Here is a 115,343-nt window from a genome sequence, read left to right on the forward strand (position 1 = left end):
AATTTCAATCACTTACCGTTCTTGAAATTGGCGACACATCCTTGTGTCGCGAGAAACTCTGGTTAATCAGAGTTTCCAATACGCTATTAAGGTTTTGAACGTATCTGGAGTTGTATTTTTCGAGCTTGGCCTCTGATTAAATCAGAAATACATTAATCAGAGGCTGTTTGTTTATGAATACATGTAAGTTAAAACAGGCCAGATTAGATTATTGGATATTAGATTAGCGTTCAGAAATCTGTATTCCGGCTACACCCCAGTCTTGCGCATCAATTTCTTCAATTACGACATGTGTGGATGCAGGTGGTTTATCCATAACTTCGGTCATCACCTCGGTCAAGCGTCGAATAAGTTCGGCTTTTTTAGCTTTATTTTTTTCATTTTTTATAAGTTTTACATTGATAAATGGCATGGGCTGCTCCTTTTCTACTGAGATGAATGTCCTCACCAGTTTAGCATGTGCGGTTTGGTTTCAGGGCGTTAATTTTGAAACTATCAGTTAAATGAAAGGGTATTTTTAATAGGTCGGTATTTGAATACCTTACTAACTTTGTTGGCTGTTTTTAATAAACCTTGATTAATTTATTAATGATTTAAACAAGGTTTTTTTACCAAAATTTGTGACGTTAAATCATTTTGTATTTAAAAATATTTTTAATTAACGCAGTATGGCAATAGGTGCATTACATGAAATTAAATAAAATAGCTTTAGGTGTTTTTAGTGCAATTACAGCAGTTTCTGTACAGGCGCAGGTAACCAGTTTTACCGGTTATGCTGCGCATGGCGTGAATTTCTATAACGGTAGCCGAATTGGCGATTATTCCAGTGTTTCTCCAACTATTGGACAGTTATTCCAAACACCTCGTGAGGTTGGCTTTTTAGACCCAAATCCAGACGCCATTGATGCTGGCATCATCACCCCTGAAACCGATCGCAGTACTTTAATCGCAACAACCAGTGGTTTTTTAGATTTCTTTAATCCTGGTGGTGCAATTGACCAAAGCTTAGTGAATCAACCATTAGGTAATATTGGCAATAACTTTTTTGGATTTGGCAGCGTTGATGATCGCGTTGTTCTTCCTTCTTTCCCTGAAGGTCCTGCTGAGCCGGAGCCTACTCGTCGCGAAGGTTTGGTTGAAAACCCAACCGTTGGTCAATGGGAACAAATTAATGGCTTATTAACCGTGAAATCTAAAGATGATGGTACCTCAGTTGTGCGTATCACCATTCGCGATGCGTTCCCTGATGCTGTCTATACTTTCTGGGATGCCGGTGCCTATTCACCTCTGAGTTCTGAAGAGTCAGGTTATGTTATTCCTTTAGGCGGTGTACCAAATGTGGCGGTTACCAACTCTGAAGGTTGTGCGTTTAAAGAATTTGAAGTGCCATACGATCTTGTCCGAGCTTGTGAAACCGGTGCTAGTTCGTGTACCAGTTTTGTGGCTGGATTCTATCACTGGGACGGCCAGCTTTACGGTGCTTCTCCGGCAGCTACCTTTGCAAACGCGCCTACCGGGGTTTATGCCGGCGTACAAATGATTTGGCCGATTGCTGGTGATTTATTGCAAGAACCAGCTCGTCAGTTTACTAAGCCAAGAGTGCACGGCTGTTTTGGTCCAAAACCATTTTTAGAATAAGTTAATTAAATGCTGTGAAGAGATTGAAAATGTAATGTTCAATTTCTTCACAATTTTAATCACTTAATGTTCTTGAAATTGATGACCCATTCTTAGTATTGAAGGAAACTCTAAGTTAATTAGAGTTTTTTATACTCCAATTACGGCGCAGTTTTTAGGGACAATTTTTGCGTTTTTGTAGTGTTTCTTTTGTTTGAATTTTTACCTAATTTTGTACCGTTACATAATTAAAGAATTGTTCTTTTTTTAAATTATCCCTTCTCTTAAATTTCTCCTTTTTTAAATTCTCCAATCTTTTAACGGCGCCATTATAAAAACGCCTTGTATAAAAATGCGTGTTATTGAATCTATCAAAAATAGATAAAACTACTGGTTTTTTATAGCCGTTTTGATTTTAAATATCTGAGTATGTTGTGTTATCTCTTAATTTCTTTAGGGTTTATCACATTTATGTTGAATCTATTTCAACATCAACAGCTAAGGCTTGTGATTGTCACCGATGGGTGTTATGAGTTCAACTTGGCGTTTTGAAGTTGATTATTTCTAAATTAACTTAATTACTTTTCGTTTAATTGATTAACAGGTACTTGAATTATGACAAAAATGTCTGCCGGTGATACTTTCCCCTCAATTACCGTCGCTAAATTGGGTGGTGGTGAGTTAACTCTTGGTAAAGCGGAGGGTGAATGCGACTGGTCTTTGATAGTTGTCTATCGTGGTAAGCACTGCCCAATTTGCACGAATTATTTAAAAACACTAAACGGTCTTACTAAAGAATTAAAAGCACTGAAAGTGTCTGTAGCTGTGGTTTCTGCCGATTCTAAAGAACAAGCAGAAATGCAAATGGAATTAGTAAGCCCGGAATATCCCGTTGGTTATGGTCTTAGCATTGAGCAAATGCAAGCGTTGGGACTGTATATTTCTGAGCCTAGATCAGAAAAAGAAACCGATCACATTTTTGCTGAGCCCGGTTTATTTGTTGTGAATGAAAAAGGCAGCACTCATCTTGTTGATATTTCTAATGCACCTTTCTTGCGTCCTGATCTGAGTATGATTGTTGGAGGAATTACTTTTATTCGTAACCCTGAAAACAATTATCCAATTCGTGGCACCTACGTCGGTTAGCAGAATTATCTCAGCTCTGCGGCTGTATAGTTTTGTGCACGTGCCGGTAGTATTTGATCTACCGGCAGGTAAATAATTTAGTCGTTATCTAAGCCCAGTTTTTTTAGGCGATAACGTAACGATCTAAAGGTGATGCCGAGCGATTTTGCGGTAGAGGTTCGATTCCAACGATTTTCTTCCAGTGCGCTGAGCAATATTTCTTTTTCAATTTCTTCGAGATATTCGTCGATCGAAACACTTCCATCGTAGCCTGCAATTTGTCCAGCATCGCCGCTTCTTTTTGTGGATTTTGGTAGCTGTTCTTTGTAGATGGGTGACAGTTGCAAATCTTGTTCGGTAATTTCGTTGTTATCACACAGGGTAAAAGCGCGTTCTAGAATATTTTCGAGTTCACGTACATTTCCGGGAAAGTCATAATTCAACAATGCTTGTTTGGCGGAATCTGATAAGTTCGCTTGGGGAGTCTGCATTTCTTCGGCGAAGCTTTTCAGAAAATAATCGGTCAGTAATAAAATATCGCCTTCCCGCTCGCGAAGCGGTGGTACGGATACTTCAATTACGTTTACTCGATAATACAAGTCGGCTCGAAATAATCCGTCTTGGATGGCTTTGGGTAAATCTTTGTGACTTGCACTTAAGATGCGTACGTCAATTTTTGTTTCGACAGAATCGCCAATGGCTCGCACGGCTTTTTCTTGAATTGCCCGCAACAGTTTAACTTGCATATCTAAGGGGAGATCGGCAATTTCATCTAAAAATAAGGTGCCTCCGTTAGCCGCCTGAAATAAACCTTGTTTGTCGGTTTGGGCGCCGGTAAAGCTGCCTTTTTTGTAGCCAAAAAATTCACTTTCTACAAGATCGCTGGGAATTGCTCCGCAGTTGACGGCGATAAACGGTTTTTCAGCGCGTGGGCCTTGCAGGTGTATAGAGCGGGCTACCAATTCTTTACCGCTGCCGGATTCGCCGGAGATAAATACCGGTGCTTGGGATCTTGAGAGCTTTTTGATTTTGCCTTTTAGCTCGATAACGCCTTTAGATTGTCCTTTAATAAGCTCGCTATCGTTTACAACGCTTTCTGGTTCGGCGCTTGATAAACTCAGTGCGGAATTGACCAGTGCTCGGAGTTGTTCTAAATCGACAGGTTTATTAATAAAATCGAACGCACCGGCTTTCATTGCTTCGATGGCGGTATCCATATTGCCGTGAGCGGTAAATACCGCTACTGGCAGCTTTGGTTGCGTTAATTGCAGCTTTTTCACCAAATCAATGCCGTTGCCGTCGGGCAATTTCATGTCGGTAAGGCATAAATCGAAACGATTTTTTTCGAGCTGTTCGTCGGCGGCGTGAATATCTTTAGCTTTAAAGGCGACAATACCCATACGCGATAGGGTGATATCGAGTAGTTCGAGAATGTCTGGCTCGTCGTCAATAATCAGCGCGTGGTGGGGCATATGTATTACCTGAGATTAAAATACCTGTTGGGCGTGAGCAAAATTGATTTGAAAACAGCTTTGCTGGGCGTCGTTTTTGTAATAGGTCAAAGCTGCTTGGTTTAACTGACAAAGCTCACGACAAATGTATAAACCAAGGCCCGAACCGCTGTTTTCGGTGGTGTAAAACGGTTCGAAAATATGGTCGACGTGTTCATCATTAATTCCGGGGCCGTCATCGATTATTTTTAAGCAAGCGAGTTCGCTAGAATGCAGGGTGCTTAAAATTAATTTCATATGATAGTGACCGGTTTTTTTAAAGCTGTATCTCAAACCATTGTCTAGTAAGTTATTGAGCACTTGGCGCAGATGATTCAGGTCTATTTTAGCGAGTATAGACTGTTCTTCTAACTGTATGATTTCCAAGTCAATTTCTGGTCGAACCTGTTGTTGGTTGGTGAGCTTGTAATCTTCTATGTATTTAGGCAGCCATTCGACCAAATCAACAACCTCGGCTTGGCTCTGGCTGCGACGCGAGAGTTGTAGGGTGTTTTCAATAATCAGATTCACGCGTCTGGTGTGGTTGACAATAATGTCGAGCAGGCGTTGATCGGCGGGATTGAGGTCGGGTGCTTCCGCTAATAGTTGTGCGGCGTGACTAATGGCGCCCAATGGATTGCGAATTTCGTGGGCGATACTGGCCGTTAGCTGTCCTAATGATCCGAGTTTCAGTCTTTGCGCTTCTTGGGCCAGTTGGCGGTGGTCTTCAATAAATACCAAGGTGCCCGGATTGGTTGGTTCGCTCAGCTTGGCAAAATTAATTCGCACTTCACTTTTAGAATCTTCAACGACTATGGGTTTTAATTGTTGATTGGGAAATTTTTTCCAGTTTTCAAAATGCGTGGCAACAACAGGAATGTCTGAAAGGGTTTGTAGGTTGGCCTCTTCCAAGTTGGGTGTATGAATGTCGAGGCCAAGGAGTTTTTCTGCGGCGATATTAATTAATTGAATGTTGTGTTCGGCGTCGAAAACAATTACTCCGGTGCGCATTCTCGCAATGATTTGTTGGGAAATATCGATGGCCTTCGCTGCAAGATGTGCTTGGTCTTTTGCTTCCGCCGTGCTTTCGCGAATTCGTTGCGTTAAATAGTGGAATAAAATAACGGTCGCAAAAAATAAAATACCGAGAGCACCTGCTGAGAATAAATCGGCGGTATCGGCTTTGCTGGTTACGTTAGAGATGATGCTTTCCGCTAAGGTTGCAAGAGCTGCGAAGGCAGCGATACTGAACGACCACTGTCCTCGCAAGAATATCGCGCCGGTGGCTGTAGTAATGATCAGCAGATAGGTAATACCGCTTTGAATTCCGCCGCTGGCGTAGCTCATGGTGGTCAATGCCAACACATCGATGATGAGATAAAAAATCACCTGTGCGGTGGAAGGTTCAATACGAGCGATCCAAAGTCGTAACAAGATAAGTATGTTGAGACCAGTGTAGACGCTGGTGACGTACAAAAATAGGGATCGGTTAAATTCGCCCGGCACATCATCCAGTAAATCTGTGGTGTATAGCAGTAAAAATAAACTGCCTAGCGCGACACGATAATAGGTATAAATTCGCAATAAACCGTAGCTGTTGTTGGAGATATCAGAGCGATGCATAGTTAGCGAGCCTTATTACTGTTGGCGCAGATTGTAACAGTAGATCCAGATCTGAAACATTTTTCCTCCGTTTCTAATTTTCTTGTGTGCAATGGCAGAATGAGTTCCAGCGTCAAAGTGTTACAATTACTCCAGTTTTAATGTTCGCCCCAGTGCTATTTTCGAGGGTGTGAATGGATCGTAGCGAAGCGGGCTCTGAATTCACTAGGTCTGTTTTGTCGTAATTTAGTTGTGATGGTGGTTTAAGTGATAGAAAACAAAGCAGCGATTAATCTAGTGATGGCGCAGGTGAATTTTCTGGTAGGTGATATTCCAGGAAATGTCGAAAAGACGTTAAACGCTGTAACACGTGCGCGCGATCTTCACCACGCCAATATTATTGTCTTTCCGGAGCTGTCTTTGATCGGCTATCCGCCAGAAGACTTGTTGTTGCGCCCGAGCCTAGAAACTCGTATTTCTAAGGCCCTAGAAACGCTAAAGAACGAAGCTCCAGGTGATATTGCTTTGGTGGTGGGTTATCCACAGCTGATCGATGGTCATCTGTATAACATGGCTGGGGTAATCTTTAACGGTGAGTTAATTGCGCAATATCGCAAGCAATGTTTACCCAATTACCGTGTGTTTGACGAGAAGCGTTACTTTAGCGCCGGAAGCGAAGTTTGTGTGTTCGAGCTTTTTGGCGCTAAGTTTGCGCTGAGCGTTTGTGAAGACATTTGGTTTTCAGAACCCATGGCTCAGGCGAAAGCCGCAGGGGCGGAGTTTATGCTTAACCTAAATGCGTCACCGTTCCATCGTGGAAAATCAAACGAACGAGAAAACCTGCTTGAACAGCGCGCTCTAGAAGGTTCGATGCCGGTGATCTACACCAATCTTGTAGGTGCTCAAGACGAATTGGTATTCGATGGCGGCTCCATGGTGGTCAATGCCAAGGGTGCAAAGGTTTATCAGGCACCATTTTTTGAAGAAGGCTTGTATTGCGTGAGTTTGCAACGCGGTGACTCTCTGTTGGCATCGCCCGCTGAATCATCACCGGTACCGCATGAGCTAGAGTCCATATACAACGCTCTGGTTTTGGGTGTGCGCGACTATGTTAATAAGAATGGTTTTAAAGGCATTGTGCTTGGTTTATCTGGTGGTATCGATTCGGCGTTGACCTTGGCAATTGCTGTAGATGCACTGGGTAAAGATCGTGTCGAAGCGGTGATGATGCCTTTTCGATACACCAGTGATCTTTCCAAAAATGACGCCGCTGATGAAGCTCAGCGTTTAGGTGTTCGTTATCAATCGATCAGTATTGAAGCGACCTTTGACAGCTTTATGGCAAGCCTTGCCGAAGAGTTTGCCGGTACTGAGCGAGATACGACCGAAGAAAACCTGCAAGCGCGTATTCGCGGTGTGATTTTGATGGCGATTTCCAACAAGAAACGCTATCTGGTGCTTACAACCGGTAACAAAAGTGAAGTAGCTGTAGGTTATTCGACTCTTTATGGCGATATGGCTGGCGGCTTTGATGTCTTAAAAGACGTGCCTAAAGTGGATGTGTTCGAGCTGTCTAAATACCGTAATACCATCAGTGAGGTTATTCCGGTCAGTGTTATTGAGCGACCACCATCTGCGGAGTTGGCACCGGATCAAAAAGACCAAGACAGCCTTCCTCCCTACGAGGTGTTGGATGAGATCTTGTATCGTTACGTAGAGCTGGACGAAAGCTCGGACACTATCATTGCCGCGGGTTTTGACGGAGACACCGTACGTAGAGTTTTACGCTTGGTGGACATCAACGAGTACAAGCGACGTCAAGCACCGGTGGGGCCACGTATCAGTCAAAGAGGCTTTGGTCGCGATCGCCGTTATCCAATTACCAACGGTTGGAAAATTGGTGAATAAGAGCAGGTATGCGCTGTAAATCTTACACATAAAAAAACCGGCAAAAGCCGGTTTTTTTTATACGTTGATTTTGAGCCTTAGTTAAACAGGCCGAAGCTCAGTTTACTTGCCCAAGAGCGAGATTGTTCGGCTTGCTTGTTATCTTGTTTGGCAACTTGTTGGGGTTTGTCCAGATAAACGGAGTTGTAAATTTCCCGTGAGTCGTAGGCTGGTGTATCGGGTTTTTCAAACAGACCTAATGTTAAGGTGCTCAACCAAGAGCGATCATCATCAACACTTGAATCCGCGTATTTGAAGCTGCCATCGTTATTTAAAGCAGGATGCTCAGGATAGTTTTGTGCAAGAACCTCGCGGTTTTGCTCGGCCAAGTCATCTTTACCCAAAAACTTATAGGCTTGAACCATAACCGCCAAGCCATCAGGTACCGCTGGGGTTTTTTGGAAGTTTTCAACCACATAGCGGCCACGGTTTGCGGCGGCTAAGTAAGCACCACGCTCGAAGTAGTAGTTAGCAACGTGAATTTCGTAGCGCGCCAAAAGGTTACGCAAATAAATCATGCGCTTTTTGGCATCGGGTGCGTAGGTGCTGTTCGGGAATTTAGCCAACAGTTGTGAAAAGTGCGCGAAAGATTCGCGGGCCGGGCCGGGATCACGACGAGTTAGATCGGTTGGTACAAAGCGCTCAAACAAACCCTTGCCTTCTGTAAAGGTCGCTAAGCCTTTCATGTAGTAGGCATAGTCAACTTGTCGGTGTTGCGGGTGCAGGCGAATGAATCGATCGGCAGCAGCAATTGAAGCTTCTACTTCGTAGCTTTTGTAATAGGCGTAAATCAATTCAAGCTGAGCTTGTTCTGCGTAGTTGCCAAACGGAAAATTCTCTTCAAGCAGTTGCAGGTTTTGAATAGCCGTGTCCCATTGACCTGATCTTAAAAATCGTTGGGCTGCGTCATAAAGCAGTTTTTCGGTGGTATTTTCGCCGATTTTTTCGGTTTTATCTTCTTTTGAACCAAACAGCGAACATCCGCTTAAAAGTAACAAGGAAAAAGCCACAACAATTGAAGTAATACGCATAGATTCTTTCATCAAAAACAAAAAAGTAAGTGTTAAGCCACAAGCATTTATACTGAGGTGCGTGATTGGTATTCAAATCACGAACTCTATTAGGCTGTTTTATCAAATGCTTTGAGTATGTCAACCTTGACCAAGTTCACACAGAGCAATATTTAATCACAGTGCTTGATAAGACCCAAGCAGAGATTTGGTTTTTAGTAAGACTCATCGAGTCAGGTTTCTATTCAGTGATATCATAGAGAAAGCTGAGCAAAAGCTCTGTAGCCCATCGCTTGGACTTAGACACAAATCGATGCTTTCTAATAGAGGCAATGGGTTAAAAAGATCACTTAGTGCTATTATGGCACGTTTAACTTTGTTGTAATCCCATGACGTCCTCAGAAAAAATCTCTCAAGCGGCAACTGCCCAAATCGAACATCGTGGTTACAGATTGGATCAGGTGGCTGCACAACTGTTTCCCGACTTTTCACGCTCGCAATTGCAAGAGTGGATTAAGTCTGGAGAGCTTCAAGTCAATCAAAAAGCCGCAAAAGCCAAAGACAAGCTGTTTGGCGGTGAATTGCTTTCTCTCGAAACCGAACTCAAGCCTAAAGGCGAGTGGCAGGCCGAAGAGATCGATCTGGATATTGTTTATGAGGATGATCACCTGCTAGTGATTAATAAACCCGCTGGTCTTGTGGTTCATCCTGCTGCAGGTAATCACCAGGGTACTTTATTGAATGCGCTTTTGAATCATAATAAAAACTTAGAGCTGCTACCGCGAGCGGGAATTGTTCATCGTCTTGATAAAGACACCACGGGTTTGATGGTTGTCGCCAAAACTCTGGCAGCACATAACGACCTAATCGCACAGTTACAGGAGCGATCTGTCAGTCGTGAATATGAAGCCATTGCTATTGGCACCATGACAGGTGGTGGTTGTGTTGATGAGCCAATTGGTCGCCATCCAAAACAGAGAACCATGATGGCAGTTGTTCGTGACGGTAAAGAAGCGATTACTCACTATCGTTTGGTTGAGCGTTTTGTTGGACACACGCATCTTCGATTGAAGCTCGAAACCGGTCGTACCCATCAGATTCGTGTTCATATGGCGCATATTCGTCATCCATTGGTGGGTGATCATACCTACGCGGGTCGATTCAAAATTCCTAAAGGCTCCACCGACGAACTTATCGAAGTTCTAAAGAGTTTTCCTCGCCAAGCATTACACGCAGCACAGTTGGGCCTAATTCATCCTGAATCGGCGGAGTACATGCAATGGCAGGCACCGTTACCGGAAGATTTTGATTTGCTATTGCAGGCACTGCGTAAACACACCAAAGAATATAATCAAGACCTGTGAAGCCATCGTTTGTTTATGAGCCTGCCGTGCCTTGGCCGAGCAATGTTCGAGCCTTGGTTACCGCTCGATCGGGCGGTGTTAGCGTCGGCGGATGTGAGTCATTTAATCTAGCGGTTCATGTAGAGGATGACCCAAAAGCCGTCGCAGCTAATCGATTCGCTTTAGAGCAATACTTGGTAGGTTCTAAACCTATGTGGTTGAAACAGGTGCATGGTTTAAGAGTTGTCGATCTCGATGCGGTTTCTGATTTTCAAGCAGATCAAATCGAGGCCGACGGCTCCATAACAGCTGCGCTGAATAAGGCTTGTGCGGTTTTAACCGCAGATTGTTTACCGATACTCTTGGCAAGCTCCGATGGGTCTCAAGTGGCAGCAGTTCATGCTGGTTGGCGCGGCTTAGCCGATGGTATTCTCGGTCGAGCCATTAATGCATTTGTTCAACCTGCCCAAGATTTAATCGCGTATTTAGGCCCAGGTATCAGTCAATTGCATTACGAGGTTGGAGGAGAAGTGATTGATCAGGTATTGGCTCGTGGCAAACAATTTAGCCATCAATATTTATCAACGTGTTCAGAACAAACCAAAAATTCCTTTGCCGATGCGTTAGAAGGTAGTTTTACGGCGAGTTTGAATCTTAAGCCTAATAAATTTCAGCTCGATTTGTACGCGATCGCTAAAGCTCAATTGACCGCTTTAGGCGTTCAGCAGATCTACGGTGGAGATTATTGTACCTTCTCTGACGATCGCTGGTATTCCCATCGGCAGAATCCTCAAAGTGGCCGATTTGCCAGTCTAATTTGGAAAATAAGTTAGTCTTTACTACGTCACGTCGTTTTATCGACTCGGCTGAAAGACGCGATGGCGCGCCTAAGCGGAGGGTTTTGGGACGCAGCATTGATTTTCAAGGTTTTTCGCTTACTATATTTTTTGCTACAAATCAAATAAATATCCATTCCCAAACTTGTATTCTCTCCACTGAACTCCCATTTAGTGAATCAATGATGCCTTAAACGGCTGTATTTATAGATTTCGCCCTAAGCGGGCTGCTAGAGGATGTTATGAGAATCGATCGTTTAACGAACCAATTACAAACAGCTCTTGCCGATGCGCAATCTTTGGCGATCGGTCGAGATCACAACCAAATTGAGCCCACCCACACCTTGCTAGCCATGCTAGACCAGCAAGGCGGCTCGGTTCGACCACTGCTTGCCCAGGCTGGTTTTGACGTAACCGGTTTGCGCAATGCGTTACTAAAAGACCTCGAAAACTTCGCTCGAATTCAAAATCCTACCGGTGATATTCACATGTCGCCTGAGTTGGTGCGCTTATTTAATCTTGCCGATAAACAAGCGCAAAAAGCGGGCGACAAATTTATTTCTAGTGAATCCCTGCTGATTGCAGCTCTGGACGACGCCAACAGTAGTTTGGGCAAGGCGCTGAAAAACTTTGGTCAGCAACAGCGTTTGAAAGACGCGATTACCAAGGTTCGTGCAGGGGAAACTGTGGATAATCCAGATGCAGAAGGTAATCGTCAGTCTTTAGAAAAGTTCACGGTTGATCTTACCGCGCGCGCCGAGGCCGGCAAGCTTGATCCAGTGATCGGACGGGACGATGAAATTCGCCGTACCATTCAGGTTTTACAGCGTCGTACCAAAAATAATCCGGTGCTAATTGGTGAGCCCGGCGTGGGTAAAACCGCCATTGTTGAAGGTCTGGCGCAACGTATTATCAACGGTGAAGTGCCCGAAGGTCTTAAGAACAAACGATTGCTTTCATTGGATTTGGGGGCGTTGCTTGCCGGAGCCAAGTTCCGCGGTGAATTCGAAGAACGCTTGAAGTCGGTTTTAAACGAACTTGGCAAGCAAGAAGGCCGGGTGATCTTGTTCATCGATGAAATCCATACCATGGTCGGTGCTGGTAAGGCCGAAGGCGCTATGGATGCTGGCAACATGCTCAAGCCAGCGTTGGCACGCGGTGAATTGCATTGTGTGGGTGCGACCACGCTGGATGAATATCGCCAGTACATTGAAAAAGATGCCGCTCTGGAGCGTCGCTTCCAAAAAGTGTTGGTCGATGAACCCAGTGAAGAAGATACGGTTGCAATCTTGCGGGGTTTAAAAGAACGTTACGAGCTGCACCACGGTGTTGATATCACCGACCCGGCAATTGTCGCCGCGGTTAAGTTGTCGCAACGCTACATTACCGATCGCCAGTTGCCCGATAAGGCCATCGATCTTATCGACGAGGCCGCCAGTCGAATCCGAATGGAAATCGACTCTAAACCTGAATCCATGGATCGTCTAGAACGACGTTTGATTCAGTTAAAAATCGAGCGCGAAGCCGTTAAGAAAGACGAAGACGAAGCTTCGAAAAAACGCCTAGCCAAAATCGATGATGATATTAGCCATATAGAACGTGAATACGCCGATCTAGAAGAAGTTTGGCGCGCAGAAAAGGCTGCGTTACACGGCTCTCAAGAAATAAAAAGCGCGTTGGAGCAGGCGCGATTGGATTTAGAAGCAGCGCGCCGCGCCGGTGATTTGGGCAGAATGTCCGAATTGCAGTACGGCATCATTCCAGATCTGGAAAAACAGTTGGGAATGGCCTCGCAAGTTGAAACCCAAGAAATGAAGTTGCTGCGCAATAAGGTCACCGATGAAGAAATCGCGGAAGTAGTTTCGAAATGGACGGGCATTCCCGTGGCGAAAATGCTGGAAGGTGAGCGCGAAAAGCTACTTCGCATGGAAGACGGTTTGCACAATCGTGTGATTGGTCAGCAACAAGCGGTTGAAGCTGTGTCGAACGCGGTGCGTCGCAGTCGAGCGGGCCTGGCTGATCCAAATCGACCCAACGGTTCGTTCTTGTTTTTGGGGCCAACCGGTGTTGGTAAAACCGAGCTTTGTAAAGCGTTAGCGGAGTTCTTGTTTGATACCGAAGACGCCATGGTTCGCATTGATATGTCTGAGTTTATGGAGAAACATTCCGTGGCTCGACTCATTGGTGCGCCGCCCGGCTACGTAGGTTACGAGGAGGGTGGTTACTTAACCGAAGCTGTGCGCCGTAAACCTTACTCGGTATTGTTGTTGGATGAAGTCGAAAAGGCGCATCCCGATGTGTTCAACATTTTGCTGCAAGTATTAGAAGATGGCCGTTTAACGGATGGCCAAGGTCGCACTGTCGATTTCCGCAACACCGTGATTATTATGACGTCGAACTTGGGTTCTGATGTTATTCAGGAGATGTCTCGATCGACAGCGACTTCAGACCCAGAGTTGATCAAAAGTGCGGTGCTAGAGGTAGTAGGCAATCATTTCCGCCCAGAGTTTATCAACCGTATTGATGAGGTTGTGGTATTTGATCCGCTATCGATGAATCAAATACGCGGTATTGCCGATATTCAATTGCAAAGACTGCGCAAACGTTTGGCTGATCGAGATTTGGGCATCGAAATTGCCGAACCTGTGATGGAAAAGCTTTGTGCCGCGGGTTTTGACCCGGTTTATGGTGCAAGGCCGCTGAAACGAGCTATTCAGCAGTTGCTTGAAAACCCACTTGCTCAACATGTGTTGGCTGGGAAATTTTATGCAGGCGATACCATTCGGGTTGGTTTAGACGGCGAAAAGCTCTCTTTTGACCGAGAGTAACAGGGTTGTAGTTAGCTTGACGCAAACCTGAAAAGCGCGGGGTGATCCGCGCTTTTTATTTTTTTACCAAGTTTTATTTTTTTTGCCAAGAATGTAATTAAGCGCCGCCGCACTCTTTATTGAGTACGTTTTTAAACTTCTCTTTGCGGTCGTTCACTTCTTCTTCGCTTAAAAAGCGAATTTCCCCGTTTTCATCTTTCTCTCGAACACGCACAAAGGTGTTCAACGACTCTAGATTTTTACGCGCGATATCACAGCGAGCCTTTTTAGCGGCCTGTTCTTCTGGGCTTAAAGACTCATCCTGAGCCGCCTGTTGACGCTTAGCTTCGGCTTGGGCGGTGGGCGATTGATATTGCACAGGGCTATTACCGGGCGCGACATTCGAGCGTATTTTCTCCGCATTGGTCACATTCGTTGGCGGGTGTTCGGCATAATGAGTAACTCCGTCTTTGTCAGTCCACTTGTATAAGGTGGCGGCGTAAACCGAGCTGGTTGCAAACAACGCAAACGATACTGCTGCACAAAACTTTGTTAAGTTTTTAGAGGATTTAAGAGTGAATGCGGTGGGGTCTGAGGCAAATCGACGAAAACTGATCATAGTGTTTAATCAAATGGCAGATTTAAAAGTTAACTATAGCGTTTTGTGTCGCACAAAAGTACGGACGATTACACGAAATCTAAGATGCTTTGGAAATTATCTCTCCGACCTTGACTTTGGCCGTTAAATCCACAAAATGTCCGGTTCTCATGATGGCGTGTAGGCTCTTCAGCCAACCTAGACAGGTGCCTACCCCGGGCGGGTCAAAATCTCGCCTTACCATCCTCATGCGGAGCCGCGTTCACCAACGTTGCCTGTGTGTCGATACGACTAAAACGCGTGTCTTCATTCAGAGCATTCGCAAAAACTAATTATCTCATTATTAATAGTGGGGCTGTTTCTTGTATGCAAGAGATCGCAGCCTAGTCGCTATTGGTGAAATGTGGGCTCGCTTTGTTAGAGCCGACCGAATGCAAACCTAACCGACAAAGAGGACTTAACGTGGAGATGCTATCTGGTGGAGATATGCTCGTTCGCGCTTTGAAAGACCAAGGCGTTGAACACGTCTTTGGCTACCCAGGCGGAGCTGCTCTTCATATTTACGACGCAATTTTCAGACAGCAAGATGTGCAACACATTTTGGTGCGCCACGAGCAAGCAGCAGCCCATGCTGCTGATGCCTACACGCGCGCCACGGGTAAAGTCGGTACAGTCCTGGTCACTTCTGGCCCAGGTGCAACCAACACAATTACCGGTATTGCAACAGCGTACATGGATTCGATCGCCATGGTGGTCCTGTCTGCACAGGTTGTCTCTGATAAAATTGGTGAAGATGCGTTCCAAGAGACCGACATGGTTGGTGTGTCTCGGCCAATCGTTAAGCACAGTTTTGTGATCACAGACCCAGCGGAAATTCCTGAAATTATTCGCAAGGCGTATTACATAGCCAGTACTGGTCGTCCTGGCCCGGTTGTTATCGATATTCCAAAAGACAAGACCGATCCAGCAACCAAATTCCCGTACGAATTTCCTGAGTCTGTAAAAATTCGTTCGTACAACCCGGCGGTTCGTGGTCACAGCGGGCAAATCAAAAAAGCCGTGCAGCTTTTGTTGGAAGCAAAGCGCCCAGTAATTTACGCCGGTGGTGGTGTGATTCAAGGTAATGCTAGCGGTTTGTTAACTGCGATTGCGCAAAAGCTCAATTACCCGGTGACTAATACGTTGATGGGTTTAGGTGCTTATCCCGGCACAGATCGTCAATTCGTGGGTATGTTGGGTATGCACGGTACTTTCGAGGCCAACACCGCAATGCATCACGCGGATGTTATTTTTGCGGTAGGCGCTCGCTTCGATGATCGTGTAACCAACACGCCAAACAAGTTCTGTCCGCACGCAAAGATCATTCATATTGATGTTGATCCTGCGTCAATTTCTAAAACCATCACTGCCGACATTCCAATCGTGGGTTCGGTAGAAAGTGTATTGGCAGAAATGCTGACCTTGATTGAGTCGTCGAAAGTTGAACCGCAAAAACCGGCGTTAAAAGATTGGTGGGCGCAAATTGATGGCTGGCGTGAACGACACGGTTTGTATACGGCTAATCGATTTGATACCAGCGGTGACAAACTTAAACCGCAAGAAGTTGTGCAGATGCTGCACAAGGTCACCAATGGCGATGCTTACATTTGTTCTGACGTGGGTCAGCATCAAATGTTCGCGGCTCAGTATTATCTGTTCGATAAACCACGTCGCTGGATCAACTCCGGTGGCCTTGGAACCATGGGTTTCGGTTTGCCAGCAGCCTTAGGGGTGCAGCTTGCCTTTAGAGATGAATGCGTTGTTTGTATTACCGGTGAAGGCAGTATTCAAATGTGTATTCAGGAGCTTTCAACGCTTACTCAATACCATCTGCCCGTTAAAATCATCTGTTTAAACAACCAAGCCCTTGGCATGGTTAAACAGTGGCAAGACATGCAGTACAGCAGCCGTTATTCCGAGAGCCTATACGAAGAATCGCTGCCTGATTTTGTAAAACTGATGGAAGCTTATGGCCACGTAGGTATGAAAGTTACCAAGCGTGAAGAGCTGGAAGAGAAAATGCGCGAATGCTTCGCTATGAAAGATCGTGTTGTGTTTATGGATGTCAGCGTAGATCCGCTTGAGCATGTTTATCCAATGTTGATCGCGCCTAACGGTTCCATGCGCGATATGTTGTTGAGCAAGACGGAGCGAACTTAATCATGCGTAGAATTATTTCAATTTTGATGGAAAACGCACCAGGTGCACTGTCACGAGTAGTCGGCTTGTTTTCACAGCGTGGCTATAACATTGAAACGCTAACGGTTGCACCAACCGAAGATCCAACCCTGTCGCGCTTGACGTTAACGACTCTGGGTGATGATCATAAACTTGAGCAAATCACTAAGCATTTAAACAAGTTAATTGATGTTGTAAAGCTTGTTGATTTAAGCGAAGGTTTTCACATTGAGCGCGAGATGATGCTGGTTAAGGTCAAAGCAACCGGCGCAGCACGAGCTGAGATTAAGCGTTGTACCGATATTTTTCGCGGCCAAATTGTGGATGTAACCCCAAGTGTTTATATCATTCAATTGATTGGTACCAGCGATAAACTGGATGCGTTTATTCAATCTTTGGGTGAGGTTGCGGTGATCGAAGTGGTTCGAAGCGGCGTTTCTGGTATCGCTCGTGGTGAAAAAGTGCTGTCTGCTTAAGTCAGTCATTTTTCCCATTGCAAACCGCTAAAAGCGAGGTAGTTTCTGCCTCGCTTTTTTTATGTCATTTTTCCCGAATTGAGCGCGAGAAATCTATCCTGTATAGTCGAAAATAACTTCTGTACAGGCTTGGTTCTGGGTTACTTGCATGTTAATGCTGGCGCCGAACGCTAATAATTGTTCAACAACCTATTTAGGACGTTAGTTATGGATTGGACCCAGTGCGATTATTTGGTGGTAATTGTCAATTACAAAACACCGCTACGCACCATAGATTGCTTGAATGAATTATCCAAAGAAGTGGATAAAATCCCAAACACATGTGTTGTTGTTGTCGATAACGACTCCCAAGATGATTCTTGCAGTATCATTGATTCACACATTAAAGCGCAGGGCTGGAATTGGGCATTTGCTTTGCAGGCGCCCAAAAATGGCGGCTATGCGTATGGAAATAATTACGCAATCCGCCAAGCACTAGAAAGCGATTCTCCTCCAGATTATTTCCATTTATTAAATCCCGATACCGAAGTTCGCGAAAACGCACTCGTTATTCTTAAAGACTTTTTAGAAGCGCATCCAAAAGCAGGCATTGCCGGTGGTTGTTTTGAAAATCCAGACGGCTCTTTATGGCAAATCGCGTTTCGTTTTCCTTCCATATTGAGCGAAATTGATCGCGGCTTGAAGTTGGGTGTGGTTACTAAACTGCTCAACAATCATATTGTGCCGCGAGAAATGTCTGATAAAGCCGAACAGGTTGATTGGTTGCCGGGTGCAAGCATGCTGGTGCGTAAAGAGGTTTACCAAACGGTCGGGCTTATGGATGAAACCTATTTTCTTTATTACGAAGAGACGGATTTTTGCTTGGCAGCCAATCGTGCGGGTTGGGAATGTTGGTATGTGCCAGAAAGTCGAGTAATGCACATCGCTGGAGACAGTACCGGAGTGAATTCTGCCGACACTAAGCCTAAGCGTACGCCTAAATATTTATTTGATTCACGTCGTTATTATTTTTCAAAAAATTATTCTGTTTTCTACGCGGCTTTTGCTGACATATTTTGGATTGCCTGCTTCGCACTTTGGCGATTACGCCGAAAAATTCAGGGTAAAACAGACACAGATCCACCACATCTTCTTTCCGACTCAATCAAAAACAGTGTTTTTGCTAAGGGTCCCAACATTTCCTAAATCTAACTTTAGCTGGTGGATTATTTTTTTAATCGACCAGCTAGATCTCTTGCTAATTCATCAACATTGGGGTGTTTTAAAATACCCAAATGGTCGCCGGGAATGGTCTTTACTGTTAAATTTTTCAGATATTTTGACCAGCCTCTGGAGCTTTCAAAAGTAGATCTAGGATCACTTTCGCGCGCTTGATAAAACACTACTTCGCCCGAATACGTAGGTGGAATGTAGTTTTGTGTAAGTATAAGTCGGGCTTTTTCTGCTATATCAAATTGAGGAGATGCGGTTGTATTCGTAGCAATATTTTTTTTGTTATTTAAAATGTGTGATTTTACTTTTTGATAAAGTTTTTGTGGAGTCGATGCTAAATAGACGGCTTTTTCAAGATTTCTTCTAAACGTTGTACCCTGAGCCGAATGCGGTAGCCAAGAATCAAGCATTGCAACCAAGCTCACGGTCTCGCCTTGGTCACTTAAAATAGAGGCTGCTTCAAGTGCTACAATGCCGCCAAAGGATTCCCCGGCGAACAAGTATGGGCCTTGGGGTTGTGATTTTTTTATCTCGTTAATGTATTTTTCCGCAATAACTCGCACGCTGGATAACTCTGTAAGCATATCGGCAAGATTATTTTTTGCGAGTAATTCCAATTCTTCGTGTAAGAAAACGCCAATGGTGCGCTGCTGTTCAGGTAATGCATTTGCAAGATCGCGATACAGTAGTACTCCGTAAAAACAAAACAGCGGGGTTGAGTCGCCAGACTTAAGCTCTACAGTATTTTCGCAAGACAATTGTTTGTCTTTAGAATCGATTAATTCTGCGATGTCGCGCAGCACTGGTCTTTGCAAAAAAGTCTGGATTGGAAGCGCAACTAGAAGCTCGGAATGAATACTTGAAAGCATCTGTGCGGCGGCTAAAGAATCGCCGCCAAGCGCAAAAAAGTCGTCATCAATACCGACTTGAGCCTCTTTCAAAATTGTCTGCCAGATTTTTACCAAGCTAATTTGCGTGTCGGTGATCGCGGCTTGAAACTGAGTTTCACGGACTAATTCATTTCGGGACGGTAAAGTTAAGGCTTTTCGATCAACCTTCATATTATTGTTTAGCGGTAATTTGTCGAGAATGACAAAGCCGTTGGGAACCATAAATGAAGGTAGCTTTTCTTTAAGTGCTAGGCGAATTTCTTTAATGTCTGACTGAATAATGTCGCCGACCAGAAAACCGTAGATTTTGGTTTCGTCGTTTACCAAGAAATTCATAACGGCGGCGTCATGAATTTTTGTTAGTGATTTTATTTGCGTTTCTATTTCAGCAAGCTCAACACGAATACCGTTAATTTTTACTTGAAAATCTTTTCGGCCCAAAACCGCGATATTACCGTTCTTGTCTTTGGCACCAATATCGCCGGTGCGATAAAAACGTTGGCCGTTCAGGTCAATAAACTTTGAGGTATTTTCCTGTTCGTTGTTAATGTATCCCGAAGTAACACCCGGCCCAGAAAAAAATATTTCCCCTTTCTCGCCTTGATCAACAGGTGTGAAATTTTCATCAAGTAGAATGGCTTGAGTGTTGGGAAACGCCTTGCCGACGAGAGATATATCCGCCGGATTTTCTCGGTTAAGTTCGTATCTACAACCCATGCATGCGATTTCTGTGCAGCCATAAATAGTAAATATTTCAGCGTTGGGGAAAATGCGACCGAGTTTTAACATAATATCGGCGGGTACTATATCTCCGCCCGAAGATGCATGACGGACGTGCGCAAACGAAGGGATTTTGGCAGGATTAGTTGCATCTAAAAGTTTTAATATTTTTCGAAGAAGCGTAGGTCCGATATGAAATGTGTTGACCTTGGTAAATACCGTCAACATGGCCTCATCGTTAACGATTAAATCCCTAGGTAATATTTCGATAGTGCCACCGGCAACCAGTGGGCATAAAAGGTCAAATAGGCTAATGCTAAAGCTAAATTTGGCTATTACAGCCATGTGAGTTTGAGTATCCAAGTGAAATTCTTGAATAGCACTTTGAACGTAATAATTTAGGTTTGAGTAGGAGCCCTGTACAGCTTTTGGATTGCCAGTGGTTCCTGACGTAAAAAAGATATACGCAATATCTGAAGGTGTTGTATTTTTTCCAAACAAAGGCTGAGTGCTTTTTTCATCGGAATTGTCGAGCTGGCCTTTTAATGCGTTTTCGCAAAATGTATCAATTGCGGAGCTGGCTATAACAGAAAAAGAGTGTCTGGAAGTTTGTTTTGGAAAATTGGCAAGATCGGAATCGCTAACAAAACAAGTGCTGGCGCCAGTGGTTTCTAAAATATAAATAATCCGCGTTTCTGGAAAATCGGGATCAATTGGAACATAGGTTCCGCCTGATTTTAAAATTGCGAGCAGAATGACTGGATTAAATAAGCTTGGACGTACACTGCAAGCGCAAACAGGTTTGGGGCCAAAGCTCGATATTAAAGCGTTTGCTAGTATTTGAGACCGTTGTTCTAGTTCGCGATAGCTAATCGACTCACCTTCAAAGCTTGCGGCTATTTTTTCCGGAAATTTTTGAGTGTGCGTTTCAATAGCTGCTAGGGTATAACAGCGGATCGTTTGGGAGTTTTCTGGAGTCGCGAAACAATGGTCGCCGCTAGAGTCGTTATCCGGGTTGCGTTGTAATACATCATCCATCGCCAGAAAATTTCCTTGATTGTGTAATCAGCTGTCCGTTGCTTGGCAAGAGTACTCTGGGCTCCGATCAAAACATGGATGGCTAAAGCCAAACGTGTGGAGATCGAAAATAGTGATGTTCTGTTACCAATACTGAAAGTCAGAGCGCCAACTATCAAAGAGCCTAAGAAAAACCAGCAAAAGTTAAGATTGAATCTAATTTGCAAAGGTCAGCACATAACTGATGTGAATTATTGCTTAATACACACAAATTCATGACATCTTAGATGGATAATTTTACGCCAACAAGAGGCCAATGCGAAGTTATCTTCGTGTAAAGGTAGCGAGCGGATAGCCGCCAACAAGTGGTGTAAAAAATATCTCTGATTGCCCGAAATATCTTGAGGAAAAGGTTTGACAGTATGATTTTCCGTCTATAGAATTGCGCCTCCTTTTTGACCTGCACGGTCAGAAAGTCCTAACGGAAAAGTTCTTTAAAATTTATTGGAGTTTGGCTCGATGCAGAATCAGCGTATCCGTATTCGCCTGAAGGCGTTTGATCATAAATTGATTGATGCTTCTACACAAGAAATCGTAGAAACAGCAAAGCGCACAGGTGCACAAGTTCGCGGTCCGATTCCGCTGCCAACTCGCAAAGAGCGTTTTACTGTATTGATTTCTCCGCACGTTAACAAAGATGCGCGTGATCAATACGAAATTCGTACACACAAGCGCTTGTTGGATATTGTTGAGCCTACTGAAAAGACTGTTGATGCTTTAATGAAGCTGGATTTAGCAGCTGGCGTTGAAGTTCAAATTAGTCTTGGTTAATAACTCCTGCTTTTTATCGTGTTCAGTCGTATTGCCCTGGCTGAAAACTGGTGAAAAGTCTCGCAAGTCGCCGAATCCCAAGTTTGGGTTTGTGTAACGCTCTGAAATGGGCGGCCATAGCGGGTTACAGCCCCGTACACTAAGAGGTCTACAAAATGACAATTGGTATTGTCGGTCGCAAGTGCGGCATGACTCGCGTCTTTACTGACGAGGGTGTGTCTGTTCCTGTAACCGTGATTGAAATTGAATCCAATCGCGTTGCTCAGGTAAAAAACGATGAAACAGACGGTTATAGCGCTATTCAAGTCGCTGTAGGTTCTGTTCGTGCATCTAAGGTTTCTAAGTCTTTAGCTGGTCACTACGCGAAAGCGAATGTTGAAGCTGGCTCTAGCTTGGTTGAGTTCCGTTTGGAAGGTGAAGAATCTTTCGAAGTTGGTGCTGAGCTTTCTTTAGACGTTTTTGAGTCTGGCCAAAAAGTTGATGTGATTGGCACTTCTAAAGGTAAAGGTTTTGCTGGTGGTGTTAAGCGTTGGAATTTCCGCACGCAAGACGCTACACATGGTAACTCTCTATCACACCGTGCTCCTGGTTCTATTGGTCAATGTCAAACTCCTGGCCGTGTATTTAAAGGCAAGAAGATGGCAGGTCACTTAGGTGCAGTTCGCAAGACTGTTCAGAACCTAGAAGTTGTTCGTGTTGATGCCGAGCGCAAATTGCTGCTTATCAAGGGTGCTGTTCCTGGTGCTCCTGGTGGTCAAGTTGTTGTTCGTCCAGCAGTTAAAGCTCGCGGCTGAGATCAGGGGGTTTCATGGAATTAACCATAGCTACGCCAGAAGGTAGTGCAGGAACAGTAAACGTTTCTGAAGCGACCTTTGGTAAAGAATTTAACCAAGACTTGGTGCATCAAGCAGTAGTTGCCTACATGGCTGGTGCTCGTCAAGGTACAAAAGCTCAAAAAACACGCTCTGAAGTTTCTGGTGGTGGTAAAAAGCCATTCCGTCAGAAGGGCACTGGTCGTGCTCGCGCTGGTACCATTCGCAGCCCTCTTTGGAGAAGTGGTGGTACTACTTTCGCGGCTAAGCCTCGCGACTTCGAACAAAAGTTGAACAAGAAGATGTACCGTGGTGCTCTGCGCTGCATTCTTTCTGAGTTGGCTCGTCAAGAACGATTAATCGTTGTTGAATCCTTCGAAGTTGATGCTCCAAAAACTAAGGCTCTTGTCCAAAAGCTTGCACAGTTTGATCTTAACGATGTGTTGATTGTTACCGAAGAAGTAAACGAGTCACTGTACTTGTCTTCACGTAACCTACACAAAGTTGATGTGTGTGATGTCAGTGGTGTTAACCCTGTTTCACTAATTCGCTGTGAAAAAGTATTGATGACAGTTGCTGCGCTTAAAAAGTTTGAAGAGGTGCTGGCATGAGTATTCAAGAGCGAATTTACAAAGTAATTTTAGCCCCAATTCAGTCTGAAAAGTCAGCAATGGCTACTGAGTTGAGCAATCAGTATGGTTTTAAAGTTACCACTGATGCGTCAAAAGCTGAGATCAAAGCGGCAGTTGAAAAGTTGTACGATGTGACCGTTGTCGGTGTTCGTACTCTTAACGTTGCTGGTAAAACAAAGCGAACTCGTTATGGTATCGGTAAGCGCAATGATTGGAAAAAGGCTTACGTTCGAGTTCAAGAAGGTCAAGAAATTGATCTTCAAGTAGCTGACTAAGAGGAGCTGGGAAATGGCTATTGTAAAACGCAAACCTACTTCTCCGGGTCGCCGCTTTGTTGTTAGCGTTGTAAACCCAGATTTGCACAAAGGTGATCCATATGCACCTTTGGTAGAGAAGAAGTCCAAAACCGGTGGCCGTAACAACGCGGGTCGTATTACGACGCGTCATGTTGGTGGTGGTCACAAGCATCATTACAGAATCGTTGACTTTAAGCGAAATAAAGACGGTATTCCTGCGAAAGTAGAGCGTCTTGAATATGATCCAAACCGCACTGCTTACATTGCATTGGTTTGTTTCGCTGATGGTGAGCGCCGTTACATTATTGCACCAAAAGGTCTTTCTGTTGGTGACGTAGTTGAGACTGGCGTTTCAGCTCCGATTAAAGTTGGTAACACTTTACCGCTTCGTAATGTGCCAGTGGGTTCTGTTGTTCACTGTGTAGAATTGAAGCCTGGTAAAGGTGCTCAGTTAGCGCGTTCTGCTGGAACTTCGGTTCAGTTGGTGGCTCGTGAAGGTAACTACGCAACAATTCGTTTGCGCAGTGGAGAAATGCGTCGAGTTCTATCTGATTGTCGTGCGACTATCGGTGAAGTTTCGAATTCGGAGCATAACCTTCGTTCACTCGGTAAAGCCGGTGCATCTCGTTGGAGAGGCGTTCGACCGACAGTTCGTGGTGTTGCCATGAACCCGGTAGATCATCCGCACGGTGGTGGTGAAGGTCGTACCTCAGGTGGTCGTCATCCTGTGAGTCCATGGGGTACCCCAACTAAAGGGTATAAGACTCGCACTAACAAACGTACCGATAACATGATTGTTCGTCGTCGCGATAAGAAATAAGCGCGCGAATAACTAGCTGAAGAGGAAGTTGCAGTGCCACGCTCACTGAAGAAAGGTCCTTACATCGATCTTCATCTTATTAAGAAGGTTGAAGCTGCGATCGAAAAAAATGATCGACGTCCAATCAAAACTTGGTCTCGTCGTTCGATGATTATGCCTGAAATGGTCGGTCTTACCATTGCTGTTCACAACGGCAAGCAACACGTTCCTGTGTTGATTAACGAAGAAATGGTAGGTCATAAGTTGGGTGAGTTCTCTTTGACTCGCAACTACCGCGGCCATGCGGCAGACAAAAAAGCTAAGAAACGCTAATTCGAGGGTTTAATGATGGAAGTAGCTGCAAAATTGAGCGGTGCGCGTCTATCAGCGCAAAAGGCCCGCTTGGTTGCCGATCAAATCCGTGGCAAGCATGTCGAAGAAGCGTTGGATATTTTGACTTTTAGTACCAAAAAAGGTGCCGCAATCATCAAGAAAGTGCTTGAGTCAGCAATAGCTAACGCTGAGCACAATGAAGGTGCCGATGTAGACGAGCTCAAGGTTTCTACGATTTTCGTAGATGAAGGAATGACAATGAAGCGCATTCGCCCTCGAGCTAAGGGACGTGCAGATCGTATCTTTAAACGATCTTGTCACATCACCGTAAAAGTAGCTGAAATATAAGAGACAGGCGTTATGGGTCAGAAAGTACATCCGACAGGCATTCGTCTGGGTATCGTTAAGAAGCATACTTCTACATGGTATGCTGGAAGTGACGCCTACGCAGACAAGTTATACACAGATTTAAGTGTTCGTGACTATCTGCAAAAGAGTTTAGCTCACGCTTCTGTAAGTCGTATTGAAATTGAACGTCCAGCAAACACTGCTCGCGTAACTATTCACACCGCTCGCCCTGGTATCGTTATCGGTAAAAAAGGTGAAGATGTTGAGAAGCTACGAAATGAGCTTGCCAAGAAAATGGGCGTGCCAGTTCATATCAATATTGAAGAAATTCGCAAGCCAGACATCGATGCTACGCTAGTAGCGCAGAGTGTTGCTTCTCAGCTTGAGCGCCGCGTAATGTTCCGTCGCGCTATGAAGCGAGTTGTACAAAACGCTATGCGTCAAGGCGCTCAAGGTATCAAAGTGCAAGTTGGTGGCCGTTTAGGTGGTGCAGAGATTGCCCGTTCTGAATGGTACCGCGAAGGTCGTGTACCATTACACACCTTACGTGCGGACATTGACTATGCAACGGCTGAAGCTTCAACCACCTATGGAATCATCGGTGTAAAAGTTTGGATCTTCAAAGGCGAAGTTATCGGTGGTGTCGAGCAAGTTGAAGACACTTCTGCTAAGAAAAAACGAACTAAGTAAGGAGTACGCATAAATGTTACAGCCAAAGCGTACCAAATTTAGAAAGATGCAAAAAGGCCGCAATCGCGGTCTTGCAGAGCGCGGCTCTAAAGTTAGTTTCGGTGAGTATGGCTTGAAAGCAACCGGTCGTGGTCGCATTACAGCACGTCAAATCGAAGCTGCACGTCGAACAATGACGCGTCACATTAAGCGTGGCGGAAAAATTTGGATTCGAGTATTTCCAGATAAACCGATTACCGAAAAACCGTTGGAAGTTCGACAAGGTAAAGGTAAGGGTAACGTTGAATATTGGATCTGTCAGATCCAGCCAGGAAAAGTCCTCTATGAAATGGAGGGGGTTAGCGAAGAGTTGGCTCGTGAAGCTTTCCAATTGGCAGCAGCGAAGTTACCTGTAAGCACCACTTTTGTTAAACGGACGGTAATGTGATGAATGCTAAAGAGCTTAGCGAAAAAACAGTTGAAGAGCTCAATAAAGAGTTGGTTGTTAAGTTAGAGTCGCAGTTTAGATTGCGTATGCAATCTGCAACTCAACAGCTAAATCAAACTCACATGTTGAAGCAAACACGACGCGATATTGCCCGTATAAAGACAGTGCTTAAGCAAAAGGCAGGTGAATAATGGCTCAGGCAGAAAACCAAGCTCGTACTCAAACCGGTAAAGTCGTTAGCGACAAGATGGATAAGACAGTTACTGTTCTTATTGAGCGACGTGTTAAGCACCCTGTATACGGAAAATACGTAAGTAAGTCCTCTAAAATCAAAGCGCACGATGAGAACAATGAGTGTAAGGAAGGCGATTTAGTTACAATCGCTGAGACTCGCCCTCTTTCTAAAACCAAGTCTTGGACTTTGGTTAAGATCGAAGAACGCGCAACCGTAATTTGATACACAGAGCATTCTAAAAGTTTCGGAGACGGACGATGATTCAGACACAAAGTTATCTAGAGGTAGCTGACAACTCAGGTGCTCGCCGCGTTATGTGTATCAAAGTACTTGGTGGTTCTCACCGACGATATGCAGCTGTTGGTGACATCATTAAGGTTACCGTGAAAGAAGCAATTCCACGCGGTAAGGTCAAAAAAGGTCAAGTGATGAAGGCTGTGGTAGTGCGTACCAGAAAAGGTGTGCGTCGCCCAGACGGTTCATTGATCAAATTTGATGACAACGCAGCAGTGTTGTTAAACGCAAGCGAAGCGCCAATTGGCACTCGTATTTTTGGCCCCGTAACTCGTGAGTTACGTAGCGAAAAATTTATGAAAATTATCTCTTTGGCGCCAGAGGTGCTGTAAGGTCACGGCTTACAGTATACCGGTCAGAGTTATAGAGGAACGGCAAATGCGCAAGATTAAACGTGACGATGAAGTAATCGTCATTGCCGGTCGAGACAAAGGTAAACGTGGTAAGGTCATCAAAGTTTTAGCTGATGATCGTCTACTTGTCTCAGGCGTGCAAATCGTGAAGAAGCACCAGAAGCCAAACCCACAATTGGGTGTAGCTGGTGGTATCGTAGAAAAAGAAGCCCCGATTCAAGCGTCTAATGTAGCTATCTACAATAGTGCAACCAGTAAAGCTGATCGTGTTGGCTTTAAAATTCTTGAAGATGGAAAGAAAATTCGCGTTTTCAAATCCAGCGGCGAAGCTGTAGACGCGTAAGGTGAGAGCAGAATGGCTAAGTTAAAAGAAGTCTACAAATCTGAGATCGCGCCTGCGCTACAAAAAGAGCTCGGCGTTAAGAATGTTATGGAAATTCCTCGCATCACCAAGATCACTGTTAACATGGGTGTTGGTGAAGCGGTTGGTGACAAAAAAGTTTTAGAAAATGCAGTTCGTGACTTAGAAGCGATCACTGGTCAAAAAGTGGTTGTAACTAAAGCTCGCAAATCAATTGCAGGTTTTAAAATTCGTGATGGTTGGCCGATTGGTTGTAAAGTGACTTTGCGTCAAGATCGTATGTACGAATTCTTAGAGCGTTTAGTTTCTATCGCCATCCCACGAATTCGCGATTTCCGTGGTATTAGCCCCAAGCAATTTGATGGTCGCGGTAATTTCTCTATGGGTGTTACCGAACAAATCATCTTCCCGGAAATTGATTACGACAAAGTAGACAAGCTTCGCGGTTTGGATATTTGTATTACCACCACTGCCCGCAATGACGATGAAGGTCGTGCATTGTTGAGAGCCTTTAACTTCCCATTCAAAGGTTAAGAGACTGTTATGGCAAAGAAATCAATGATTGCACGTGATGTAAAGCGTGCGAAAGCCGTTGCTAAATTCTCAGCTAAAAGAGCTGAATTAAAAGCAATTATTGCCAGTCCTGAATCTTCTGAAGACCAAGTTTGGGAAGCGCAAGTAAAATTGCAACAAATGCCTCGCGATGCTAGTGCGACTCGTATTCAGCGTCGTTGTCGAGTAACTGGTCGTCCACATGCTGTTTACCGTAAGTTCGGCCTATGCCGTAACAAGTTACGTGAAGCAGCTATGCGCGGTGATGTGCCTGGCTTAGTTAAAGCCAGCTGGTAAACAGATTCAGGAGCGAAAGTTATGAGCATGCAGGATCCTTTGTCAGATATGCTGACACGCATCCGTAACGCACAGATGGTTGGTAAGACCACTGTAAGCATGCCTTCTTCTAAATTAAAAGTCAGCGTAGCGACTGTTTTAAAAGATGAAGGTTACATTGCCGATTTCGGCATTGAAGGTGATGCAAAACCAACTCTTTCTATTAAGTTAAAGTACTTTGAAGGCAAGCCAGTAATTGCAGAATTGGATCGCGTTAGTCGTCCAGGATTGCGCAATTATGCGGGCAAAAATGAATTACCATCTGTCCGTGGTGGTTTAGGTATTGCCATTGTATCCACCAGTAAAGGTGTGATGACTGATCGTGCGGCTCGTGCAGCTGGCGTCGGTGGCGAAGTACTCTGCACAGTATTCTAAGTGGAATTTAAACATGTCACGAGTTGCAAAAAGTCCGGTTGAAATACCTGCTGGTGTGAAAGTGGATCTAGACGGTCAATCACTTTCTATTAAAGGCAGCAAGGGTACTTTGGCTTTGGAGATTCACAGTAATGTTGCTGTGACTCAAGAGGAAAACGTTCTTAAGTTCCAACCTCGCGATCAAGCCAAGCAGTCAGTCGCTTTAGCGGGTACAATGCGTGCCCTTGTTAACAATATGGTAGTCGGTGTTACCCAGGGTTTTGAGAAAAAACTTGACTTGGTTGGCGTTGGTTACCGTGCTAAAGCTACAGGCAATACTGTAAACCTGACTTTGGGGTTCTCTCATCCGGTAGATTATGAACTACCTGCGGGTGTTACTGTTGAGACTCCAAGTCAAACAGAAGTATTGCTTAAGAGTGCTGACAAGCATTTGTTAGGTCAGGTTGCTTCGGAAATTCGAGCGTTTCGTCCGCCAGAGCCTTATAAAGGTAAAGGTGTTCGCTATTCCGACGAACTTGTTCGTCGTAAAGAAGCTAAGAAGAAGTAGGTCCTAAGACTATGAATGCAAAAAAAGAATCTCGTTTACGTCGTGCAAGACGCTCCCGAGCAAAAATTCGTGAGTTAGGTGCTACGCGTTTAAGTGTATTTCGTACTCCGAAGCACATTTATGCTCAAATTATTGCTGCCGATGGTGCTAAAGTCTTGGCCAGCGCGTCAACTGTTGAGAAAGATCTACGTGAAGGTAAAACCGGTAACGCAGATGCCGCGGCTACAGTTGGTAAGTTGATTGCCGAACGAGCTAAAGCTGCTGGCGTTACCGAAGTAGCATTTGATCGTAGCGGTTTTAAATACCATGGTCGTATCAAGGCGTTAGCTGACGCTGCGCGCGAAGCAGGTCTGGAATTCTAAAGGTTAAGCAATGGCTAAAGAGAAAAAAGACGATCGCAACAACGGTCAACAAGAAGAAGGTTTGCAAGAGAAGCTTGTCGGTGTTAACCGTGTTGCTAAAACCGTAAAAGGTGGCCGTATTTTTACATTTACCGCCTTAACTGTTGTTGGTGACGGTAATGGCCGTGTTGGTTTCGGTCGCGGAAAAGCTCGTGAAGTGCCACAAGCTATTCAAAAAGCGATGGAAGCAGCACGCCGTAACATGATTCAAGTTGATTTGGATGGTGATACCATCCAGTATCCAACTAAAGGTCGTCACTCAGCTTCTAAAGTGTACATGCAACCTGCTTCTCAAGGTACAGGCGTTATTGCTGGTGGTGCAATGCGTGCGGTTCTTGAAATTGCTGGCGTACAGAACGTTTTGGCGAAATGTTACGGTTCTACTAACCCCGTTAACGTTGTACGTGCAACTTTTAAAGCACTACAACAAATGGCATCTCCAGAGTCTGTAGCTGCTAAACGCGGTAAGTCGGTAGAAGAAATTACGGGTTAAAATTCGAACTTGCTCTAGGGCAAGTTTTAGAATCTAGGTAGAATTACTATGGCTAATAAAACTGTCAAAGTAACTCAGATTAAGAGCAAAGCAGGTCGGTTAAAAGCTCATCAGGCATGCTTACTTGGTTTAGGGTTACGCCGTATTGGTCACTCCGTAGAAGTTGAAGATACTCCTTCTACTCGTGGCATGATTAATAAAGTAAGCTACTTGGTTAAGGTTGAAGGTGAGTAATATGAAACTTAATACTCTAGCTCCAGCTCCTGGCCGGGTATCTCCTAAGAAGCGTCTAGGACGTGGTATTGGTAGCGGTTTAGGTAAAACTGGTGGTCGCGGTCACAAAGGTTTGAAGTCTCGCTCAGGTGGTTCAGTTAAGCCTGGTTTCGAAGGCGGTCAGATGCCACTTCAAAAGCGTCTTCCAAAATACGGTTTTACTTCTCGTATTGGACGTGTGAGCGCAGAAGTTCGTCTTTCTGAATTGAATAAAGTCGACGCAGAGATCATTGATGTAACTGCTCTATGTGAAGCGGGTATCGTTAATGCCTCTATCAAACGTGCAAAAGTTTTTCTTTCTGGAGAAATTACTAAAGCCGTTACGTTGAAAGGTATTACAGCTACTAAAGGCGCTCGTGAAGCGATCGAAGCAGCTGGCGGAAAGATCGAAGATTAATATAATCCATGGCTTAGTTTAGGTTAAGTCGTTTTTGGGGGAAGCCAATGGCTAACGCAGGTGGATTAGGATTCGGAGATCAAAAAGGTTTGGGCGAGCTCTGGGCTCGCCTTCGCTTTCTCTTTATCGCAATTATTGTATACCGAATAGGTACTCATATTCCTGTTCCTGGTATCGATCCCGATAGAGTTTCAGATTTATTCAACCAAAATCAAGGCACAATCCTCGGTCTATTTAATATGTTCTCGGGTGGTGCTTTGGAGCGTATGAGTATTCTTGCTCTTGGGATAATGCCCTACATCTCCGCTTCAATTATTATGCAGCTTATGTCTGCTGTGACTCCTTCATTGGAGCAATTGAAGAAAGAAGGTGATGCTGGTCGGAGAAAGATAAACCAATATACACGTTATTTAACTGTGTTGTTGGCTACTGTGCAGGCCATTGGTATGTCGGTAGGCTTGGCTCAGGGTTTTGCGTACACAGCGGATTTTAGTTTTTACTTTGTCGCTGTAGTTTCGCTTGTAACCGGTGCCGTGTTTATGATGTGGCTTGGCGAACAAGTGACTGAAAGAGGTATCGGTAACGGTATTTCTATGCTGATTTTCGCAGGTATTGTTGCTGGTATTCCTGCTGCTGTTGGTCAAGCGTTTGAATCGGCACGCCAAGGCGACTTGAATGTATTCATTCTTTTGGTTGTTTGTGCGATAGCGATTGCGGTTATTTGGTTTGTTGTGAGAATGGAGCGTGGTCAGCGACGCATAACAGTAAATTATGCGAAGCAACAACGTGGTCGTAAAGTTTTTGCAGCCCAAAGTAGCCATCTGCCGCTTAAAGTGAACATGGCTGGTGTTATTCCTGCAATTTTCGCAAGCACGATATTACTTTTCCCTGCATCTATTGCTCAATGGTTTGGTAATAGTACAGGCGGTACAGGTTCCGATTTACTGCAAGAATTTGCCTTGCTTATTGGTCCTGGCCAGCCTTTGAACCTTATTTTGTTTGTGGCTTTGATTATCTTCTTTTGTTTCTTCTATACGGCTTTGATGTTTAACCCGAAAGAAGTCGCGGATAATCTCAAAAAATCAGGGGCTTATGTCCCAGGTATACGTCCTGGTGATCATACGTCGAAATATATTGATAAAGTATTAACTCGTTTGACACTTGTTGGCTCAATATATATCGCAGCTGTCTGTTTATTGCCGCAGTTTTTGATATTAGCAACTGATGTTCCTTTCTATTTAGGAGGTACCTCTTTGTTAATTGCAGTGGTCGTAGTCATGGACTTTATGGCTCAGGTTCAGTCTCACCTGATGTCTAGTCAGTACGATTCGCTGATGAAAAAGTCTAATTTAAAGGGCTACGGTAGCGGCGTTGCTCGCTAAATGTGAGGTTAGTTAAAATGAAAGTAAGAGCGTCTGTTAAAAAAATGTGCCGGAACTGTAAGATGGTTCGTCGTAACGGTGTGTTACGTGTGATCTGTAGTGCAGAACCTCGTCACAAGCAACGCCAAGGCTAAGTTTAGCCAAGCGCATTCATAAGAAAAAGCGCAGCTTTGCTGCGCTTTTTCTTATTGGATAGGAGGCACCAACTGTCGTTTGGTTGAGAAATCGCCAAGCTATTGCATTCTTGTGACAGTGTCAGTATGATTGCGCACCTTTTTTAGAGCGGTAAACAACTTTTTACTGGTTTTTCATTGTCTCTGATTATTGTAGTCATACCACTGATCGCTGTTGGTGCTGAAATTTAATATATAGTGGAGTAAGTTGAATGGCTCGTATTGCTGGTGTCAATATACCAGATAACAAACATGCCGTTATTTCCCTCACATACGTTTACGGTGTTGGTAAAACAACCGCTCAACGTATTTGTGCAGCTACGGGAATTGCTGAAACTACCAAAATTGGTGAGCTTTCAGAAGAGCAAATGGACGCAGTGCGTGAAGAAGTAGCAAAGCTTACTGTTGAAGGTGATCTTCGACGTGAGGTTTCTATGAACATCAAACGTTTGATGGACTTGGGTTGCTTCCGCGGCATTCGTCATCGCCGTAACCTTCCACTTCGTGGACAGCGTACAAAGACAAACGCGAGAACTCGTAAGGGTCCGCGCAAACCCATCAAGAAATAATCAACCGAAAGGATAAATTGCATGGCCAAGCCAAGTAATAAAACCACTCGTAAAAAAGTGAAGAAGACGGTTGTTGATGGCGTTGCGCACATTCACGCGTCTTTTAATAATACAATTGTTACTATTACGGATCGTCAAGGAAACACCTTGAGCTGGGCTACTGCTGGTGGTTCTGGTTTCCGCGGTTCTCGTAAGAGTACTCCATTTGCTGCACAGGTAGCCGCAGAGCGTGCTGGCGAAGCAGCTAAAGAATATGGTTTAAAAAATCTCGATGTTGAGGTTAAAGGTCCTGGTCCTGGTCGTGAATCAGCAGTTAGGGCTTTAAATAATGTTGGTTTTAAAGTAACTAACATTACTGATGTGACACCGATTCCTCATAACGGCTGTCGTCCACCTAAGAAACGTCGAGTATAAGGGGGATAGATTTAGATGGCTCGTTATATTGGTCCAAAATGTAAGCTTGCGCGTCGTGAAGGCACCGACTTATTTCTAAAAAGCGGTGCTCGTCCACTTGACTCCAAGTGTAAAGTTGAAACAACTCCTGGTCAGCATGGTGCTCGTCGTGGTCGTTTATCTGACTACGGTGTTCAGTTGCGTGAAAAGCAAAAAGTACGTCGTATCTACGGCCTTTTGGAGAAGCAATTCCGTTCTTATTATAAAGAAGCAGCCCGTATCAAAGGTGCTACTGGTGAGAACCTTCTTCAGTTGTTGGAATGTCGATTAGACAATGTGGTATACCGTATGGGATTTGGCTCTACCAGAGCGGAATCACGTCAGTTGATTTCACATAAGTCTATACTTGTAAATGGTCAAGTAATTAATATTCCGTCATACCAAATTTCAGTTGGCGATGTAGTTTCAGTTCGTGAACGTGCTAAAAATCAATTGCGCATCAACAACGCTTTAGAGCTTTCTAGCCAGCGTAGTGACGTTGAGTGGGTTGACGTTAATACTGAGAAGAAAGAAGGTACTTTCAAGCGTAAGCCTGATCGTAGCGATTTACCTGCAGAAATTAACGAAAACCTTATCGTCGAGCTTTACTCTAAGTAAGCGCCAGCCAATAACTAAGGTACGATTATGCAGAGTGCTGTAAACGATTTTTTAACTCCAAGAACTATTGATGTTACCGACATCAGCAAAAATCACTCGAAGGTTGTACTTGAGCCTTTAGAACGTGGTTTTGGCCACACATTAGGAAATGCGCTGCGTCGTATTTTGCTGTCCTCTATGCCAGGATGTGCGATTATCGAAGCAGAAATTTCCGGTGTGTTGCATGAATACAGCGCGATCGAAGGCGTTCAGGAAGATGTTATCGAGATCTTACTGAACCTTAAGGGTGTTGCGATCGTTATGCATGGTAAAGAAACTGCTACTTTATCTTTAAGTAAGAAAGGTCCGGGTGTTGTTACTGCTGGCGACATTCAGCTTGATCATGAAGTAGAAGTTGTTAACCCAGAGCATGTAATTGCAAATATCACAGGTGATGTTGAGCTTGATATGAAGCTTACCGTTGCTCGTGGTCGAGGCTATCAACCAGCTGATGCTCGTGTTAGCGATGATGATGAAACTCGTGCAATTGGTCGTCTTCAATTGGACGCAACCTACAGCCCCGTAAAGCGTTTAGCTTACACTGTAGAGAGTGCCCGTGTTGAACAACGCACCAACCTTGATCGTCTTGTGCTCGATTTGGAGACAGACGGTACGATCGATCCGGAAGAGGCTATCCGTCGAGCGGCTACCATTCTTCAGCAGCAGCTTGCTGTATTTGTTGACTTCGAAGGTGAGAAACAATCTGAGCCTGAAGAGAAACAAGAAGAAGTCGATCCAGTATTGCTTCGTCCAGTTGATGACTTGGAACTTACTGTTCGTTCGGCAAACTGCTTGAAAGCTGAGAATATCTACTATATTGGTGATCTTATTCAGCGTACTGAAGTTGAGCTATTAAAAACGCCTAACTTGGGTAAAAAGTCTCTGACTGAAATTAAAGACATTTTGGCTACACGTGGCTTGTCATTGGGCATGCGCCTAGAAAACTGGCCGCCAGCAAGCCTACGAAATGACGATTAATTAAATCGTTCGCCAATTAACCATTGCTGTGATAGCAATAGAATATCAATAGGATTTAGAGTCATGCGTCATCGTAAAAGTGGCCGTAAGCTGAATCGTAACAGTTCTCACCGTAAGGCTATGTTTAGCAATATGGCTGCTTCTCTTGTTGAGCACGAGTTGATTAAAACTACGTTGCCTAAAGCAAAAGAGCTTCGCCGTGTTGCTGAGCCGTTAATTACTCTTGCGAAGAAAGACAGTGTTGCGAATCGTCGATTGGCTTTTTCTCGTGTAAGAAACGACGCTGTCGTTGGTAAACTTTTCACGGAATTAGGCCCTCGCTACCAAAATCGTCCAGGTGGTTACATTCGTATTTTAAAATGCGGTTTCCGTGCTGGTGATAAAGCTCCAATGGCTTACGTTGAGTTGGTAGATCGTCCAGTTGAAGCTGAAGCGGTTGAAGAAAATTAATTTATATTTTCTTAGACGTTTTTACAAAACACCGAGCTTATGCTCGGTGTTTTTGTATGTGCGATATAAAAATATTCTAGACGGTTCAGAATTTGCAGATTATTTCGACACTGTCTAGTTTAGAATTTATTTTTTTACTAATTGCAATATCATTGTCAAATCTTGCTGTAATCCACAAAATTCGTTTGTTTAAAACTCGCTTTTGTATTGTAATTTGTGAACAGCTTCAAACTTAAATGTGTTATTGAACTTTTGTTTGTTCAAATTATTAAGTGATAAGGTGTTTATTTAGTTAATGTTTCCAGACTGCGCTTTTGAATATTCTACAAATTTGTAATGAATTCACCAAAGCGGCAGACACATAGGGAGTGAATGTATTTATGGGAATGAACGCCAAAGGAGTGGTTAAGCCTCATAGTTCTTTATTTGCGTTGTTAGCGCGTGTCGTCGATTGTGCAATCGTAATTACCGGTGTTGTAATCACATCGCTTATCACTGTGCAATCCCTACCTCAAACTTATTTACTGGCAGCTTTAGGCGCCGTTATTTGCCTTCAGTTTGCTGCGGAATTTGCAGAAATTTATCGCTCTTGGCGGTCCGAAACCATCTGGGCTGAAGCTAAGCAAGTTACTTACTGCTGGTTAGCCAGTTTCATTGTAATACTCGCAATAGGAAGCCTAACCAATTTAGAGGCATCATTATTCGCATGGCCTCAGTTTTCTCTCTGGTTTTTTGTCTCCCTTATATTGTTGTTGGGCTGGCGTTTATCAGCTCGTGTCCTTGTACAGAAACTGCGTGATAAAGGTTATAACACCCGTAATGTAGCTATTGTCGGAAACGGTGAGTTAGCGCTTGAAGTTGCTCACAGATTGCAGAAGTGCACTTGGGGCGGTTATGTAATCAGAGGGTTTTACGACGACAGACAAAACCCCGTTAAAAGAGATTTGGAACCCAATCAAAAAGAACGTACTGATTCGGGCGTTTCTCACGTATGCCCTCTCAGCGGGGATTTTTCTGATCTCATTGCCGAAGCTAGAGCAGGAAAAATTGATCAAGTATACCTAACCATTCCAATGCGCGGTGAGGAGAGAATCCGCTGGATCACCAAACGCCTGGCGACTTCGGCGACGTCCGTGTACATCATTCCGGATGTGTTTATGTTCGATTTACTTCATGCGCGAACTGTAAACTTAAACGGTATTCCCGCTATTGGTATTGTTGGTGAACCTAATCGCGGCACCATGTCTATGTTAAAACGGATGGAAGATATCGTTTTGGCGTTGATAATTCTTGCGATTATCAGTGGTCCAATGCTGGTTATCGCCGCAGCGGTTAAACTAACTTCCAAGGGACCAATTTTCTTCCGGCAGACGCGATATGGCTTGGATGGTCGTCCGTTTAAAATGTGGAAATTTAGATCAATGACCGTGTGTGAAGATGACTCTTCTCAAATTAAACAAGCGCAGAAAAATGATACACGTATCACTAAGCTAGGTGCTTTTTTAAGAAGAACCTCTTTGGACGAACTACCTCAGTTCTTAAATGTGCTTGAGGGCAACATGTCTATTGTTGGCCCTCGTCCTCATGCTGTTGCTCACAACGAAATGTATCGTGAGAAAATATCGGGATATATGTTACGCCATAAGATTAAACCTGGAATCACTGGTTGGGCGCAGGTAAACGGAGCTAGAGGTGAAACTGATACCTTAGATAAGATGGAGCGGCGCGTTGAGTATGACCTACATTATATTCGTAACTGGTCGGTTGCATGGGATATCAAGATAATCTTCTTAACTATCTTTAAAGGTTTCATCAACAAGAATGCTTACTAACTAAAAAAAAGCAAAAAGCCGGGCAAATGCTCGGCTTTTTTATAAAGGTCTAACAACGAAAACGTTATTCACTAACCTCTGCTAAACGCTATCCCAGCTTATCGCTGGCAACGTGATAGATTGGATCTTCCAAGACATTGATTTCACACAAGTCTCCTGCCTTAGAAAGTAACTCTCTACATTCCTCACTGATGTGTCTTATGTGAAGTGTCTTACCGAGGTTCTGATATTTTTCGGCAATAGCATCCAGTGCATCAATACCAGAGTGGTCGCTGATTCTGGATCTTTTGAATTCGATGATCACTTCTTGAGGATCGTTTTCAATATCAAAGATCTCTTTAAAATTACTAACGGACCCGAAAAACACAGGGCCTCTTAAATCGTAGATTTTTCTGCCATAACTATCATAGGAAACATCTGCATAAATATGTTGAGCATGTTTCCAAGCGAATGCCAGAGCGGAGACTATTACTCCGGTAATAACAGCAATGGCTAGATCAAAAAATACAGTCACGACGGACACGAGCACGATGACAAAGGCGTCTGTGATTGGAATTTTGCGCATTATTCTGAAGCTAGACCATTCAAATGTGCCTAGCACCACCATGAACATAACGCCGACTAATGCCGCCAATGGGATTTGCTCAATGAGTGGTGCGGCGAATAAGATAAATACTAACAAGACCAAGGCTGCAGTGATTCCCGATAACCTACCGCGCCCTCCATTGTTGATGTTAATCATGCTTTGGCCGATCATCGCACAGCCACCCATGGCGCCGAATAGGCCATTTACGGAGTTGGCAACGCCTTGACCAATACATTCCCGATTGCCTTTTCCACGCGTGTTAGTCAGTTCGTCGATAACGGTGAGTGTTAACAAAGATTCGATTAAACCTACGGCAGCAATAATGGCTGCGTAAGGCAAAATGATCCAAAGAGTTGCAAAGGTATAAGGAACTTGCGGGATGCTAAAACTGGGAAGTGTTCCTTGTAGCGTAGCTGAGTCGGCTAGGGACTCGGGTAGCTTGTCGGCAACAAAATCGATTACTGTTCTAGCCGGTAGGTCGAGCATTAAAACGGCGAGGGACACGGAGACAATTGCGACGAGACCTGCCGGTACAGCATTAGTTATTTTAGGCAGAAAGTGCATGATCAACATGGTAATCGCAACAAGGCTGACCATGAATAGCATCTCGGTGCCTTGCAACCACTGCCACACGTCTTCGCTCGATTCGAACTTAAATAAATCTTTTTGAGAAAGAAAAATGACAATCGCTAGCCCATTTACAAAACCGAGCATCACCGGGTGTGGAACAATTCTGATAAATTTTCCCAGTTTTAAAGTTCCGGCGATTATTTGCAATATTCCAGCGAGAAGAACGGTTGCAAATAGATATTCGACACCATTCACAACAACCAGTGATGTCATAACGACAGCAGTTGCTCCTGTGGCTCCAGAGATCATTCCAGGCCGACCACCAACAATCGATGTAATTAATCCCATCATAAAGGCGGCGTAGAGACCAACCATTGGCTCTACACCGGCAATAAATGCAAATGCTACGGCTTCCGGTACTAACGCAAGGGCAACTGTTATTCCAGAAAGTACGTCATTTTTAATGTTGATTGGACGCTGATCCAAGAGGTTAAACATCACTTCCTCTGCTGTTGTGTAATGAGAATGACTATTTTTACGAAGGGTAAAAGGTGTTTATGCTATCAAAATGCCAAGGTAGTGTCTTTGCGCATTTGTTGTTGAAAAGAACTCGGTAATAGAGGAATAAGTGGTGTCGTAATTAATAATGTTTGCGAGAGTTATATTTTCTCGATGACTTAACGAGACAAGTTTTGTCATCGAGAGGAGGGGTACAACTACTTTTCGGCTTTAATAAACGAGAGTACTTTTTCTAAACCGATATTCCAATGCGGAATTTTATGTCCCAAAGTTTTCTCGAGCTTTTGGGTGTTTAGAACCGAGTATAAAGGCCTTGGCGCAGGGGTAGGGTATTGAGAGGTTGGAATCGGGTTTACCTTCATGGATTTATTTATTAGCCCGTCAACCTTGGCAGCAGCGAAAATCGCAACGGCAAACTCATACCAATTGGTTTCGCCATTGCTGGAGCAATGATAAATACCCCAATTTACGACTTGTTTTGTGCGTATTTTCTCAACAAAAAAGACAATGCTCGCGACAATATCGCCGGAATAGGTAGGTCTTCCTCTTTGATCTGAGACGACATTAATCTCATCTCTACCTTCGCTTAATCGCAGCATGGTTTTAACGAAATTGGCGCCATGCTCTCCAAACACCCAACTGGTTCTCAAGATAATATGCTTTGCGTTTGAGGCTGTTAAACTCAGGTCTCCGAGTAATTTTGTTTTTCCATAAACACTCAAAGGCCCTGTTTCATCAGTTTCTTGATAGGGTTCCTTAGCTTCTCCGGTATACACATAATCGGTTGAAATATGGATGACGGGAGCATCGAGCTTGTGGGTTTCTTTCCCGATAGTTTCCATTGCTGTGTGATTAACAAGGTCTGCAGTGATTTCATCACTCTCTGCTTTATCAACTGCAGTGTAAGCGCAGCAATTAATGACAAGATCTGGACGAATTAGAGAGATTTGTTCTTTGATCTTTTGTGTGTCTGTAAAGTCGCAGTCTTCGCGATCCAGGGCACACAGAGATAAATCCTCGATGGCTTTTAATGCATTAACTAAGCTGGTTCCAACTTGTCCTTTTGCCCCAAAAATTAAAATTTTCACTCTAATTCCTTCGTTAAATTAAGCGTTTAGTTCTTTTAGCGTCGGTAGAATCGAATCTTTTTCTGAAAGCTTGGGATCGAGAATCGGCCAATCGATACCGACATCGGGGTCGTTCCAAATGATGCCACCTTCGTCACTTGGGTCATAATAATCTGTGCATTTGTACTCGAAATCGGCGGTGTCGCTCAGTACAACAAAACCATGCGCGTAGCCGGGTGGAACCCAGAATTGTCGCTTATTGGTTTCGCTCAATATGACGCCTTCGTATTGACCGTAAGTAGGTGAAGCTGGATTTATGTCTACGGCTACGTCGTAAACTTCGCCGCGCACAACTCGAACCAGTTTTCCTTGAGGCTTAGACTTTTGAAAGTGAAGTCCGCGTAATACCCCTTTAGACGATCGTGAATGGTTATCTTGAACGAATTCTAGGTGAATTCCAGCGAGATCTTTGTATCGATCTTTCTGAAAGGTTTCCAAGAAAAAACCTCTTTCGTCACCAAAAATCTTTGGCTCTATGATTACCACACCTTCAAGCTTTGTTGTTAGGATTTCCATTTTTATCTACTCTAAATGAATTTTGTCAGAAGTAATTCTAAAAAATCTACGTAAAAGACATGCCCTATTGTATAGAAGTTGTTTTATGCTGAACAAACTTACAAAATAATCAATTCATACTCAGTGTATAAGGTATATATTAAACAGGCATGGTACCGATAATTTTGTCCGGCGGCTCCGGAACTCGTCTATGGCCCTATTCGCGGTCATTACATCCTAAACAATTTCTGTCTTTAGTATCTAACCATACCATGATTCAAGAAACCCTTTTACGTACGAAAGGATTGTCGTTTGTTGAAGAGCCTTGGATCATTTGTAACAAAGAACATCGATTTACTGTTGCTGAACAACTTAGAGAAATTGGTCTGGGCCAAGCCGGCATTATTTTGGAGCCGGTAGGGAAGAACACCGCTCCTGCAATTGCTTTGGCTGCTCTTCAGTTGTTATCCGTTGGTAATGATTCACCTATGCTGATTTTACCGGCAGATCATGTCATAAAAGACATAGGCGCTTTTCATAAAGCCATAGAGGTTGCACGGGAGTGCGCGCTGAGTGGGTACCTAGTCACATTTGGCATTGTTCCTAGTTCTCCCGAGACGGGTTACGGTTACATAAAAAAAGGCACAGCTGCGGGCGGCTTTTCAGATTCAGCGTATAAAGTTGATCGTTTTGTGGAGAAACCTTCTATAGAAATCGCTAAAGATTATGTAAGTTCTGGTAGTTATTTCTGGAACAGCGGCATGTTTCTATTCAGGCCTTCACGGTATTTAGCAGAATTAGAAAAGCATAATCCCGAGATAGTCTTGTATTGTCGAAAAGCTCTTGAATTGGCACAAGCTGATTTGGACTTTATCCGAGTGGATAAAGGTTTGTTTGAGCAGTGTCCAGAGGATTCCATTGACTACGCTGTTATGGAAAAAACGGAATCCGCTCTTATGGTTACCTTGGATGCCGGTTGGAGTGACGTTGGATCTTGGTCTGCTCTTTGGGAGGTCTCTGAGAAAGATTCGAGCGGCAATACATTAAAAGGCGATGTGGTTGCTGAAGACGCTACAGGATGCTTCGTTCAGGCAGATAACAAACTCATCGCTATTGTAGGTGTTGACGATTTGGTTATTGTTGATACAGACGACTCTCTAATGGTTGCCAGCAAGAATCGAGTACAAGACGTTAAAAAAATTGTCTCGATGTTAAAAACCCAGAATCGTCCTGAAGCGACTGTGCATCGAAAAGTCTACCGGCCTTGGGGATATTACGACTCAATTGATAGCGGTGATCGATTCCAAGTAAAGCGTATTGTTGTCAATCCAGGCGCCGAGCTGTCGTTACAAATGCATCATCATCGCGCCGAGCACTGGATAGTTGTCTCAGGCACCGCATTGGTCGTAAATGGCGACACAGAAACAATCTTGACCGAAAATCAATCAACCTATATTCCGATTGGTCAAATCCATCAACTTAAAAACCCTGGGAGTATTCCCCTTGAGTTAATTGAGGTGCAATCGGGAAGTTATCTTGGTGAGGATGATATTGTTCGTTTTGAAGATAAGTATGGAAGGTCATCGGCAGATTGATCTTCGTTTTTTATTTTATTGAACAACGTCGCTTAATCGAAAAGTATGTCAGGGAAGACAGCCAATTTTTTAGGTTCAGCGTATACTAATGCGTTAATTTTTCCGAACCTAAAAACAAGGACTTTTGTGGATACCATCATTGTTCGTGGCGCTAGAACCCACAACCTCAAAAATATCGACCTTGATTTACCCCGCGACAAATTGATTGTAATTACCGGACTTTCGGGTTCTGGTAAGTCTTCCCTTGCATTTGATACGCTCTATGCCGAGGGGCAACGTCGTTATGTAGAGTCGCTTTCTACTTATGCTCGGCAGTTTTTATCGATGATGGAAAAGCCCGATGTGGATCATATCGAAGGCTTAAGTCCAGCCATTTCTATTGAGCAAAAATCTACTTCACACAACCCTCGATCAACTGTTGGCACTATCACTGAAATCTACGACTACTTGCGTTTGCTATTTGCACGTGTGGGAGAGCCGAGATGTCCAATCCATGGTGAGCCTCTCAGTGCTCAAACCGTCAGCGAAATGGTTGATCAGGTATTGGCAATGCCTGAAGGCGAAAAGCTGATGTTACTTGCACCTGTGATCCGTGATCGAAAAGGTGAGCATCTGCATGTTTTTGAGCAACTTAAGCGCGAAGGTTATATCCGTGCACGAATCGATGGGTTGGTTGTTGATCTTGATGAAGCACCATCCCTCGATAAGAGAAAGAAGCATTCTATTGAAGTTGTTGTAGACCGTTTTAAGGTTCGCGATGACTTACAACAACGGTTAGCCGAATCTTTTGAAACTGCTTTAGTTCTTGGGGAGGGATCGGTAATTCTCGCTTCTATGGATGGGGATAAAGAAGATAAAACATTTTCATCCAAGCATGCCTGTCCGATTTGTGATTATGCTCTGGCAGAACTAGAGCCCAGATTGTTTTCTTTCAACAATCCGGCCGGTGCTTGCCCAAGTTGTGACGGTTTGGGGGTTAAGCAATATTTCGACGAAGACAAAGTTATTCAGTTCGAGACGGCTTCTTTATCTGAAGGTGCAATAAGAGGCTGGGATAAACGTAACGTTTATTACTACCACATGCTAGCCTCATTGGCTGAACACTATGGTTTTGATGTTGATCAGCCATGGAACAAGCTCGCAAAAAAATACAAAAAAGTCATCCTTCAGGGCTCGGGAAGCGAAGAAATTAATTTTAGTTATGTTAATGATCGTGGCGATGTTATTTCTCGCACGCACACCTTTGAAGGTGTGATTCCTAACATGGAGAGACGCTATCGCGACACCGACTCTAATATGGTGCGCGAAGAGCTGGTTAAGTACATGTCCAGCCAAAATTGCCCCGAATGTCAGGGTGCACGTCTGCGGCGCGATGCCAGAAACGTTTTTATAGATAATAAAAACTTACCCGATATCACCTTGATGCCCGTGGCAGATGCTTTTAAGTATTTCCATGAGGTCAAGTTTGAAGGGGCCAAAGGAAAAATTGCCGATAAGATCCTCAAAGAAATTCGAGATCGGCTAAAGTTTTTGGTCGATGTAGGTTTGAATTACCTGACGCTCAGTCGAAGTGCCGAGACTCTTTCCGGTGGTGAGGCTCAACGAATTCGGTTGGCCAGTCAAATCGGTGCTGGTTTGGTAGGTGTCATGTATATTCTGGATGAACCTTCGATCGGCTTACATCAGCGTGATAACGAAAGGCTGCTCAATACCCTTACTCATTTAAAAGAATTGGGTAATACGGTAATCGTGGTTGAGCACGATGAAGACGCAATTCGTTTGGCGGATTACGTCGTTGATATTGGTCCAGGTGCTGGTGTTCATGGTGGCGAAGTGGTTGCTAAGGGAACGCCTGCGCAAATCATGAAAAATAAAAATTCGGTGACCGGAAAATATCTATCGGGTGAGAAAAAAATCGCGATTCCCGAGAAAAGAGGTGTTGCTGATCCTGAGAAGAGCCTAGTTTTAACCGGTGCTACTGGCAACAATCTTCAAAACGTCACTCTTTCTCTTCCAATTGGCCTAATGACGTGTATCACAGGCGTGTCTGGCTCCGGTAAGTCTACTTTGATAAACGCCACGCTATATCCAATTGCCGCAACAGAATTGAATAAAGCCAGTACGTTGAAGCCTGCTCCATATGAGAGCGTGTCTGGTTTTGAGCATTTGGATAAGTGTGTCGATATCGATCAAAGTCCTATTGGCCGCACACCCAGATCCAACCCGGCTACCTATACGGGTATTTTCACGCCGGTCCGAGAGTTATTTGCGGGTACTCAAGAAGCTCGTTCACGGGGCTACAAGGCCGGACGTTTCAGTTTTAACGTCAAGGGTGGGCGTTGCGAGGCTTGTCAGGGCGATGGCGTGGTTAAGGTAGAAATGCACTTCCTTCCAGACATTTATGTCCCTTGCGATGTCTGTCACGGTAAACGTTATAACCGTGAAACATTAGAGGTTAAATACAAGGGAAAAAGCATTCATGAAGTCTTAGAAATGACAATTGAAGATGCTCGTGAATTTTTTGATGCCATCCCTGCGGTTGCCAAAAAATTACAAACTCTGATGGATGTCGGTCTCAGTTATTTGAAGCTTGGACAGGCGGCTACGACCTTGTCGGGTGGTGAAGCACAGCGGGTGAAATTATCCAGAGAGCTTTCGAAGCGCGATACAGGAAAAACTCTGTATATCCTCGATGAGCCAACAACGGGTTTGCATTTTCAAGATATCGAATTGCTATTAAGCGTGCTGCATCGACTGCGCGATCATGGCAATACGGTGGTTGTTATTGAGCATAACTTGGATGTTATTAAAACTGCGGATTGGATTGTTGATTTGGGCCCTGAGGGCGGCAGTGGTGGCGGCGAAATTATTGCTCAAGGCACACCCGAGCAGGTTGCAAAAATTAAACATTCACATACAGGGCGTTTTCTAAAACCACTTTTGGATAAAAAATAGGACAGCACCCAATAGCAAAGTGTTGCCCTATGACGCTTAAACATCGATTAGTCGATGTTTAAGCGTCCCCAGTTGCATGCGTCTAGGCGGTTTACTACGCCTATTTTTTTGTATGCCTTATACAGGTGGCTCTTCACAGTATTCTCACTCAGATTCAAAATTTCACCAATCTCAGCATTGGTTGCACTGCGTTTAATTAAACGAAGAATTTCTTTTTCGCGGGGCGTTAATTTGACGTCAATTTTACCGTGGTGTGACTCACGGGATTTCTCTAAGTGCGCTGATAACAAGCGGCGAGGCAGCCAAAAATCACCCAGCAATACTCGTCGAATACCGCGGGAGATCTGTTCATCGGTAGCTTCAAGATAAAACATACCGTTTACTTTCGGCCATTCAATAAGATTCTCAAATTTCGTCTCGTGTGGCATTTTTACGAGTGCGATGGCTCGACAGCGATGGAGGTTTTTCTGCAACCAAATACTAATTGATTTGGAATCAGTCTCTTGGCAATCAATAACAACAAGATCGACTTCTTCCTTTAATGGCATTCCCATACCAATTTGCGAACAGTCACAACCGAGTTCTCTTTGCAGCATGTCTGGTAAGAATTTGCTCGCAAAACCGCCATGTTGAGAAACAAAAACTAATGGCAGTGAGGTGGAAGATTCTTTCACCGCGAGAGGTGAAATGGTTTGGTGGCCCAAATAACGGCCCGTTTGTAGTCCGGGGATATTCATGAACTTCCTTACTATTCTCAATTCGTTTGGCGTTGGCTGATTTGAGCGTCTGTTTTGAATCTATAGAGTCACGAACAATGTGCGCAATGGATTCCAAAAACTGGTAAAACAAAAAGCTCGTATCGTTGGATTTTTTATGTTGCAAAATAGGGATAAGTTGGCGTTTAAATCATTTTTATAGAGGTTTTTAAGCTCTACAATTGTAAATTAACCCATTAATTTTTGACTTATCCGGTGATCTTATATCGGTCTAGCTGTTAAAACTGCTCAGTTTGTGAAATTAAGTTAAGAACTGTGAGATTGTTGGCGTTGTTGTCATCAAAATCATTTTTAATTAACGTTTTTGACGACTTTAATCGGTTAAAAGTGTACGAAACGCCAACTTAATATCACTAAAACTACAGAAAGGTAGTGCCGCCTTATTACAGTCTCTCTCACTACCGTGGAGAGAAAATTATTATTAGAGTATTTGTTTAAATTAATTTGGTGACAAATAAGGTCATTTAGGTGGTTTTGGGTATTTTGAATGTAAAATTAATTGCCTTTTATTTAAGTTTTGTAATTGTTGGCGTCAATATCATCTTTTGTGGATTTTCCTTCCAGTGATTTAGGTTTAACAAGGTTTTTGAGAGCCATTAGAAGACTCTTATTTGTTTAATTATCATGGGAATGAATTAACGCTTAGAGCATAATGTCTGATTAATTTACAGATATGATCGAATTGCTTGAGAGGCTTTTTGATAGGGCTTTTCAGTTAGGCATTGTGAGTGATTAAAGGAAATTTAAGTTAGTGAAAGTAACAGTTTTTGGTACGGGTTATGTCGGTTTGGTAACCGGTGCATGTCTCGCAGAGGTAGGCCACAGTGTTGTCTGTGTCGATGTTGATGAACAGAAGATTCTTAATTTGCAAAACGGGCAAATTCCTATTTATGAGCCCGGGTTGGAATCGGTTGTTAAAGCCAATTTTGCGCACGGACGTTTAGCGTTTACCACTAACGCTGAAGACGCTGTCAAACATGGTCAGGTCATTTTTATTGCGGTTGGTACTCCGCCCGATGAAGACGGCGCCGCAGACTTATCGTATGTTCTGAAGGTTGCCGAGACAGTCGCCGAATATGTCAGTCGCGAAGTCATTTTGGTCACTAAGTCTACCGTACCTGTTGGCACCGCAGATAAAGTGAGAGCAAAAGTTGCTGAAGTTTTAGCTGCTCGCAATGTTGATATTGCTTACCACATCGCTTCTAACCCAGAGTTTTTGAAAGAGGGAGCCGCAGTATCGGACTTCATGAAGCCTGATCGAATTATTGTTGGTACGGATTCCGAGCGTGTGCGGGCTTCAATGGAGGAGTTGTATGCGCCCTTTAATCGCAATCACGATAGACTCATGTTTATGGATGTTCGCTCGGCTGAGCTTACAAAGTATGCGGCTAACGCCATGTTGGCAACCAAAATTAGTTTTATAAATGAAGTGGCTAATATTGCGGAATACGTGGGCGCTGATATTGAACGAGTGAGACAGGGAATCGGGTCGGACCCGCGCATTGGTTACCAGTTTATTTATCCCGGTTGTGGTTACGGTGGCTCTTGCTTTCCAAAAGATGTTAAAGCTCTAGTTTCCACAGCCAGGTCGGTTGGTTATCACGCACAATTACTAGAGTCTGTTGAAGCCGTTAATCACCGGCAGAAATCTAGATTGTTTGAAAAATTGACGGCCTATTTTTCAGGCGATCTGAAAGGTAAGACTTTCGCCGTTTGGGGATTAGCTTTTAAACCCAACACTGATGACATGCGAGAAGCATCTTCTCGGGTATTGTTGGAGTCTCTGTGGGCCAGTGGTGCCTCGGTTAAGGCTTTTGACCCCGAAGCCATGCACGAAGCGCAGCGTATTTATGGGCAGCGAGAGGATCTTCAGCTGATGGGAACCAAAGAATCCTGTTTGTTAGCAGCCGACGCGCTCTTGATTTGTACGGAGTGGAAAGCGTTTTGGGCGCCCGATTTTGAGCTCATTAAATCTAGCTTAAAAACCCCGTTAATCGTTGATGGTCGAAATATGTACAGCCCGTCTCGGCTGTCTCAAATCGGCATTAAATACATAGGTATTGGACGATCTAACTGATGGGTGAATGCGCGCTCGGAGGCCTAATTTCGGTTAAGCCTCTGAGCGCATGGTAGTACGTTTTTAATTTCAGTGTCATTTGGTGGGACAGTCGTTACTGCCAGATGCGACTAAATTGAATTTCCCTTCAGCTGGTCAGACAATGAGCATGGCATTAAAATAGTTGCCCGCAAAGTTTTAGGAAGAAAGTAGCGTGGCCGATTCACAACCTCTCGAGCGAAAGACCGTTGCTGCTCTGGCAGCTCTATACATCTTTAGGATGTTGGGGCTTTTTATGGTCTTGCCTGTTCTCTCGGTTTTAGGGCAAGAATATCCACAAGCGACACCTGCCTTAATTGGTATCGCTATTGGTGTTTATGGCCTGACCCAAGCGTTGCTGCAAATTCCTCTGGGACTGTTGTCCGATCATGTCGGCAGAAAGCCAGTTATTATTTTTGGCTTAGTCATTTTTGGGGTAGGCAGTGTCATTGCTGCAGAAGCAAATTCTATTTGGATGCTTATTTTAGGTCGTGGCTTGCAGGGGGCTGGGGCAATAGCGGCTGCTATTATGGCCTTGTTGACCGATCTCACCAGTGAAAAAAATCGCACCAAAGCAATGGCTTCGTTGGGCGTTTCTATTGGTGTTGCATTTGCTATTTCTTTAGTGATTGGTCCTTTGATCGCCTCTGCTTGGGGGCTTTCGGGAATTTTCTGGGTATCTGCTGCGTTAATTATTCCCGGTGTTTGGATAACTCTAGGTGTAGTTCCAAACCCACCAAAAAGTTTAATAAACAAGTCACAGCCTGTGTTTCATCAGATCTCAAGTATCGTACGACACGGTCAACTGTTGCGTTTGGATGTGGGAGTGTTTGTTCTGCATATGGCAATGACATCGATGTTTGTGGTTATTCCGACTTTTTTACGCGATGAACTTACCTTGGCCGTTGATAGTCACTGGATGATTTATTTGCCCGTTATGTTGGTTTCTTTTATTGCTATGGTGCCTTTGGTCATCATTGCTGAGAAAAGGCAAAAAATGAAACCGGTATTTATGTTGGCGATATCCTTTGTTTTTCTGGCTCAGATTGTCTTTTCACAATTGATTCACAATACAGCGTTATGGGTAGTTGCTTTGTTTGTGTTTTTCTGGGGATTTAACCTATTGGAAGCGACACTTCCCAGTTTGATGAGCAAACAGGCACCTGTTGGTTCGAAAGGCACAGCATCGGGAGTTTTCTCGACCTTCCAGTTTTTGGGCGCGTTTTGTGGTGGGGTTGTTGGCGGATTCCTAGTGCAGAATTACGGATCGGCAGCTGTATTTGAGTTTGCTGCTGTAATGATATTGATCTGGTTTTCTCTGTCGCTATCTATGAAAGTCCCGCTTCCGCTGCGTGAACTGGTGTTATCGGCTGATGAACATTGTTTTAGCGAGCTGGAACCAAAACTTCGTCAATTAGCTGGTGTTTGTGAAGTTTCTTTTAAAGAAAATAGCCAAGAGATATTGATGAGGGTTGATCAATCTAAATTTAAGCAAGACAGTATTGATGGTCTTGGTTTAGGTCTTTCTATTCGGTAACGTGTTATTCTTGTTACTATTATTTTTCCACGAAATTGGTCGTGGTGATTGTTGAAATTAAAAATTTTCAGGAGATTTACATGGCTCGCGGCATAAACAAAGTGATTCTTGTCGGCAATTGTGGTCAAGATCCAGAAACTCGTTATATGCCAAGTGGTGGGGCCGTGACGAATATCAGTATTGCCACCAGTGAAACTTGGAAAGACAAGCAAACTGGGCAGCCCCAAGAACGAACCGAGTGGCATCGGGTGGTTTTTTTCAACCGATTGGCCGAAATTGCTGGCGAATACCTGCGTAAAGGTTCGCAAGTTTATGTTGAAGGATCTCTGCGCACCCGCAAGTGGCAAGATCAAGGTGGCCAAGATCGATACACCACCGAAATAGTTGCGTCGGAGATGCAAATGTTAGGCGGTCGTACCGAAGCGGCTATGCAAAATCAACGAAATCAGGCTCCGGCTTATGAGTCCGATATGGACGGATACGGTGGCGGCCAATCAGGTGGAAACTACAACAGTCGCCCTAACAACTCCAGTGCTCAGAAGCCTGCTCCTTCAACGCCGCAGCAACCTCAGCAACCGCCGAGTTTCGATTCCTTCGACGATGATATCCCGTTTTAATTGAAGATTTTATTCAGAGTAAGGGCTCGTCTTTGTTTTATTCCGTCTTGATCACCGACACTCAATGTGCTCTTGGTGCGGTTATTGTTAAAGAGCTGCTTGAAAGCTCCTTTGACGTAACAATTCTCTCCGATGACTCCGGACGTTGGCACGAGCCCGATTTTACGTTGGCCTATCTTGCCAAAAACGCTCCAAACTTAGTGATTAACAATTTTGGTTGGAGTGACAATGGAAATTCTTTGAATTTAGAAAATCATCTGGCAGTTGCTCAGTGTCTTGTCGATGGTTGCCGGAACATAGGTTCACCATTAATTCAGTTGTCGAATTACCGAGTATTCAGCGGTAAAAAATCCGGTTTTATCGAGTCGGACGAACCAGTCGCTAGAGATAACATTGGCGAAGTGTATTTAAATTCTGAAAAGATCGTCGAGGCTCTGGATAAGCATCTTATTTTACGGCTGGGTTGGGTGCTTGGCGCCAGTGGCACTAATCTTCTGACGGAGATTGCGAGTAAGTTTGTTGCAGGCGATGACGCTGCAATCTTTTCTGAGCGCAGAGGCTCACCGGTTGGTCACCACGATGTCGCTCGTATTATTTTGGCATTGGTTAAGCAGATCAGTTGTGGGTCGGAAAACTGGGGTACTTTTCACTACAGTTCCAGTGACGCCTGTACCGAAGGGGAATTTGCCCGTGAGGTTTTGTCCGAATTGCAGTCTAGTTTTGATCTCGGAACCATCACAGCCAATGTTGTAGAGATGGATTCCGAGCCTGTGAGTGCTGCATTGGGTTATAAGCGTCTAATGGATAACTTTGGCATCCAGCCTAAAATGTGGCGCCAAAGTTTATCGACAGAATTGGGTTTGTGGGTTAATCATTACCAACAACACAAGACATCCTGCGATCAATAGCCCCACATTATTTACCTAACACTGTAATGTCTTCCAGTCATACAGGCTGAGAACGCACGAATATAGTCGTTGATACCTTGCTCATAGGCTTGTTGTTCCCTTTGTTGTTTTTCTGAGAGCACGGTAGCTTGTTCCTGAGCCTTACGATATCCCGACTGTTCATTTTGAGAGCCGATTATCGCTCCTACCGTTGCCCCCACAACTGCTCCTGCGGCAGTATTTCTGTGTTCACCGCGATGATATCCGCCGCCAGATTTTATGGTTGAACCGATAACGGCTCCTGCGATAGTCCCAATTATTGTGCCTCTAGCTGTATCGCCGCGATTTTGGTTAGCTACCACTCTGGTTGAATAGTTGGCAGCTGGCTCCTGCAGAGTTGACGGATCTACTCCTGTCGCTGAAACCGCCCAGCGATAGCATTCATAGCGATCTCTCTGCGTCTGCTCTTGGCTTTGGCCTGCTGCTGGATAGGTAAAAATATCCGGATCTGATGCGTGTGAGATAACAGAAACTAAAGCAAGTAACGAGATACCTGTAATCTTCGCGCTGTTTACTAGTAATTTATTTAACAACATAACCTCTGCCCTCTAAGCACGCAGCCTGTGCGCGATAATAGTTTTCTCGACTTCCTCTGTTACGGTTGCTGTTACTTGGGTCATAGTCGGATTGGTCGGTAGCCCAGCGATGACATTGGTATCGATCTGCTTCAAGCTCAGATTCGGTCTGTCCTTCGGCCGGATAGATAAGCCATTCTCGTGAGTAATCTGAACTGGTTTCGTTATAGGACACTTGTGTTTGTTTAGGAGGTTCTACCACCACGTAATCATCGCCATGTTTTTGGTAGTAAATATCGTTAACCACAAAGTAGGTGAGAGCGCCAAAAGCAAAGGTTGCATAACCATAGGGTAGATGACTCACGTGAACCCCGTAAGGCGCTCTGACAACAACATAACCGTATGAACTGGGTCTGTAGTAGTTGCCGCCGTGGTAATACAGTGGATAGCTACTGTAGCGTAATCGCTTGTATCCACGTGGCAAATATCTTACTTCGTGTCCGTAACGGTGATGAGCGTTGGTGTGATGATTACGGTAGTTGTAGTTGTTTGTGTAATTTCGATGATAGTTGTTGTTATCGCCGTGAGAGTAATTGTTGTTATGAGAATAATTGTTATTGGAATAGTTGTTGTTCCGATTGTAACTGGTTTGGCGATTATCTCTGTTGTGACTCCAATTACTGTTATGATTTTGCGGCTTACTGGAGTAAGTTTTCTTTAGATTTTCATAGTTAGACTTGTGCCCAGAATGCTCTTGGGCATGGTAATTTTTTGAACTATGTTCTTTTTTGATTTGGTTAAGTTCAGCGTGAGCAGAATGGCTCAGGGTAAAAGCCATTAATAAAGCAGCTACCGATGAGCTGAGCCTACCCCATCTTTTGTTCTCGCCTCTTACATGAGTGCGCGCGTTTTTATCATTTTCTTGGGTTGCTTTGTTAAGCTGTCGCATAACTAAATCCCCTCATTTTCATTATTAGTTCAAGTCAACGTAATTTATGGAGCTGCGTTATCGCATTAAGCAGATTTCAGTTTACAGAAATTGGCTGAACAGTAGCTGATCGAGAAACCATGCCACTTGACGGAGTTAGTCAGTGAAATCGAGAGAGGTATTGGGAACTTGCAATGATAAGTTTGTTACTAGCTGTTAATAAGCGAGATTGGTATTAGGTTCTAGGTTGTTTACGGGTGAGAGGCGATTGTTGGACTTAGTGGGAGTTTAGCGGTGGTGATAATGGATCATGCTCTCTAAGCTTTGCGCAGTCGAGAGCATGTTACTGGGTCGATCAGTCTTGATACTTGCTCATGATTAAGGTTGCGTTAGTGCCACCAAAACCGAAGCTGTTAGACATCACGGTATTGAGATCAACATCATCAATACGTGTTTGTACAATGTTGGCTCCATCTGCGCCGGCATCCAACTGGTCTATGTTTGCAGAGGCAACAATGAATCTATGTTTCATCATAAGCATGCAGTAAATAGCTTCCTGAACACTTGTAGCGCCTAAGGAATGACCGGTTAGAGATTTTGTAGAGCTAACTGGAGGAACAGCGCCAGCGAAGGCTTGCTTAACGGCGCCAAGCTCTTGGATATCTCCCGCAGGTGTCGATGTACCGTGTGAATTGATGTAATCAATTTTGCTATTAACGGTAGACATGGCTTGCTTCATACATCGTACTGCACCTTCTCCAGAAGGCGCGACCATGTCGTAACCATCTGAGGTAGCTCCGTAACCGATGATTTCACCGTAGATTTTTGCGCCACGAGCCTTAGCATGCTCAAGTTCTTCTAACACCACACAACCGCCGCCACCAGCAATGACAAAGCCGTCTCGGTCGGCATCGTACGCGCGGGATGCTTTTTCGGGAGTATCGTTATACTTGGTGGATAAGGCGCCCATTGCATCGAACATGCATGTTAACGACCAATGCTCTTCCTCACCACCACCTGCGAAGACTATGTCTTGCTTACCCAGCTGGATTTGCTCAACGCCGTTACCAATGCAATGTGCGCTGGTTGCGCAAGCAGAAGAGATTGAATAGTTAACACCTTTAATTTTAAACGGTGTTGCTAGACAAGCTGAGGTGGTACTACCCATGGTTTGGGTTACACGATAAGGCCCAACACGTTTTACGCCTTTCTCGCGAAGAATATCCGCCGTCTCGATTAGATTGGCTGTAGATGCTCCACCGGAACCCATGATGATGCCGGAGCGCTCATTAGAAACGTCGGACTCTTCAAGCCCGGAGTCGGCAATAGCTTGTTGCATAGATAGGTATGCGTATCCGGACGCCGGACTCATAAAGCGATAAATCTTGCGATCAATCAACTCTTTTAGGTCTAAGTCTATACTTCCGGCAATATGGCTTCTAAAGCCCATTTCTTTGTATTGCGGCTGAAAGCGAATACCAGAGCGTCCATTTCTCAGTGATTCGAGAACCGTATCTAGGTCATTACCAATACAGGAAACAATACCCATTCCGGTAACTACAACGCGTCTCATATGCTGCCCCACCTGGTGAGCCATTTACTGGCTAAAAAGTTATAACTGTGAAAATTCAATATAATTTGTAGTGCTCAATATTGAAAGCTGAACTGCAATTACATTAGAACTTGCTGGTGTCTGTAAATAGACCAACACGCAAATCGTTCGCTGTGTAAATTGGCTTGCCATCAACCGATGCGGAGCCATTTGCAATACCCATAACCAGTTGTCTTTCTACCACACGCTTTAGGTTTATATGATAGGTGACTTTTTTAGCGGTTGGTAAAATTTGACCGGAGAATTTTACTTCCCCAGAGCCTAATGCTCTTCCTTTACCAGGATTGCCTCGCCATCCTAGATAGAAGCCAACCAATTGCCACATGGCATCTAAGCCTAAGCAGCCGGGCATAACCGGGTCGCCCGGAAAATGACATTCAAAAAACCACAAGTCGGGATTGATATCCAGCTCAGCGATAATCTCGCCTTTGCCGAACTCCCCGCCCTCAGTGCTGATGTGCGTAATTCTATCGATCATCAACATGTTAGGTACAGGCAAGCGAGCGTTATCAGGCCCGAACATTTTTCCATGTCCGCAATCAATTAGCTCTTCGCGGCTATAGGCGTTTTTAGGTATAAAAGAATCCATAAATTGACTCTAACAGTTTTCGTTACGAATGAGCCATTGTTCGAAAGTCGATGTGCTGGCTAGCGAAGGGGGCACATTCTAATGGATGATGGCTTCTTGTCCAGATTAAATACTAGTGTTTGTTGGAATGTTGGTTCTTGAAGCTGCGGTTTTTGAAGTGAAATTATTTCTATACATACATTTTTTGCGAGCTGGAATTTCGGTAATCAGATAGATGATAATGACATCTCTAGTGCAGCTTCAAGGGTCGTAAAGATCAAACTTACGTCTGAAAATACGGCCATTTGCTTTGAATTTGTAAATAAATTCCAAGATATGCGAGTTGAGTTATTTGCAACTTTTATCACAGAACACGTTCAGAAAAACTATGTTAAGGTGATACTTGTGTGAATAAAACCATCAAAGATCACAAATCTTGGATAGCATAAGTTTGAAAGAATCAATTAATTTAAGGATTAAATGAAATGATCAAGAAGTGTCTGTTCCCGGTGGCGGGCTACGGTACCCGTTTTCTTCCTGCAACCAAATCCATGCCGAAAGAAATGCTACCGATCGTAAATAAACCTTTGGTTCAGTACGGTGTGGAAGAGGCAATTGAAGCCGGCCTAACCGAAATCGGTTTAGTGACTGGTCGTGGAAAGCGCGCAATTGCTGACCATTTTGATGTCAGTTATGAACTTGAGCATCAAATCGCGGGAACGTCTAAAGAAGAATTCTTGAGCAGTATTCGCGAAGTTATGAGCAAAGCTACCTTCTCAATGACTCGCCAGCAAGAAATGCGTGGTTTGGGTGACGCTATTTTAAACGGTCGTCGCTTAATAGGTGACGAGCCCTTCGGCGTGGTTTTATCGGATGACTTGTGTTTAAACACCGAAGGTGGTGATGGTGTTTTGGCTCAGATGGTTCAGTTGTACAAACAGTTCCGATGCAGCATTGTCGCAATTCAAGAAGTTCCAGAAGATCAGATCAGTAAGTTTGGTGTGATTGCCGGTGAAAAACTGAAAGACGGTATCTTCCAAGTCACCAACATGGTTGAAAAACCTGCGGTAGAAGAGGCACCAAGTAACCTTGCGATTATCGGTCGATACATTTTGACGCCAGATATTTTTGAAATCATCGAGAATACGCCTCCCGGTAAAAATGGCGAGCTTCAACTGACCGATGCTCTATTAACACAAGCCAAAAATGGTTGCGTTTTAGGTTACAAATTCAAAGGCACTCGTTTCGATTGCGGTAGTGTGGATGGCTTCGTAGAAGCAACCAACTACGTCTACAACAACATTTATAAGATGTAATCTCCAATCTGTATCGCTTGGTAAAGAAATAAGGGTTCCCTTCCGTGGATAACAAAATATCCTGTTTTAAAGCTTATGATATCCGCGGACAGGTTCCCGGTCAGTTAAACGAAGATGTCGCCTACCGTATAGGTCGTGCGTTTGCTCAGTACTTATCGGCTAAAAAGGTCGTTGTTGGGCACGACATTAGATTGTCCAGCCCAGCCCTGACAGACAGTCTTATCGACGGTCTTACCGACGGCGGCGCCGATGTGTTGCACATTGGTGTTTGCGGAACAGAAGAAGTTTACTTTGCGAGTTTTAGTCGAGATGTAGACGGCGGTATTTGCGTGACCGCCAGTCACAACCCCATTGACTACAACGGTATGAAGCTGGTCCGACGGGGTTCTCGCCCAATCAGTGGTGACACCGGATTGTTTGACATCCAAGCCCTGGCAGAATCTGGTGATTTTAATCAAGTTAAAAAAGGCGCTGTTAGTCATTTAAATTCAAGACCTTCGTACATTGATCATCTTCTGACTTATGTTGATCTTTGCAAGCTCTCTTCTCTTAAGATTGTCGCCAATCCCGGTAATGGTGGAGCGGGTCTTATCGTAGATGCGATCGAGGAACGCCTTCCAACCGTTAAATTCGTAAAAATTCAGCACGAGCCTGATGGCCAATTCCCAAACGGCATTCCTAATCCTTTATTACCAGAAAATCGTAGCAGTACTTCTTGTGCGGTTATTGATAATCAGGCCGATTTTGGCATTGCTTGGGATGGTGATTTTGATCGTTGTTTCTTTTTTGATGAAAATGGTCGTTTTATCGAAGGGTATTATTTAGTTGGTTTGCTGGCAGAGGCTTTTCTTAAAAAATCGGCTGGCAGCAAAATTGTTCATGATCCGCGTTTGACTTGGAATACCCAAAGTATCGTCAAGCAACACGGCGGTGTGCCGGTTATGAGTAAAACGGGCCACGCGTTTATTAAAGAACGAATGCGCGAAGAAGACGCTATTTATGGCGGTGAGATGAGCGCCCATCATTACTTTAGAGACTTTGCATACTGCGACAGCGGTATGATTCCGTGGTTACTGGTCGCCGAGCTTGTTTCTGTTACGGGTAAACCTCTATCAAAATTGGTGGATGAGTGTATGCGCGCTTATCCGTGCAGTGGTGAAATTAATCGCGTAGTTGAAAACTCTCAGGCAGTCATTGATCGTATCGAAGCTTTCTATTCGGCATCTGCCAACCACATAGACTACACCGATGGTGTATCAATAGAGTTCGATGATTGGCGTTTTAATCTTCGCAGATCGAATACCGAGCCCGTTATTCGCCTAAATGTTGAAACTCGCGCTAATCAAGCATTGATGGAAGAAAAAAGGGATGAGCTATTGGCGCTTATGGAATTGGCCTAAATACCTTTCATTGATTCGAGAGTCGTTTGGTCACGAGAAAGAAATCTCATTGCCATAGTCTGTCGACTGATCATTTCGATGATTTTCCGAGATGATCTTGCTCCATCAAAGTTGTTCCGATTTCGCTTTTCGAGCCAAGCGGCACAGGTAGATTGTTGTTCCCGTGCCGATGCTCGACAGAAGAAGCACCGACCACCATTTACCCACAATTAACATCGATATCGCTAATGTGATCCACAAGGTGATTAGTGCTCGATTCCTCACTTTTAATGAGATTCCCCGGCCAGCCTCCCATTCGGTGATAATTGGCCCAAGAAATCGATTCGATACCAGCAGTTGATGAAATCTCTTACTGGATCGAGCGAAACACCATGACGAGAGCAACACAAAAGGTGTGGTAGGCAGTAACGGTAGGAAAATTCCCAAGATACCCAGCGTTAATGATATCCAGCCGGTAACAATGAGTAACCAGCGTTTCGAAAAATGTATTTCGGTGTATTTATCTTGAGAATGCAATTGTGAATTCGCCGGAGACTTGGTTTATAGGGCACCGGGCTATTATTGATCTAATGTTATTGCGATTAAAGAGTTTGTTGGACTAAAACTAAGATGACATCTCTCTTAATGGTTTTAGCAATTATTAAGAGAGATGTACGCAAGCGATACATGTGCTTCCGTGGCGACGCTTGTGTTTTATTTGCCGGTGGCCCCTAATTTTGCAATTAAAGAGCGGGTCGAAGAGTCCCAAGAGTCTGGGCATTCCCCGCTGGTGAGCGCTGGGTAGATTTTCATCCCGAGTTGCTTGCCAAGCTCAACGCCCCATTGATCAAAAGGATTTAAATCCCAAAGCACGCCTAGGCAATATACTTTGTGTTCGTACAGCGCGATTAAGCTTCCCAAAGACTCTGGCGTGAGTTGCTCTAGAAGTAGTGTGTTGCTGGGGCGATTGCCAGGGATAACCTTGTGAGGCGCTATTTTTCGCGCCTCATCTTCTGTTTTGCCGCTTTCAAGAAGCTCTTCATAAGCCTGCTCAAAAGATTTTCCCGCAAGTAATGCTTGGGATTGGCCAATACAGTTTGCCGATAAATAATGGTGATGGCTGTCTAGACCACTCATAGGTTTTATGCTGGCAATAAAATCCACTAACACCTTACGAGTGCCTTGGTGCAGTAACTGGTGGAAAGAGTGCTGACCGTTGGTTCCCTCAGTACCCCAAAGAATAAGTCCCGAATTGTAGTCTAGAGGATTGCCATTATGGTTTACGCGCTTGCCGAGGCTTTCCATGTCGAGCTGTTGAAGGTATGCAGGAAGGCGATTTAAGCGCTGAGCATAAGGCAGGATTGCTTGGCTCTCGTAACCTTGTGTCGAGCTGTACCAAAACGTCAGTAAAGCGAGCACGGCCGGCATATTTTCTTTGAGCGGAGCATCGTGAAAGTGCCGATCCATTACGGCGGCGCCGTCGAGTAGACGTCTGAAATTATCAAAGCCCAGTGCGAACGCGATGGGCAAGCCGATGGCTGACCATAAGGAATAGCGTCCGCCAACCCAACTCCACATTGGCAGAATGTTGTTTTCAGAAATGCCAAATTCAATGGCTGCTGAAATGTTACTGCTAACGGCCACAAAATGATGTTGTAGCTGTTCGTGTTTGCAGCCGAAGTTTAATAACCAACGTCGTGCAGCCAGAGCATTCTCACGGGTTTCTAAGGTTGAGAATGATTTTGACGCGATGACGAACAATGTCGTTTCTGGATTTAATGCTTCCAGTTGGTCGGCAAGGTCGGCGCCATCAATGTTTGCCGCAAAATGAACCTCTAAGGATTTATTTTTAAAAGCCTTAAGTGCCGTAACTACCATTCTCGGGCCAAGATCCGATCCGCCGATACCAATGTTAACTACATCGGTAATGGCTTTGCCGGTGTGACCAAGCCATTGACCGGTATGAACCTCATTAACCAATGATTCAACTTTTTCGAGCGCTGCTTTTACCTCGGCTTGCTTTTCTGAGGGACAAAGTTCCGGCGTTCTTAATGCCGTATGCAGGGCAGGGCGGTGTTCGGTATTGTTGACCAGATCACCCGAATACAACGCTTGAATCCAAGCGGGCAGTTTTGCGTCGTTGGCAATTTCGCAAAGTGCCTCGAAAATGTCCTCGTTGATGTGATTTTTCGAGAAATCCAGAAAGATTTGTCCTACTGAGAGTGAGTATTTCTCGGCTCGTTTAGGATCTTTTGCAAATAGATTGGTAAGATTTTCATCCCAGCTGAGCGCTAAAGACTTTAGCTTTTCCCAGCTGGGGTAAGAATAGTGGTCTTTAATTGAAGTGTTCGAATCTAGATTGTTGGTCATGGTTCGCTGTAATCCCTTGCCTGCTATCCTTGCTTAAGGTTTGTCCTTCTTTAGCGATCTCGGTTTATGGCGAAATTAGCCAAGTCCTCCATCGCATCTCTGTAATCACTTTTGGGCAGTTCTAAAAGAGAATCTTTAGCTCTCTGCACATGGTGTGCCGCCTGCTCATGAGTATATTTTAGCCCGCCGGTCGATTTTACCAGCGCGACGATTTCATTTAGATGTTCAACGCTACCATTACGAATCGCGTTTGCCACCAGATCTTTTTCGGCAGCGGTGCCGTGATTCATGGTGTAAATAAGAGGTAATGTTGGTTTGCCTTCGGCGAGATCGTCGCCGACATTCTTGCCCAACGCTTGTGCGTCACCTTCGTAATCTAAGGCGTCGTCGACTAATTGGAAGGCAAGACCAAGACTGGAGCCGTACGCGGCAAAGGCTTGTCGCTGTTTATCGGTTGCATTGCATAAAACCATAGAGGTTTCACAAGCAGCTTCAAACAGTGCGGCGGTCTTTTTGTTGATAACCTTAAAGTAATTCTCTTCGCTAACGTTCGGGTCTTTGGCGTTAACCAATTGCTGCACTTCTCCTTCCGAAATCACATTAGTGGTGTTCGAAAGAATGCTCATGATGTCCATATTGCCAATGGCGACCATCATTTGAAAAGCTCGGCTGTATAAGAAGTCGCCAACCAAGACGCTTGGCGCATTACCCCAGTTGGCATTAGCTGTAGGACGGCCTCGTCGCAGTTCAGACATGTCGACAACATCATCATGCAGTAATGTTGCGGTGTGAATAAATTCAATAATAGCTGCAAGTTTTAAATGGTTTGTGCCTGAATAGCCCAATGCGTTTGCACCGAGCAGAACCAGAAGTGGTCGCAGGCGTTTGCCGCCGGCTTCGACAAGGTATTGGCCAATATTCTCAACAAGAGTAACGTCGGAATAGAGTTCATCGATGATAAGTTGATTAACCGCTTCAAAGTCAGTGCGGACAACATTATGAAAAGAGAGCATTCGGTGATTCATTTTACAAAAAATAAAGTTAGGCGCATCCTAGGCACGAGAGCTGCTACCGTCAAGCTGTTGTGACGCTTTAGTTATCATTGTATGCCGCTTGTTTTACACATTTTCAGTTCGCTCATCCTTTGGTCTGATTAAAATAAGAGATCCTATTAATAGACAGTCGTCGCGCTAGGACGTGCTAACACCGATTATCTGCTCTTCGATGACCAACAAGCTTGCAGTGGCGCCCAAGATTGCCGTTTCGCGTTAAAATATTTGGTTATGAAATAGGCGCTTGTATCTTTGCTTCATTTCCCATAAAATCCGCCACCCTTAAACAAACGTCGCAAGTTTTTCATTCGTGTTGACTTGAAAAAATGATGAACAAGTAATTTTTTGCATTCATCATACTTCGTGGCGTCCGATTTCATTAATTGGAGCAAATGCATGTACGCAGTTATTGTTAGTGGCGGTAAGCAACACCGTGTCGCCGAAGGTGAAGTTCTTCGATTAGAAAAAATCGAAGTTGCCACCGGTGAAACCGTTGATTTTGATAAAGTTTTGTTAGTTGCCAACGGTGACGACGTAAAAATTGGTGCGCCAGTTGTTGATGGTGCAAAAGTTTCTGCTGAAGTTGTTGCCCACGGTCGTGCTGACAAAGTGAAAATTGTTAAATTCCGTCGCCGTAAGCACTCCATGAAGCGCCAGGGTCACCGTCAGTGGTACACTGAGGTGAAAATCACCGGCATCCAAGGCTAATCTAAGAGGTATAATCTAATGGCTCATAAAAAGGCAGGTGGTAGTACACGTAACGGCCGCGACTCGGAAAGTAAACGCTTAGGGGTTAAGCGCTTTGGCGGTCAAGAAGTACTTGCTGGCAACATTCTAGTTCGCCAACGCGGTACTAAGTTCCATGCTGGTGTAAACGTTGGTATTGGTAAAGACCATACCTTGTTTGCAAAAGAAGATGGCACTGTAAAATTTGAAGTTAAAGGCCCAAAAAATCGTAAATACGTAAGTATTGTTCCTGTTGTTCAATAAGCAGGGCGATTAAAGCCAACCTTCTTGTAAGGTTCTTCGAAAAACCCCATCACTCCGATGGGGTTTTTTTTATTATAAAATTAAGTAAATTGGATATGGTAATAAGGCCGCGAACAAAGGGATTCAACTGTTGCGGTTTCCAAGACCGAACAACTCCAAACAGAGGTAGTTGATGAAATTTGTCGATGAAGCACCGATTTTTGTGAAAGCCGGTGACGGTGGTAATGGCTGTATGAGCTTTCGCCGTGAGAAGTTTATCCCCAACGGTGGGCCAGATGGCGGTGATGGCGGTGATGGCGGCAGCGTTTATCTGCTTGCGGATGAAAACCTAAATACGTTGGTCGACTATCGATACCAACCTAAATATCGCGCCCAAAATGGGCAGTCGGGAAGTTCTCGAGATTGCCGCGGCAGTAAAGGCGAAGACCTTTTTCTTAAGGTCCCGGTTGGCACCACGGTTATCGATTTAGATACCGAAGAACAGCTCGGTGATTTAAAAGAGCCGGGTCAAAAACTGAAAGTCGCTCAAGGAGGCTTCCACGGTTTGGGAAATACGCGATTTAAATCGAGTATTAACCGTGCTCCCCGCCAAACAACGCCTGGTTCAGAAGGTGAAGCACGTAATATCAAGCTTGAATTACGTGTTTTGGCTGATGTGGGTTTGTTGGGTATGCCAAATGCGGGTAAATCTACTTTTATTCGCGCCGTGTCGGCTGCAAAACCGAAAGTGGCAGACTATCCCTTTACAACGCTTGTTCCTAACCTTGGTGTGGTAAAGGTTAACGAACACAGAAGCTTTGTGATTGCGGATATTCCCGGCCTTATCGAAGGTGCCTCTGAGGGCGCAGGCCTTGGTATTCGGTTTTTGAAGCACTTAACTCGTTGCCGCATTATGCTGCATCTGGTTGATATGTTTCCCTACGACGGTTCTACTCCGGCTGAGAATATACAAAAAATTCAGACAGAACTTGAGAAGTTCAGCCCAACATTGTCTCAACGCGAGCAGTGGTTGGTGTTGAATAAAATCGATCTATTACCACCCGATGAAGTCGAGTCTCGTACTCAAGAAGTGGTCGATGCCCTGAACTGGCAAGGTCGAGTGGTTAAAGTTGCAGCAATCAACAAAAATGGCACCGCACTGGTAGCGTCTCAGGTGCTGAATCATCTCGAAGAGCTATGGCAACTGGAGAAAGATGATCCAGAGGCTGGCGAGCGCGAAATCAATATTCAAAAGCAAATGCAAGAAGAAGCTCGCGAGCGTATTGAAGCCCTAAGAGAGTCCAAGCGGGCAGAGCGAATGGCCAAAAACCTCAGTGATGACGACGATGACTGGGATGATGACGATTACGATGTAGAGATTATCTACGCACCTTAGTCGGTATTCCCAAAGCAGAGTGACAGCCGGGTGGACGTATATAGCTTGATTTACGTGAAAAAGCTCGGCACTTAAATATAGCTCTGCTGAAATTTTTGGTCAGCATTGATCAGTTTTTCTATATTTTTCAATAAGTTAATTTAGGTTCTCAAGTTTTACTTATTAACTATAGATCTGAGTAATGGTTGGCTCCCAAAAAAAAACCGAGCGAGTTACACTTGCGCGCTTGCTGTGATAGTAAGCGTTCGCAAGTCATACGAGCCTATAATTATTTCGGGAGTTGAGTGGTCATCATGAGTATCAGGGAAAGCCTACACCAGCGTAAACGCTGGATTATAAAAATTGGCAGTGCATTATTAACCGACAACGGACGTAAACTGGATAAACCCGCAATCGAGCGTTGGGTTGAACAAATTGCTCGACTGCAAAAGCTCGATAAAGAAATCATTTTAGTTTCCTCTGGCGCTGTGGCCGCAGGCATGAAACGTTTGGGTTGGAACGAACGCCCAGATCGTATTCACGAACTACAGGCAGCCGCGGCGGTTGGTCAGATGAGTCTGATTCAGACCTATCAAGAAGCCTTCTCGAAGTACTCTATTCAAACCGCACAAGTACTTCTTGATCATGATGACTTATCCAGTCGTGAGCGCTATCTAAACAGTCGATCAACTCTTAATACTTTATTGCATTATGGTGTGATCCCGGTCGTTAACGAAAACGACACGGTAGTAACCGATGAAATCCGTTTTGGTGATAACGACAGCCTTGCGGCACTGGTTGCAAATCTTGTTGATGCCGACATTCTCGTCATTCTTACCGACCAAGACGGCATGTATACCGCAGATCCTCGCAATAATCCTGACGCGAAACTCATTGCCGAAGCTAATGCCAGTGATACATCTTTAGATGCAATGGCCGGGGGCGGTGGCGCTTTAGGTCGCGGCGGTATGCAAACTAAGGTTCGTGCTGCACGTCTTGCGGCGCGCTCCGGTACTCATACCTTTATTGTTGGCGGCAGAATCGAATCGGTAATTTCGCGAATCGCCGATGGAGAAACCCTAGGCACATTGATGGTGGCCGATCGCCAGCCCGATCAAGCGCGTAAACAATGGCTTGCGGGTCACCTTCAAACTCGTGGCACATTAGTGTTAGATGAAGGTGCCGTAAAAGTGCTTAAGCAACAGGGCCGCAGCCTATTAGCCGTGGGTGTAAAAGATGTGATTGGTCAATTTACTCGCGGAGACATGGTTCGCTGTATCGATTTTGAAGGAATCGAAGTTGCCCGTGGGCTGGTCAATTACAGTGCGCGGGAAGTGGAAAAAATTAAAGGTCAACCCACCGAATCCATTGAAGAATTGCTTGGCTATAAAGACGAAGACGAGCTTATTCATCGCGATAATCTGGTTGTACACAAACATCATTTTTAGTCGCAAAAAATTAGTTTACTTTAAACTGCTGAAGAGAATATCAAGTGAGTATATTTAAAGATCACATTAGCGCTATGGAAGCCTACAAACCACCTCTAGAAGGTCGTGACGGCCAGCGTTTTGTATTGCTAGATTTCAACGAGCGAACCATTCCAGTTAGCCCGGCAATCAAACAAGCATTGGTCGACTTTATTCACAGTGATCGTATTCAGCAGTACCCCAATTACGGCAACATCACCGGGCAGTTGGCAGAGTACTGCGGAGTCACCTCCGATCAAGTAGCCATTACCAACGGTTCCGACCACGGAATTGAACTTGCTATTCGCGGTGTATGCCGTGAGGGTGATCAGGCTATTATTCCTGGGCCAACCTTCGCCATTTACAGCCAAGTTGCTAAGGTCGAAGGCTTAAGTATTGTCTCACCGGAATACACCCAACAAGGCGGTTATCCCATAGATGAAGTAATCGCTGCGATCACCGATAAAACTCGCTTAATAGTTGCTGCAAACCCAAATAATCCTTGTGGTACACCCATTAGTTTGAGTGATATTGAGCGACTTGCAGTGGCTGCGCCTAACGCCGTTATCTTAGTGGACGAGTGTTATTATGAATACACGCGATTAACCGCTAAGTCGTTAATCGAGAATTACAAAAACATTGTCATTACTCGCACCTTCTCAAAAACTTGGGGAATGCCCTCTCTGCGTTTTGGTTATGTGATTACCTGTAAAGAAAATATCAATGCAATATTGGTGATGCGCGGGCCTTACGATATTAATCAGCTGGCCGTGGTGGCCGCGAGCGCCGCCTTAAATGATCCAGAATATACCGAGCAATATATTCAAGAAGTTATGGGGCAAAGTAAGCCATTACTTGAAAGTTTTCTTGCAGAAAAAGGCATTAATTTTTGGAAATCTGTCGCAAACTATATTTTGGTGTACTTCGATAACCCAGAAAACATTAAGCGTGCGTTAGAAACGGCTGGAATTTTAGTAAGACCAAGAGTAGATAACCAAGGCAAAACTGCACTTAGAATTACCTTTGGCACGCTTGAGCAAACACAAAAGCTCATCAGTGTTCTTAACGATCTTATTTAAATTTAACGCTTAACTAATTCACCGTGCGATAAAAAACGAGCTTATGTATATTTTTTCAGTAACCGCAAAAACCCGAACCGATATCGAAGGATTCAGTAAAGACAGCCCTGCGCCATTTATTGTATACATAGATTTTAAAGATTTATTTGGCGCAGAACAGCTGGCGAAACTCTTTGTTATGAAAGCCGGTTTTTACGATGTTATTATCGAAAAAAGAAAACAACTACCACAAGGCAAAGTATTGCAGCTCAAACGAAAAGATAAACAAATTCAAGAAGCGCTGGAAACCGGCTACGCGGTTCAGTTGTTTGATGAGCACTGAATTTGAGTATGTAGATCAGCGTAAATTTAAGCGTTATTTTTAAAAGCCTCATTTGAGGCTTTTTTTATATCTGGTAAATTCTGGATAAAGTTACTTTTAATTAATTCGTTTTCATACTTTTACCGCTGACGGTATTCTGTGTAATAAACTTGTTAAATTTTTGAAACACAACAATCACTATTCTGTCACCAAAGCTCGTTAAAACGTTGCCTCCTATTCAATGATCACAATTTTTTGTGATGTTATAAGAGTCAATGTTATGAAGAAGTTCGTCGCTGTTTTTGGGTTGATGTTGGGTTTGTCTGCAACGGTTCAAGCAGATAGAGCAACGGATGTTATTAACGCAATTCAGCAATGGAATGCACCACTTTCTTCGGTTGATCGGCAGGGAAAATACTGCCGTATGGCGGAATCTGCTTTCACTTTTTATCGCGGTTCTAATCATTTATTTTGGCAAGATTTTTCGAATGATCCGCGCTTAAATCAGTTTTCCAGTTCTCGAACGGTTACTTGGTTGCAAGGTGATTTGCACGCAAATAATTACGGTGCCTTTGATGATGACAAAGGTACGGTGGTTTATGAGTTAAATGATTTTGATGAGTCGGTTCTTGCGAATTATCAATACGATATTTGGCGAATGGCGACCAGTATTTTATTAATTGCGCGCGAAAATGATGGTTTCAGTAATAGTGATCAAGAAATATTTGTTGATGCCTTTACCGAAAATTATCTAGACACCATTGCCGATGTTCGTGGAAATTCCTCAGAAACCAGTATTACGCTTAATGCCTCAAATACCTACGGTTTACTCGATGATTTTTTGCGAGATGTGGAGCAATCACAAAGCCGAGTTAAAATGCTGGATCAATGGACAAACCTGTCGAGTTCGTCGCGAATTTTTGATTTAACGGATGAACGTTTATCGGCTATTTCTAGCACTACTCGCAATGCCATTATTAATCAGATGAGTCATTACGGAAATACACTTAGTGGCGCGCTTAGCTACAATACCAGTTATTTTCGAGTAAAAGATATTGCCCAACGTAAACTTGCAGGAATTGGTTCCTTCGGAACACCGAGATTTTATGTGTTAATTGAAGGCCCCACTAATAGCGCTAGTGACGATAGAATTTTAGACGTAAAATTACAACGGTCGCCAACTCCGTATCGCTTTTTAGGAACGAGTTTTCAGTCTCAATACAATTCACAATTTATTAATCACGCGTCACGTCATGCGATTGCATTTAATGCCTTAACACGCCGCACCGATGACCATGTGGGTTGGATGAGTTTTAATGGTGGAGCCTATTCGGTGCGAGAGCGTACCGCTTTTCGAGAAACCTTTGATACTTCTGATTTAACCTCTCAAACTCGCATGATTAATTTAGCTGAGCAGTGGGGAGCTGCGCTGGCCTATGCTCACGCTCGATCAGATCGCGACGGCAATGCAAACTTTATTAATTATTCGTTCGATACCGAGGTAGATAATCTCACCGATGGTTCACATTCAGAATTTCGGGCCTTGGTGCGCAGCATTGCCTTTAATTACGCAGAATTAGTTGCATCTGATTACGCGACCTTTCTGTCGGTATTTCCGAGTAATTGTAATTAATATCGGTATCTAAAAGGTTTTTAATGAGAATTTCTAGTGACATAAGGAAGTGTCGCCAATTTCAAAGACGGTACAAGATTGAAGCTGTGAGGAAATTGTAATTCGCACTTTCAATTTCTGACCTCTGATTGAATCATGGATGAGTTAATCAGAGGTTCCTATAAGTAAGATGTTTAACTTAGAACTGATTTACCATGTTCTCCAGTGACAATTATGTTTGCATTAACTCAGCAAATATTGCACTGGTCGCAGTTTGTAAATCTTTGGGTGATAATTCTAAATCCATGCCTCGTTTTCCCGCGCTCACATAAATGCGATCAAAGCTTTCTGCACTTTGATCAATAACGGTTTTCAAACGCTTTTTTTGGCCTAAAGGACTTACGCCACCTAAAACGTAACCGGTCGTTCGCTCAACCAATACGGGATCGGCCATGGCGGCTTTTTTCGCTTTGGCGGCTTTGGCAATTAATTTCATGCTGAGTTTGGCTTCGACGGGAATAATACCAACAGCTAGTTCTTTATTATCAAGCTGAACAACGAGGGTTTTAAAAACTTGCGCAGGGTTTAATCCTAATTTTTCGGCAGCTTCTAAACCATAGGACTGTGCACCAGGGTCGTGCTGATATTCGTGAATAGTGTGGGCTATTTTAAGCTTTTGTAAGAGTTTGATGGCCGGTGTCATAGGGTTTTGTGCATCTGTATATAAAATGACTTTGATAAAATACGGATGAATAATTTATCAAAGCCAAACTTATTTTAAAGGAATCTCTGATTAACTCATCCATGATTTAATCAGAGGTCAGAAATTGAAAATGCGATTTCCAATTTCTTCACAATTTCAATCGCTTACCGTTCTTGAAATTGGCGACACATCCTTGTGTCACCGGAAACTCTGGGTTAATCAGAGTTTCCTAAATGTTGTCCAAATTTAAGCGTCTTTTGGCAAGCTGACGGTGGATTTTAAGTCATCGGTAACTGGTAACTGTTTTGATACCTCGGATTCTGGTTCTACCAGACTTACAATCAACCAACCACTGCTAGGCTGAAAATTTGGCTGCGTTGTATAGAGATGCATTTTGCCGTGGCTATCAAACGCACACAAGGGAAAGGAACGGCCTTTATACAAAGACTCGTAACTGTTTAAATCAAAATTATCACCTAATCGCGTTGTTTTAATAACGGCTCCGCGCGCGGTCATACTGGCTAAGCGTCCGTAGGTTGCGCTTTTTTCGAATAAACATAAACGCTCGGCGTAGGCCTGTGCAATCTTGTGGCTGGCGCGTTGATCTTGTTCTGCATGCGATAAGCCAATCACATGTCCTTTTCCGAGTAGATATTCAAAATGGTAGGTAACTACAGGGTTAAGTTGTCTGTAGGGCGACATCACTAGCACTCGACCTATGGTGCTAAAATCGAGAACATTTTCTGCGTGTGCAGAGCTTGGGTTGCCAAAGTACGCATTGAGATTATCCATTCGCGCTTTGCTCACCGAGTCCCAGTTGGTATCGGCCAAGGTGACGCTGATTCCGTGCTCTTTTAAAGCCTTGGCGAAGCGACGGTTAAATTCATTGGCGCCAAAGATAAGAATCCCAGTCGCCGATGGCGAACGCAATTTTAATAGCTTGGCCACTTTTACAGAGCTTAGGCTTTGTAACACAACCGTTACGATAATCACCAAAAAAACCATAGGCACTAATGCACTTGCTTCATCAAAGCCGTTGCTTTCGAGCTTAATAGCAAACAGCGATGAAACTGCCGCTGCGACAATACCGCGTGGCGCTATCCAGCTTAATAACGCTTTGTCTTTCAAGGTTAATTCGCTGCCCAGAGACGAGACAAACACTGCAATGGGTCGGGCGATAAACATAATGGCCAGCAATACCAAAATCGAACCCAATCCTAAATTGGTGATGGCGTCAATGTTCAGTCTGGCGGCGAGCAATATAAACAAGCCCGAGATCAGTAAAACGCTGAGGGTTTCTTTAAATTCGATGATGGGATCGAGGTCGATATTTTTCATATTAGCCATGACCATACCCATAATGGTCACGGTTAATAGGCCGGATTCGTGAGCGATGTGATTCGAAAAGGCAAATGCGCCGAGCATAAGAGTAAGCACGGCGGTGTTTTCTAAATAGTGCGGAATTAAACGTTTTTTTAATAACCAGCCAAGAGAAAAGCCGATTAAAAGCCCAAATCCAAGCCCTACGGCCAGCGTTAACCCAAACACCGCTAAGGTGTGTGTCCAAGCGTCTTGTACCGAAATAATAAACTCGTACACGAGCACCGCTAAAAGTGCGCCGATTGGATCAATAATGATGCCTTCCCAGCGTAAAATATCGGCAATTTTTTTCGCCGGACGCACCGACCTTAACATAGGTACAATTACCGTTGGCCCAGTTACCGTGACAATAGCGCCAAACAGTGCGGACATCTGCCAAGAAAATCCTAAACCGTAATGCGCCGCAGGCGTTGCCACAAGCCAAGTAATAACCGTACCTACTGTACACAGGTTTCTGACCACAGAACCGTGCTCAGCCATTTCTTTAAGTTTGAGCGTTAAAGAGCCTTCGAACAGGATAATTGCCACGGAAATGGAAATTAACGGAAAGAGCAGATCGCCAAACAATGCGTCTGGGTCGAGTAGTCCGAAAACTGGGCCGACAAGAATTCCCAATATTAAAAGCGGTAAAATCGCGGGAATACGTAATTTGTGAGCGAGTAATTGGCAAGCGATTGAAGCGAGGCCCACAGAGACGAGTAAAATTACTGGATCAGACATATCGGGTATCTTTATTTTTTATGGTTGCCGAGATAATGCTCGTTATTACTGAATTTTATGGGTTAAGTTTGTCAGATGACATGTGTTTGAAAAAATCATCTCATCTAAAGTGTATGAGTGATTTATACAAACGTGAATTTTTTGAATGTTTCTTTGTAACTTCCACAAGTATTCGTAAAAACTTCATAAATTCATGATGTTATAAAAAGAGTTAATTCTTAGCTTAAATAACAGACATATTTAGTTTTAACCAGCGCAACGATGTTTGTACGTAATCTTTTACGAGAAAACAACCTACACCGTATGCGGTTGTTAGCCGATTTAATTGATGTGACCACGTTCCTTATCTATAGGATATTTATGAAAAAACTTGCAGCAGCTTGGCTCTGTCTCTTTTCAGCCTCGGTATGGGCTGAAACAACGCCAAAAAACATTATTTTCGTAATCAGTGATGGTATGGGGCCAGCATATACAACCGGTTACCGGTATTTTGCCGACGACCCTGCCACCAAAGAAGTCGAAGAAACCGTCTTTGACCGCCTTTATGTCGGATCAGCAAGTACTTATCCTGCGCCGGTTTCGGGTTATGTTACCGACTCTGCCGCTGCCGCTACGGCGCTTTCTTCTGGCGTTAAATCCTATAACGGCGCAATTGGCGTTGATGCCGATAAACAACCCGTACAAACCCTATTAGAAAAAGCCAAGGCCGCCGGTTATAAAACCGGCGTTGCTGTAACGTCACAAATTAACCATGCAACACCGGCTGCGTTTCTTACTCACAACGAGAGCCGTCGCAATTACAATGCCATTGCAGACAGTATTTTTGATCAGCGCGTAAATGGTCAATTTACCGCCGACGTTATGCTTGGCGGTGGTTGGTTATATTTTCAGCGCAAAGACCGCGATATCGTTCAGCAGTTTAAAGACGCCGGTTACACCTACGTTGATAAAATCGATCAACTGCCATCGGTAAAGCAGGGTTCACCACTGTTGGGGTTATTTGCAGAAATCGGCTTGCCTTGGGCACTGGATTATCCGCAAAAACGTCGCCTGTTACCTTTGGCTGAGGCAGCCGTCCATCAGCTTGAAAACGACAAAGGTTTTGTTTTGATGATTGAAGCAAGCCAAGTGGACTGGGCTGGGCATGCCAATGATGTCGCAGCCGCAATGGTAGAAATGGCCGATCTCTCCGACACGCTAGAATGGCTAGAGGCTTACGTTGACTCTCATCCGGATACTCTATTGGTGGTAACCGCCGATCACAGCACAGGAGGCTTAACGCTCGCTCGTGATGGGGAATACATTTGGAGCCCTGAGTTTATTCACACCCTTGATCAGTCACCAAAAACCATTGCCGATGAATTGGGCAAAATTGACGACGCGAAAAAACGCGCTGCAAGCGCCGAAAAATTATTAAAAGTTGAACTTACCAAAGACGAAAAAGAATCGTTAGAAGCGATTACTGCAAAAGACGACAAAGCTTTTTATGCTTGGGTTAAGCACTACATCGACCTAAAAACCCACACGGGCTGGACCACCGATGGGCACACCGCGGTGGATGTTCCCGTGCTGGCCAAAGGTGTCGCCGCCTCTAAATTTGCTGGTAATCAAGACAATACCGACCTTGCCAAAAAACTGGGTAGTTTTATTCAGTAACGCTAACCCAGCAATAGTCGTTTTATAAAGCCCGCACAGGTTTCTGTGTGGGCTTTTTTATGAAATCTGGCCTCGCTCAGGAACCTATAATTTCCAGCAACACAAGGTTGTGCCATCAACGTCTTTTCAATTGCTGTTCTGTCCTTAAGTTATGGATGCCTTAATCAGAGGCTGCGATGGCTTTTTGACTTTTGGTTTCAGACATTAAACGGTATTCTAAAATCCATTGCGAAACTTGAGTCATTCACGGTTTCGCAACACTTTTACAGATATCGGTGAGATCTTTAATGACCTCTGTTAAGACAACTTGAAGCATCACCGATAAATTGCACGGAATTCGATTTTGTAGTGTGTAGCTACGCAGCGCTGACACAATTCGATAATCACGATGCAAATAATAATGAATAGGAAACTTTGATTAATTTAGAGTTTCTCGCGACACAAGGATATGTTGCCAATTTTAACAAATGTAAGTGATTGAAATTGTGAAGGAATTAGAAATCACATTGTCAATTTCTGCCCTCTGATTAAATCATGGATGAGTTAATCAGAGGTTCCAATAATAGCCGCCGTTATTTAGGCTGTTTTTTGCAACTCAGAATAAAGGGAAGGAACCATGACTGCGCTGGATATGCTTGATGCCTTCATTGGTATTATTGCTATTTATTTTACCCTAAGTTTAATTGTAACGGCTGGAAGCGAAGTTATTGTGCAGATTTGGCGATTGCATTCGCAAATACTGTGTCGTCTTATTTCAAACATGACCAGCCACGCACAGTGCAGCGTGATGCTCAAACATCAGCGCATACAAAGTTTGCGTCCAAAACCCGATGATGATAAAGAGCCGAAAGCTACCTGGTTGTACAGGTTTCGCGAGCAACTGTGCGTTCTTTATTTTAAATTAATTTTCGATAGCGAACATCGTCCGAGACATACCAACGTACCTTCGCAAATTCCCGCCGATACTTTCGTTTTTGTATTATTAGATTCTTTGCTCGATTATCGGTACTTTGAATTAAGAACCAATACCATCAAACTAGATGCTGCGCTTCACAACAAATGTGAAGACGCCATGACTATGGCAAACGGTGTGTATTGCAGTCACAGAGATAATCGCTGGCGAGCACAGGTGTTTCAATATTGGATTCAATCGGGACAAAATGTTGAACAATTTGAGCACTTGCTTGCGGTTTGGTTTAACGACGCCGCAGAGCGATCAAAAGGTTGGTTTAAACGACGACTGCGCCTGTGGGTTTTGCTACCCATAGGATTTTGTTTGGCTGTTTTTGTCAACGCAAATACCATCGACATTTTGCGCTTAATCATGGAAAACCCAACGGTTCGAGAGCAACAGGTCTCACTGGCCGAAAAATTGGTTGAATCCGGTAAAATTAAGATTGAATCCTGTGCTAGTGAAAATCTCGAAAAAGATAGTTTCAAAGATTGTCAGAAAAATATAAAAGACCTAGCCATTGATGTTGTTCCCGTTGTTGGTTGGTCTGATAAAACGCCCATTTATGAGGTTGTCACCGGGAAAGGCGGCGGGATTGTACAGTCTTCGATAACAGTTATTGGAACTCTTATTGGTTGGTTTATTACCGCTGTTGCATTATCGCTAGGCGCGCCATTTTGGTTTGACATGTTAAATCGTCTTGTTAAGGCACGTACCTCGGTAAGATCTGTCTTGGGTATGGAAAGCTCCAAAACAGAAGTGTCTGGCGCTGCAAATACATCAAGCGCCAACAAACCCATAGAATTAAATCAAGGCAGATTACCAACACCCGAAGCAGTAACCGAAGCACTAGACCTTAATAGTATTCAATCGTTTAATAGCACTGTTATTGGTTACAACGCCGTTAATATGCTGTGGTGCGCGCGACTGGCAAATTTGACTTATTCCAATCTTTCTGTTGCACAATCTCAGGCGGCGATTTGGGGGCTTGAAGTTGTTGGTTTTGAATATGGTAAATTTGGAACGCAGGCCTTTTTATTTTATAACATCAATTTTGCTGTGCTGGTTTTTCGCGGTACCGAAAAAAACATTGACGATTATTTAACAGACCTAAACATTCAAAATATTAAATCTCCTTGGTATTTGGGTAGAAGTGATCTAGAAACTCTCGATATAACACTGCACCAAGGTTTTTCTCGAGCAATAGAAGATAACTGGAACTCCATTAAAGGATTATTTGAGCAAACAAAACTGTTCACGCAAGAAAAAAGCATTCCGTTGTGGATTTCGGGGCACAGTTTAGGTGGTGCACTTGCCGTTATGGCCGCAGAAAAAATACAGTGTAAATTAGAGCACGATCAACAATGGGCAGGCAGTTTAAATATCGCGGGTCTATACACCTTTGGCCAACCGCGAGTTGGTTCACTGAACTACGCTAATCGTTTGGATATGGTATTAATTAATCGTTATTTCCGAGTGGTGAACAACCGCGACATAGTGCCAACCATACCTTTCACCACACCGAACTTTTCGTTAAATGACGAGATCACGTTAAAGCTTGATTACGAACACGGCGGCACCTTAATTTATTTTAACGACCTTGGCGAAGGTGTAGTGAATCCACCGAGTTGGTATAAAGCACTCGATAAAATGACGCTCAATACCGATGACATCAAAGCAAAACTCAAAGAATCCGTAAGTGACCACTCCATGCAAAACTATATTTTACTGGTCAAGGAATTATTAAAGGCTTGAAATTAAGGGCTTTTAAATGGAGACAGCATCTAGATGAGTTAAATTGTTGTCTTTTATAAGTTTGCTAAGTAGACAAATACTTGAATTATGAATCAGCTAACTCTTTATCTTGATCCTACGTCAGAGCCCTGTCGAGCGGTGCACTGGTTGTGTGTACAGGCCGATATTGATTTTTTAATAGAGCATATTTGGTTATCGCGAAATCAACATCTAGGTGAAGCTTTTCTCAAAATAAATCCACTTCATCAAGTACCCGCTTTAAAGCATGAGAATCTATGCTTATCCGAAGCGACGGCTATCATGCGCTACATCGCAGATTTAAGTGGTAAAGAAAGTCAGTGGTTTGGTAAAACTCAGTAAGACAGAGCCATAATTAATCAAGGATTATCTTGGTATCATTTAAATCTGAAACGCGTTGTAACATTAGAGGAAACTCTGATTAACCTAGAGTTTCTCGCGACACAAGGATGTGTCGCCAATTTCAAGAACTGTAAGTGATTGAAATTATGAAGAAATTGGAAATCACATTTTCAATTTCTGCCCTCTGATTAAATCAAGGATGAGTTAATCAGAGGTTCCTAGAGTATTTTCTTCCGGTATTGTTGATGCCTGTGTATTTAGGTTGGCAAATACCCAGTGAGAGTATCGTGCAAGAGCGCAAAAATTCGGTTAAAAGTGTATTTGCGTATTTGGATCAATTTATTTTAAGACTTCCGTTTTTAACAACAGGCATTGCGTCGGCGGCGGCTATTTTATTTGCTAGTGAAATTTCTGCCTTGGAAATCGATAAAAACTTTCCTGAATTTTTAACGCTTGATACCAACATTGCTGTTTGGTATCAAAACCTAAAACAGATCAATGGATACCAAGAATCGCATTATGCATGGAATAGCGTAAGCCCTAAAATTAAACAGCGATTTGAGAAAATAAGGGAAGGAAATTTATCGGTGGCAGAGCAATGTGGTGATCCCAGTTGGGTTGCAGATCATTGTGAATCTGTATTGCGGTAGTTTGTATGTTAAAAAGATCTTCGCTAATGAGAAGATCTTTTTACTGTTCGTGACGCTTATTGTTTAATGCTGCGCAATTATTTACCGGGTTTTTAATTAATCACAAGACGTTAAATGGTCAATACTGTTGTGCGTAATAGCTTCTAAGTTGCGCGTAATCTTCTCTGCACTCCAATCCCACCAAGCAATTTCCAAGAGTTTCTCGATAGTATTCTCGTCAAATCGATATTTAATAATTTGCGCTGGGTTGCCGCCTACTACGGCGTAATCGGGTACGTCTTTGGTGACCACCGATTTCGACGCAATAATGGCCCCATGGCCAATTTTAACGCCGGGCATTATGGTTGCGTCGTAACCTATCCAAACATCGTTGCCGACACAGGTATCACCTTTGTAAGGTAGGTCGCCTGCTTGCGGCATTACCTTCTCCCAGCCGTTTGCGAAGATAAAAAACGGATAGGTCGAAAACCCTGATGTTTGATGGTTGGCGCCATTCATAATGAATTTTACGTCTTTGGCAATTGCGCAGAATTTACCAATAATCAGTGTGTCGCCAATAAATGGAAAATGATAAAGAACGTTTTTTTCGAAGTTTTCAACACCATCTGGGTCGTCGTAATAGGTGTAATCACCAACTACTATATTGTCGCGAGTGATGTGATTTTTTAAAAAACCCACTTGCGGAAATCCTTTCATGGGTTCTTTATCGTTCGGATTAGGTCCGTGCATATCAGTTGTCGTCGAAGGTAGGAATACGTTTGTTTTTTCCGCTTAAACGAGCAGCAAGTGGCTCACGGTATTGATCAAATAATACGGCGGCGATAATGACTAAGCCGGTAATAATCCGTTTAGACGATTCAGAAACACCCAGCTGCGCAAGGCCGGTTTGCATTACGGCGATGATTAAAACACCAAAAAAGGAGTTCACTACAGAGCCGCGCCCCCCCGATAAACTGGTGCCGCCAATAACAACCGCAGCGATGGCCGATAACTCTAAACCAATGCCCGCGTTTGGATCTGCGGATTGTAAGTAGCCTAACTGGAACACGCCGCCCAAGCCTGCCAATAAACCCGCGATGGCAAATACCACGATTTTCCAGCTCACCGGATTAATACCTGCCAGGCGAACGGCTTCTTCGTTGGTACCAATAGCAATCATGTAACGGCCAAATATGGTTTTGCTCAACAACCATTGCGCAACAATCACCACCGATACCGCTGCAATTAAGGCCGCGGAAATTCCCACAACAGGTACGGGATCACCAATAAACGCTACCGGATCGCCGATGTATTTGGTTTCCGATTGTGTTACCAGATAAGAACCGCCGCGAGCGATTTCGAGCATACCCAAGGTGACCACAAAGGAAGGTATTTTCCAGTGTGAACTTACAAAACCGCTGGTAACACCAAAAATAAAACCTACCGCCAAACCGCAGACAATGGCTATAAGTACCGGCAGATGAAAATCGGCAATTGCAACGCCAACCACCGCCGCAGACAGCGCCATTACCGAGCCCACCGATAGGTCGATACCACCGATTAATAACACGTAGGTCATACCAACGGAAATAACGGTAAGAGCAGGAATTTGGTTAACAAGGGTTCGAAAGGTAACGGTAGAGAAAAAGTAGTCGCTCATAAAGCTGAAAAATAAGATCAGCGCAATGAGTACGCCGATTAATCCGAGCGAATTCCATGGTAGATGTAGTTTTTTTAAGCCTGGCATTGTGTGTACCGCAATTTATTGTATTGGTGTTTATAGTATTGGTGTGCTTAAGGTTTTAGTAACAGATTTATTGTTGAGCTTCCCTAAGCAATAAACCTGTTCGGCTAGGTATTTTCACGATTAATGAGTTGGGGAAACGTCTTGTTGTTCTTTGTCATTGGTTTTGTGTTGAGGACTGGATTTGTTATAAAACCTAAAACTTGCCTCTAATAATTTCTCTTCAGAGAAGCTAGCACGGTCAAATTCTCCAGCCATTCTTCCGTTTGAGAGAACAATAATTCGATCAGAAACGGTCATCAGTTCTTGGGTTTCGCTAGAGACCACAATCACCGCTTTGCCTTTTAGAGCCTGTTCGCGAATTAATTCGTGAATACGAGTTTTGGCTCTTGCATCTACACCTCGGCTTGGCTCATCGAATAATAGAATCGGTAGATCGCGCAGCAACCAGCGAGCGATTAACGCTTTTTGTTGGTTGCCACCGCTTAAGCTCGCAATTGGGGCGCGAATATTATCGAACTTGATGGCTAAGCGCTGTGCAATTTCTACGGCAATATCGTGTTCACGCTGTTTATCAACCACCGCAAATTTGTTGGTCAGTTGCGGTAAGATCGACAGCGAAATGTTTCTGAGTAACGATTTTTGCAGCAATAAACCCTGGGACTTACGATCTTCCACCACAAGACCAATGCCGTTGGCGACACCTTCTTCCGGTGAGCGCATTAGGCGTGGGAATAGAAAATCGTCGGAGGCAAAACGTAGTGAGCCTGCGTCGGCCACATCGGCACCAAACAGTGTTCGTAATAATTCGGTACGGCCTGAACCAATTAAACCGCCAATGCCTAACACTTCGCCGGAATAAATATCCAAATTAATGTCTTCGAAGGCACCAACCTTCGATAAGGTGCGCACCCGCAAAACACACGACTTAGGCGGACGAATTCCCGGTTTAATAGAAATGGAGTGAGAATCTAGATCGCCCGACATTAGGTTGACGATGGTTTCTACATCGATGTCTTTAATGTCTTCGGTCGCAACCAACTGGCCATCGCGCAGCACCGAAACGCGATCGGCAATGCGCTGAATTTCATCCATACGGTGGGAAATATAAATAATACCCACACCTTGATCGCGCAATTTACGCAATTGTTCGAAGAGCAAATCGATTTGTGGATCGGTCAGTGCCGCGGTGGGTTCGTCCACAATCAATAATTTAATGGGCTCAGAAATCACCGACGCAATTTCGATTAATTGCTGCTTGCCAACACCCAAGTCTTCCATGGGTGTTTCCGGTGTCACGTCATCGAGGCCGACCAAATCCAACAATTTAGTAGCGCGTTCACGCAGGCGCTTACTGTCGATGATGCCAAATTTATTACCCAGGTTTTTAAAGCAAAGATTTTCGGCAATGCTTAAGGTTGGGAATAAATTCAGCTCTTGCATAACCATGCGAATACCAGCTTCTTCTGCTGCTTTCACATCGTTTGGTGTGTATTTTTCACCAAGAAAATACATTTCTCCGGCGGTGGGTTGATGAATACCCGCAATGATATTACACAGGGTACTTTTGCCCGCGCCGTTACTGCCCATTAGGGCGTGGATTTCGCCTTTGCGCAGTTGAAAACTGAGGTTTTTTAATACTGGTACCGCAAAGGTTTTATCCAGTGCTTTAACGTCCAGTAACACAGGCAAATCGCCGGAATTTACCGGCGTGCTTAGGGATTCGGTCATGGGATTAACTATTGGTTAAGAGACTCTGCGGTGATCAACTCGATGGGGGTCTTCTTATCGGCTTCTGCTTGGCCGGTTTTAAGAATTTGAAGAGCGTACTCAATACCAAACACCGCAAGCTTGTCACCGAATTGATCGGCCGTAGCAAGCATAGCGCCTTTTTTCACCATATCTTGCGCAGCAGAAATATTATCAAAGCCAACCACAAGCACATCGCTCTCACGACCGGCCTGACGAATTGCCGCAACCGCACCTAAGGCCATGCTGTCGTTTGCTGCTAAAATGGCTTTTAAGTCTGGATTTTCTGACAAGATTGCAGCGGCAATGGTGGCAGCCTTGGCTTGTTCCCAATCCGCAGACTGAACCGTAACAATCTCTATGCCCGCGGCATTCATAGCTTCTTCAAAGCCTTTTTGGCGTTGCTGAGCGTTAAACGCACCCGGAATACCACCAATAATGGCAACCTTATCGCCAGCGGTTAATTCTTGCGCTAGGCGTTCGCCGACTAAACGGGCGCCTTCTAGATTATCTGGGCCAACAAACGGAATGGCCACGTTCATTTTTTCCAGAAGTTCTACATCGAACTTGTTATCAATGTTGATAACCACAATACCTTGCTCAGCGGCGCGTTTGGCAACCGGCAATATGCTTTTGGAGTCGGCAGGTGCGATAACCAAAACATCTACTTGAGTTGCCATCATTTGCTCAATTAACGAAACCTGTTGAGCAAGGTCACTTTCATTACGAATACCGTTAACGATCAAGGTATATTCGTCGGCGTGCTCTTCTTGATGGCGCTCGGCACCCTTGGCCATATTAATAAAGAATTCGTTAGCCAAAGACTTCATGACTAGCGCAACACGTACAGGTTTGTCTTCTTTAGCAGAATCGTTTGCCGATGTTTCGGAGGTATTTTTTGAGTCGCAACCAGCGATGATAAGACTCAGTAGCAGTAGGAATCCGAACCGTAAAAAATGCATTTTGAAGGGCATAGGGAATACTCTTTCTTTTGTTGTTGTTTTGATTGTAGAAGCTTGTTTTCGATCAGAACGCTTTCAAGTCAGAGGCGTTCTGATGTTGCCGTTTGTCTTGATTCTAGGGCTCATATTCATTGAGCAGAAAACTCTGGGACTTTGGGCAGGAGTCTAACACGGAGCGACTCCATTATTTTTGCGCCAATTTTAATCTTTGCTCAACTTTTACGACTCGCCAGAAAATCTTCCACCGTTTCGCGATCAGGAATCGACGCAATAGCCCCTTCTTTCGTTACCGATAGCGCCGCTGCCGCGCAGGCAAGTGGAACAGCGCGATCAAAATCCCAATCGATCGCCAATTGCGACGCCAAATAACCGTTGAAGGTATCACCGGCGGCGGTGGTATCTAGGGCTTTAACAGGGTAAGAGGTATATTGCTTAACCTGATTTTTATTCACCAATAAAGCTCCGGCCTCTCCCAGTGTTACCAATACTTGCGCCACACCTTTGTCTAACAAAGATTTGGCCGCGAGAGTGATCTCTTCCAAAGACTCAACCGGCAGTCCTGTTAAGGAATTCAGTTCACTTTCGTTGGGGGTGATTAGGCTTAAATAAGGAAAGATGTTGGCGGGCAGTTCTCTGGCTGGTGCGGGATTTAGTATCACTGGCTTATTACACGATTTAGCCAGTTGGGCCGCGTATACCACTGTCTCAATGGGTGTTTCTAGTTGCAGTAGTAGTGCCGCGCTGTCTTTGATAATTTCGGTGTGGGTGGTTACTAACTCTGTGGATAAGTGATCGTTCGCTCCAGGTGTTAAACCAATACAGTTTTCGGCATTATCATCAATAAAAATACACGCCGTACCCGTGGTATCTGCAACTTGCGAAACTCTCTCTGTATTTAGACCTAAACCTTGCAGTTGTTCGAGCACTTCTTGGCCGGTGTTATCGTTGCCAATACAACTAATAAAGTAAGTACTTGCACCTGACTTTAAACAGGCAATGGCTTGATTCGCACCTTTACCCCCAAGATTGGTTTTAAGTCGGCCTGAGCCTACAGTTTCACCGGGTTTGGGTAAATGGGGGAGATACAAGCAAATGTCCCAGTTGGTGCTGCCAATAACGACGACTTTGGCTGATGTTGTAGTCTGGGATGAGATTGGGTCTGATGTGGTCATGGCCGATACTGATTCTTGCTGAGCAAAATCCGGATAATTTATGGGCTATTGATAAAGCCCGCGACTTTAGACTGATTTGTCTAACTAGACAAGATTTGAAGCTACTGGGATTCACTTCTGAAGACGAAAAACCCCCAGTGATGCTCATAGAACAACAAGATTAGGTCACATCGACAATGTTTAAAGGATTATTAAAAACGGAGGATTGGCTGAGCGCGCTTATTAAACTGCCAGCGTCTTGGCGGTTACAGGGTTACCAAGACACTGGAATTACAAGGGATTAGTTCGTTGATTGTGACGGCGGAAAAATCTGATTAATTCGCTTATTGATAACATACTGAAGATAGATGTTAACGCCAAAAAAAGTAATCACCGGATCAATAGTAAAATCGTTGGCGCCTTCCTCGTCGGCGAACTCTAATAAACGCGCTCGAATTGTAAACAGCAGTATCATGTGCAACACAAAATTCGCTATCGTTAGCACTAGGTTGGTTTTTTCAACGGCTTCAGAGTGAAAACCCATCATGCTCGCAATTGGCAGCACAATTAAAAGAATATAAGTAACAACGTAGCCCGAAATTACCGACGGATTAATTTGTTTGGGATGAATGCTGTTAATAAGGTTTGCTCGGCTGTACATCCAATACATGACATAAATGCCAAGCGTGATGAGGTTAAATCCGAAAATATACCAAGCTGAAATGTATTTAAATTCGGCAAACTTGCTCTTTCTGCTCGATGTATTGCGAAGTTCTGATTGAGGTGTATTGTAAAAACCGTTCATTATTTATCCTAACAGACCACTCATTACCTATCGTTAAGCGGGAGGAATGGTACCCGCTAGATGTTTCCCCACTGTTTGTAATAATGCTTACACAGCAGATATTCCTGCGCGCAAGAACGGCTCGCTAACTTCAGTAACCATAGGTCTTTGAAATTAAGAAGAGGCTTGAAATTGCGCTTTCCATTTCTGTTCCCCGACCGAACTCACAAGCGTTCATTGGATGCTTGTACAGTTTATCTCGATTTTTTTGAATAAGCGCGTTCAAAATCCACAGTTTTTGAGGCGATATCGTTTACTGGTAACTTTTCGGCTTGGTATCGCTCGGGCGTGACTATAGGAACCTCTGATTAATTCATCCATGATTTAATCGTAGGATAAAATTTGATCATGCGATTTTCAATTTTTTCAAAATCTCAATCACTTGCAGCTCTTGCAGTTGATGACACATCTTTTTATCGCTAGAAACTCGTGGTTAATCAGAGTTTTTTATACGTTTTAATTGCTCAAAATTACCCAAATGATGAAAAGACAAAGGCGATAATTGCTGAGCTTAGACATTTGATTGAACTATAACAGAGAGAGAAACCGCCTTAGACCATCAGTTGTATTTAAGAGATTCATTTAACCTTGGAAATGTGTACCTTTGTTTGGTTGGTAAAAATCGTTAGGTTTGGTTAGTAAAAATCGTTAGGTTTGGATAGTAAGAATAGTTCGGTTTGATTGGTAAAAATCGCTCGGTTTGGTTAGTAAAGGTCGCACGGTTTTGGTGTAGAATTGCCCACTTTTTACAACGACCAAACGATCATGACCGTAGACGTAATTCTAATACTGGTAGTTTTAGGGACCTTTGTAGGTTTTGTTGCTGGCTTGCTGGGTGTAGGTGGCGGTGGCATTTTGGTACCAACATTAAGCAGTTTATTTTTTTATCTCGATTTCCCGGCTGAAAAAATTGTTCATCTCTCACTGGGCACATCCATGGCGGCGATCGTAGTCACTTCAATTTCCAGTATGCGTGCTCATCAAGCCAGAGGCGCCGTTGACTGGCCAACGGTACGTTACATGGCCATCGGCGTATTATTTGGAACCTTTGCGGCAACCTTTTTAGTGGCCGCCTTAAAATCGATTTATTTAGCGGGATTTTTTGCCGCCTTTATGACTTTTGTATCTTTTCAGATGTGGCGACCGTTAAAACTGAGCGGTAGCAAAGCTTCTTCTCATTCCGAGTTAGTCGGCGCGGGCGCGGGTATCGGCGGAATATCGGCATTGGTTTCTATTGGCGGTGGATCGTTAACTGTGCCTTATTTATCTTGGCGTGGCTTTGAGCTAAAACGAGCCGTGGGTACTTCTGCGGCCATGGGTCTACCGATTGCGATAGTAGGTACCATAGGTTATTTGGTAAATGGTTGGGGCGAAACCGATTTATCCCAACATATTATTGGTTATATCTACTGGCCGGCGGTGTTAGTGATTTCCTGTTGCACCGTATTAACTGCGCCAATTGGTGTTAGGGTTGCGCATAAACTGCCTGTACCAGTACTTCGAAAAATCTTCGCGGTTTTATTAATTTCCATTGCCCTAAAGATGCTCTACACAGTGATAACATCAGACGTATAAGTGAGAGCTGTTTTTACAGAGATTTAGAAAACTCCGATTTATTCCACCAGGATTTAATCAGAGTTTTCTTTAGAATGCCGTTCGCAAGTTTTAATTTCGTATTTTCAAAAATAAAACCGCCTCAATAACTAGGCCGTTATTTTTAGATAACGTCGCAATTTCGCGGTTAAGAAATAAAATGGCCCGGTGTCCAACAGCGCTGCAACCAGTTTGAATAAATAACTGCTGATCATAATTCCTACCCACTGTTCTAAGGTAATTCCGCCTGCAAAATACGTAGGCGCGAATACAACACCAATAACAACCACAGAATCTACGGCTTGGCTTATCATGGTGCTAAAGTTATTGCGTACCCACAAATGTTTGCCTTTGGTAACAGTCTTCCAGAAATGGAATAAGCGCACATCTATATATTGCGCAGCCGTGTAGGCCAGCATCGAGGCAAAAATAGCTCCCGAAGTTAACGCATAAATAAAATCAAACAGCTCCACATGACCACTAGCCACATGATTATTAGGTAAAGTCATCTCACCTACGATTTCCATATTTTGCCAAGGTGGCATTACCGCCTCTGGAACACCCGGAGCCCAATGGGCGAGATAGATAACCGCAAAAATAAACAAATTCAAACATAAACCAAGCGTAACCAAAAAATTAGCGCGCTTTTTACCGTACAGCTCGCATATTAAATCGGTGCACAAAAACGTGAGCGGGTAGGGCAAAACACCCACCGTAAGCGTTAACGGGCCAAGAGCAATAAATCGAGTACTGCCAATGATATTCAACATGGTCATTGAGCAGATAAACACACCTGCCAGAATCAAAAACACACGCTCGCGACGTTCTTGCAGCTCAGACTCGGGTACAGCAATAGGTAATGGATTTTCCATAGATTTTGCTCTAGTGAATGAAGTTACAAATACTTATCGGCTTATAATACCGCCATAAACCCCAAGAGTCTGTACGCATAAAGAAAAAGGTTAATGGTAAATATCTTAAAAATAACAAGCGTATTTTATCGATAGTTCTTTAATTTACTGAATATAGAGCTTCTTTGGAATAAAAATGCTGATGGGAATTTTTAATGGTTTGTCGATCAGCTTTTTGATTGAGATATTGAGTCGTGCAATTATAAAAAATATATTCGTAAAAATTAACAAATGAGCGATGTTTGAGGATAAGTGCTTCTAATAATCTATAACCGAAAATTCGACATCCAATTTATTCATAGGCTAAACCATTTATTGCACTATAAGTTGGTCATACATTTTTGTGTGTTGCAATTGTTTTCAGCTAATTGGCATGTCCAATAAATTCTGTCTTTAAAAGTTGTTCACTGTATCAATACGATTTTTCGCATTGAAGTTTTTACTTCTGATTTCGTCGTTGCTGTTATAGCTTTGTGCCTTTGGTGCGCTAGAGGTTTATTACATGGGTGATTCGACGTTAATGCCGACTTACTTTTTTTGTTAACACGGGATTGGTGTGAGAAATATGCTACGTCACATTATTGTTGGAGTTTTGCTGTTTACGTCGGTAAATGCGTTTGCGCAGGTAGAAAGTATTGCCAAATTTACAGCCAGTATGGAAAAGGCTACGGGCTTTTTTGATTTTTACTATAACAAGCAAGATGGCAAGGTTTATTTACAAGTTAATACTTTTGAGGAACCTTTTTTATTTCAAAGCAGCTTGCCCCAAGGTGTAGGGTCTAACGATATTGGTTTAGATCGCGGTCAATTAGGCGAAACTCGTATTGTTCAATTTGAGCGCTTTGGCAAACAAGTTTTATTAAAGCAGTTAAATACACAATTTAGAGCCAATTCCAGCAACGCAGCTGAAGTGCGCAGCATTGATGAAGCCTTTGCCGATTCTGTGATCGCAGGTTTACCGATTGTTGCCGAAAGCAGTCATCATGTATTAATTGATTACACCGATTTTTTATTATCGGATATTCATCAAATCAGTGCTCGTTTAAGTCAAACCAATCAAGGTAATTTTAAGCCTGATAGCAGTCGCAGTGGTGTTTTTACGCATCGCTCAAAAGCCTTTGTGGATAATACCGAGCTTGAGTCTCTGGTGACTTTTCAAGGCAGTGATGCCGGTGAGTTTGTTCAGCAGGTTACTCCCGATCCAACCAGCATTAGCGTTCACTTGCATCATTCGCTAATTCGCTTGCCTGATAGCGATTATCAACCGCGCAAATTTCATCCATATTCCGGTTTTTGGAGTGTGAGTTACGAAGATTACGCAGTACCTATCGAAGAGAGTCTGACCCAGCGTTTTATTCCAAGGCATCGGCTAAAAAAGCAAGACCCGGCCGCGCAATACAGCGATCCGGTTGAGCCTATTGTGTATTATTTGGATCCGGGTACACCAAAGCCAGTAAAAGACGCTTTAAAAGAAGGTGCCAGCTGGTGGAATCAAGCCTTTGAGCAAATTGGTTATCGCAATGCATTTCAGGTGAAAGACTTACCCGCAGATGCCGACCCAATGGATGTGCGCTACAACGTAATTCAATGGGTGCACCGCGCTACTCGCGGTTGGTCTTATGGCTCTTCGGTGATTGATCCTCGCACCGGGGAAATCATAAAAGGTCACGTCACTTTAGGATCGTTGCGAGTTCGCCAAGACTATTTAATTGCGCTCGGCCTAACCAGCCCGTTTAAAACGCCAGATGCATCAACCGCCGCGCAAAAAGAAATGGCCTTGGCACGTATTCGTCAGCTTTCTGCCCACGAGGTGGGTCATACGTTGGGAATTGCCCATAACTTTGCCGCCAGTGAAAACAATCGCGCTTCTGTTATGGATTACCCGCATCCTCACGCGACCATTCGCGATGGCGAAATTCATTTAGACGACGCTTACGATGTTGGCATTGGTGAGTGGGATTCTTACGTTATTGCCTACGGTTACCAAGAGTTCGCCTCGCCTTCAGAAGAAAGTGCTGGTTTAAATGCCTCTATAAAACAGGCTCGTAATGCGGGTTTAAAATATATTTCTGATGCCGATGCCAGACCTGCAAATGCCGCCAGTGCCGTAGGTCATTTATGGGATAACGGTGCAAATGCGCTTGATGAGTTAACACGTGTGATGGCGGTTAGAGAGCTTGCCATAGATAATTTTGGTATCAATTCTATTGCTAATGGTGACGTGCTTGCGTCGCTCGAAGAATCCTTTGTACCGATTTATTTATTTCATCGTTATCAGTTAGAGGCGGCAGCCAAGCTGATTGGCGGTGTGTATTACGAGTACGAATCTAAAGGTGATTATTCTGAGCCTAAAGGTGTTGTTGCCGTAGACGCACACACTCAGCACAAAGCGTTTGAATTAATGCTGCAAACCTTGTCGAGTGATTTTTTATCGGTTCCTTCTTCGCTATCAAATTTGATCACGCCTAAACCTATCGGCTATTCAAGAAATCGTGAGAGTTTTCAGGGTCGAACGGGTTACACCTTTGATCCTATTAGCGCCGCTGAATCATCAGCGGGTTTTACCTTGTCATTAATGTTAGTTCCGGAGCGATTAAATCGGCTTGCTCAGCAACATGCAGTGGATTCAAAAACACTAAGTGTGGCTGGTTTAGTTGAAGAGCTACTGGATAAAACCGTAAAGTCTAAAGTGATTAGTGGTGACGATATTGTTAAAAGCCGAGTTGATACATTGGTAATAAATGCGTTGATGTCTACCCTAAGCAGTCCCGAACTTGCACCTGAAGTGAAATTGGAACTTCAGTCACAGTTGTTGGCTTTACAAAAATGGGCCGCTAAACAGAATAAAAGTCCAACGCTTAAAACCCTTGCGCATCAATTAGATGTTTATTTCAACACGGGCACTTGGCCGTACGTATTTGTGGTAAAACCACTGCCGCCGGGTTCTCCTATTTAGTGAGAAACCGTTAACAACAAGTCGTAAAAAGGGAACGCAGGTAAAACTAAGTTCCCTTTTTAATGCAAGTTTTGAAGTATCTTTAATATTAAAGGGGACTTTGAATAACCTAAAGTTTCCCGCGGCAGAAGGATTGTGTCGCCAATTTCAAGAACGGTAAATGATTGAAGTTGTGAAGAAATTGGAAACTGCATTGTCAATTTCTGTCCTCTGATTAAATCAGGGATAAGTTAATCAGAGGTCCCTAAAGATTGTTTCCGTATTAAAATTTAGTTTTTTAAATACAACGCTATATTAGTTAAGGCTTATCGTTAAATTTATAAAAAATACAATATTTTCAATCAATTAGATATTGGTGTGCGCTCTGTACAATCTTTTTTTTTAGCGGCTCAATATTCTTATCAAAATATTTGTTTAATGTGCTGCAAAACTAAAAAAATGAATGGCTGTCAAGGTAACAGGTGAGCAACAAGTGTATAGGTAACTCTGATTAAATCATGAATGAGTTAATCACTGGCTCCTAAAGTGCTTTTTTATCAAACAAAAAAGCCAACATACTTGGCACTTATAAAATCAAGCTTAAAAGAGGGTTTAATAACCATGAACAGGGCAAGAATTGCATTAATTACTGCACTTGTGAGTGTTGCGTATGCAGAGTCATCTTCAGCTAAAAACGATAAATCGGAACAACTACCTCCCGGACTTGAGAAAAAAGTCGCCAGAGGCGAGCCATTACCTCCCGGTTGGCAAAAAAAACTGCATGTTGGTGATACTCTAGATTACGATGTGTACCACCATGGCGAAATTATTCGTCGCGATTCAGACGGCATTGTTACTGTGAGTGTTGACGGCAGAATTATACGCGTTATCGAAAATACTCGTGAAATTATTGAAATACTAGGTTTGTAATTTTTACTCTTAATAATTCGATATTATTATTTAGATCTTCGGTTAAAGGTAAAGAAAACTCTGAGTTATTCAGAGTTTTCTTTCGATTAAATGGCGCGCACTCGAAAGTTTTTACCTTTCATTTTTTCATTCGAAATTTTCTTAAGAGCAGCTTTTACAACCTTGGATTCAACAGCAACATAAGCTCTAACATCAAATACCTGAATTTTGCCGATTTGATCACCTTTAATTCCCGTTTCACCGGTTAAACCACCAACAATATCGCCTGGGCGCAATTTTTGTTTTTTACCTCCGTCGATTTGCAGGGTTGTCATCTTAGGTGTTTTAGGTGTGCGCTCAAGAACGCTCACATTGGGTAATTCAAGTATTTTAATGGCTTGTTTTTGGTATTCTTCAATATTAACAATACGGCCCAGATCTTTATCGCAATAAATGGAATACGCCATACCCTTATTGCCCGCGCGGCCTGTTCGGCCAATGCGATGAACGTGAACCTCGGCATCTGGAGTTAAATCGTAATTAAACACGGCTTCTAAATCATTAATATCCAAGCCGCGTGCCGCCACATCGGTTGCTACTAATATAAGCGCACTTTTGTTCGCAAATTTCACCAAGGTTTCATTGCGATCGCGTTGCTCTAAATCACCGTGCAGAGCAATGGCGCTAAAGCCAAATTGTTTAAGCTGCGAAGTAACATCTTGTACGGTTTTTTTGGTGTTGCAAAAAACAATGGCAGATTCCGGTTGGTTTGCAAGTAATAAAAGCCTCAGCGCGTCGATGCGTTGTTCGTTATTCTCAACACGGTAAAACGACTGATTAATGGTATTTTCAGCAGTGACAGACTCCACTTTTACGTATTCTGGAGCATTCATTATCTTAGCGGTAATACTGTTAATCTGGTCTGGAAAGGTGGCGCTAAACAGCAAGGTTTGTCGTATCGCAGGGCAATAGCTAAAGATTTTATCTAAGGAATCCTGAAAGCCCATTTCGAGCATACGATCGGCTTCATCCAAAACTAGGGTTTCTAAATCGTCTAAATTCAATCGCTCTTTCGATAAGTGATCTTCTATGCGCCCCGGTGTACCCACAATGATATGGGCTCCATGCTCCAGCGAGCTAATTTGCGGGCCCATGGGCATACCACCGCATAAGGTAAGCACCTTAATGTTGTGAATGCCGCGCGCTAGGTCGCGGATATCTTTAGCCACTTGATCGGCAAGTTCTCTGGTTGGACACAACACCAGCGATTGCACGCGAAACTTCTTAACATTAAGTTTATTTAACAAACCCAAACCAAACGCCGCAGTTTTACCCGAGCCTGTTTTAGCCTGAGCAATCACATCTTTACCATCAATAATGAGTGGCAAACTTTGCGCTTGAATTGGCGTCATTTGCTTAAAACCAAGTGTCGCCAAGTTGTCACTTAGTGCTGCTTTTAAGTTAAGCGTAGAAAATTGAAGAGTAGACAAAATAAATCCAGATAATAAGCTTGAAGTTGCTCTATTGTAGCAGGAACCGTTAGCTAAAGCAGGATAAAATCTGGCGTGAGGTCAGAAAAACGCTGACCTGTTAAAAGGTCTGCAAAACGACCGTTATACAGCGCGGGGCGATTTTTGACCAAAATCTACTGTCTGCAAACTCGCGATAAATTCCAATAGAAATTAGAATTAGAATCTAAAAAATTCAGAAAAATATCGCATTAGAAAATACCTGCAATATTGAGTGCTGCTGATATACGCTTCGTTAATAAAATCAACGAATATTTTATAAAAATAACATAAATACAGAGTTTTAAATTTACTGATAAAAAATATCATTAATAAAAATTGTCTAAGCCAAAAAATACCAACTCCACGAATAATATTTTTTGTTAATTTAAACGGCAGTTGCAACCTCAGTTAGTTGAAGAACCTACAAAGACTTAATTGTTTTGGTATGAGAGGTTAAGTCGAAAGAGATTGCTAGTGGAAACCATAGGAAACTCTGATTAACCTAGAGTTTTCAGCGACACAAAGATATATCGCCAATCTTAAGAGCTGTAAGTAATTGGGATTGTTAAAAAATTAGAGGCCGCATTTTTAATTTCTGTACTCTGAATAAGTCATGGGTGAATTAATCAAGGGTTCCTATAGATAATAGATTATATTTTTAATTGGACGTGAAATATATATTTCAACCTTGCGTCTTTGGCAATAAAAAACGCGATTAAGCGATTAATTGTTAGATAAGTACTTTATAATTTATGTGTGTTGCGTAAGTTCCCATTTTCTGATAATCCTATCTGCCATCTTATTAATGGCCTAGCGGCGTAATTTAAATCTTTACTCATAGTTGTAGTATTATGTTAGATGGGTAAGATTCTTTTTGAATGCGGTACGTAAAATTTACATAACGGTTATCTTTAAAATTACGGTGGTGAGTAAATGACAGTAGAAAATGAAAAATATCAAAAAGGTTTAAAAGTTCGACGTGAAGTTATGGGCGATGCGTATGTTGATAAAGCATTAAATGCTGCCACGGAATTCACTAAACCTTTGCAAGAGTTGGTAACCGCCAATGCCTGGGGTGAGGTTTGGGTGCGTGATGGTTTGAGTAAGCAAACGCGAAGCCTAATTACTATCGCCACCTTAGCGGCCTTAAAAGCTTCTACCGAATTAAAAGGCCATGTACGCGGGGCTCTTCGAAACGGCTGTACGGTTGAAGAAATTCAAGAGGTGTTATTGCACTCAGCTGTGTATTGCGGCATGCCATCGGGCATTGAAGCTTTTCGCTCGGCTAAAGAAGCTATTGAAGAGTGGCAGGCCGAGAATAAATAAATTTTCAACTATCACTTCCTCTGCTTAGCTTGACCTTTATCTGAATTTTTAAGAAGAGTTGTGTATTTTTCTGATTTTCGTTAGAGAAAATTCTTTAATGCGGTGAGATATATTAGTTAAAGCTAACACCTGTTGGTGGTTGATTAATTGAAAATAAAAAAATAGAGGTAAACTTTTAGGTTTCGCCTTTATAAGAATACTTTCGGGTTTTTCTTTTATGGTAAATACGCTAAGGAATGGAATTTGATGAGCTGGTCTCGATTTAGGTACATATGCAGAAAAGCCTTGTCTGAGTGCAACGAGAACGAGTCGATAAAAGCTCGTTTAGAGCGTATTGAAAGTGAGCCCGAGGGGAGTTTATACGGAGAGCCAGTTAAGCTGTCTAGCTTAGCTGGGCGCTTGTTAAATGGTGTTATTAACATTGAGGACGAAGATCAAGCTCGTAAGGCCGTTCTGATCTACAAAAATCTACGGTTGGATGATGTTCAAGTTCAAATGAGTAGATTTAGAAGAGTGTTCGCTTATCTGGTTGTCGTTATTGCTGTTTTCTATTTGGTATTAGGTATCTACCGAACGAAAATTATACCTACTTTTTTAGAATCTTATGAAGTTTTTGAGGCCTCAGCGCCGGAGTTTATTTTATCATTTTTAAGTTATAGCGCTAATCTTTCTGCTTTATTGATAATGCTACTATTGTTGGTTCTATTTGTATTTATTGTAATTAATAAGTTGTTTAAATTTGAAAGATATATCGAAGATGGTTTGGTATTTAAATATCTTTTGTCAGCAAAAATAAAGCAACCTTACCGTAATTTAATTGAAATTATTCAATTTCCTGTTGAGCTTAATTCCAGTGGCGGCGTGCTTGGGTCGCATCTAGGTAACGTGTATTCTGGCAAAATGGATTTACTCACAGAAATGCAAGAGTTGATCAATCTTGAAATGGCTAAGCTCGTGGCTGCTTGCAATTTGCAGTTAAAAGCCATTGCAACCGTTATGGGCGTTGTAATTACGGTTTGTGTTTTCTTTTTACTTTACAGCGTCTATATACCTCTATTTGCTGCGGGAGAAATGGTATGAAAAAAGCCAAAGGTTTTACGTTAATCGAATTGATGATTGTGGTGGCTATTATCGGGATTCTTGCATCTGTATCTTTGCCCGCGTATCAAAAGTACGTTCATCGCAGTGAGGTGGTTGACGCAATCAGTTTAGGCTCAGAGATCAGAGGCAATGTTACTGAGTACTACAGGGATATTTTGGCATTTCCAAAAAATAATGCCGATTCTGGCGTGCCAGAGCCACAGTTTTTAATCGGTAATCGGGTTACATCCGTCACAGTTGAAGATGGTGCAGTTCATGTCACCATGGGCAACAAAGCCTCTCAACCCTTGCAAGGTAAAACACTTACATTTCGTCCGGCGGTTGTAATCGGTAGTCCTACCAGCCCAATTGCATGGCTGTGTGGTTACGATGAACCGGTGGAAGGTATGCAGGCGATTGGCGAAAATAAAACTGATGTTGATCAAGAATTTTTGCCACGTTCATGTCGGGGTTATTTGTGAGTCACGAGCTTATTATCAAATTTATTACCTACAATTTATAGGAACCTCTGATTAACTCATCCTTGATTTAATCAGAGGGCAGAAATTGAAAATGTGATTTCCAATTTCTTCACAATTTCAATCACTGCCGTTCTTGAAATTGGCGACACATCCTTGTGTCGCGAGAAACTCTAGGTTAGTCAGAGTTTCCTATAGAATCACTTTTCAGAATCATTTGTTGGCATTGATCGGAGCTTACGCTGGTTTCGATCACTGAAAACAACTTCATAGCCGCCAAATTAGCATTCCATAAGTACCATGTGTTGGCTATTGTTGGGTATAATGCGGCGCTTTTTACGCAGGTGTTCCAATAACGGCGTCTGCGATCTATTTCGAACATTCAAGGCTTCTAGCATGTCCGGCAGTCAGTTAACTTCCGAGATCAACAAACGTCGTACGTTTGCGATCATTTCTCACCCGGATGCGGGTAAAACCACCATTACCGAAAAGTTGTTGTTATTCGGAAATGCCATTCAGCTTGCCGGTTCTGTAAAGGGTAAGAAAGGCCCTCACGCCAAGTCTGACTGGATGACCATGGAGCAAGAGCGGGGTATTTCGGTGACCTCATCGGTGATGCAGTTTCCGTATAAAGGCCGCACGGTTAATCTACTGGATACACCCGGACACGAAGATTTCTCGGAAGATACCTATCGCACCTTAACGGCTGTGGATTCGGTTTTGATGGTTATTGACGGCGCCAAGGGTGTTGAAGACCGAACCATCAAACTGATGGACGTGTGTCGTCTGCGTGATACGCCAATTCTTTCTTTCATTAACAAAATGGACCGCGACATTCGCGATCCGGTTGATGTTTTGGATGAAATAGAAAATGTGTTGAAGATTGCCGCTGCACCTATCAACTGGCCGTTGGGCATGGGTAAACAGTTTAAAGGAGTTTATAACCTCTATACCGATACCATTCATGTGTTTCAGGCGGGTATGGGCCACACTATCAACGACGATTTGCAAATCCAAGGTATTGATTCGAAAGAGTTTGATGCCCTCATGGGGCCTTACGCCGATGATGCGCGTGAAGAAATCGAGCTAGTGCGTGGTGCAACTCACCGTTTCGACATTGATGAATATCTCGCCGGCAGAATGACGCCGGTGTATTTCGGTACAGCTTTGGGTAACTTTGGTGTTCGCGAAATGCTCGATGGCTTTGTTGAATGGGCGCCAAAACCGTTGGCGCGTCAGACCGAGCAGAGAGAGGTTGACCCTTTTGAAGACAAGTTTTCTGGATTTGTTTTTAAAATTCAGGCAAACATGGACCCTAAACACCGTGACCGTATTGCATTTATGCGTATTTGCTCGGGTGCCTACACCCAAGGCATGAAAATGCGTCATGTTCGAATCGGTAAAGACGTTAAAATTGCCGATGCGGTGACGTTTTTAGCCGGTGATCGTTCTGCGGTAGAAGAGGCGGTTTCGGGCGATATTATCGGTTTACACAACCACGGTACTATTCAAATTGGCGATACCTTCACCCAGGGTGAAGATTTAAAATATCGGGGTATTCCGCATTTTGCGCCGGAATTGTTCCGTCGTATTCGGTTGAAAGATCCTCTCAAAACTAAGGCGTTGCAAAAAGGTTTGCAGCAACTGTCTGAAGAGGGCTCAACGCAGGTGTTCTTCCCAATCAACAATAACGACATCGTGGTTGGTGCTGTGGGTGTACTTCAATTCGAGGTGGTTGCTTATCGCTTGAAGGACGAATACAAGGTTGAAGCGATTTACGAACCGGTAAGTGTGCAAACTGCGCGTTGGATTGATGCCGAAGATCAGAAATACATTGCTGAAATTCGTAATAAAGCCAGTGATAATATTGCCATTGACGGTGGTGGTCATTTAACCTATTTAGCGCCAACACGCGTTAATTTATCATTGGCCCAAGAGCGACATCCCAAGGTTCGATTTAGAGCAACACGCGAGCACTAAGACTCGGCGATTTCTCTTAAGATTAGATTGAGTAGTAACGAATGGATTTACAGGCACTTAAACAGAGTGAACCGAAACCCGTTGAGTTAGTAGTAACGCCAGAATATATGCCTAGAGCGGGTAATCATTTTACCCGCTGGCTTGGGGCAAAAGTTTTGGCGTTAATGGGCTGGAAAATCCGCGGTGATATTCCCAATTACAAAAAAATAATCATTGCTGGTGCGCCACATACTTCTAATTGGGACTTTATTGTCGCGATGTTTTTAGTGCTTGGTGTGGGTGTTAAATTTTCATACCTCATGAAAAAAGAGGCGTTTTTCTGGCCTTTCAAAGGCTTATTTATGCGTTTAGGTGGTATTCCTATTGATCGCAAAAAAGACGCTAAGGTTATTAGCCAAGTAAGTGATTGGTTTAAGAAAAACGAACGCTGCTGGGTTGCGATTACGCCAGAAGGAACACGAGCCAAGGTAGAGCGCTATAAAACCGGTTTTTTACGATTAGCCTACGAGTTAGAAGTACCGCTTTTATTGGTCGCCTGGGATTATCCCAGTAAAACATTTAACTTTATTGGAATCGCCAACTTAAGCGGCGATTTAGATGAAGATTTGATAAGTATTCAGTCGTTGTATAACGAGCATTTTACTGGTCGTAATCCTCATTTTCAGTAAGAAATTAGAATTACCGCTGCGTCTTTCCGCAACTGTAATTGCACTTTATTTCTTGAAAATAATAGCGGATAAAAACCGTTAGTTTGCACCGATAAAATGTTGTGTAGTGATGGGTTAATCTACGGATTTTTGAGTGCCAAAATTCAAAGCGCGATACTGTGATAGCTGTAAATTGCTTAGGGCTTAGTCTGGTTAATTAGGGTGAAATCACACGCAGCTTAAAAGCGAGCTGAAACTGACATCAAATATAAATTCCAGAATTTTTGAACATCGTGATCTGGATTTTCTAGAAGCGACAACCAGCCAGCGCCTTCAATATTGTGATATTCAGCACTTACCAGCCAAGTATTGTTTATATCCCAGCGAGCACCCACAGCAAAATCTTTAGAAAAGCGTGTGGTTGCTTCAAACCCGGTTACTTCTGCAAACTTCTCGCCTTTAATATCTTTGTCGTCGCGAATTAAATTATCGAAACGCGTAAAAAAGCTGAATTGATTATTCAATCGATATTGCACTTGCAGATAATAGCTAGAGCCTGTGACTTCATTATTAACAGCCGAACCAAAACCCTTTAAATAGGATTTTCTGCGAATATACTCGGCCGCGTATGTAATTTTTTCGGATTGATATTGCGCCGATAAAATAATGGGACGAAAACTAAATTCACCGTTTGACAGTACTGGGTCGCCGCGTTCTTTGTAGGCAATGTCTAACTCGGCGGCTGTAATGCCGAATTTCAAGCGGCCGAAATCGTAATCGTAGAGAATTCTTCCAATCCAGCTGGCCGAGCCATCAAAGCGACCCGGACGAGCCTGAGAGAATACGGTTGGTTCTAAATCTGGATCTTCGGCTCTGGGTTCGGAGATAACAAGCTGAGTAGAAAGCTCGTGTTGACCACGGAAAAAATCGTTATAAAAAGAAATTCCGTCAGAAGAGAGCGCGAGATTTCTTAGTGTGTCGAAATACACCGACTGCGGCAAAATAATACTTGGGCGAGTTGCTGCTACATCTCGGGTTTCATTATACAGGCCAGATGCCTGAACAACACGACCAACGCGAAAACCGGCTGAGGTCCAATCATTTTTAAAATACTGATAGTCTAAAAATGCGTAATCGAAGCGCGGGTCGCCGTCGTCGGTTTTACCAGCATCGCGAGCAACCAGTTGCGCCGAAAACGACAGAGATTCGTTGATTTTCCAAAGTGCGTTACCACCAACTTCAAAAAATTCAAAACTGCCCGATTCGCTATCACCGAAAAACTGGTTATCGGAGGAGTGAACAAAGTTTTGGGTCGCAAAGCCGTGGAAAGCAATATTGCCAGGCATGAGACTGCCTTCGTCGGCTAAGGTGATAGCGGATGATGACAGGCACAACAGTGCGATGACAGGTTTTTTGGATTTTTGGATTTTAGTCATTATTGACCACCAAAACTTTGACTTCATCCGTTAGGTATTCGTGTTGAATATAGCCAATTGCGTTTGTGGTATTAGCTATGGCGTCTATCATCTCTTGTTCAGTGTTAAGGCGAGTTGGATATTGTCCGATACCGGAGAACACTCGGCGGTCCCAAATTCTGCGTAGATTATAAGGAAACGTATTTAAAATTTGTTTGGTGAAGCGCACATGTGTGGGATTATTATCGGAGAAAACAAACACTTTTATGGTTTCACCGCTTGGCCACACACGTTGCCGCATCGCGAAAATCGAACGCACATCCACCGTCGATAAACTTTCAGTATCGACATCTTTATTCGCAATGATGGTAATTCTATTAGGGTGAAGGTCGCCGTCATCAGCTGCGTTTTCTTCGTCTAGGCTTTGAGCTAAGCTTAAATTAGCCATAGCCGAAAGCATAAATCCTAATAGAAAGGTTCGAAAAATAAGTTTTTTCACATTCAACCTAAACACATTGCCTGCATACAACGTGTGAGCAATTTTGAATAACAATGAATAAAAATAAAACATGTCTTCGCGGCCATTAATTTTATTGTTTGAGGGGCTCTGCGAGAGATTCCAGCGTAACGTCTAGCGGTTGTGGTTTACCTATTTGGTAACCCTGAGCGTAATTTACACCCATGGCTGAAAGTAGTGCTAACGAGTATTGGTCTTCAACAAATTCGGCAATGGTTTTTTTGCCGAGGCCTTGGGCAACATCATTAATGGCTTTTACAAACAATCGGTCTTCCATATTGCTTGAAAGTTTGCGAACAAATGAACCATCAATTTTTACGTAATCTACAGGCAGTTGGCGCAGGTAATACCAAGACGAGAAACCAACGCCGAAGTCGTCAATGGCAAAACGATAGCCAAGTTTTTTGAAGCGCTCGATTTCTTGCGCTGCGGCATCAACATCTTCAAGTGCCGAGGTTTCGGTAAGTTCAAATAATAATTTAGAACGCTCAAGAGGCGAGCTTTTTACGCACTGCTCGACAAGGTTGATAAATTGTTTATTGCTCAGTGCGGGGGCTGATAAGTTGACCGAAAGACTGATATCGGGATCGTATTGATGAAAAGCTCTTAACGCCTTCACTGCCAGTCGCACAATATGCACGTCAATTTCGTAAATTAATCCGGTTTGCTCGGCGACGGGAATAAAGGTTATTGGCGGAATAATCTTGCCCGAGTCGTCGATCATTCTCACTAAAGATTCGTAATGGGAAATATAGCCGCTGCGAATATCTAAAATAGGTTGGAAATACAAGACAAAGCGATCATTTTCTAGCGCGTGTTCGATTTGTTGTTTCCAGTTAATGCGATGATAAAGCTCTTCTTTATCTTGGGTTTGGCTGGAGTAGAGTTCCCAATTACTGCGCGCATTTGAAGTTGCTTTTGCGCGATACATCGCAAGGTCGGCGTTGGCCATTAATTCATCGGCGGCTTTACCGTGGTCTGGGAATACCGCAATGCCCATACTTAAGCTGATGCGATGTGTGGAACCGTTGTTGGAAATTTTGGTGTGCTTAATGGCATCGCAAAAATCTTCGGCAAATTTAATGGCGCAAGGACTGCCGCACTCTTCCAATAAAATCGCAAACTCATCGCCGCCAAGACGAGCAATAATGTCTCTGGGATTGGCGCTGCTTTTGAGTTTTTTGGCGATTTCGCGTAACAACTGATCACCCATTGGGTGACCGCTGGTATCGTTTACGGCTTTAAATTGATCGATATCGAAAAATATTAATGCGCCCGCTTTGTTGTTGCGATTGGCGTATTTAAGAACACGTTCGAATTCTTTTTGGAAACGTCTGCGGTTGAACAGTTCGGTGAGAGGGTCGTGGTCGGCGAGCCAAGCGAGGTTTTTCTCTGCAATTTTTCGAGCAGTTAAATCCAAACCAACCGAGAGAATTAAATCGCCTTCAGAAAGTGATTTAGGCAACACGCTGTGGAACCACTCCATATGCAACGGATTACCGTGCATATCAACAAAATCTAGCTCATGTCGGAATTCGGTTAGGGTGCCGTTATTAAGCTTTTCTAAGCCATCAAAGAATTTAACCTTATCTTCGTCTTCCAATTGATTGACGAATTTAAAGTCTTTTTCACTCTCTTCGTCGAAATCGATAATGCGTTTGCCTTCGGAGTTTAATAGCTTGATGTTGCTGTTGTAGTCTTGGGTCAAAATGACAATATGAACGTTGTTCAGAAGGCTGGTAACAAAGTTCTTTTCTTGCAGTAATTCTTGGCTGCGATTTTTCAGTCGGGACGTTCTCGACTCAACCATCTTGTCGAGTTCTTCAAGAGTGTGAGAAAGAGAGATCGTGGAGTCGTACAGTTCGTGAATTTCGTTACGAATCACAGCCTTGCCAATGCTAGGCGTTAGCAGCTTGTTGATTTTACGGTGGGTATTGTTGGCCAATAAAGGCAACACCTGTGAAACTTTTTGCAGGCGTAGCATCGGCAACCAAAGCATTGCCAGCAGTACGGCCTCGGTTAAAATCAGGGCGATGGCCGAAGCGATAACTAAATACCGTAGTGTCGTATCTAGTCGATTCATTTCGGTAGTGACATTGTCAATCACTACCAGCTGGGCAATATTTTCATCGAGTGATGCCGTTAACGGAATAAAACTCACTTCGTAAAATTGCCAATTCCACTGACGAATATTGCGCTGATCTTTAACCTCGGCGAATTTTCGTTCTTTAGAGAGTTCTTTTAACACTTCGTAGGTCGTTGGCGCACCGGTTAAGGCGGCAAGATCGTAGCGCCAGCTGATTAACTGATGATCGGCACTTTCGGTTTGACGTTGATGGTCAACTAAAATGCCAATGTCTGCGTCGGTAATGGTTTGGAAGTACAACACCGCGTCGGCAAGTGAGCTCGATAAAATCATCAAACCAATAGAGCCGCGTTCTAAAATCACCGGAACAATGGCAACTTGAGTACAAATGGTTGGGCACCATACTTGGCTGACGGTTGCCTCTGTTGAACGAGCCGTTTCTAACCAATCTACCGGAAAGGTTTCTAGGCCAATTTCTTGGCCCCAATGGCCACTCACATTATTGCTTGGACTTAAAATGGTAATAGAGTCAACGCCCCAGTCGAAATTGAGCTGGTCCCAGTGGGTGGCGATGGTTTGAATTAAGGCTTGGGAGCGAGTGGTGTCTTTAATAAGGATGGCTTGGCCTTGCATATGGCCGGCCAGGCGCTGCAATTGCAGCTTGATGGTATCGAGTGATGCTGAGACCGCTTTTTGACGGTCGAAGAAAACCCTTTCGCGTTCGCTTTCGAACGTTTGTTCGAGGTTGGAACGGCCATTAATTGTGAGCAGGCCAAAACTGAAGATGAGTACTAGGCTCACGCTAATAACGGCTTGCCATTTTAAGCTTAGAAAGCTCTTGGCTGGGCTGATTGAGTCGGTCACGGGCTTCGATTCTGCAGGTTAGCGCATCACTTGCGCAGCGATTATATCCATTTAGCGATCGAGGATGGTTATTAAATAATAAAAAATTTGATTTAGCGACCTTTAGTTATAAAAAAAGCCACTTATCCATATTTTCTACTTAGATATAAGATCGAGCTCTCAGAAACATTACAAAAAATATGGGTATATCTTTGATGTTTCATGATTTTGCCTAGTGAAGACGAGCCCTGTCTATAATTCCTCGATACCTGCTATTTCCTTGGTTTTGCGGTTAGACGCCACTTTGCTGGCTTTACTAACCTTATGTATCTCTCGGTCGAGAGATATTTAAGTCGTCTGTCAGTAGCTTAATGCTGCTCAGAGACTTTGGGATGTTATTACATCTATATATTAACAGCCCAGTGTTAACCTTTTACAGAGGATGACTTCCATTTATTTCGGCGGTTTGTGCGTAATCAAAACAGTGTATCTATGCTTCGGCTGGTAAGCGCTTTAATACACTTCATTAGGTGAATATTTTGTACGAAAAATGATTACTCTAGACTTGTCTGTATTAGTTTTACCTGATTTAAAAAACGCAAAACCTATTTATTAGCTGCCAATATAAGATTTTTAATTGTTACGCTTTAATATCATTCACGCCAAAACTGGCGGTCAGATAGTCACGTTTTTATAAGTTTTTATCATGGATTTCTAAATTTAACGCTAATAAATCGAGGTTTAAAAACTACAACAAAAAATTTGTAGTGTCGCCTAGTAGAAATAGCTATAAACAAGATCAAGAATTGGCTTGCTAATCGAAATTTGAGTTGGTTTTACGCACTAAAGTCGGATCTTGAATCTTCTTTCGTATTTTATCGAGAAAAACAGATTTACCTACAGCTTGTGCAAACAAATAAAAATAAAGGCGCTAAAATCATTAACCGAATAATTTAAATCGTTATTTGGATAAATTGCCGAAAGACAACAGAAAGACATTGATGGAAAGACATCAATAGACAATGAATGAGTTGCTGTTAAGCAAAACCTTAATTAGAGGTCGGTAAGTTTTCGGTCTGGTTTACAGAAAAAACCTTGTGATTTATCTGCAATTTAAGCAGCGGCGAAAATCGGAAAGGCGATTTTCGATTTCTTCACAATTTCAATGACTTACCGTTCTAGAAACCGGCGGAAAATCCTTGTATGGCTGGCAACTCTGGGTTAACCAGAGTTGATGATTTTAGAGTTGTGATTAGCGTTGTGAATAACGGCCGGTGAGTCGTTGTGTTTTGCTGCACTGTTACCACTCTTGTAGCTCGTCGTAATGCGCTTTGTTCCAGTGTAGAGAAATTTGCATAGGTTCTACGGCGACTTCTTCTAAACCAATCATTTCACCGTAGGTTGCGGTCTGTACCAAAAAAGCGTTATCGAGATTTTGTTGGTATTGTTTAAACAATTGTCGGGCTGATTCCGTGTTGTAAAATCGGGCGGTTCGACCGTTGTTATCGGACAGTGAGAAGAACTCTTCACCCACCAGTACTTCAATCGTATAAAGAAAGTTTCCATGACTGTGAACAATAATTTTATCGACGCTTTTTGTGGCTAAATCACGGATTGAAAATCGTCTCACAACAAATATCTCCACCGACAAACATAATTTAAACCGCAGAGTTGCTCGATGCTAAAAAAGCGGGAGTCTGCGATCTATTCAATAATTGATGAGCCTTTTCAGCAAGAACTGCTTGATGCGGTTCTTTATTAGGCTGTTCATGCATGCTCTAAAGTCATTGAGTTTTTACGGCAGGCACGATTTCTTATGTTACTCGGTAGCCAGTACGTAGGTAACGAGATTTCGGATGTAAGAATATTGCCGGAAACTCCAGCTAACCCAGAGCTTCCGGCAATAAAAGAATGTGTTGCGATTTCAAAAATGGTAAGTGCGAGAAAGGTAAGTGACCGCAATCGTGAAGAGCTTGTAAATCGCATTGCTGGCTTATGTTCTCTGATTAAATCACAGACGTATTAATCTAGGTCTGTTGGTGTATCACCGTTTGGTAATACACAACGCTATTGGTGTTGTAGATTCCAAGCCACGCAATCTAAAAATTTCGCACCGCTGCCGCCAAAAATATCCAGCGCGCTGCCAATGGTAAGATCGACTCGACCTTGAGACAGAGTAAAGACCTGTTCCAGATCTTCGATACTGCGCGCGCCTCCAGCATAGGTTACTGGGATAGGGCAGTGTTCACCTAAAAAGGCTACTAATTCTTGGTCAATGCCTTGTTGTAGGCCTTCCACATCCGCGGCGTGTATCAAGAACTCACTGCAATATTGCGATAACGTTTTTAGGCTATCTGCGGTAATTAATGTACTGGTGACGGTTTGCCAGCGATTGGTGGCGATGGCCCAGCCTTCAGAAACACGTCGGCAACTTAAATCCAATACCAACTGTTCAGCGCCGACCAACGTATTGAGTTTTTCTACGCGTTCCCAGCTCAGTTGGTCATTCTCAAACAAATAAGAAGTAACGATAACCTTGCTGGCACCAGCGCTGAGGTAATCTTCAGCGTTTTGAAGATTGATGCCGCCGCCGTATTGCAAACCTTTTTGCCAGGTCGATAAGGCAAGCTTCGCTTGTTCTTCGTTGCCTGGCCCAAGGCCAATAACGTGCCCACCTAATAGGTTGTGATCTTTATAAAGATTGGCGTAATAGGCTGCGTCGTATTCACTGACAAAATTCGTGGTCGCGCCTTCATCGTTCAAAGTGCCACCAACGATTTGTTTTACTTGTCCTTGGTGGAGGTCGATGCAAGGGCGAAACTGGGTCATGATTTAATCTCAATACGTAAACGCTAAAAAGGCGAATCTTATCAAAAATGGCATTTAAATCAGCAAAATTGCCGATATTTTGCGGCTTATTGTCATAGAACTGCCAAAACTTCGCTATATGCTTGCCGCCGATATTGATCGTTGTGATTGCTTTTGTTGACGGGAGAATTTGATGATTTCCGAGCGGCAGTTACTGGCTATGCCAGAAGAAGAGTACATGAACGAGGAGCAGTTAGCATTCTTTAGGAATTTGCTGCTGCAAAACAAAGCTGAAATAGAAGAGCAACTGGAAGGCATACGCACTCAGATTATTGGGCAAGAGCGCGAAGCCGACGAGTTGGATCGTGCATTAACCGAAGAAGAAAACCGGCAGCGCCTGCGCATGGCGGATCGGCAAACTAAGTTGATGCACAAGGTTGTTAAAACCTTGAAAAAGATCGAAGAGGGCGAGTACGGATACTGCAAAATCAGCGGTGAACCCATCGGTTTACGCCGCTTGCTGTTGCGACCGACGGCAGACTTGTGTGCCGAAGAAAAAGCGCGCCAAGAAAGCCGGGAAACACACTATATAAAACTTCGATAGTGAGTGTTTACACTCATTAGTTAGATTGATTTATAGGGTGTTAGCTCAGAATCACTGGTGCTTTAATCGCTTTTTCTAGCGCTGATAAAAATTGGGGTAGCGTCGATCAAGAGTTCATTCGAGCTTACTTGATCGACTTATCTTGTCATCAGATATTCTTGAGCACCCAGTCCAGACAAGGTGCATAATTCTCAGGAAGTAAGCCACGCAGCTCTTCTAAACTGGCGCGCAGTAGATTCTTGTCGCCGCTGCAAATATTGATGTGGCCGAGCTTTCTGCCGGGGCGATGAGATTTGCCATACCAATAAACTTCAGCTCCTTTAACACCCAACCAGCGCTCATCCCATTCGGTTCCAATCAAATTCACCATTACGCTAGGCGCTTTTATAGTTGCAGCCGTTAATGGTAGATCGGCAACTGCTCGAACATGATACTCAAACTGCGAAATACTGGCGCCCGCTTGGGTCCAGTGTCCGGTGTTGTGAACGCGTGGCGCTAGCTCGTTGACCATTAAAGTATCGCCAAGACGGAACAACTCGATTGCCAAAACCCCGACGTAATCGAGATGATCAAGTAGCGTTTTTAGCATGGTTTCGGCTGTGGCTTGTAGGTGTGACAAGCGTTCAGTAGGCGACACAGTGGCCATCAAAATACCATCGGTATTTAGATTTAGCGTGAGCGGATAGAAAAAACAGTCACCGTTTTTACCACGAACACCAATGATCGATACTTCTTCGTCAAAATCGATCGCGGCTTCGGCGATGGCTTGCTCGTGCCAGTCTTCGGGAATTTTCGAAGCTTCTGCTTGTTTCAACCAATGTTGTCCGCGTCCGTCGTATCCGCCGGTGCGTCTTTTCAGCAAAACGCGCGGGCCAAGTTGCTCATGCAGTGTTGCTTCGATCGTCGAGACTTCGACTTTTTGCCAAGGTGCTGTGCTGATTTTTAATTCGTCGAGCAGGCTTTTTTGGGAGGCGCGATCGGCCAAGGTTGAGAAGGTATTCTTATTTAAAAAATGCGGATGCTCGCTGAGTGCCTGAGTAACTGGAGTGTCCGGCCATTGCTCACGCTCGGCGGTAACTCGATCTAGAGGCTGAAGGTTTGGTAGCTCGGTAGCGTTAATATCGATGGGTTCGACCGTTAAATTTAACGGCATAGCGGCATGTTTTAGCATGGCGCCAAGCTGACCATCGCCTAAGACCCATATTTTTTGTGGTTTTACGTCATTTGTCATGGCGTTAATTGCTCTAAATTACTCAGGAACGAGGGTCTGGGTTATCGAGAATTTGTTGAGTTTGTTTGGCTCGGAAATCTTCAATGGCTTTGGCAAGTGCAGGATCGTGGTTGGCGAGAATTTGCGCTGCGAAAAGTCCGGCATTGAACGCTCCAGCAGTACCAATGGCGAGAGTGCCCACGGCAATACCTTTTGGCATTTGTACGATCGATAACAAACTGTCTTGGCCACTTAACGCTTTGCTTTGCACGGGAACACCCAATACTGGCAAGCGAGTTTTTGCGGCAATCATACCCGGGAGATGCGCAGCACCACCGGCGCCCGCGATAATTACTTCAATTCCTTTGTCGGCGGCAGATTCTGCAAATTGGAACATCTTATCGGGAGTTCTGTGTGCAGAAACCACTTCCACATGATGACCTACGCCAAGTTCGGTCAGTATTTCGCTGGCAGCTTGCATCGTTGGCCAGTCACTGCTTGAGCCCATTACAATTGCGACCTTTTCCATGGGTATTCCTCGACAAAGTAGATTGACGTTAACTTCCGACTCTCGGCCTATTACTAATTAGCCTATTACCAATTAATTAAATAGATACTCGATGTCGTCTGTAATAGTGAGGCCAAAATTTACGACCTAAAAAATGAGGGGGCGGATTATATAGATACAGTAAAGCAAACTAAACCATGACCGTTTATTTTCTGTACGTATTTGGAAAAGAAAGATGGTTATAGATCTAAAAGTAGCGTGCTTTTTGGTTGTATTTTGAGCTGTTTTGTTTGTTTTACTCGAACAATTTGTTGCAATAAATATCTCCAGTTCGTCACTATAAAAGAGGTAATTATGATAGGCTGGCTAAAATTTTGGCTTAGGCCCAATTTGGCTTAGTCCCAATCTAGGATTAACACTTCGCGGAAGGATACCATGGCATTACATCCTCTAGCGGGCAAACCCGCACCCAGTGACTCTCTTTGTAATATCCCTCATTTAGTTTCTTGTTATTACCGCAGCCAGCCCGATATCGAAAATAATCCCGCTCAGGCGGTGAGTTTCGGTACTTCTGGTCATCGCGGCAGTGCTCTTAAAACCACATTTAACGAACATCACATTATCGCTATTACCCAAGCTATTGCTGAATATCGTAAAGCGCAAGGTATTGATGGTCCAATCTACGTGGGTAAAGACACGCACGCCTTGTCCGAGCCGGCATTTATATCGGTTATTGAAGTTCTATGTGCCAACGGTATTACCGCACGAGTTCAATCCGGCGGTGGCTACACGCCAACGCCTGTGATTTCCCACGCGATTTTGACGCACAACGATACTCACACCAGCAAAGCCGATGGCATTGTTATCACGCCTTCTCACAATCCGCCCGAAGACGGTGGCATCAAATACAACCCACCGATGGGTGGCCCTGCGGATACCGACATCACCAATTGGGTCGCCAAGCGCGCTAACGAGTTGCTCAAAGCCAATTTGGCGGGCGTGGCGCGTATAACGGTTGCGGAGGCTCAAGGGCAGGGGCTTGTTGAAGAGTTCGACTACGTTGAGCACTATGTTAGTCAGCTTGATCAAGTGATCGACATGAAGGCCATTGCTGATGCCAACATAAAAATTGGTGTTGATCCAATGGGTGGCTCTGGCATTGCTTTCTGGCAGCCAATGGCTGAACGTTACGGATTAAACATCACCTTGGTCAATACCAAAGTTGATCCAAGTTTCAGTTTTATGCCGCTCGACAAAGACGGCAAAATCCGTATGGATTGCTCATCTCCGTGTGCCATGGCGAATCTATTGGCGTTGCAAGACGATTTTGATATCGCCGTTGGTAACGATCCAGATTATGACCGTCATGGCATTGTGTGTAAGGGTTTTGGATTAATGAACCCCAACGCCTATTTAGCCGTTGCCATCGAATATTTGATGAATCATCGCCCTAATTGGTCGCCTGAGTTGGGTTTTGGCAAAACCCTAGTATCTAGCGCCATTATCGATCGAGTGGTGAACGGTCAGCAGCGTCAACTTTGTGAAGTTCCGGTTGGCTTTAAATGGTACGTAGACGGTTTATTTAACGGTCAATTGGCTTTTGGTGGCGAAGAAAGCGCGGGCGCATCTTTCTTAAGAAAAGACGGAAAGGTTTGGAGTACCGATAAAGACGGAATTATTTTGGCGTTATTAGCCGCTGAGATACTAGCTGTTACCGGTAAGGATCCCGCTCAGCATTATCAAGCACTGACCGAAAAATTTGGTCAGCCTATCTACCGCCGCATTGACGTACCTGCCACTAAAGAGCAAAAGCAGCGGCTCAGTTCGCTCTCGGAAAACGACGTAAAGTCCAATCGTTTAGCCGGAGATACCATTACGCGAGTACTGACTAAAGCTCCGGGTAACAATGCAGACATCGGTGGCTTGAAGGTCGAAACCGAAAATGGTTGGTTTGCAGCCAGACCTTCTGGAACCGAAGACATCTACAAAATCTATCTTGAGAGCTTTGTCAGTGAAGAACATCTTACTGAGTTAGAAAAAGACGCTCAGGCATTGGTTGCTCAAGCGTTTTCGAGCTAATTACCCGTCTTAATAACCCTATCTTTCGCGCTTCTTTTTTGGAGGCACGTTATTTTAATAATCGATATAAGTTTGTTTGTTTTCTGGCATTACTCAATTTTTTTATAACAACTACCAAGTGATATCAGGTTCTATAAGAAACATTTTGTATCTACTACACAAGCTTGTTATAAGTACGTCTGTAATACTATTGGCATTAGATTATACAAAAATACTGAAAGTACTAACATTTTTGTGCCGCATGGGCTTTAATTAAAGTTCAATCACGCATTAGTAATCAGTGCGGGGTTTAAATACTTCATCGTTAAGCCTGATGAAGTTGATTGAACCTTTATTATTACGTTCATCTTTTGTTGCATGTTCATAGTTTCTAATTGTCTTAGGTAGTTCTTCAGGTTTCGCGCTCTCAAGATGGATTCGTACGTTGTTCGAAAAGTTGGAATCAGTGCTAATTTATTTTGGCTACTGTATTCTACCGCCCTGGTCATTTTGGCCGTTGCCAGCTCGCACGCCCTCGAACACGATACCTACGAAATTACCGTCATCTGGCCCGCCGGCGCCTTCTCAATGTGGTTGTTTATCCGCTATGGCCGCTTAGCGGTTTTTCCGGTTATTCTCGGGCAAGAGCTTTATCACATCATTGCCGGTTTGCCCTACGAACCTCTTTTCACCTGGATGACCCTCAATAATACCGCCGCTGCATGGCTGGGGGCGTTAGCCTATTTCTATCTTGGTGGCCGTTACTACAACGTCAGCAGTTTGCGATCAATATTGAGCTTAACCTTGGTTGCAACACCCGTTCAGAGCCTATTTTCAGCGCTGGTTGGTTGTGTGGCTTTGGCCACTGTTCGCTCTTTAGATTTATCTGAGTTGCAAGTGATCTTTGGTCGCTGGTTATTTTCCGATATCACCGGCAACGTCTTGTTCTGCCCGCTATTATTGGCGGTGTCGCAATCTAAAATTGCGGATTACACCGCCACTAAAGAGCGAGTACTGCCAGTAATCGTCGCGATTATTACGCTAGTATTTATGTGGTTTTTAATTCGCTCTGAATTATTTCAGTCTTTAGGCCAATACCCAGCAATTCTGCTGTCTTTACCGATTTGTCTTTGGTTAGGAATGCGCCGTAATACCGCTTTGGCAACCATTTGTCTGGTAATCGTTCTGACCGGATGCCTAGCCATGACGACATTGCTGGTGGTGGATTTTAACGACGGTGTTTTTGTTGCCTTGCAAATTTACGCAGCGATAATTATGGGCTCGTGCATGGTATTGCACTCCATGCGGTTGAGTCGTGACCAAGCCATCGCCGACTTGGATATGCAAAAACAGCACTTAGAGTTTGCCGTAGCGCGACGAACCGAAGAGCTGCAAAAGCAAGTCGAAGCCACCGAAGCATTGGCGGCAAAGTTAGAGCACCAAGCTTTATCGGATTACCTCACCGATTTACCCAACCGCCGTTGTTTCACCCAGCAAGTTAATAAAGAGTTACAACGCAGCGAACGCAGTGGCCAATCTTTAGCGATTTTATTGGTAGATATCGATCACTTTAAGCGCGTTAACGACGAGCACGGTCATTTAATTGGGGATGAAGTTTTAAAAGCGCTAGCCATTCAATTTGAAGAATTAGTGCGTCAAGGTACCGATATGGTGGGTCGCCTTGGTGGTGAAGAATTTGGATTTTTACTTCCCGATACCGATCGTGCTGGCGCTTTGCGCACGGCCGAGCGTATTCGTCGCTCCGTCGAAGAAACCCCCATTAATGCTAATGGTATTCAGTTATCTATGACGGTAAGTGTTGGCGTTGCTATTTCAATTCGTCGCAGAACCATTGAGCAGCTGTTGAACGAGGCAGACCGCGCCATGTATCGCGCTAAATACAACGGCCGTAACCGAGTGGAATACGGTTACAATCTCGAATCCGTAGAAGAATCTTCGCGATAAAGATCTATTGGAACCCCTGATTAACTCATCCATGATTTAATCAGAGAAAAGCATGACAATACGATTTCCAATTTCTTCACAATTTCAATGACTTACCCTTCCTGAAATTGCTTAAACAAACTCTTCACCAACCGATTATCACCACCTCAGAGTACAGTCGTTACTCTACCCTTTGATTGCCTGAGTTGCTTGGGTTCCAATCCAATTCACATTAAATGTTTGCAAACGCTGCGCGAGTCAGGTTCTGTGAACCGGTCTCGGTGACGGCGATATTGTCCTCAATGCGAATACCACCGTAGGGCAGCAGCTCATCCAGTAGCGACCAATTTACAAGTTTGGCGTTTGAGGTTGCTTTTACTTGCTCAAGCAGCATAGGAATAAAATAGATTCCGGGTTCTATGGTAAAAACCTGACCGGCCGCAATGGGTCGAGTTAACCGTAAAAAAGGATGCTCTTTTGGTGGTGGATTGGTTTCACCCTGATCGTTAGCTAGCCAGCCGCCTTTATCGTGAACCTGTAAGCCCAAAAAGTGGCCGAGACCGTGCGGAAAAAACGTAGAAGTAATATTGGTCGCCCAAGCTGCATCAACAGAAGCGTTTACCAAGCCTACATCCACTAAAATTTGCGCGATTTTTTGATGCGCACGCAGATGCAAATCACGATAGTTAACACCGGGTTTTATGTCATCAATGAGTGTTTTTTGCGCTTGATCTAAACTCGACAACATTCCCCGAAAACAATCGCGAGCCGCAGAACTTTGCACAGAAGGATATAGGTAGGTTCGGCTGATGTCGCTGTTGTAGCCCAAATAACAGGCGCCAGCATCAATCAGCATCGACAGCGGCTTTTGCGGAGCGGTTCTAGACCGATGAGTGTAGTGCAAAATCGCAGCATTTTCGTTGAGCGCGATGATGTTATCGTAAGGAAGTTCGTGGGCTTCAACAGCAATTGATTGCAGATAATCGAGATGAATTTGAAACTCGCTCTTACCTTGCTCAAATGAACGTAACGCTTGAGTATGTGCAACAGCACCCAGATCGCTTGCTTCTTTTATACAGGCAATTTCGTATTCGGTTTTAATCGCACAATGAAAATCAATGTAGTTTAAAACCGTACTTGGGTTTAATGAAAATAGCTCAAGTTGATTTAGCTGTTCAAAGACGTCGGGTGTTTTTTCAGAAATTACCGCGGTTTTTCCGGTTAAACCATTCAGCGATTGAATGACCTTTTGAGCTTCGTCGTACACTTCAATATCGAAAGCATCTTTCAGTACCGAATCATTGAATTCTGCCTGTTTATGCCAGAAGTCGCGAGATTGGCGAACCAGTAACTTTGGGCGGCCATCGGCAAGAATTAACCAGCAATCGGTGAATGCTTGCAACGGAGCAAAACGCGCTAGGTAAGGATTGATACGAAAAGGATAACTGGTATCGTCTCTGAACCGATAGCTCAAGCCGCCACCGTAAATCACCAAATTATCAAACTCACCAGAACTTAAAGCAGACTCTGCCATAGCCACTTGTGCGTTTACATGTGAAAGATAAAAATCCTTAAGTGAATCTGGAATCACAGATTTCTCCTTGAAAAAAGCGTAATCACCGGCGCTGTGAAATAATTTGTTTCGTAAACATCCAATTTTGTCCGTCATAATACGGTAAACTGAGCATCGTATTTAACGAATGAAGTAATCGATCCTGTAAAGCATCTGTTACTTAAAGGAAGCTTTGAATAATTCAAAATTTCATCAGTGACAACTGCATAATATTCTGAAGCCGGCATTTAAGCGTAATTAAATATCCGTTTGTAGAAAGTTGTTCAAAATGTTTGGGTACTTTTGAGTACCCCATTTTTTAATTTAATCAGAGTTTCCATCATAAAAATACAGCATTGTTCTAAATACAAAAAATAAAATAATTGATAAAAGCTTCGAGAGAATCAACGTCGTTTTAAATGCCCAATTAACGTGTGTCTTACCAGAGACAGATTTGCCAATGGAAACATCGAAACCGTGATTACAAATACGCTCAATACCTCAGATCAAATCAGTTTAATTATTACGTTTATTGTCTACCTAGTAGGTATGCTGTTAATTGGCTACTGGGCTTGGACAAAAACCGACAGCTCTGCCGATTATTTTTTAGGAGGTCGATCGCTATCACCTTGGCCTGCGGCACTGAGTGCCGGTGCATCCGATATGAGCGGTTGGTTGCTTTTAGGCCTACCCGGCTACGCCTATCTCTCGGGTTTAGAAGCATCTTGGATCGCCATTGGCCTTATCGTTGGTTCGTGGTTGAACTGGCGAATTCTTGCAAAACGTTTAAGAGTTTATTCAGAGCGCCTGGGCGATGCGATTACGCTGCCAGAATATTTTAGTAACCGCTTTCACGATACAAGTCGTTTGTTACAGTGGGTTTCGGCAATCTTTATTTTATTATTTTTCTTATTTTATACCAGTTCGGGCTTGGTCGCCGGTGGCAAATTATTTTCCACGGTTTTTGGTTTTAGTTATGAATGGGCGGTGATAATCGGTTGTTTGTGCATTGTTGGTTACACATTATTTGGCGGATTTCTTGCCGTCGCCTGGACCGATCTTGTCCAAGGATTATTAATGGCAGCGGCCTTAGCAGTAGTCCCCATTATTGTGTGGACCGATTTACCCGCAGGAAATATTTCTGACCACGTACATGCCATTAATCCCGAACTGCTCAATCCCTTTACCGATAATAAGGGAACACCTCTGACGTTTATTGCAATTGCATCACTACTTGCTTGGGGTTTAGGCTATTTTGGACAACCACATATATTAACGCGATTTGCGGCGGTAAGAACCGCAGCCGATATAAAACCCGCACGTAGAATTGCAATTGGCTGGACTTTTATCGCCTTGTTGTGTGCGCTATCGGTGGGCTTAGTGGGTCTTGTTTTCACCACCGAACAAGGCACTTCATTAGAAGACAGCGAAACTATTTTTATGGTTTTAGTCTCTGCGGTTTTTCATCCGGTTGTCGCTGGTATTTTACTGGCGGCCATTTTAGCTGCAATTATGAGTACCGCTGATTCACAACTGCTAGTTTCATCTTCGGCGTTTGCTAACGATCTTTACAAAGCACTCTGGCGTCGATCTGCGAGCCCTACCGAAGTACTTTGGGTCAGTCGTATTTCGGTACTGGCTATTTCGGTGATTGCAACGTCTCTTGCATTAGTTCCGGGTAGTTCTGTACTTGGCTTGGTTTCCTATGCTTGGGCGGGGTTTGGTGCGGCGTTTGGCCCGGCTTTATTAATTAGCCTGTACTGGAAAGAAATGAGTAAATACGGCGCGCTGGCTGGTATTGTTGTAGGCGGTGTGGTTGTTGTTCTCTGGAAACAGGTCAGTGGTGGAATTTTTGATTTGTACGAAATCGTACCAGGCTTTGTGCTTTCATCATTAGCAATTGTGGTTGTTTCTAAAATGACTCCGCCGCATCCAGATGTTGCCGATAATCATCAAGAAATTCATCAAACCATCGAAAAAGGCTAGATAACATCTCTGCAATCCACCGATTAATCTTTGTTGACTTAATCGGTGGACCATCTTGAAATTACAATTTGTAATTTCAAGATGGTTTCTCACCCATTTCAATTATTCATCGAAATTAAAATCACTTTCTGTGTGGCACCACTCGCCGGTGAATACGAGTTTCTCCAAGTAAAACCACGGTAAGAAGAATAACAGCAAGAAAAGCAACTTGAAAAAAAATTGAAAGAGCGCAGCGATGATAAACCGCTAGTGATTGGAAATTTTACGATTTTGCATTCGAGTAAATTGTATTACTGCTTCGTAAGACATGGGTTTTGCGTATAAAAAACCTTGCAGATAATCACAGCGACGCTGTTTTAAAAAATTCGCGCTGGCTTGCGTTTCTACACCTTCAGCGACAACGGTTTTCCCTAAATTCTGAGCCAAAGACACCATGGCTCGAATAATCGCTTGATCAGATGGATCGTTACGGTAGTGACGAATAAACGACTGATCGATTTTAAGTGTATCAATGGGTAGCTGTTTGAGATGATTCATAGACGAATAACCAACGCCAAAATCATCCAGTGCTAATTTACAACCCAATCTCTTTATTTTGGCCAGTAAATCAAAGGTGTACTCGTTGTACTCCATTAATGAAGATTCGGTGATTTCAATATGCAATTGATGAGCGTCTAGTCCATTGTGGGCGATAACTTCTTTAATCCGGTCAATTAACGAGATATCCAACAATTGCACCGGCGAAAGATTCACGCTGATCCACGAGCGTTCATCGACATCGCCATTGCTTAACCATTGAGAAAAATCTTCACACGCCTTTTGTAAAACCCACGCACCCAATACGTGAATCATACCGGTTTCTTCTAAAATAGGTACAAACTCATCGGGACGTACAATTTCACCGTTTTCTCGCTGCCAGCGTAGAAGTGTTTCGTAACCGCGTACTCGATCGGTTGATGCCTCCATAATGGGTTGATAATTTAAATAAAACTCGCCTTTTTTAAAGGCAATGCGAATGCATTTTAGCAGCTGAATTCTGCGGATTGCTTTTACGGCAAGAGTTTCGTCGAAAAATGTAAAACCATCACCGCCACGTTTTTTCATAGAAAGCATTGCTGCTTGTGCTTGAGATAACAGGTGATCGGTATTGATGTGGCGATGATTTCCAAAATATTGAGTAATTCCAATGCTGCATTTACCTTCCAGTATCTCACCACTTGATAAGGTAACGCCGCGATGTAGAGATTGGAGAATTTTTTCGGCAATCGATGAAAACGTCGATAGTTTGGTAGAATTAGCGGTGAGCACAACTGCGAATTCATCGCCACCAAGTCGCGCCAAAAAATCGCTGCTGCGCATGTTTAAGCGTATTAACACCGCAAGGCGTGACAAATAATCGTCACCTTTTTTTTGGCCACAGGTATCGTTAATAAGCTTAAACTTGTCCACATTAATGTAGAGCAAACCAATGTATAAATCCAAACGTTTGGCTTCGTCCAATTTTCGCTCTAAATACCTGTGAAAGCCACGGCGGTTGGGTAATCCAGTAACCGGATCAATATTGGATATTTGCAAAAATTGATTTTGGTATTCGCGTCGGTCAAACGCAAAACGAATGCATCTTTGGAATGCTCGTTCGTTTAGTTCCGATTCTATTAAGTAATCACAAATACCAATTTTAAGAAAAGACTTAACTTCTAGCTCTAAACTGTCAGCAACTATTAAAATAACAAAACTGTTGTGAGAATGTTTGACAAGGTGAGATAACGCGTCTTCACTCCAATTGTTTTCGCCGAAATACGCCAAAACTAAATCAAAATGATGTGTATGAAGTGGTTTTAATTCAAATAGTGAATGAGTTTCTTCTATTTTAATGAGCGAGTTGCTATCGCACTGCTTTTCCACCGATACAAGCATGTTTCTTAGAACTTGAGAATGCTCTTTATCAGCGGCTAAAAAAATAGAAAGCCCTGGTAATAAACTCATGTGCCAATAATAGTTGTTGCCAACGTTTCCTTTATATAAATAGTTATTTTAAAGAATCAGAAAGTTGTGCCTAAAATATTTGCCAAAAATGCGATTTGGATCTATCAGCTTATCAAAATGTTCAACCGATCTCGGCGCGTATATTTTTTTATTGCCTAGTTAAGATTTAGACGCGTGCCTATGGGCTGTCAATAATAATTACTTTAAATATGGCCGGTTCCGATATTTGCAAAAAATGTATTATTTTTTCAGTTAATTTCTGAATAGAAAAATTATTGACTTATATCGGTATGGGTTTGCACTGCGTTGTATTAGCTGTTGTAA

Annotated in this window: 107 protein-coding genes; 70 read left to right on the plus strand and 37 right to left on the minus strand. The window is 43.6% G+C overall.

The window, feature by feature from the left end; all coding sequences use genetic code 11:
- Positions 1 to 223 precede the first annotated feature (223 nt).
- Positions 224 to 412 carry a 2-hydroxymuconate tautomerase family protein gene (locus ACYQ2C_RS03635; protein WP_460050358.1) on the minus strand — a complete coding sequence of 63 codons (189 nt, stop codon included), beginning with the start codon at positions 410 to 412 and terminating at the stop codon, positions 224 to 226.
- A 275-nt stretch (positions 413 to 687) separates the two neighbouring features.
- Between ACYQ2C_RS03635 and ACYQ2C_RS03640 the strand changes: the two genes are divergently transcribed.
- Together ACYQ2C_RS03640 and ACYQ2C_RS03645 are read left to right on the plus strand one after the other, a co-directional pair.
- Positions 688 to 1,638, plus strand: a complete 951-nt coding sequence (locus ACYQ2C_RS03640) for a hypothetical protein (protein ID WP_460050356.1) — start codon at positions 688 to 690, stop codon at positions 1,636 to 1,638.
- Positions 1,639 to 2,232: 594 nt separating this feature from the next.
- Positions 2,233 to 2,763 (plus strand): redoxin domain-containing protein, encoded by a 531-nt coding sequence (locus ACYQ2C_RS03645; RefSeq protein ID WP_460100143.1) that lies wholly within the window; start codon positions 2,233 to 2,235, stop codon positions 2,761 to 2,763.
- A gap of 77 nt (positions 2,764 to 2,840) precedes the next feature.
- On the opposite strand, the gene ACYQ2C_RS03650 is transcribed toward ACYQ2C_RS03645, so the two are convergent.
- Both ACYQ2C_RS03650 and ACYQ2C_RS03655 read right to left on the minus strand, forming a co-directional pair.
- Complete coding sequence (locus tag ACYQ2C_RS03650; protein WP_460100140.1) at positions 2,841 to 4,214, minus strand: sigma-54-dependent transcriptional regulator; 1,374 nt, start codon at positions 4,212 to 4,214, stop codon at positions 2,841 to 2,843.
- Between the two features lie 15 nt (positions 4,215 to 4,229).
- Positions 4,230 to 5,855, minus strand: a complete 1,626-nt coding sequence (locus tag ACYQ2C_RS03655; protein ID WP_460050350.1) for a sensor histidine kinase — start codon at positions 5,853 to 5,855, stop codon at positions 4,230 to 4,232.
- 246 nt (positions 5,856 to 6,101) lie between these two features.
- On the opposite strand from ACYQ2C_RS03655, the gene ACYQ2C_RS03660 reads away from it, so the two are divergent.
- Positions 6,102 to 7,742 (plus strand): NAD+ synthase, encoded by a 1,641-nt coding sequence (locus ACYQ2C_RS03660; protein WP_460100136.1) that lies wholly within the window; start codon positions 6,102 to 6,104, stop codon positions 7,740 to 7,742.
- A 77-nt stretch (positions 7,743 to 7,819) separates the two neighbouring features.
- On the opposite strand, the gene ACYQ2C_RS03665 is transcribed toward ACYQ2C_RS03660, so the two are convergent.
- Positions 7,820 to 8,812: an outer membrane protein assembly factor BamD gene (locus ACYQ2C_RS03665; RefSeq protein ID WP_460050346.1), complete on the minus strand. Its 993-nt coding sequence runs from the start codon at positions 8,810 to 8,812 to the stop codon at positions 7,820 to 7,822.
- 368 nt (positions 8,813 to 9,180) lie between these two features.
- On the opposite strand from ACYQ2C_RS03665, the gene rluD reads away from it, so the two are divergent.
- From rluD to clpB, 3 genes are all read left to right on the plus strand, one after another.
- Entirely contained in the window at positions 9,181 to 10,155 is a 975-nt protein-coding gene (gene rluD, locus ACYQ2C_RS03670) for a 23S rRNA pseudouridine(1911/1915/1917) synthase RluD (RefSeq protein ID WP_460100132.1), read from the plus strand.
- On the plus strand, positions 10,152 to 10,967 hold the full coding sequence (gene pgeF / locus ACYQ2C_RS03675; RefSeq protein ID WP_460100129.1) for a peptidoglycan editing factor PgeF: 816 nt from the start codon (positions 10,152 to 10,154) through the stop codon (positions 10,965 to 10,967). Before rluD ends, pgeF begins: the two co-directional genes overlap by 4 nt.
- A 245-nt stretch (positions 10,968 to 11,212) precedes the next feature.
- Positions 11,213 to 13,798 (plus strand): ATP-dependent chaperone ClpB, encoded by a 2,586-nt coding sequence (gene clpB, locus ACYQ2C_RS03680; protein ID WP_460050341.1) that lies wholly within the window; start codon positions 11,213 to 11,215, stop codon positions 13,796 to 13,798.
- Positions 13,799 to 13,895: 97 nt separating this feature from the next.
- Here clpB and ACYQ2C_RS03685 read toward each other — a convergent pair whose 3' ends face one another.
- On the minus strand, positions 13,896 to 14,396 hold the full coding sequence (locus ACYQ2C_RS03685) for a DUF4124 domain-containing protein (protein WP_460050339.1): 501 nt from the start codon (positions 14,394 to 14,396) through the stop codon (positions 13,896 to 13,898).
- Between the two features lie 441 nt (positions 14,397 to 14,837).
- Between ACYQ2C_RS03685 and ACYQ2C_RS03690 the strand changes: the two genes are divergently transcribed.
- From ACYQ2C_RS03690 to ACYQ2C_RS03700, 3 genes are all read left to right on the plus strand, one after another.
- Complete coding sequence (locus ACYQ2C_RS03690; protein WP_460050337.1) at positions 14,838 to 16,574, plus strand: acetolactate synthase 3 large subunit; 1,737 nt, start codon at positions 14,838 to 14,840, stop codon at positions 16,572 to 16,574.
- Between the two features lie 2 nt (positions 16,575 to 16,576).
- Positions 16,577 to 17,068 (plus strand): acetolactate synthase small subunit, encoded by a 492-nt coding sequence (gene ilvN, locus ACYQ2C_RS03695; RefSeq protein ID WP_460050335.1) that lies wholly within the window; start codon positions 16,577 to 16,579, stop codon positions 17,066 to 17,068.
- Positions 17,069 to 17,275: 207 nt separating this feature from the next.
- Positions 17,276 to 18,253 (plus strand): glycosyltransferase family 2 protein, encoded by a 978-nt coding sequence (locus tag ACYQ2C_RS03700; protein ID WP_460050333.1) that lies wholly within the window; start codon positions 17,276 to 17,278, stop codon positions 18,251 to 18,253.
- A gap of 20 nt (positions 18,254 to 18,273) precedes the next feature.
- On the opposite strand, the gene ACYQ2C_RS03705 is transcribed toward ACYQ2C_RS03700, so the two are convergent.
- Positions 18,274 to 20,928 carry a non-ribosomal peptide synthetase family protein gene (locus tag ACYQ2C_RS03705; RefSeq protein WP_460100123.1) on the minus strand — a complete coding sequence of 885 codons (2,655 nt, stop codon included), beginning with the start codon at positions 20,926 to 20,928 and terminating at the stop codon, positions 18,274 to 18,276.
- 498 nt (positions 20,929 to 21,426) lie between these two features.
- On the opposite strand from ACYQ2C_RS03705, the gene rpsJ reads away from it, so the two are divergent.
- The 29 genes from rpsJ (at position 21,427) to ACYQ2C_RS03850 (ending at position 37,165) form a co-directional block, all read left to right on the plus strand.
- Positions 21,427 to 21,738, plus strand: a complete 312-nt coding sequence (gene rpsJ, locus ACYQ2C_RS03710) for a 30S ribosomal protein S10 (RefSeq protein WP_007644456.1) — start codon at positions 21,427 to 21,429, stop codon at positions 21,736 to 21,738.
- Positions 21,739 to 21,893: 155 nt separating this feature from the next.
- Positions 21,894 to 22,532 carry a 50S ribosomal protein L3 gene (rplC, locus tag ACYQ2C_RS03715; protein WP_460050329.1) on the plus strand — a complete coding sequence of 213 codons (639 nt, stop codon included), beginning with the start codon at positions 21,894 to 21,896 and terminating at the stop codon, positions 22,530 to 22,532.
- Between the two features lie 14 nt (positions 22,533 to 22,546).
- Positions 22,547 to 23,161: a 50S ribosomal protein L4 gene (gene rplD / locus ACYQ2C_RS03720; RefSeq protein ID WP_460050327.1), complete on the plus strand. Its 615-nt coding sequence runs from the start codon at positions 22,547 to 22,549 to the stop codon at positions 23,159 to 23,161.
- On the plus strand, positions 23,158 to 23,457 hold the full coding sequence (rplW, locus tag ACYQ2C_RS03725; RefSeq protein WP_460050325.1) for a 50S ribosomal protein L23: 300 nt from the start codon (positions 23,158 to 23,160) through the stop codon (positions 23,455 to 23,457). The genes rplD and rplW overlap by 4 nt, the downstream gene beginning before the upstream one ends.
- Positions 23,458 to 23,470: 13 nt before the next feature.
- A complete protein-coding gene (gene rplB, locus ACYQ2C_RS03730; protein WP_460050323.1) occupies positions 23,471 to 24,298 on the plus strand; it encodes a 50S ribosomal protein L2 in 828 nt (275 codons plus the stop codon).
- 33 nt (positions 24,299 to 24,331) lie between these two features.
- Positions 24,332 to 24,610, plus strand: coding sequence for a 30S ribosomal protein S19 (rpsS, locus tag ACYQ2C_RS03735; protein WP_460050321.1), 279 nt, complete (start codon positions 24,332 to 24,334; stop codon positions 24,608 to 24,610).
- A 15-nt stretch (positions 24,611 to 24,625) separates the two neighbouring features.
- Positions 24,626 to 24,958: a 50S ribosomal protein L22 gene (gene rplV / locus ACYQ2C_RS03740; protein WP_460050494.1), complete on the plus strand. Its 333-nt coding sequence runs from the start codon at positions 24,626 to 24,628 to the stop codon at positions 24,956 to 24,958.
- A 12-nt stretch (positions 24,959 to 24,970) separates the two neighbouring features.
- Positions 24,971 to 25,648, plus strand: a complete 678-nt coding sequence (rpsC, locus tag ACYQ2C_RS03745; RefSeq protein WP_460050319.1) for a 30S ribosomal protein S3 — start codon at positions 24,971 to 24,973, stop codon at positions 25,646 to 25,648.
- A gap of 13 nt (positions 25,649 to 25,661) precedes the next feature.
- Entirely contained in the window at positions 25,662 to 26,075 is a 414-nt protein-coding gene (rplP, locus tag ACYQ2C_RS03750; protein WP_233086956.1) for a 50S ribosomal protein L16, read from the plus strand.
- A complete protein-coding gene (gene rpmC, locus ACYQ2C_RS03755; protein WP_460050316.1) occupies positions 26,075 to 26,266 on the plus strand; it encodes a 50S ribosomal protein L29 in 192 nt (63 codons plus the stop codon). The genes rplP and rpmC overlap by 1 nt, the downstream gene beginning before the upstream one ends.
- Positions 26,266 to 26,532: a 30S ribosomal protein S17 gene (gene rpsQ, locus ACYQ2C_RS03760; protein ID WP_460050314.1), complete on the plus strand. Its 267-nt coding sequence runs from the start codon at positions 26,266 to 26,268 to the stop codon at positions 26,530 to 26,532. The genes rpmC and rpsQ overlap by 1 nt, the downstream gene beginning before the upstream one ends.
- Before the next feature lie 35 nt (positions 26,533 to 26,567).
- A complete protein-coding gene (gene rplN, locus ACYQ2C_RS03765; RefSeq protein ID WP_460050312.1) occupies positions 26,568 to 26,936 on the plus strand; it encodes a 50S ribosomal protein L14 in 369 nt (122 codons plus the stop codon).
- A 46-nt stretch (positions 26,937 to 26,982) separates the two neighbouring features.
- Positions 26,983 to 27,300, plus strand: coding sequence for a 50S ribosomal protein L24 (gene rplX / locus ACYQ2C_RS03770; RefSeq protein WP_460050310.1), 318 nt, complete (start codon positions 26,983 to 26,985; stop codon positions 27,298 to 27,300).
- Positions 27,301 to 27,312: 12 nt separating this feature from the next.
- Positions 27,313 to 27,852 carry a 50S ribosomal protein L5 gene (rplE, locus tag ACYQ2C_RS03775; RefSeq protein WP_460050308.1) on the plus strand — a complete coding sequence of 180 codons (540 nt, stop codon included), beginning with the start codon at positions 27,313 to 27,315 and terminating at the stop codon, positions 27,850 to 27,852.
- Positions 27,853 to 27,861: 9 nt separating this feature from the next.
- Positions 27,862 to 28,167: a 30S ribosomal protein S14 gene (gene rpsN, locus ACYQ2C_RS03780; RefSeq protein WP_460050306.1), complete on the plus strand. Its 306-nt coding sequence runs from the start codon at positions 27,862 to 27,864 to the stop codon at positions 28,165 to 28,167.
- A gap of 21 nt (positions 28,168 to 28,188) precedes the next feature.
- Complete coding sequence (gene rpsH / locus ACYQ2C_RS03785) at positions 28,189 to 28,581, plus strand: 30S ribosomal protein S8 (RefSeq protein ID WP_460050304.1); 393 nt, start codon at positions 28,189 to 28,191, stop codon at positions 28,579 to 28,581.
- A 13-nt stretch (positions 28,582 to 28,594) separates the two neighbouring features.
- Complete coding sequence (gene rplF / locus ACYQ2C_RS03790) at positions 28,595 to 29,128, plus strand: 50S ribosomal protein L6 (RefSeq protein ID WP_460100112.1); 534 nt, start codon at positions 28,595 to 28,597, stop codon at positions 29,126 to 29,128.
- 11 nt (positions 29,129 to 29,139) lie between these two features.
- Positions 29,140 to 29,490, plus strand: coding sequence for a 50S ribosomal protein L18 (rplR, locus tag ACYQ2C_RS03795; protein WP_460050300.1), 351 nt, complete (start codon positions 29,140 to 29,142; stop codon positions 29,488 to 29,490).
- A 10-nt stretch (positions 29,491 to 29,500) separates the two neighbouring features.
- Positions 29,501 to 30,022 carry a 30S ribosomal protein S5 gene (gene rpsE / locus ACYQ2C_RS03800; RefSeq protein WP_460050298.1) on the plus strand — a complete coding sequence of 174 codons (522 nt, stop codon included), beginning with the start codon at positions 29,501 to 29,503 and terminating at the stop codon, positions 30,020 to 30,022.
- Between the two features lie 48 nt (positions 30,023 to 30,070).
- Positions 30,071 to 30,256, plus strand: coding sequence for a 50S ribosomal protein L30 (rpmD, locus tag ACYQ2C_RS03805; RefSeq protein ID WP_460100106.1), 186 nt, complete (start codon positions 30,071 to 30,073; stop codon positions 30,254 to 30,256).
- Position 30,257: 1 nt separating this feature from the next.
- Positions 30,258 to 30,692 (plus strand): 50S ribosomal protein L15, encoded by a 435-nt coding sequence (gene rplO / locus ACYQ2C_RS03810; RefSeq protein ID WP_460050294.1) that lies wholly within the window; start codon positions 30,258 to 30,260, stop codon positions 30,690 to 30,692.
- Between the two features lie 47 nt (positions 30,693 to 30,739).
- Positions 30,740 to 32,074, plus strand: a complete 1,335-nt coding sequence (secY, locus tag ACYQ2C_RS03815) for a preprotein translocase subunit SecY (protein WP_460050292.1) — start codon at positions 30,740 to 30,742, stop codon at positions 32,072 to 32,074.
- A 17-nt stretch (positions 32,075 to 32,091) separates the two neighbouring features.
- Positions 32,092 to 32,208: a 50S ribosomal protein L36 gene (rpmJ, locus tag ACYQ2C_RS03820; RefSeq protein ID WP_232593856.1), complete on the plus strand. Its 117-nt coding sequence runs from the start codon at positions 32,092 to 32,094 to the stop codon at positions 32,206 to 32,208.
- A gap of 251 nt (positions 32,209 to 32,459) precedes the next feature.
- Positions 32,460 to 32,816 (plus strand): 30S ribosomal protein S13, encoded by a 357-nt coding sequence (gene rpsM, locus ACYQ2C_RS03825; protein WP_460050290.1) that lies wholly within the window; start codon positions 32,460 to 32,462, stop codon positions 32,814 to 32,816.
- Positions 32,817 to 32,837: 21 nt separating this feature from the next.
- A complete protein-coding gene (rpsK, locus tag ACYQ2C_RS03830; protein WP_460050288.1) occupies positions 32,838 to 33,230 on the plus strand; it encodes a 30S ribosomal protein S11 in 393 nt (130 codons plus the stop codon).
- A 15-nt stretch (positions 33,231 to 33,245) separates the two neighbouring features.
- Positions 33,246 to 33,866, plus strand: a complete 621-nt coding sequence (rpsD, locus tag ACYQ2C_RS03835; RefSeq protein WP_460100101.1) for a 30S ribosomal protein S4 — start codon at positions 33,246 to 33,248, stop codon at positions 33,864 to 33,866.
- A 27-nt stretch (positions 33,867 to 33,893) separates the two neighbouring features.
- Positions 33,894 to 34,883, plus strand: coding sequence for a DNA-directed RNA polymerase subunit alpha (locus ACYQ2C_RS03840; protein ID WP_460050284.1), 990 nt, complete (start codon positions 33,894 to 33,896; stop codon positions 34,881 to 34,883).
- 63 nt (positions 34,884 to 34,946) lie between these two features.
- Positions 34,947 to 35,333, plus strand: coding sequence for a 50S ribosomal protein L17 (rplQ, locus tag ACYQ2C_RS03845; protein ID WP_460050282.1), 387 nt, complete (start codon positions 34,947 to 34,949; stop codon positions 35,331 to 35,333).
- 380 nt (positions 35,334 to 35,713) lie between these two features.
- The gene (locus ACYQ2C_RS03850) at positions 35,714 to 37,165 is read left to right on the plus strand and encodes an undecaprenyl-phosphate glucose phosphotransferase (protein WP_460050280.1); all 1,452 of its coding nucleotides are present in this window, start codon (positions 35,714 to 35,716) and stop codon (positions 37,163 to 37,165) included.
- A gap of 88 nt (positions 37,166 to 37,253) precedes the next feature.
- Here ACYQ2C_RS03850 and ACYQ2C_RS03855 read toward each other — a convergent pair whose 3' ends face one another.
- From ACYQ2C_RS03855 to rfbC, 3 genes are all read right to left on the minus strand, one after another.
- Positions 37,254 to 38,819, minus strand: coding sequence for a SulP family inorganic anion transporter (locus ACYQ2C_RS03855; protein WP_460100097.1), 1,566 nt, complete (start codon positions 38,817 to 38,819; stop codon positions 37,254 to 37,256).
- Between the two features lie 218 nt (positions 38,820 to 39,037).
- The gene (gene rfbD, locus ACYQ2C_RS03860; protein ID WP_460100094.1) at positions 39,038 to 39,928 is read right to left on the minus strand and encodes a dTDP-4-dehydrorhamnose reductase; all 891 of its coding nucleotides are present in this window, start codon (positions 39,926 to 39,928) and stop codon (positions 39,038 to 39,040) included.
- An 18-nt stretch (positions 39,929 to 39,946) separates the two neighbouring features.
- A complete protein-coding gene (rfbC, locus tag ACYQ2C_RS03865; RefSeq protein ID WP_460050274.1) occupies positions 39,947 to 40,483 on the minus strand; it encodes a dTDP-4-dehydrorhamnose 3,5-epimerase in 537 nt (178 codons plus the stop codon).
- A gap of 149 nt (positions 40,484 to 40,632) precedes the next feature.
- Here rfbC and ACYQ2C_RS03870 point away from each other — a divergent pair, with 149 nt between their 5' ends.
- Entirely contained in the window at positions 40,633 to 42,057 is a 1,425-nt protein-coding gene (locus ACYQ2C_RS03870) for a mannose-1-phosphate guanylyltransferase/mannose-6-phosphate isomerase (protein WP_460100089.1), read from the plus strand.
- A gap of 126 nt (positions 42,058 to 42,183) precedes the next feature.
- Complete coding sequence (gene uvrA / locus ACYQ2C_RS03875; protein ID WP_460100085.1) at positions 42,184 to 45,012, plus strand: excinuclease ABC subunit UvrA; 2,829 nt, start codon at positions 42,184 to 42,186, stop codon at positions 45,010 to 45,012.
- Between the two features lie 47 nt (positions 45,013 to 45,059).
- On the opposite strand, the gene ACYQ2C_RS03880 is transcribed toward uvrA, so the two are convergent.
- Positions 45,060 to 45,749 carry a LuxR C-terminal-related transcriptional regulator gene (locus ACYQ2C_RS03880; RefSeq protein ID WP_460100082.1) on the minus strand — a complete coding sequence of 230 codons (690 nt, stop codon included), beginning with the start codon at positions 45,747 to 45,749 and terminating at the stop codon, positions 45,060 to 45,062.
- A 790-nt stretch (positions 45,750 to 46,539) separates the two neighbouring features.
- Here ACYQ2C_RS03880 and ACYQ2C_RS03885 point away from each other — a divergent pair.
- From ACYQ2C_RS03885 to ACYQ2C_RS03900, 4 genes are all read left to right on the plus strand, one after another.
- Positions 46,540 to 47,865: a UDP-glucose dehydrogenase family protein gene (locus tag ACYQ2C_RS03885; protein ID WP_460100079.1), complete on the plus strand. Its 1,326-nt coding sequence runs from the start codon at positions 46,540 to 46,542 to the stop codon at positions 47,863 to 47,865.
- A 193-nt stretch (positions 47,866 to 48,058) separates the two neighbouring features.
- On the plus strand, positions 48,059 to 49,420 hold the full coding sequence (locus ACYQ2C_RS03890; protein WP_460100076.1) for an MFS transporter: 1,362 nt from the start codon (positions 48,059 to 48,061) through the stop codon (positions 49,418 to 49,420).
- 80 nt (positions 49,421 to 49,500) lie between these two features.
- Positions 49,501 to 50,037 carry a single-stranded DNA-binding protein gene (gene ssb, locus ACYQ2C_RS03895; protein ID WP_460100073.1) on the plus strand — a complete coding sequence of 179 codons (537 nt, stop codon included), beginning with the start codon at positions 49,501 to 49,503 and terminating at the stop codon, positions 50,035 to 50,037.
- Positions 50,038 to 50,069: 32 nt separating this feature from the next.
- Positions 50,070 to 50,945: a sugar nucleotide-binding protein gene (locus ACYQ2C_RS03900; RefSeq protein WP_460100069.1), complete on the plus strand. Its 876-nt coding sequence runs from the start codon at positions 50,070 to 50,072 to the stop codon at positions 50,943 to 50,945.
- Between the two features lie 11 nt (positions 50,946 to 50,956).
- Here the strand turns inward: ACYQ2C_RS03900 and ACYQ2C_RS03905 are convergent, their stop codons facing one another.
- The 4 genes from ACYQ2C_RS03905 to fabA all read right to left on the minus strand — a co-directional run bounded on the left by ACYQ2C_RS03905 (position 50,957) and on the right by fabA (position 54,628).
- Positions 50,957 to 51,520 carry a hypothetical protein gene (locus ACYQ2C_RS03905; protein ID WP_460100065.1) on the minus strand — a complete coding sequence of 188 codons (564 nt, stop codon included), beginning with the start codon at positions 51,518 to 51,520 and terminating at the stop codon, positions 50,957 to 50,959.
- Positions 51,507 to 52,448, minus strand: a complete 942-nt coding sequence (locus ACYQ2C_RS03910; RefSeq protein ID WP_460100062.1) for a DUF6515 family protein — start codon at positions 52,446 to 52,448, stop codon at positions 51,507 to 51,509. Before ACYQ2C_RS03910 ends, ACYQ2C_RS03905 begins: the two co-directional genes overlap by 14 nt.
- A 334-nt stretch (positions 52,449 to 52,782) precedes the next feature.
- The gene (gene fabB / locus ACYQ2C_RS03915) at positions 52,783 to 54,000 is read right to left on the minus strand and encodes a beta-ketoacyl-ACP synthase I (protein ID WP_460050255.1); all 1,218 of its coding nucleotides are present in this window, start codon (positions 53,998 to 54,000) and stop codon (positions 52,783 to 52,785) included.
- A gap of 103 nt (positions 54,001 to 54,103) precedes the next feature.
- Entirely contained in the window at positions 54,104 to 54,628 is a 525-nt protein-coding gene (fabA, locus tag ACYQ2C_RS03920; protein WP_460050253.1) for a 3-hydroxyacyl-[acyl-carrier-protein] dehydratase FabA, read from the minus strand.
- A gap of 464 nt (positions 54,629 to 55,092) precedes the next feature.
- Between fabA and galU the strand changes: the two genes are divergently transcribed.
- Both galU and ACYQ2C_RS03930 read left to right on the plus strand, forming a co-directional pair.
- Complete coding sequence (gene galU, locus ACYQ2C_RS03925; protein WP_460050251.1) at positions 55,093 to 55,923, plus strand: UTP--glucose-1-phosphate uridylyltransferase GalU; 831 nt, start codon at positions 55,093 to 55,095, stop codon at positions 55,921 to 55,923.
- 44 nt (positions 55,924 to 55,967) lie between these two features.
- Complete coding sequence (locus ACYQ2C_RS03930; RefSeq protein ID WP_460100057.1) at positions 55,968 to 57,323, plus strand: phosphohexomutase domain-containing protein; 1,356 nt, start codon at positions 55,968 to 55,970, stop codon at positions 57,321 to 57,323.
- 105 nt (positions 57,324 to 57,428) lie between these two features.
- Here the strand turns inward: ACYQ2C_RS03930 and ACYQ2C_RS03935 are convergent, their stop codons facing one another.
- The 3 genes from ACYQ2C_RS03935 to ACYQ2C_RS03945 all read right to left on the minus strand — a co-directional run bounded on the left by ACYQ2C_RS03935 (position 57,429) and on the right by ACYQ2C_RS03945 (position 60,685).
- Positions 57,429 to 57,839, minus strand: coding sequence for a YbaN family protein (locus ACYQ2C_RS03935; RefSeq protein WP_460050247.1), 411 nt, complete (start codon positions 57,837 to 57,839; stop codon positions 57,429 to 57,431).
- A 177-nt stretch (positions 57,840 to 58,016) separates the two neighbouring features.
- Positions 58,017 to 59,672 carry a glucose-6-phosphate isomerase gene (gene pgi / locus ACYQ2C_RS03940; protein ID WP_460100054.1) on the minus strand — a complete coding sequence of 552 codons (1,656 nt, stop codon included), beginning with the start codon at positions 59,670 to 59,672 and terminating at the stop codon, positions 58,017 to 58,019.
- Positions 59,673 to 59,722: 50 nt separating this feature from the next.
- Positions 59,723 to 60,685: a polyprenyl synthetase family protein gene (locus tag ACYQ2C_RS03945; RefSeq protein WP_460050243.1), complete on the minus strand. Its 963-nt coding sequence runs from the start codon at positions 60,683 to 60,685 to the stop codon at positions 59,723 to 59,725.
- Positions 60,686 to 61,120: 435 nt separating this feature from the next.
- Between ACYQ2C_RS03945 and rplU the strand changes: the two genes are divergently transcribed.
- The 7 genes from rplU to ACYQ2C_RS03980 all read left to right on the plus strand — a co-directional run bounded on the left by rplU (position 61,121) and on the right by ACYQ2C_RS03980 (position 67,547).
- Positions 61,121 to 61,432: a 50S ribosomal protein L21 gene (rplU, locus tag ACYQ2C_RS03950; protein WP_460100050.1), complete on the plus strand. Its 312-nt coding sequence runs from the start codon at positions 61,121 to 61,123 to the stop codon at positions 61,430 to 61,432.
- 18 nt (positions 61,433 to 61,450) lie between these two features.
- A complete protein-coding gene (gene rpmA / locus ACYQ2C_RS03955; protein WP_460050239.1) occupies positions 61,451 to 61,714 on the plus strand; it encodes a 50S ribosomal protein L27 in 264 nt (87 codons plus the stop codon).
- A gap of 172 nt (positions 61,715 to 61,886) precedes the next feature.
- Entirely contained in the window at positions 61,887 to 63,089 is a 1,203-nt protein-coding gene (cgtA, locus tag ACYQ2C_RS03960) for an Obg family GTPase CgtA (protein ID WP_460100047.1), read from the plus strand.
- A gap of 293 nt (positions 63,090 to 63,382) precedes the next feature.
- The gene (gene proB, locus ACYQ2C_RS03965; RefSeq protein WP_460100044.1) at positions 63,383 to 64,516 is read left to right on the plus strand and encodes a glutamate 5-kinase; all 1,134 of its coding nucleotides are present in this window, start codon (positions 63,383 to 63,385) and stop codon (positions 64,514 to 64,516) included.
- A 44-nt stretch (positions 64,517 to 64,560) separates the two neighbouring features.
- Positions 64,561 to 65,613: a pyridoxal phosphate-dependent aminotransferase gene (locus tag ACYQ2C_RS03970; protein ID WP_460100041.1), complete on the plus strand. Its 1,053-nt coding sequence runs from the start codon at positions 64,561 to 64,563 to the stop codon at positions 65,611 to 65,613.
- A gap of 43 nt (positions 65,614 to 65,656) precedes the next feature.
- Entirely contained in the window at positions 65,657 to 65,935 is a 279-nt protein-coding gene (locus ACYQ2C_RS03975; protein ID WP_460050229.1) for a hypothetical protein, read from the plus strand.
- Between the two features lie 259 nt (positions 65,936 to 66,194).
- Entirely contained in the window at positions 66,195 to 67,547 is a 1,353-nt protein-coding gene (locus ACYQ2C_RS03980) for a DUF2252 domain-containing protein (protein ID WP_460100038.1), read from the plus strand.
- A gap of 211 nt (positions 67,548 to 67,758) precedes the next feature.
- Here ACYQ2C_RS03980 and ybaK read toward each other — a convergent pair whose 3' ends face one another.
- Both ybaK and ACYQ2C_RS03990 read right to left on the minus strand, forming a co-directional pair.
- Complete coding sequence (gene ybaK, locus ACYQ2C_RS03985) at positions 67,759 to 68,229, minus strand: Cys-tRNA(Pro) deacylase (RefSeq protein WP_460100035.1); 471 nt, start codon at positions 68,227 to 68,229, stop codon at positions 67,759 to 67,761.
- A gap of 246 nt (positions 68,230 to 68,475) precedes the next feature.
- Positions 68,476 to 70,329: a cation:proton antiporter gene (locus ACYQ2C_RS03990; RefSeq protein WP_460100032.1), complete on the minus strand. Its 1,854-nt coding sequence runs from the start codon at positions 70,327 to 70,329 to the stop codon at positions 68,476 to 68,478.
- Between the two features lie 360 nt (positions 70,330 to 70,689).
- On the opposite strand from ACYQ2C_RS03990, the gene ACYQ2C_RS03995 reads away from it, so the two are divergent.
- The 4 genes from ACYQ2C_RS03995 to ACYQ2C_RS04010 all read left to right on the plus strand — a co-directional run bounded on the left by ACYQ2C_RS03995 (position 70,690) and on the right by ACYQ2C_RS04010 (position 75,702).
- Positions 70,690 to 71,985, plus strand: a complete 1,296-nt coding sequence (locus tag ACYQ2C_RS03995) for an alkaline phosphatase (RefSeq protein ID WP_460050219.1) — start codon at positions 70,690 to 70,692, stop codon at positions 71,983 to 71,985.
- A 616-nt stretch (positions 71,986 to 72,601) separates the two neighbouring features.
- Positions 72,602 to 74,692, plus strand: coding sequence for a lipase family protein (locus ACYQ2C_RS04000; RefSeq protein ID WP_460100030.1), 2,091 nt, complete (start codon positions 72,602 to 72,604; stop codon positions 74,690 to 74,692).
- A gap of 87 nt (positions 74,693 to 74,779) precedes the next feature.
- On the plus strand, positions 74,780 to 75,052 hold the full coding sequence (locus ACYQ2C_RS04005; protein ID WP_460100028.1) for a glutathione S-transferase N-terminal domain-containing protein: 273 nt from the start codon (positions 74,780 to 74,782) through the stop codon (positions 75,050 to 75,052).
- 245 nt (positions 75,053 to 75,297) lie between these two features.
- On the plus strand, positions 75,298 to 75,702 hold the full coding sequence (locus ACYQ2C_RS04010; protein WP_460100025.1) for a hypothetical protein: 405 nt from the start codon (positions 75,298 to 75,300) through the stop codon (positions 75,700 to 75,702).
- 96 nt (positions 75,703 to 75,798) lie between these two features.
- Here the strand turns inward: ACYQ2C_RS04010 and ACYQ2C_RS04015 are convergent, their stop codons facing one another.
- The 6 genes from ACYQ2C_RS04015 to ACYQ2C_RS04040 all read right to left on the minus strand — a co-directional run bounded on the left by ACYQ2C_RS04015 (position 75,799) and on the right by ACYQ2C_RS04040 (position 82,092).
- The gene (locus tag ACYQ2C_RS04015) at positions 75,799 to 76,431 is read right to left on the minus strand and encodes a Vat family streptogramin A O-acetyltransferase (RefSeq protein WP_460100022.1); all 633 of its coding nucleotides are present in this window, start codon (positions 76,429 to 76,431) and stop codon (positions 75,799 to 75,801) included.
- A 1-nt stretch (position 76,432) separates the two neighbouring features.
- A complete protein-coding gene (locus ACYQ2C_RS04020) occupies positions 76,433 to 77,428 on the minus strand; it encodes an ABC transporter permease (RefSeq protein ID WP_460100020.1) in 996 nt (331 codons plus the stop codon).
- A gap of 120 nt (positions 77,429 to 77,548) precedes the next feature.
- A complete protein-coding gene (locus ACYQ2C_RS04025; RefSeq protein ID WP_460100017.1) occupies positions 77,549 to 79,156 on the minus strand; it encodes a sugar ABC transporter ATP-binding protein in 1,608 nt (535 codons plus the stop codon).
- Positions 79,157 to 79,164: 8 nt separating this feature from the next.
- Complete coding sequence (locus ACYQ2C_RS04030; RefSeq protein ID WP_460051000.1) at positions 79,165 to 80,148, minus strand: substrate-binding domain-containing protein; 984 nt, start codon at positions 80,146 to 80,148, stop codon at positions 79,165 to 79,167.
- Positions 80,149 to 80,348: 200 nt separating this feature from the next.
- Positions 80,349 to 81,308 (minus strand): ribokinase, encoded by a 960-nt coding sequence (gene rbsK, locus ACYQ2C_RS04035; protein WP_460100014.1) that lies wholly within the window; start codon positions 81,306 to 81,308, stop codon positions 80,349 to 80,351.
- A 280-nt stretch (positions 81,309 to 81,588) separates the two neighbouring features.
- On the minus strand, positions 81,589 to 82,092 hold the full coding sequence (locus ACYQ2C_RS04040) for a DUF4234 domain-containing protein (RefSeq protein WP_460051004.1): 504 nt from the start codon (positions 82,090 to 82,092) through the stop codon (positions 81,589 to 81,591).
- Between the two features lie 774 nt (positions 82,093 to 82,866).
- Here ACYQ2C_RS04040 and ACYQ2C_RS04045 point away from each other — a divergent pair.
- A complete protein-coding gene (locus ACYQ2C_RS04045) occupies positions 82,867 to 83,706 on the plus strand; it encodes a sulfite exporter TauE/SafE family protein (RefSeq protein WP_460051006.1) in 840 nt (279 codons plus the stop codon).
- 128 nt (positions 83,707 to 83,834) lie between these two features.
- Here the strand turns inward: ACYQ2C_RS04045 and ACYQ2C_RS04050 are convergent, their stop codons facing one another.
- Positions 83,835 to 84,596, minus strand: a complete 762-nt coding sequence (locus tag ACYQ2C_RS04050) for a queuosine precursor transporter (RefSeq protein ID WP_460051008.1) — start codon at positions 84,594 to 84,596, stop codon at positions 83,835 to 83,837.
- A gap of 604 nt (positions 84,597 to 85,200) precedes the next feature.
- Between ACYQ2C_RS04050 and ACYQ2C_RS04055 the strand changes: the two genes are divergently transcribed.
- Positions 85,201 to 87,591, plus strand: a complete 2,391-nt coding sequence (locus tag ACYQ2C_RS04055) for a zinc-dependent metalloprotease (protein ID WP_460100010.1) — start codon at positions 85,201 to 85,203, stop codon at positions 87,589 to 87,591.
- Between the two features lie 600 nt (positions 87,592 to 88,191).
- Positions 88,192 to 88,500 carry a hypothetical protein gene (locus tag ACYQ2C_RS04060; protein ID WP_460051011.1) on the plus strand — a complete coding sequence of 103 codons (309 nt, stop codon included), beginning with the start codon at positions 88,192 to 88,194 and terminating at the stop codon, positions 88,498 to 88,500.
- 86 nt (positions 88,501 to 88,586) lie between these two features.
- Here ACYQ2C_RS04060 and dbpA read toward each other — a convergent pair whose 3' ends face one another.
- Positions 88,587 to 89,972, minus strand: a complete 1,386-nt coding sequence (gene dbpA, locus ACYQ2C_RS04065) for an ATP-dependent RNA helicase DbpA (protein ID WP_460100147.1) — start codon at positions 89,970 to 89,972, stop codon at positions 88,587 to 88,589.
- Positions 89,973 to 90,923: 951 nt separating this feature from the next.
- On the opposite strand from dbpA, the gene pcaC reads away from it, so the two are divergent.
- From pcaC to ACYQ2C_RS04080, 3 genes are all read left to right on the plus strand, one after another.
- Positions 90,924 to 91,316: a 4-carboxymuconolactone decarboxylase gene (gene pcaC / locus ACYQ2C_RS04070; RefSeq protein ID WP_460051013.1), complete on the plus strand. Its 393-nt coding sequence runs from the start codon at positions 90,924 to 90,926 to the stop codon at positions 91,314 to 91,316.
- Positions 91,317 to 91,715: 399 nt separating this feature from the next.
- The gene (locus ACYQ2C_RS04075; RefSeq protein ID WP_460100005.1) at positions 91,716 to 92,396 is read left to right on the plus strand and encodes a hypothetical protein; all 681 of its coding nucleotides are present in this window, start codon (positions 91,716 to 91,718) and stop codon (positions 92,394 to 92,396) included.
- Positions 92,393 to 92,878: a pilin gene (locus ACYQ2C_RS04080; RefSeq protein WP_460051017.1), complete on the plus strand. Its 486-nt coding sequence runs from the start codon at positions 92,393 to 92,395 to the stop codon at positions 92,876 to 92,878. Before ACYQ2C_RS04075 ends, ACYQ2C_RS04080 begins: the two co-directional genes overlap by 4 nt.
- A 175-nt stretch (positions 92,879 to 93,053) precedes the next feature.
- On the opposite strand, the gene ACYQ2C_RS04085 is transcribed toward ACYQ2C_RS04080, so the two are convergent.
- Complete coding sequence (locus tag ACYQ2C_RS04085) at positions 93,054 to 93,257, minus strand: hypothetical protein (RefSeq protein WP_460100002.1); 204 nt, start codon at positions 93,255 to 93,257, stop codon at positions 93,054 to 93,056.
- A 14-nt stretch (positions 93,258 to 93,271) separates the two neighbouring features.
- Between ACYQ2C_RS04085 and ACYQ2C_RS04090 the strand changes: the two genes are divergently transcribed.
- Entirely contained in the window at positions 93,272 to 94,855 is a 1,584-nt protein-coding gene (locus tag ACYQ2C_RS04090; protein ID WP_460099998.1) for a peptide chain release factor 3, read from the plus strand.
- Between the two features lie 41 nt (positions 94,856 to 94,896).
- Positions 94,897 to 95,523, plus strand: a complete 627-nt coding sequence (locus ACYQ2C_RS04095) for a 1-acyl-sn-glycerol-3-phosphate acyltransferase (RefSeq protein WP_460099995.1) — start codon at positions 94,897 to 94,899, stop codon at positions 95,521 to 95,523.
- 218 nt (positions 95,524 to 95,741) lie between these two features.
- Here the strand turns inward: ACYQ2C_RS04095 and ACYQ2C_RS04100 are convergent, their stop codons facing one another.
- The 4 genes from ACYQ2C_RS04100 to ACYQ2C_RS04115 form a co-directional block, all read right to left on the minus strand.
- Complete coding sequence (locus ACYQ2C_RS04100; RefSeq protein ID WP_460099992.1) at positions 95,742 to 96,938, minus strand: hypothetical protein; 1,197 nt, start codon at positions 96,936 to 96,938, stop codon at positions 95,742 to 95,744.
- On the minus strand, positions 96,931 to 97,416 hold the full coding sequence (locus ACYQ2C_RS04105) for a hypothetical protein (RefSeq protein WP_460051025.1): 486 nt from the start codon (positions 97,414 to 97,416) through the stop codon (positions 96,931 to 96,933). The genes ACYQ2C_RS04100 and ACYQ2C_RS04105 overlap by 8 nt, the downstream gene beginning before the upstream one ends.
- 91 nt (positions 97,417 to 97,507) lie before the next feature.
- Positions 97,508 to 100,384: a bifunctional diguanylate cyclase/phosphodiesterase gene (locus ACYQ2C_RS04110; RefSeq protein WP_460099989.1), complete on the minus strand. Its 2,877-nt coding sequence runs from the start codon at positions 100,382 to 100,384 to the stop codon at positions 97,508 to 97,510.
- 1,279 nt (positions 100,385 to 101,663) lie between these two features.
- Positions 101,664 to 101,993 carry a DUF6482 family protein gene (locus ACYQ2C_RS04115; protein WP_460051029.1) on the minus strand — a complete coding sequence of 110 codons (330 nt, stop codon included), beginning with the start codon at positions 101,991 to 101,993 and terminating at the stop codon, positions 101,664 to 101,666.
- 186 nt (positions 101,994 to 102,179) lie between these two features.
- Between ACYQ2C_RS04115 and ACYQ2C_RS04120 the strand changes: the two genes are divergently transcribed.
- Entirely contained in the window at positions 102,180 to 102,389 is a 210-nt protein-coding gene (locus ACYQ2C_RS04120; protein ID WP_460099986.1) for a hypothetical protein, read from the plus strand.
- Positions 102,390 to 102,430: 41 nt separating this feature from the next.
- On the opposite strand, the gene hisA is transcribed toward ACYQ2C_RS04120, so the two are convergent.
- Complete coding sequence (gene hisA / locus ACYQ2C_RS04125) at positions 102,431 to 103,192, minus strand: phosphoribosylformimino-5-aminoimidazole carboxamide ribotide isomerase (RefSeq protein WP_460099983.1); 762 nt, start codon at positions 103,190 to 103,192, stop codon at positions 102,431 to 102,433.
- A gap of 172 nt (positions 103,193 to 103,364) precedes the next feature.
- Between hisA and ACYQ2C_RS04130 the strand changes: the two genes are divergently transcribed.
- Complete coding sequence (locus tag ACYQ2C_RS04130) at positions 103,365 to 103,775, plus strand: TraR/DksA family transcriptional regulator (RefSeq protein ID WP_460051035.1); 411 nt, start codon at positions 103,365 to 103,367, stop codon at positions 103,773 to 103,775.
- Positions 103,776 to 103,923: 148 nt separating this feature from the next.
- Here ACYQ2C_RS04130 and purK read toward each other — a convergent pair whose 3' ends face one another.
- A complete protein-coding gene (gene purK / locus ACYQ2C_RS04135) occupies positions 103,924 to 105,006 on the minus strand; it encodes a 5-(carboxyamino)imidazole ribonucleotide synthase (RefSeq protein WP_460099979.1) in 1,083 nt (360 codons plus the stop codon).
- A gap of 22 nt (positions 105,007 to 105,028) precedes the next feature.
- A complete protein-coding gene (purE, locus tag ACYQ2C_RS04140; RefSeq protein ID WP_460051039.1) occupies positions 105,029 to 105,514 on the minus strand; it encodes a 5-(carboxyamino)imidazole ribonucleotide mutase in 486 nt (161 codons plus the stop codon).
- Between the two features lie 414 nt (positions 105,515 to 105,928).
- Here purE and pgm point away from each other — a divergent pair, with 414 nt between their 5' ends.
- The gene (gene pgm / locus ACYQ2C_RS04145; protein ID WP_460099976.1) at positions 105,929 to 107,572 is read left to right on the plus strand and encodes a phosphoglucomutase (alpha-D-glucose-1,6-bisphosphate-dependent); all 1,644 of its coding nucleotides are present in this window, start codon (positions 105,929 to 105,931) and stop codon (positions 107,570 to 107,572) included.
- A gap of 411 nt (positions 107,573 to 107,983) precedes the next feature.
- Positions 107,984 to 109,516 (plus strand): sensor domain-containing diguanylate cyclase, encoded by a 1,533-nt coding sequence (locus ACYQ2C_RS04150; protein WP_460099972.1) that lies wholly within the window; start codon positions 107,984 to 107,986, stop codon positions 109,514 to 109,516.
- A 211-nt stretch (positions 109,517 to 109,727) separates the two neighbouring features.
- Here ACYQ2C_RS04150 and pepQ read toward each other — a convergent pair whose 3' ends face one another.
- Entirely contained in the window at positions 109,728 to 111,086 is a 1,359-nt protein-coding gene (gene pepQ, locus ACYQ2C_RS04155) for a Xaa-Pro dipeptidase (RefSeq protein WP_460099969.1), read from the minus strand.
- A 438-nt stretch (positions 111,087 to 111,524) separates the two neighbouring features.
- On the opposite strand from pepQ, the gene putP reads away from it, so the two are divergent.
- On the plus strand, positions 111,525 to 113,033 hold the full coding sequence (gene putP / locus ACYQ2C_RS04160) for a sodium/proline symporter PutP (protein ID WP_460099966.1): 1,509 nt from the start codon (positions 111,525 to 111,527) through the stop codon (positions 113,031 to 113,033).
- A gap of 246 nt (positions 113,034 to 113,279) precedes the next feature.
- Here putP and ACYQ2C_RS04165 read toward each other — a convergent pair whose 3' ends face one another.
- Positions 113,280 to 115,019, minus strand: a complete 1,740-nt coding sequence (locus ACYQ2C_RS04165) for a two-component system response regulator (RefSeq protein WP_460099963.1) — start codon at positions 115,017 to 115,019, stop codon at positions 113,280 to 113,282.
- Positions 115,020 to 115,343 lie beyond the last annotated feature (324 nt).

The organism is Sessilibacter sp. MAH3, assembly GCF_054658275.1.

Excerpts from the sequence above, each read along its gene's own strand:
- rplC (WP_460050329.1), top strand. The coding sequence starts at position 21,894 with ATGACAATTGGTATTGTCGGTCGCAAGTGCGGCATGACTCGCGTCTTT.
- ACYQ2C_RS04090 (WP_460099998.1), top strand. The coding sequence starts at position 93,272 with ATGTCCGGCAGTCAGTTAACTTCCGAGATCAACAAACGTCGTACGTTT.
- ybaK (WP_460100035.1), bottom strand. The coding sequence starts at position 68,229 with ATGACACCGGCCATCAAACTCTTACAAAAGCTTAAAATAGCCCACACT.
- hisA (WP_460099983.1), bottom strand. The coding sequence starts at position 103,192 with ATGACCCAGTTTCGCCCTTGCATCGACCTCCACCAAGGACAAGTAAAA.
- ACYQ2C_RS03840 (WP_460050284.1), top strand. The coding sequence starts at position 33,894 with ATGCAGAGTGCTGTAAACGATTTTTTAACTCCAAGAACTATTGATGTT.
- ACYQ2C_RS04130 (WP_460051035.1), top strand. The coding sequence starts at position 103,365 with ATGATTTCCGAGCGGCAGTTACTGGCTATGCCAGAAGAAGAGTACATG.
- ACYQ2C_RS03685 (WP_460050339.1), bottom strand. The coding sequence starts at position 14,396 with ATGATCAGTTTTCGTCGATTTGCCTCAGACCCCACCGCATTCACTCTT.
- ACYQ2C_RS03945 (WP_460050243.1), bottom strand. The coding sequence starts at position 60,685 with ATGCTCTCTTTTCATAATGTTGTCCGCACTGACTTTGAAGCGGTTAAT.
- rpsQ (WP_460050314.1), top strand. The coding sequence starts at position 26,266 with ATGGCTCAGGCAGAAAACCAAGCTCGTACTCAAACCGGTAAAGTCGTT.
- rplR (WP_460050300.1), top strand. The coding sequence starts at position 29,140 with ATGAATGCAAAAAAAGAATCTCGTTTACGTCGTGCAAGACGCTCCCGA.
- pgm (WP_460099976.1), top strand. The coding sequence starts at position 105,929 with ATGGCATTACATCCTCTAGCGGGCAAACCCGCACCCAGTGACTCTCTT.
- ACYQ2C_RS03635 (WP_460050358.1), bottom strand. The coding sequence starts at position 412 with ATGCCATTTATCAATGTAAAACTTATAAAAAATGAAAAAAATAAAGCT.
- rplE (WP_460050308.1), top strand. The coding sequence starts at position 27,313 with ATGGCTAAGTTAAAAGAAGTCTACAAATCTGAGATCGCGCCTGCGCTA.
- rplW (WP_460050325.1), top strand. The coding sequence starts at position 23,158 with ATGAGTATTCAAGAGCGAATTTACAAAGTAATTTTAGCCCCAATTCAG.
- rpsN (WP_460050306.1), top strand. The coding sequence starts at position 27,862 with ATGGCAAAGAAATCAATGATTGCACGTGATGTAAAGCGTGCGAAAGCC.
- ssb (WP_460100073.1), top strand. The coding sequence starts at position 49,501 with ATGGCTCGCGGCATAAACAAAGTGATTCTTGTCGGCAATTGTGGTCAA.
- pgi (WP_460100054.1), bottom strand. The coding sequence starts at position 59,672 with ATGACCAACAATCTAGATTCGAACACTTCAATTAAAGACCACTATTCT.
- ACYQ2C_RS03995 (WP_460050219.1), top strand. The coding sequence starts at position 70,690 with ATGAAAAAACTTGCAGCAGCTTGGCTCTGTCTCTTTTCAGCCTCGGTA.
- ACYQ2C_RS03980 (WP_460100038.1), top strand. The coding sequence starts at position 66,195 with ATGAAGAAGTTCGTCGCTGTTTTTGGGTTGATGTTGGGTTTGTCTGCA.
- ACYQ2C_RS04040 (WP_460051004.1), bottom strand. The coding sequence starts at position 82,092 with ATGAACGGTTTTTACAATACACCTCAATCAGAACTTCGCAATACATCG.
- ACYQ2C_RS03870 (WP_460100089.1), top strand. The coding sequence starts at position 40,633 with ATGGTACCGATAATTTTGTCCGGCGGCTCCGGAACTCGTCTATGGCCC.
- ACYQ2C_RS03910 (WP_460100062.1), bottom strand. The coding sequence starts at position 52,448 with ATGCGACAGCTTAACAAAGCAACCCAAGAAAATGATAAAAACGCGCGC.
- rplF (WP_460100112.1), top strand. The coding sequence starts at position 28,595 with ATGTCACGAGTTGCAAAAAGTCCGGTTGAAATACCTGCTGGTGTGAAA.
- ACYQ2C_RS03880 (WP_460100082.1), bottom strand. The coding sequence starts at position 45,749 with ATGAATATCCCCGGACTACAAACGGGCCGTTATTTGGGCCACCAAACC.
- ACYQ2C_RS04000 (WP_460100030.1), top strand. The coding sequence starts at position 72,602 with ATGACTGCGCTGGATATGCTTGATGCCTTCATTGGTATTATTGCTATT.
- rplD (WP_460050327.1), top strand. The coding sequence starts at position 22,547 with ATGGAATTAACCATAGCTACGCCAGAAGGTAGTGCAGGAACAGTAAAC.
- ACYQ2C_RS04060 (WP_460051011.1), top strand. The coding sequence starts at position 88,192 with ATGAACAGGGCAAGAATTGCATTAATTACTGCACTTGTGAGTGTTGCG.
- ACYQ2C_RS04165 (WP_460099963.1), bottom strand. The coding sequence starts at position 115,019 with ATGAGTTTATTACCAGGGCTTTCTATTTTTTTAGCCGCTGATAAAGAG.
- ACYQ2C_RS04030 (WP_460051000.1), bottom strand. The coding sequence starts at position 80,148 with ATGCCCTTCAAAATGCATTTTTTACGGTTCGGATTCCTACTGCTACTG.
- rbsK (WP_460100014.1), bottom strand. The coding sequence starts at position 81,308 with ATGACCACATCAGACCCAATCTCATCCCAGACTACAACATCAGCCAAA.
- ACYQ2C_RS04010 (WP_460100025.1), top strand. The coding sequence starts at position 75,298 with ATGCCTGTGTATTTAGGTTGGCAAATACCCAGTGAGAGTATCGTGCAA.
- fabB (WP_460050255.1), bottom strand. The coding sequence starts at position 54,000 with ATGAGACGCGTTGTAGTTACCGGAATGGGTATTGTTTCCTGTATTGGT.
- galU (WP_460050251.1), top strand. The coding sequence starts at position 55,093 with ATGATCAAGAAGTGTCTGTTCCCGGTGGCGGGCTACGGTACCCGTTTT.
- ilvN (WP_460050335.1), top strand. The coding sequence starts at position 16,577 with ATGCGTAGAATTATTTCAATTTTGATGGAAAACGCACCAGGTGCACTG.
- rpsD (WP_460100101.1), top strand. The coding sequence starts at position 33,246 with ATGGCTCGTTATATTGGTCCAAAATGTAAGCTTGCGCGTCGTGAAGGC.
- ACYQ2C_RS03665 (WP_460050346.1), bottom strand. The coding sequence starts at position 8,812 with ATGCGTATTACTTCAATTGTTGTGGCTTTTTCCTTGTTACTTTTAAGC.
- ACYQ2C_RS03640 (WP_460050356.1), top strand. The coding sequence starts at position 688 with ATGAAATTAAATAAAATAGCTTTAGGTGTTTTTAGTGCAATTACAGCA.
- rpsJ (WP_007644456.1), top strand. The coding sequence starts at position 21,427 with ATGCAGAATCAGCGTATCCGTATTCGCCTGAAGGCGTTTGATCATAAA.
- ACYQ2C_RS04120 (WP_460099986.1), top strand. The coding sequence starts at position 102,180 with ATGTTACTCGGTAGCCAGTACGTAGGTAACGAGATTTCGGATGTAAGA.
- ACYQ2C_RS03655 (WP_460050350.1), bottom strand. The coding sequence starts at position 5,855 with ATGCATCGCTCTGATATCTCCAACAACAGCTACGGTTTATTGCGAATT.
- rplX (WP_460050310.1), top strand. The coding sequence starts at position 26,983 with ATGCGCAAGATTAAACGTGACGATGAAGTAATCGTCATTGCCGGTCGA.
- rplP (WP_233086956.1), top strand. The coding sequence starts at position 25,662 with ATGTTACAGCCAAAGCGTACCAAATTTAGAAAGATGCAAAAAGGCCGC.
- ACYQ2C_RS04015 (WP_460100022.1), bottom strand. The coding sequence starts at position 76,431 with ATGCACGGACCTAATCCGAACGATAAAGAACCCATGAAAGGATTTCCG.
- rpmD (WP_460100106.1), top strand. The coding sequence starts at position 30,071 with ATGGCTAATAAAACTGTCAAAGTAACTCAGATTAAGAGCAAAGCAGGT.
- rpsC (WP_460050319.1), top strand. The coding sequence starts at position 24,971 with ATGGGTCAGAAAGTACATCCGACAGGCATTCGTCTGGGTATCGTTAAG.
- rfbC (WP_460050274.1), bottom strand. The coding sequence starts at position 40,483 with ATGGAAATCCTAACAACAAAGCTTGAAGGTGTGGTAATCATAGAGCCA.
- secY (WP_460050292.1), top strand. The coding sequence starts at position 30,740 with ATGGCTAACGCAGGTGGATTAGGATTCGGAGATCAAAAAGGTTTGGGC.
- rpmJ (WP_232593856.1), top strand. The coding sequence starts at position 32,092 with ATGAAAGTAAGAGCGTCTGTTAAAAAAATGTGCCGGAACTGTAAGATG.
- rplN (WP_460050312.1), top strand. The coding sequence starts at position 26,568 with ATGATTCAGACACAAAGTTATCTAGAGGTAGCTGACAACTCAGGTGCT.
- rplV (WP_460050494.1), top strand. The coding sequence starts at position 24,626 with ATGGAAGTAGCTGCAAAATTGAGCGGTGCGCGTCTATCAGCGCAAAAG.
- rplQ (WP_460050282.1), top strand. The coding sequence starts at position 34,947 with ATGCGTCATCGTAAAAGTGGCCGTAAGCTGAATCGTAACAGTTCTCAC.
- ACYQ2C_RS04020 (WP_460100020.1), bottom strand. The coding sequence starts at position 77,428 with ATGCCAGGCTTAAAAAAACTACATCTACCATGGAATTCGCTCGGATTA.
- ACYQ2C_RS03645 (WP_460100143.1), top strand. The coding sequence starts at position 2,233 with ATGACAAAAATGTCTGCCGGTGATACTTTCCCCTCAATTACCGTCGCT.
- rpsE (WP_460050298.1), top strand. The coding sequence starts at position 29,501 with ATGGCTAAAGAGAAAAAAGACGATCGCAACAACGGTCAACAAGAAGAA.
- ACYQ2C_RS03700 (WP_460050333.1), top strand. The coding sequence starts at position 17,276 with ATGGATTGGACCCAGTGCGATTATTTGGTGGTAATTGTCAATTACAAA.
- rpsM (WP_460050290.1), top strand. The coding sequence starts at position 32,460 with ATGGCTCGTATTGCTGGTGTCAATATACCAGATAACAAACATGCCGTT.
- fabA (WP_460050253.1), bottom strand. The coding sequence starts at position 54,628 with ATGGATTCTTTTATACCTAAAAACGCCTATAGCCGCGAAGAGCTAATT.
- rplO (WP_460050294.1), top strand. The coding sequence starts at position 30,258 with ATGAAACTTAATACTCTAGCTCCAGCTCCTGGCCGGGTATCTCCTAAG.
- rluD (WP_460100132.1), top strand. The coding sequence starts at position 9,181 with ATGACGTCCTCAGAAAAAATCTCTCAAGCGGCAACTGCCCAAATCGAA.
- rpmC (WP_460050316.1), top strand. The coding sequence starts at position 26,075 with ATGAATGCTAAAGAGCTTAGCGAAAAAACAGTTGAAGAGCTCAATAAA.
- rpmA (WP_460050239.1), top strand. The coding sequence starts at position 61,451 with ATGGCTCATAAAAAGGCAGGTGGTAGTACACGTAACGGCCGCGACTCG.
- rpsH (WP_460050304.1), top strand. The coding sequence starts at position 28,189 with ATGAGCATGCAGGATCCTTTGTCAGATATGCTGACACGCATCCGTAAC.
- pcaC (WP_460051013.1), top strand. The coding sequence starts at position 90,924 with ATGACAGTAGAAAATGAAAAATATCAAAAAGGTTTAAAAGTTCGACGT.
- proB (WP_460100044.1), top strand. The coding sequence starts at position 63,383 with ATGAGTATCAGGGAAAGCCTACACCAGCGTAAACGCTGGATTATAAAA.
- purK (WP_460099979.1), bottom strand. The coding sequence starts at position 105,006 with ATGACAAATGACGTAAAACCACAAAAAATATGGGTCTTAGGCGATGGT.
- ACYQ2C_RS04005 (WP_460100028.1), top strand. The coding sequence starts at position 74,780 with ATGAATCAGCTAACTCTTTATCTTGATCCTACGTCAGAGCCCTGTCGA.
- ACYQ2C_RS03975 (WP_460050229.1), top strand. The coding sequence starts at position 65,657 with ATGTATATTTTTTCAGTAACCGCAAAAACCCGAACCGATATCGAAGGA.
- purE (WP_460051039.1), bottom strand. The coding sequence starts at position 105,514 with ATGGAAAAGGTCGCAATTGTAATGGGCTCAAGCAGTGACTGGCCAACG.
- ACYQ2C_RS04150 (WP_460099972.1), top strand. The coding sequence starts at position 107,984 with ATGGATTCGTACGTTGTTCGAAAAGTTGGAATCAGTGCTAATTTATTT.
- ACYQ2C_RS03905 (WP_460100065.1), bottom strand. The coding sequence starts at position 51,520 with ATGTTGTTAAATAAATTACTAGTAAACAGCGCGAAGATTACAGGTATC.
- ACYQ2C_RS04100 (WP_460099992.1), bottom strand. The coding sequence starts at position 96,938 with ATGACTAAAATCCAAAAATCCAAAAAACCTGTCATCGCACTGTTGTGC.
- ACYQ2C_RS04055 (WP_460100010.1), top strand. The coding sequence starts at position 85,201 with ATGCTACGTCACATTATTGTTGGAGTTTTGCTGTTTACGTCGGTAAAT.
- ACYQ2C_RS04050 (WP_460051008.1), bottom strand. The coding sequence starts at position 84,596 with ATGGAAAATCCATTACCTATTGCTGTACCCGAGTCTGAGCTGCAAGAA.
- rplU (WP_460100050.1), top strand. The coding sequence starts at position 61,121 with ATGTACGCAGTTATTGTTAGTGGCGGTAAGCAACACCGTGTCGCCGAA.
- rpsK (WP_460050288.1), top strand. The coding sequence starts at position 32,838 with ATGGCCAAGCCAAGTAATAAAACCACTCGTAAAAAAGTGAAGAAGACG.
- ACYQ2C_RS04080 (WP_460051017.1), top strand. The coding sequence starts at position 92,393 with ATGAAAAAAGCCAAAGGTTTTACGTTAATCGAATTGATGATTGTGGTG.
- rplB (WP_460050323.1), top strand. The coding sequence starts at position 23,471 with ATGGCTATTGTAAAACGCAAACCTACTTCTCCGGGTCGCCGCTTTGTT.
- ACYQ2C_RS03855 (WP_460100097.1), bottom strand. The coding sequence starts at position 38,819 with ATGTTTAACCTCTTGGATCAGCGTCCAATCAACATTAAAAATGACGTA.
- clpB (WP_460050341.1), top strand. The coding sequence starts at position 11,213 with ATGAGAATCGATCGTTTAACGAACCAATTACAAACAGCTCTTGCCGAT.
- ACYQ2C_RS04085 (WP_460100002.1), bottom strand. The coding sequence starts at position 93,257 with ATGTTCGAAATAGATCGCAGACGCCGTTATTGGAACACCTGCGTAAAA.
- ACYQ2C_RS04025 (WP_460100017.1), bottom strand. The coding sequence starts at position 79,156 with ATGACCGAATCCCTAAGCACGCCGGTAAATTCCGGCGATTTGCCTGTG.
- ACYQ2C_RS03650 (WP_460100140.1), bottom strand. The coding sequence starts at position 4,214 with ATGCCCCACCACGCGCTGATTATTGACGACGAGCCAGACATTCTCGAA.
- ACYQ2C_RS04095 (WP_460099995.1), top strand. The coding sequence starts at position 94,897 with ATGGATTTACAGGCACTTAAACAGAGTGAACCGAAACCCGTTGAGTTA.
- ACYQ2C_RS03850 (WP_460050280.1), top strand. The coding sequence starts at position 35,714 with ATGGGAATGAACGCCAAAGGAGTGGTTAAGCCTCATAGTTCTTTATTT.
- ACYQ2C_RS03990 (WP_460100032.1), bottom strand. The coding sequence starts at position 70,329 with ATGTCTGATCCAGTAATTTTACTCGTCTCTGTGGGCCTCGCTTCAATC.
- cgtA (WP_460100047.1), top strand. The coding sequence starts at position 61,887 with ATGAAATTTGTCGATGAAGCACCGATTTTTGTGAAAGCCGGTGACGGT.
- ACYQ2C_RS03705 (WP_460100123.1), bottom strand. The coding sequence starts at position 20,928 with ATGGATGATGTATTACAACGCAACCCGGATAACGACTCTAGCGGCGAC.